At 72.9% G+C, this 111,212-nt stretch carries 108 protein-coding genes, 1 tRNA gene and 1 riboswitch (1 of these 110 running past the window's edge); of the genes, 55 read left to right on the top strand and 54 right to left on the bottom strand.

Features of this window, described 5'->3' with window-relative positions; translation table 11 throughout:
- Positions 1–460: the 5' portion of a phosphomannomutase/phosphoglucomutase gene (locus tag H2038_RS03650; protein ID WP_292109265.1), read on the bottom strand. It extends 1,040 nt beyond the left edge of the window; only the first 460 of its 1,500 coding nucleotides appear in the window; the start codon lies at positions 458–460; its stop codon lies beyond the left edge, outside the window.
- A gap of 180 nt (positions 461–640) precedes the next feature.
- Between H2038_RS03650 and gpmA the strand changes: the two genes are divergently transcribed.
- The 3 genes from gpmA to H2038_RS03635 are packed head-to-tail and all read left to right on the top strand — an operon-like array spanning position 641 to position 3,325.
- Positions 641–1,360 carry a 2,3-diphosphoglycerate-dependent phosphoglycerate mutase gene (gpmA, locus tag H2038_RS03645; RefSeq protein ID WP_292109263.1) on the top strand — a complete coding sequence of 240 codons (720 nt, stop codon included), beginning with the start codon at positions 641–643 and terminating at the stop codon, positions 1,358–1,360.
- Position 1,361: 1 nt separating this feature from the next.
- Positions 1,362–2,000, top strand: coding sequence for a bifunctional diaminohydroxyphosphoribosylaminopyrimidine deaminase/5-amino-6-(5-phosphoribosylamino)uracil reductase RibD (gene ribD / locus H2038_RS03640; protein WP_292109262.1), 639 nt, complete (start codon positions 1,362–1,364; stop codon positions 1,998–2,000).
- A gap of 38 nt (positions 2,001–2,038) precedes the next feature.
- On the top strand, positions 2,039–3,325 hold the full coding sequence (locus H2038_RS03635; protein ID WP_292109261.1) for a pentapeptide repeat-containing protein: 1,287 nt from the start codon (positions 2,039–2,041) through the stop codon (positions 3,323–3,325).
- Between the two features lie 87 nt (positions 3,326–3,412).
- On the opposite strand, the gene H2038_RS03630 is transcribed toward H2038_RS03635, so the two are convergent.
- Positions 3,413–3,886, bottom strand: a complete 474-nt coding sequence (locus H2038_RS03630) for an Hsp20 family protein (protein WP_292109260.1) — start codon at positions 3,884–3,886, stop codon at positions 3,413–3,415.
- Positions 3,887–4,137: 251 nt separating this feature from the next.
- Here H2038_RS03630 and H2038_RS03625 point away from each other — a divergent pair, with 251 nt between their 5' ends.
- The 3 genes from H2038_RS03625 to H2038_RS03615 all read left to right on the top strand — a co-directional run bounded on the left by H2038_RS03625 (position 4,138) and on the right by H2038_RS03615 (position 6,998).
- Positions 4,138–4,965, top strand: a complete 828-nt coding sequence (locus tag H2038_RS03625) for a methyltransferase (protein WP_292109258.1) — start codon at positions 4,138–4,140, stop codon at positions 4,963–4,965.
- Between the two features lie 84 nt (positions 4,966–5,049).
- Positions 5,050–5,964: a methyltransferase gene (locus H2038_RS03620; RefSeq protein ID WP_292109256.1), complete on the top strand. Its 915-nt coding sequence runs from the start codon at positions 5,050–5,052 to the stop codon at positions 5,962–5,964.
- Positions 5,961–6,998: an alpha/beta hydrolase gene (locus H2038_RS03615; protein WP_292109255.1), complete on the top strand. Its 1,038-nt coding sequence runs from the start codon at positions 5,961–5,963 to the stop codon at positions 6,996–6,998. Before H2038_RS03620 ends, H2038_RS03615 begins: the two co-directional genes overlap by 4 nt.
- A 12-nt stretch (positions 6,999–7,010) precedes the next feature.
- Here the strand turns inward: H2038_RS03615 and hisN are convergent, their stop codons facing one another.
- Positions 7,011–7,796, bottom strand: coding sequence for a histidinol-phosphatase (gene hisN / locus H2038_RS03610; RefSeq protein ID WP_292109253.1), 786 nt, complete (start codon positions 7,794–7,796; stop codon positions 7,011–7,013).
- A gap of 111 nt (positions 7,797–7,907) precedes the next feature.
- Positions 7,908–8,285, bottom strand: a complete 378-nt coding sequence (locus H2038_RS03605; protein ID WP_292109251.1) for a helix-turn-helix domain-containing protein — start codon at positions 8,283–8,285, stop codon at positions 7,908–7,910.
- A 182-nt stretch (positions 8,286–8,467) separates the two neighbouring features.
- Between H2038_RS03605 and H2038_RS03600 the strand changes: the two genes are divergently transcribed.
- Positions 8,468–8,725, top strand: coding sequence for a GlsB/YeaQ/YmgE family stress response membrane protein (locus H2038_RS03600; RefSeq protein WP_292109249.1), 258 nt, complete (start codon positions 8,468–8,470; stop codon positions 8,723–8,725).
- A gap of 69 nt (positions 8,726–8,794) precedes the next feature.
- On the opposite strand, the gene H2038_RS03595 is transcribed toward H2038_RS03600, so the two are convergent.
- Together H2038_RS03595 and typA are read right to left on the bottom strand one after the other, a co-directional pair.
- Entirely contained in the window at positions 8,795–9,433 is a 639-nt protein-coding gene (locus tag H2038_RS03595) for a hypothetical protein (protein WP_292109248.1), read from the bottom strand.
- Positions 9,434–9,599: 166 nt separating this feature from the next.
- On the bottom strand, positions 9,600–11,432 hold the full coding sequence (gene typA, locus H2038_RS03590; protein ID WP_292109247.1) for a translational GTPase TypA: 1,833 nt from the start codon (positions 11,430–11,432) through the stop codon (positions 9,600–9,602).
- A 425-nt stretch (positions 11,433–11,857) separates the two neighbouring features.
- Between typA and H2038_RS03585 the strand changes: the two genes are divergently transcribed.
- Positions 11,858–12,592: a phosphatase PAP2 family protein gene (locus H2038_RS03585; RefSeq protein ID WP_292109245.1), complete on the top strand. Its 735-nt coding sequence runs from the start codon at positions 11,858–11,860 to the stop codon at positions 12,590–12,592.
- Positions 12,475–14,097 carry a glycosyltransferase family 39 protein gene (locus H2038_RS03580; RefSeq protein WP_292109243.1) on the top strand — a complete coding sequence of 541 codons (1,623 nt, stop codon included), beginning with the start codon at positions 12,475–12,477 and terminating at the stop codon, positions 14,095–14,097. Before H2038_RS03585 ends, H2038_RS03580 begins: the two co-directional genes overlap by 118 nt.
- Here H2038_RS03580 and H2038_RS03575 read toward each other — a convergent pair whose 3' ends face one another.
- Positions 14,098–16,149 (bottom strand): OPT family oligopeptide transporter, encoded by a 2,052-nt coding sequence (locus tag H2038_RS03575; RefSeq protein WP_292109242.1) that lies wholly within the window; start codon positions 16,147–16,149, stop codon positions 14,098–14,100. It abuts the gene before it with no gap.
- Between the two features lie 164 nt (positions 16,150–16,313).
- Here H2038_RS03575 and mutM point away from each other — a divergent pair, with 164 nt between their 5' ends.
- From mutM to H2038_RS03560, 3 genes are all read left to right on the top strand, one after another.
- The gene (gene mutM / locus H2038_RS03570) at positions 16,314–17,177 is read left to right on the top strand and encodes a bifunctional DNA-formamidopyrimidine glycosylase/DNA-(apurinic or apyrimidinic site) lyase (RefSeq protein ID WP_292109241.1); all 864 of its coding nucleotides are present in this window, start codon (positions 16,314–16,316) and stop codon (positions 17,175–17,177) included.
- 169 nt (positions 17,178–17,346) lie between these two features.
- Positions 17,347–19,527, top strand: coding sequence for a prolyl oligopeptidase family serine peptidase (locus H2038_RS03565; RefSeq protein WP_292109240.1), 2,181 nt, complete (start codon positions 17,347–17,349; stop codon positions 19,525–19,527).
- A gap of 5 nt (positions 19,528–19,532) precedes the next feature.
- Entirely contained in the window at positions 19,533–21,749 is a 2,217-nt protein-coding gene (locus H2038_RS03560) for a prolyl oligopeptidase family serine peptidase (protein WP_292109239.1), read from the top strand.
- Positions 21,750–21,787: 38 nt separating this feature from the next.
- On the opposite strand, the gene H2038_RS03555 is transcribed toward H2038_RS03560, so the two are convergent.
- The 3 genes from H2038_RS03555 to ftsY all read right to left on the bottom strand — a co-directional run bounded on the left by H2038_RS03555 (position 21,788) and on the right by ftsY (position 24,064).
- A complete protein-coding gene (locus H2038_RS03555; protein ID WP_292109238.1) occupies positions 21,788–22,411 on the bottom strand; it encodes a helix-turn-helix domain-containing protein in 624 nt (207 codons plus the stop codon).
- 76 nt (positions 22,412–22,487) lie between these two features.
- A complete protein-coding gene (locus H2038_RS03550) occupies positions 22,488–23,126 on the bottom strand; it encodes an inner membrane-spanning protein YciB (RefSeq protein ID WP_292109236.1) in 639 nt (212 codons plus the stop codon).
- The gene (ftsY, locus tag H2038_RS03545) at positions 23,123–24,064 is read right to left on the bottom strand and encodes a signal recognition particle-docking protein FtsY (protein WP_292109234.1); all 942 of its coding nucleotides are present in this window, start codon (positions 24,062–24,064) and stop codon (positions 23,123–23,125) included. Before ftsY ends, H2038_RS03550 begins: the two co-directional genes overlap by 4 nt.
- A gap of 99 nt (positions 24,065–24,163) precedes the next feature.
- On the opposite strand from ftsY, the gene H2038_RS03540 reads away from it, so the two are divergent.
- Positions 24,164–26,218 (top strand): NAD(+) synthase, encoded by a 2,055-nt coding sequence (locus H2038_RS03540; RefSeq protein WP_292109232.1) that lies wholly within the window; start codon positions 24,164–24,166, stop codon positions 26,216–26,218.
- A 139-nt stretch (positions 26,219–26,357) separates the two neighbouring features.
- On the opposite strand, the gene H2038_RS03535 is transcribed toward H2038_RS03540, so the two are convergent.
- A complete protein-coding gene (locus H2038_RS03535; RefSeq protein ID WP_292109231.1) occupies positions 26,358–27,230 on the bottom strand; it encodes an alpha/beta hydrolase in 873 nt (290 codons plus the stop codon).
- 62 nt (positions 27,231–27,292) lie between these two features.
- Positions 27,293–27,805, bottom strand: coding sequence for an HAD family hydrolase (locus H2038_RS03530; protein WP_292109229.1), 513 nt, complete (start codon positions 27,803–27,805; stop codon positions 27,293–27,295).
- Between the two features lie 157 nt (positions 27,806–27,962).
- On the opposite strand from H2038_RS03530, the gene H2038_RS03525 reads away from it, so the two are divergent.
- Genes H2038_RS03525 through H2038_RS03515 form a run of 3 tightly spaced genes read left to right on the top strand, consistent with a single transcriptional unit; the run spans position 27,963 to position 31,126 of the window.
- Complete coding sequence (locus H2038_RS03525) at positions 27,963–29,123, top strand: DegT/DnrJ/EryC1/StrS aminotransferase family protein (protein WP_292109227.1); 1,161 nt, start codon at positions 27,963–27,965, stop codon at positions 29,121–29,123.
- A 5-nt stretch (positions 29,124–29,128) separates the two neighbouring features.
- Positions 29,129–30,064, top strand: coding sequence for a Gfo/Idh/MocA family oxidoreductase (locus tag H2038_RS03520; protein WP_292109225.1), 936 nt, complete (start codon positions 29,129–29,131; stop codon positions 30,062–30,064).
- A 57-nt stretch (positions 30,065–30,121) separates the two neighbouring features.
- A complete protein-coding gene (locus H2038_RS03515) occupies positions 30,122–31,126 on the top strand; it encodes an alpha/beta hydrolase (protein WP_292109223.1) in 1,005 nt (334 codons plus the stop codon).
- An 11-nt stretch (positions 31,127–31,137) separates the two neighbouring features.
- Here the strand turns inward: H2038_RS03515 and H2038_RS03510 are convergent, their stop codons facing one another.
- Together H2038_RS03510 and H2038_RS03505 are read right to left on the bottom strand one after the other, a co-directional pair.
- Positions 31,138–31,608 (bottom strand): MaoC family dehydratase, encoded by a 471-nt coding sequence (locus H2038_RS03510; RefSeq protein ID WP_292109221.1) that lies wholly within the window; start codon positions 31,606–31,608, stop codon positions 31,138–31,140.
- Complete coding sequence (locus H2038_RS03505; RefSeq protein WP_292109220.1) at positions 31,605–32,609, bottom strand: threonine/serine dehydratase; 1,005 nt, start codon at positions 32,607–32,609, stop codon at positions 31,605–31,607. The genes H2038_RS03510 and H2038_RS03505 overlap by 4 nt, the downstream gene beginning before the upstream one ends.
- Positions 32,610–32,665: 56 nt before the next feature.
- Here H2038_RS03505 and glpK point away from each other — a divergent pair, with 56 nt between their 5' ends.
- Together glpK and H2038_RS03495 are read left to right on the top strand one after the other, a co-directional pair.
- Entirely contained in the window at positions 32,666–34,159 is a 1,494-nt protein-coding gene (glpK, locus tag H2038_RS03500) for a glycerol kinase GlpK (protein WP_292109219.1), read from the top strand.
- The gene (locus H2038_RS03495) at positions 34,156–35,235 is read left to right on the top strand and encodes a phosphotransferase family protein (protein ID WP_292109217.1); all 1,080 of its coding nucleotides are present in this window, start codon (positions 34,156–34,158) and stop codon (positions 35,233–35,235) included. Before glpK ends, H2038_RS03495 begins: the two co-directional genes overlap by 4 nt.
- A 4-nt stretch (positions 35,236–35,239) precedes the next feature.
- Here the strand turns inward: H2038_RS03495 and H2038_RS03490 are convergent, their stop codons facing one another.
- From H2038_RS03490 to ccmC, 6 genes are all read right to left on the bottom strand, one after another.
- Positions 35,240–36,010, bottom strand: coding sequence for a hypothetical protein (locus H2038_RS03490; protein WP_292109216.1), 771 nt, complete (start codon positions 36,008–36,010; stop codon positions 35,240–35,242).
- Between the two features lie 86 nt (positions 36,011–36,096).
- Positions 36,097–36,849 carry a thioredoxin family protein gene (locus H2038_RS03485; RefSeq protein ID WP_292109214.1) on the bottom strand — a complete coding sequence of 251 codons (753 nt, stop codon included), beginning with the start codon at positions 36,847–36,849 and terminating at the stop codon, positions 36,097–36,099.
- A 57-nt stretch (positions 36,850–36,906) separates the two neighbouring features.
- The gene (locus H2038_RS03480; RefSeq protein WP_292109212.1) at positions 36,907–37,146 is read right to left on the bottom strand and encodes a hypothetical protein; all 240 of its coding nucleotides are present in this window, start codon (positions 37,144–37,146) and stop codon (positions 36,907–36,909) included.
- A 34-nt stretch (positions 37,147–37,180) separates the two neighbouring features.
- On the bottom strand, positions 37,181–37,747 hold the full coding sequence (locus H2038_RS03475) for a DsbE family thiol:disulfide interchange protein (RefSeq protein WP_292109210.1): 567 nt from the start codon (positions 37,745–37,747) through the stop codon (positions 37,181–37,183).
- Positions 37,744–37,905 carry a heme exporter protein CcmD gene (gene ccmD, locus H2038_RS03470; RefSeq protein ID WP_292109208.1) on the bottom strand — a complete coding sequence of 54 codons (162 nt, stop codon included), beginning with the start codon at positions 37,903–37,905 and terminating at the stop codon, positions 37,744–37,746. The genes H2038_RS03475 and ccmD overlap by 4 nt, the downstream gene beginning before the upstream one ends.
- Positions 37,906–37,909: 4 nt before the next feature.
- Positions 37,910–38,632, bottom strand: a complete 723-nt coding sequence (gene ccmC, locus H2038_RS03465; RefSeq protein WP_292109206.1) for a heme ABC transporter permease CcmC — start codon at positions 38,630–38,632, stop codon at positions 37,910–37,912.
- A gap of 126 nt (positions 38,633–38,758) precedes the next feature.
- Here ccmC and H2038_RS03460 point away from each other — a divergent pair, with 126 nt between their 5' ends.
- Positions 38,759–40,255 carry a S41 family peptidase gene (locus H2038_RS03460; RefSeq protein WP_292109204.1) on the top strand — a complete coding sequence of 499 codons (1,497 nt, stop codon included), beginning with the start codon at positions 38,759–38,761 and terminating at the stop codon, positions 40,253–40,255.
- A gap of 9 nt (positions 40,256–40,264) precedes the next feature.
- Positions 40,265–40,489, top strand: coding sequence for an alkylphosphonate utilization protein (locus tag H2038_RS03455; RefSeq protein ID WP_292109203.1), 225 nt, complete (start codon positions 40,265–40,267; stop codon positions 40,487–40,489).
- Between the two features lie 31 nt (positions 40,490–40,520).
- On the opposite strand, the gene ccmB is transcribed toward H2038_RS03455, so the two are convergent.
- Both ccmB and ccmA read right to left on the bottom strand, forming a co-directional pair.
- On the bottom strand, positions 40,521–41,186 hold the full coding sequence (gene ccmB / locus H2038_RS03450; RefSeq protein ID WP_292109201.1) for a heme exporter protein CcmB: 666 nt from the start codon (positions 41,184–41,186) through the stop codon (positions 40,521–40,523).
- Positions 41,183–41,812, bottom strand: a complete 630-nt coding sequence (gene ccmA / locus H2038_RS03445; RefSeq protein WP_292109200.1) for a heme ABC exporter ATP-binding protein CcmA — start codon at positions 41,810–41,812, stop codon at positions 41,183–41,185. Before ccmA ends, ccmB begins: the two co-directional genes overlap by 4 nt.
- 162 nt (positions 41,813–41,974) lie before the next feature.
- Between ccmA and acnA the strand changes: the two genes are divergently transcribed.
- Positions 41,975–44,713 carry an aconitate hydratase AcnA gene (gene acnA / locus H2038_RS03440; protein ID WP_292109198.1) on the top strand — a complete coding sequence of 913 codons (2,739 nt, stop codon included), beginning with the start codon at positions 41,975–41,977 and terminating at the stop codon, positions 44,711–44,713.
- Positions 44,714–44,819: 106 nt separating this feature from the next.
- Here the strand turns inward: acnA and H2038_RS03435 are convergent, their stop codons facing one another.
- The 4 genes from H2038_RS03435 to H2038_RS03420 form a co-directional block, all read right to left on the bottom strand.
- Complete coding sequence (locus H2038_RS03435) at positions 44,820–45,266, bottom strand: DUF4431 domain-containing protein (protein WP_292109197.1); 447 nt, start codon at positions 45,264–45,266, stop codon at positions 44,820–44,822.
- A 103-nt stretch (positions 45,267–45,369) separates the two neighbouring features.
- Entirely contained in the window at positions 45,370–45,852 is a 483-nt protein-coding gene (locus H2038_RS03430; protein WP_292109196.1) for a hypothetical protein, read from the bottom strand.
- Between the two features lie 2 nt (positions 45,853–45,854).
- Positions 45,855–46,376, bottom strand: a complete 522-nt coding sequence (locus H2038_RS03425; protein WP_292109194.1) for a hypothetical protein — start codon at positions 46,374–46,376, stop codon at positions 45,855–45,857.
- Positions 46,377–46,618: 242 nt separating this feature from the next.
- On the bottom strand, positions 46,619–47,488 hold the full coding sequence (locus tag H2038_RS03420) for an isoaspartyl peptidase/L-asparaginase family protein (RefSeq protein WP_292109193.1): 870 nt from the start codon (positions 47,486–47,488) through the stop codon (positions 46,619–46,621).
- A 93-nt stretch (positions 47,489–47,581) separates the two neighbouring features.
- Here H2038_RS03420 and H2038_RS03415 point away from each other — a divergent pair, with 93 nt between their 5' ends.
- The gene (locus H2038_RS03415) at positions 47,582–48,580 is read left to right on the top strand and encodes an NADPH:quinone oxidoreductase family protein (protein WP_292109192.1); all 999 of its coding nucleotides are present in this window, start codon (positions 47,582–47,584) and stop codon (positions 48,578–48,580) included.
- Here the strand turns inward: H2038_RS03415 and H2038_RS03410 are convergent.
- Complete coding sequence (locus tag H2038_RS03410; protein WP_292109189.1) at positions 48,567–48,989, bottom strand: YkvA family protein; 423 nt, start codon at positions 48,987–48,989, stop codon at positions 48,567–48,569. The two genes, H2038_RS03415 and H2038_RS03410, sit on opposite strands and share 14 nt — an antisense overlap.
- A gap of 54 nt (positions 48,990–49,043) precedes the next feature.
- Between H2038_RS03410 and H2038_RS03405 the strand changes: the two genes are divergently transcribed.
- Both H2038_RS03405 and H2038_RS03400 read left to right on the top strand, forming a co-directional pair.
- Positions 49,044–49,826 carry an SDR family oxidoreductase gene (locus H2038_RS03405; RefSeq protein WP_292109188.1) on the top strand — a complete coding sequence of 261 codons (783 nt, stop codon included), beginning with the start codon at positions 49,044–49,046 and terminating at the stop codon, positions 49,824–49,826.
- 64 nt (positions 49,827–49,890) lie between these two features.
- Positions 49,891–49,965 (top strand) — tRNA-Gly (locus H2038_RS03400).
- A 47-nt stretch (positions 49,966–50,012) separates the two neighbouring features.
- On the opposite strand, the gene H2038_RS03395 is transcribed toward H2038_RS03400, so the two are convergent.
- Together H2038_RS03395 and H2038_RS03390 are read right to left on the bottom strand one after the other, a co-directional pair.
- A complete protein-coding gene (locus H2038_RS03395) occupies positions 50,013–50,819 on the bottom strand; it encodes an SDR family NAD(P)-dependent oxidoreductase (RefSeq protein WP_292109186.1) in 807 nt (268 codons plus the stop codon).
- Positions 50,820–50,829: 10 nt separating this feature from the next.
- Positions 50,830–51,300: an Rrf2 family transcriptional regulator gene (locus H2038_RS03390; RefSeq protein WP_292109184.1), complete on the bottom strand. Its 471-nt coding sequence runs from the start codon at positions 51,298–51,300 to the stop codon at positions 50,830–50,832.
- A 156-nt stretch (positions 51,301–51,456) separates the two neighbouring features.
- Here H2038_RS03390 and H2038_RS03385 point away from each other — a divergent pair, with 156 nt between their 5' ends.
- On the top strand, positions 51,457–53,433 hold the full coding sequence (locus H2038_RS03385; RefSeq protein ID WP_292109183.1) for a potassium transporter Kup: 1,977 nt from the start codon (positions 51,457–51,459) through the stop codon (positions 53,431–53,433).
- The gene (locus H2038_RS03380; RefSeq protein WP_292109181.1) at positions 53,433–54,836 is read left to right on the top strand and encodes an RsmB/NOP family class I SAM-dependent RNA methyltransferase; all 1,404 of its coding nucleotides are present in this window, start codon (positions 53,433–53,435) and stop codon (positions 54,834–54,836) included. Before H2038_RS03385 ends, H2038_RS03380 begins: the two co-directional genes overlap by 1 nt.
- Here H2038_RS03380 and H2038_RS03375 read toward each other — a convergent pair.
- From H2038_RS03375 to mutS, 5 genes are all read right to left on the bottom strand, one after another.
- Complete coding sequence (locus H2038_RS03375) at positions 54,833–55,510, bottom strand: GNAT family N-acetyltransferase (RefSeq protein WP_292109180.1); 678 nt, start codon at positions 55,508–55,510, stop codon at positions 54,833–54,835. The genes H2038_RS03380 and H2038_RS03375 overlap by 4 nt on opposite strands.
- A gap of 67 nt (positions 55,511–55,577) precedes the next feature.
- Positions 55,578–56,627, bottom strand: a complete 1,050-nt coding sequence (gene trpS / locus H2038_RS03370) for a tryptophan--tRNA ligase (RefSeq protein WP_292109179.1) — start codon at positions 56,625–56,627, stop codon at positions 55,578–55,580.
- A 141-nt stretch (positions 56,628–56,768) separates the two neighbouring features.
- Entirely contained in the window at positions 56,769–58,364 is a 1,596-nt protein-coding gene (gene murJ, locus H2038_RS03365; RefSeq protein ID WP_292109178.1) for a murein biosynthesis integral membrane protein MurJ, read from the bottom strand.
- A gap of 34 nt (positions 58,365–58,398) precedes the next feature.
- The gene (gene glnD, locus H2038_RS03360) at positions 58,399–61,089 is read right to left on the bottom strand and encodes a [protein-PII] uridylyltransferase (protein ID WP_292109176.1); all 2,691 of its coding nucleotides are present in this window, start codon (positions 61,087–61,089) and stop codon (positions 58,399–58,401) included.
- Positions 61,086–63,788 carry a DNA mismatch repair protein MutS gene (gene mutS, locus H2038_RS03355; RefSeq protein WP_292109174.1) on the bottom strand — a complete coding sequence of 901 codons (2,703 nt, stop codon included), beginning with the start codon at positions 63,786–63,788 and terminating at the stop codon, positions 61,086–61,088. The genes glnD and mutS overlap by 4 nt, the downstream gene beginning before the upstream one ends.
- Positions 63,789–63,886: 98 nt before the next feature.
- A riboswitch (cobalamin riboswitch) is annotated at positions 63,887–64,026 on the top strand.
- A gap of 149 nt (positions 64,027–64,175) precedes the next feature.
- On the opposite strand from mutS, the gene H2038_RS03350 reads away from it, so the two are divergent.
- Complete coding sequence (locus H2038_RS03350) at positions 64,176–66,014, top strand: TonB-dependent siderophore receptor (RefSeq protein WP_292109173.1); 1,839 nt, start codon at positions 64,176–64,178, stop codon at positions 66,012–66,014.
- On the opposite strand, the gene H2038_RS03345 is transcribed toward H2038_RS03350, so the two are convergent.
- Positions 65,998–66,891, bottom strand: a complete 894-nt coding sequence (locus H2038_RS03345) for an aldo/keto reductase (protein ID WP_292109171.1) — start codon at positions 66,889–66,891, stop codon at positions 65,998–66,000. The genes H2038_RS03350 and H2038_RS03345 overlap by 17 nt on opposite strands.
- 170 nt (positions 66,892–67,061) lie before the next feature.
- Between H2038_RS03345 and H2038_RS03340 the strand changes: the two genes are divergently transcribed.
- The 5 genes from H2038_RS03340 (at position 67,062) to H2038_RS03320 (ending at position 70,832) form a co-directional block, all read left to right on the top strand.
- Positions 67,062–68,300 (top strand): argininosuccinate synthase, encoded by a 1,239-nt coding sequence (locus tag H2038_RS03340; protein ID WP_292109170.1) that lies wholly within the window; start codon positions 67,062–67,064, stop codon positions 68,298–68,300.
- 85 nt (positions 68,301–68,385) lie between these two features.
- A complete protein-coding gene (locus H2038_RS03335; RefSeq protein ID WP_292109168.1) occupies positions 68,386–68,841 on the top strand; it encodes a translation initiation factor IF-2 in 456 nt (151 codons plus the stop codon).
- Between the two features lie 109 nt (positions 68,842–68,950).
- Complete coding sequence (locus H2038_RS03330) at positions 68,951–69,526, top strand: hypothetical protein (RefSeq protein ID WP_292109167.1); 576 nt, start codon at positions 68,951–68,953, stop codon at positions 69,524–69,526.
- Positions 69,527–69,569: 43 nt separating this feature from the next.
- On the top strand, positions 69,570–70,202 hold the full coding sequence (locus H2038_RS03325) for a LysE family translocator (RefSeq protein WP_292109165.1): 633 nt from the start codon (positions 69,570–69,572) through the stop codon (positions 70,200–70,202).
- An 81-nt stretch (positions 70,203–70,283) separates the two neighbouring features.
- Positions 70,284–70,832: a hypothetical protein gene (locus H2038_RS03320; protein ID WP_292109164.1), complete on the top strand. Its 549-nt coding sequence runs from the start codon at positions 70,284–70,286 to the stop codon at positions 70,830–70,832.
- Between the two features lie 87 nt (positions 70,833–70,919).
- On the opposite strand, the gene H2038_RS03315 is transcribed toward H2038_RS03320, so the two are convergent.
- On the bottom strand, positions 70,920–71,660 hold the full coding sequence (locus H2038_RS03315; protein ID WP_292109163.1) for a DUF6065 family protein: 741 nt from the start codon (positions 71,658–71,660) through the stop codon (positions 70,920–70,922).
- A gap of 131 nt (positions 71,661–71,791) precedes the next feature.
- Between H2038_RS03315 and H2038_RS03310 the strand changes: the two genes are divergently transcribed.
- From H2038_RS03310 to H2038_RS03300, 3 genes are all read left to right on the top strand, one after another.
- Positions 71,792–72,277, top strand: coding sequence for a prolyl-tRNA synthetase associated domain-containing protein (locus H2038_RS03310; protein WP_292109464.1), 486 nt, complete (start codon positions 71,792–71,794; stop codon positions 72,275–72,277).
- Between the two features lie 86 nt (positions 72,278–72,363).
- Complete coding sequence (gene purH / locus H2038_RS03305; protein ID WP_292109162.1) at positions 72,364–73,968, top strand: bifunctional phosphoribosylaminoimidazolecarboxamide formyltransferase/IMP cyclohydrolase; 1,605 nt, start codon at positions 72,364–72,366, stop codon at positions 73,966–73,968.
- A 113-nt stretch (positions 73,969–74,081) separates the two neighbouring features.
- Complete coding sequence (locus H2038_RS03300) at positions 74,082–74,882, top strand: dienelactone hydrolase family protein (RefSeq protein ID WP_292109161.1); 801 nt, start codon at positions 74,082–74,084, stop codon at positions 74,880–74,882.
- On the opposite strand, the gene H2038_RS03295 is transcribed toward H2038_RS03300, so the two are convergent.
- Positions 74,828–75,295, bottom strand: coding sequence for an OsmC family protein (locus tag H2038_RS03295; protein WP_292109160.1), 468 nt, complete (start codon positions 75,293–75,295; stop codon positions 74,828–74,830). The genes H2038_RS03300 and H2038_RS03295 overlap by 55 nt on opposite strands.
- A gap of 100 nt (positions 75,296–75,395) precedes the next feature.
- On the opposite strand from H2038_RS03295, the gene rpe reads away from it, so the two are divergent.
- The 5 genes from rpe to H2038_RS03270 all read left to right on the top strand — a co-directional run bounded on the left by rpe (position 75,396) and on the right by H2038_RS03270 (position 79,793).
- A complete protein-coding gene (gene rpe / locus H2038_RS03290; RefSeq protein ID WP_292109159.1) occupies positions 75,396–76,055 on the top strand; it encodes a ribulose-phosphate 3-epimerase in 660 nt (219 codons plus the stop codon).
- Entirely contained in the window at positions 76,052–77,863 is a 1,812-nt protein-coding gene (locus tag H2038_RS03285) for a heparinase II/III family protein (protein WP_292109157.1), read from the top strand. The genes rpe and H2038_RS03285 overlap by 4 nt, the downstream gene beginning before the upstream one ends.
- A gap of 71 nt (positions 77,864–77,934) precedes the next feature.
- Positions 77,935–78,831: a thioredoxin gene (gene trxA / locus H2038_RS03280; protein ID WP_292109155.1), complete on the top strand. Its 897-nt coding sequence runs from the start codon at positions 77,935–77,937 to the stop codon at positions 78,829–78,831.
- A gap of 10 nt (positions 78,832–78,841) precedes the next feature.
- Positions 78,842–79,501, top strand: a complete 660-nt coding sequence (locus tag H2038_RS03275) for an LON peptidase substrate-binding domain-containing protein (RefSeq protein WP_292109153.1) — start codon at positions 78,842–78,844, stop codon at positions 79,499–79,501.
- A 97-nt stretch (positions 79,502–79,598) separates the two neighbouring features.
- Positions 79,599–79,793, top strand: a complete 195-nt coding sequence (locus H2038_RS03270) for a Trm112 family protein (RefSeq protein ID WP_292109151.1) — start codon at positions 79,599–79,601, stop codon at positions 79,791–79,793.
- A gap of 2 nt (positions 79,794–79,795) precedes the next feature.
- On the opposite strand, the gene H2038_RS03265 is transcribed toward H2038_RS03270, so the two are convergent.
- Complete coding sequence (locus H2038_RS03265) at positions 79,796–81,046, bottom strand: UbiH/UbiF/VisC/COQ6 family ubiquinone biosynthesis hydroxylase (RefSeq protein ID WP_292109149.1); 1,251 nt, start codon at positions 81,044–81,046, stop codon at positions 79,796–79,798.
- 191 nt (positions 81,047–81,237) lie between these two features.
- Here H2038_RS03265 and H2038_RS03260 point away from each other — a divergent pair, with 191 nt between their 5' ends.
- The 3 genes from H2038_RS03260 to H2038_RS03250 all read left to right on the top strand — a co-directional run bounded on the left by H2038_RS03260 (position 81,238) and on the right by H2038_RS03250 (position 85,408).
- Entirely contained in the window at positions 81,238–83,622 is a 2,385-nt protein-coding gene (locus H2038_RS03260) for a DNA translocase FtsK (protein WP_292109148.1), read from the top strand.
- Between the two features lie 173 nt (positions 83,623–83,795).
- Positions 83,796–84,428 (top strand): outer membrane lipoprotein carrier protein LolA, encoded by a 633-nt coding sequence (locus tag H2038_RS03255; protein WP_292109147.1) that lies wholly within the window; start codon positions 83,796–83,798, stop codon positions 84,426–84,428.
- Between the two features lie 185 nt (positions 84,429–84,613).
- Entirely contained in the window at positions 84,614–85,408 is a 795-nt protein-coding gene (locus H2038_RS03250) for an exodeoxyribonuclease III (RefSeq protein ID WP_292109145.1), read from the top strand.
- On the opposite strand, the gene H2038_RS03245 is transcribed toward H2038_RS03250, so the two are convergent.
- Complete coding sequence (locus tag H2038_RS03245) at positions 85,405–86,799, bottom strand: SLC13 family permease (protein WP_292109143.1); 1,395 nt, start codon at positions 86,797–86,799, stop codon at positions 85,405–85,407. The two genes, H2038_RS03250 and H2038_RS03245, sit on opposite strands and share 4 nt — an antisense overlap.
- Before the next feature lie 101 nt (positions 86,800–86,900).
- Between H2038_RS03245 and H2038_RS03240 the strand changes: the two genes are divergently transcribed.
- On the top strand, positions 86,901–87,737 hold the full coding sequence (locus H2038_RS03240) for a hypothetical protein (RefSeq protein WP_292109141.1): 837 nt from the start codon (positions 86,901–86,903) through the stop codon (positions 87,735–87,737).
- Positions 87,738–87,747: 10 nt separating this feature from the next.
- Here H2038_RS03240 and H2038_RS03235 read toward each other — a convergent pair whose 3' ends face one another.
- A complete protein-coding gene (locus tag H2038_RS03235; RefSeq protein ID WP_292109139.1) occupies positions 87,748–88,434 on the bottom strand; it encodes a response regulator transcription factor in 687 nt (228 codons plus the stop codon).
- A 61-nt stretch (positions 88,435–88,495) separates the two neighbouring features.
- Entirely contained in the window at positions 88,496–89,215 is a 720-nt protein-coding gene (locus H2038_RS03230) for a YggS family pyridoxal phosphate-dependent enzyme (RefSeq protein WP_292109137.1), read from the bottom strand.
- On the opposite strand from H2038_RS03230, the gene H2038_RS03225 reads away from it, so the two are divergent.
- Complete coding sequence (locus H2038_RS03225) at positions 89,214–89,867, top strand: thiamine phosphate synthase (protein WP_292109135.1); 654 nt, start codon at positions 89,214–89,216, stop codon at positions 89,865–89,867. The genes H2038_RS03230 and H2038_RS03225 overlap by 2 nt on opposite strands.
- A 3-nt stretch (positions 89,868–89,870) precedes the next feature.
- Here H2038_RS03225 and H2038_RS03220 read toward each other — a convergent pair whose 3' ends face one another.
- A complete protein-coding gene (locus tag H2038_RS03220) occupies positions 89,871–90,263 on the bottom strand; it encodes an NtrZ family periplasmic regulatory protein (protein WP_292109133.1) in 393 nt (130 codons plus the stop codon).
- Between the two features lie 311 nt (positions 90,264–90,574).
- Between H2038_RS03220 and H2038_RS03215 the strand changes: the two genes are divergently transcribed.
- The 4 genes from H2038_RS03215 (at position 90,575) to holA (ending at position 95,154) form a co-directional block, all read left to right on the top strand.
- The gene (locus H2038_RS03215; protein ID WP_292109131.1) at positions 90,575–91,015 is read left to right on the top strand and encodes a DUF3576 domain-containing protein; all 441 of its coding nucleotides are present in this window, start codon (positions 90,575–90,577) and stop codon (positions 91,013–91,015) included.
- 64 nt (positions 91,016–91,079) lie between these two features.
- Positions 91,080–93,629: a leucine--tRNA ligase gene (gene leuS, locus H2038_RS03210; RefSeq protein WP_292109129.1), complete on the top strand. Its 2,550-nt coding sequence runs from the start codon at positions 91,080–91,082 to the stop codon at positions 93,627–93,629.
- Positions 93,629–94,105 (top strand): LPS assembly lipoprotein LptE, encoded by a 477-nt coding sequence (gene lptE, locus H2038_RS03205; protein WP_292109127.1) that lies wholly within the window; start codon positions 93,629–93,631, stop codon positions 94,103–94,105. The genes leuS and lptE overlap by 1 nt, the downstream gene beginning before the upstream one ends.
- Positions 94,102–95,154, top strand: a complete 1,053-nt coding sequence (gene holA / locus H2038_RS03200; protein ID WP_292109125.1) for a DNA polymerase III subunit delta — start codon at positions 94,102–94,104, stop codon at positions 95,152–95,154. The genes lptE and holA overlap by 4 nt, the downstream gene beginning before the upstream one ends.
- Here holA and H2038_RS03195 read toward each other — a convergent pair.
- From H2038_RS03195 to hemE, 11 genes are all read right to left on the bottom strand, one after another.
- Positions 95,151–95,336 carry a hypothetical protein gene (locus tag H2038_RS03195; RefSeq protein WP_292109123.1) on the bottom strand — a complete coding sequence of 62 codons (186 nt, stop codon included), beginning with the start codon at positions 95,334–95,336 and terminating at the stop codon, positions 95,151–95,153. The genes holA and H2038_RS03195 overlap by 4 nt on opposite strands.
- A 26-nt stretch (positions 95,337–95,362) precedes the next feature.
- The gene (locus H2038_RS03190) at positions 95,363–96,253 is read right to left on the bottom strand and encodes a ParB/RepB/Spo0J family partition protein (RefSeq protein ID WP_292109122.1); all 891 of its coding nucleotides are present in this window, start codon (positions 96,251–96,253) and stop codon (positions 95,363–95,365) included.
- A 27-nt stretch (positions 96,254–96,280) separates the two neighbouring features.
- The gene (locus H2038_RS03185) at positions 96,281–97,096 is read right to left on the bottom strand and encodes a ParA family protein (RefSeq protein WP_292109121.1); all 816 of its coding nucleotides are present in this window, start codon (positions 97,094–97,096) and stop codon (positions 96,281–96,283) included.
- Positions 97,080–97,700, bottom strand: coding sequence for a 16S rRNA (guanine(527)-N(7))-methyltransferase RsmG (gene rsmG / locus H2038_RS03180; RefSeq protein ID WP_292109119.1), 621 nt, complete (start codon positions 97,698–97,700; stop codon positions 97,080–97,082). The genes H2038_RS03185 and rsmG overlap by 17 nt, the downstream gene beginning before the upstream one ends.
- Before the next feature lie 145 nt (positions 97,701–97,845).
- Positions 97,846–99,714, bottom strand: coding sequence for a tRNA uridine-5-carboxymethylaminomethyl(34) synthesis enzyme MnmG (gene mnmG / locus H2038_RS03175; protein ID WP_292109117.1), 1,869 nt, complete (start codon positions 99,712–99,714; stop codon positions 97,846–97,848).
- 60 nt (positions 99,715–99,774) lie between these two features.
- On the bottom strand, positions 99,775–101,082 hold the full coding sequence (gene mnmE / locus H2038_RS03170) for a tRNA uridine-5-carboxymethylaminomethyl(34) synthesis GTPase MnmE (RefSeq protein WP_292109115.1): 1,308 nt from the start codon (positions 101,080–101,082) through the stop codon (positions 99,775–99,777).
- A gap of 25 nt (positions 101,083–101,107) precedes the next feature.
- The gene (locus H2038_RS03165) at positions 101,108–101,332 is read right to left on the bottom strand and encodes a DUF6489 family protein (protein WP_292109113.1); all 225 of its coding nucleotides are present in this window, start codon (positions 101,330–101,332) and stop codon (positions 101,108–101,110) included.
- Between the two features lie 42 nt (positions 101,333–101,374).
- Complete coding sequence (rho, locus tag H2038_RS03160) at positions 101,375–102,787, bottom strand: transcription termination factor Rho (protein ID WP_292109111.1); 1,413 nt, start codon at positions 102,785–102,787, stop codon at positions 101,375–101,377.
- A gap of 219 nt (positions 102,788–103,006) precedes the next feature.
- Positions 103,007–103,462, bottom strand: coding sequence for a CopD family protein (locus H2038_RS03155; protein WP_292109109.1), 456 nt, complete (start codon positions 103,460–103,462; stop codon positions 103,007–103,009).
- Complete coding sequence (gene hemH / locus H2038_RS03150; RefSeq protein WP_292109107.1) at positions 103,459–104,517, bottom strand: ferrochelatase; 1,059 nt, start codon at positions 104,515–104,517, stop codon at positions 103,459–103,461. The genes H2038_RS03155 and hemH overlap by 4 nt, the downstream gene beginning before the upstream one ends.
- Positions 104,514–105,557, bottom strand: a complete 1,044-nt coding sequence (gene hemE / locus H2038_RS03145; protein WP_292109106.1) for a uroporphyrinogen decarboxylase — start codon at positions 105,555–105,557, stop codon at positions 104,514–104,516. Before hemE ends, hemH begins: the two co-directional genes overlap by 4 nt.
- Before the next feature lie 494 nt (positions 105,558–106,051).
- On the opposite strand from hemE, the gene H2038_RS03140 reads away from it, so the two are divergent.
- The 5 genes from H2038_RS03140 to dnaQ are packed head-to-tail and all read left to right on the top strand — an operon-like array spanning position 106,052 to position 109,690.
- A complete protein-coding gene (locus H2038_RS03140) occupies positions 106,052–106,921 on the top strand; it encodes a pyruvate, water dikinase regulatory protein (RefSeq protein ID WP_292109103.1) in 870 nt (289 codons plus the stop codon).
- The gene (locus H2038_RS03135) at positions 106,915–107,520 is read left to right on the top strand and encodes a nucleoside triphosphate pyrophosphatase (protein WP_292109463.1); all 606 of its coding nucleotides are present in this window, start codon (positions 106,915–106,917) and stop codon (positions 107,518–107,520) included. Before H2038_RS03140 ends, H2038_RS03135 begins: the two co-directional genes overlap by 7 nt.
- Positions 107,517–108,317, top strand: coding sequence for a shikimate dehydrogenase (locus H2038_RS03130; protein ID WP_292109101.1), 801 nt, complete (start codon positions 107,517–107,519; stop codon positions 108,315–108,317). The genes H2038_RS03135 and H2038_RS03130 overlap by 4 nt, the downstream gene beginning before the upstream one ends.
- A complete protein-coding gene (gene coaE, locus H2038_RS03125) occupies positions 108,314–108,955 on the top strand; it encodes a dephospho-CoA kinase (RefSeq protein WP_292109100.1) in 642 nt (213 codons plus the stop codon). The genes H2038_RS03130 and coaE overlap by 4 nt, the downstream gene beginning before the upstream one ends.
- Before the next feature lie 6 nt (positions 108,956–108,961).
- Complete coding sequence (dnaQ, locus tag H2038_RS03120) at positions 108,962–109,690, top strand: DNA polymerase III subunit epsilon (protein WP_292109098.1); 729 nt, start codon at positions 108,962–108,964, stop codon at positions 109,688–109,690.
- A gap of 13 nt (positions 109,691–109,703) precedes the next feature.
- Here dnaQ and secB read toward each other — a convergent pair whose 3' ends face one another.
- Entirely contained in the window at positions 109,704–110,219 is a 516-nt protein-coding gene (gene secB / locus H2038_RS03115; protein WP_292109096.1) for a protein-export chaperone SecB, read from the bottom strand.
- Between the two features lie 181 nt (positions 110,220–110,400).
- Between secB and timA the strand changes: the two genes are divergently transcribed.
- The gene (gene timA / locus H2038_RS03110; protein WP_292109095.1) at positions 110,401–111,039 is read left to right on the top strand and encodes a TIM44-related membrane protein TimA; all 639 of its coding nucleotides are present in this window, start codon (positions 110,401–110,403) and stop codon (positions 111,037–111,039) included.
- Positions 111,040–111,212 lie beyond the last annotated feature (173 nt).

Below are 111,212 nucleotides of genomic sequence, written 5' to 3'. Positions count from 1 at the left end.
CCAGCACGATGTCCTTCAGCCGGCCGATCTCGTCGGGGCCGAAGGTCAGCGGCGGGTTGGCCCCCATCTTGACGCCGGTCCAGCCGTTCTCGTTGTGGCTGGCGGTGACCATGGCCACGCAGGGCGCCTCGAGGGCGAACTGGGCGAAGTAGGCCATCGGCGACAGGGCCAGCCCGACGTCCAGCACCTCCATGCCGCCTTCGAGCAGGCCGAGCGTCAGCGCCTGCTTCACCGACAGGGAATAGGAGCGGAAGTCGTGGCCCACCACGATGCGCGGCGTCTGGCCGATCTCGTGGATGTAGGTCGCCAGCCCCAGCCCCAGCGCCTGGACGCCGAGGAGGTTGATCTCCTTCTCGAGGATCCACCGCGCGTCGTACTCCCGGAAGCCCGTGGCCTTGACCAGCGGCGTGGTCTCGTAGGCGGCGGTGTTCGGGCGAAGGTCGGCGCGGGGCTTCTGCATGGGAGGTCCTGGTTTGCCGGGGCGTTACGGCCAAGCTGGTCGCGCTTCTTGCCCCCTCTGGTTCCGAGCCGCAACAACGCACGGGCTGCGGCGAAGCTCCCGGGAACCCGCGGCCCCGCCGAAGCTTGACCCTTCCGGACCCCCGGCCTACCCCGTCGCGGGTCGCTCACGGAGACCCGCATGCCCCGACTGATCCTGCTGCGCCACGGCCAGAGCCAGTGGAACCTGGAGAACCGCTTCACCGGCTGGGTCGACGTCGACCTGACCGCCGAGGGCGAGGCCCAGGCGCGGCGCGGCGGCGAGCTGATCGCGGAGGCGGGCTTCCGGCCGGACGTGATGTTCACCTCGGTGCTGACCCGGGCGAAGCGCACCGGGGCGCTGGCGCTGGACTCCGCCGGGCTGAAGGACGTGCCGGTGGTCGAGGACTGGCGTCTGAACGAGCGCCACTACGGCGGCCTCACCGGGCTGAACAAGGCCGAGACCGCCGAGAAGCACGGGGCGGACCAGGTGAAGATCTGGCGGCGCAGCTACGACGTGCCGCCGCCGCCGCTGGCCGCCGGGGGCGAGTACGATTTCGCCGCCGATCCGCGCTACGCCGGCCAGGCCATCCCGGACACCGAGAGCCTGAAGACCACCCTCGACCGGGTGCAGCCCTACTGGGACAGCGATATCGCGCCGCGGCTGAAGGCCGGCGAGAACGTGCTGATCGCCGCCCACGGCAACTCGTTGCGCGCCATCGTCAAGCTGCTGTTCCGGGTGCCCGACGACGCCATCGTCGGCGTCGAGATCCCGACCGGCAATCCGCTGGAGATCGATCTCGACAGCGAGCTGCGGCCGACCGCCGCCCGCTATCTCGACGCGGACCGGGCCCAGCCCCTGCCGCCGCCGCCGGAGGGCTGAGATGGCCTCGCCGAAGCAGGAATCCGACGACATCCGCTTCATGGGCCGGGCCATCGCCCTGGCCCGCGGCCGCATGGGCCAGACTTGGCCCAACCCGGCCGTCGGCTGCGTGCTGGTCCGCGACGGGGCCATCGTCGCCGAGGCGGCCACGGCGCCGGGCGGCCGTCCGCACGCCGAGGAGCAGGCGGTCCCCGCCGCCGGCGAGCAGGCCCGGGGCGCCACCGCCTACGTCACCATGGAGCCGTGCGGCGCCCGCTCCTCCGGCCGCACCTCCTGCTCGCACTTCCTGATCGAGGCCGGGGTCGCCCGCGTGGTGGTGGCCGCCGTCGACCCGTCGCCCTTCGCCTCGGGTCGCGGGGTGGAGCGGCTGCGGAAGGCGGGGCTTGAGGTCGAGACGGGCCTGCTCGCCCAGGAAGCCGCGGTCCTGTACGAGGGCTACCTCCACCGCGTGGAGACGGGCCGCCCGATGGTCCGGATCAGCGACGACGGCGACGGTTTCGACGCCCGCTTCGCGGCCTCGCCGAAGGCGGATCTGGCCACCGAGCTGAAGCGTCTGGGCGAGGCCGGCTATACCCGGGTCTGGGTAGGCCCCGGGGAGCTGGCGGACACGCTGCGCGAACAGGGTCTGCTGACGCTCTGAGAACGCTTCCTTAAGCGCCAGTGTGCCATTCCGGGCCAATGTCGGGAACCGCTGGGCAGGCCGTCGCCAGAAGGCGCATCGAGCAACAGGAACTGGACGCGATCTGCGCGCGGCACGACCGCCTGTGGCAGGCGCGGCCGGGCGGCGCGCGCGCCGTCTTCGCCTGGATGGACCTGTCCGGGCTGTCGCTGGCCGGCCGCAACCTCGCCGACGCGGATTTCGCGGCCGCCTCCCTGATCGGCTGCGACCTGACCGGGGCCAAGCTCGACAACGCCACCTTCTTCGGCGCCGACATGCAGGACGCCGTGCTGGTCGAGGCCAGCCTGCGGCGGGCCGATCTGCGCGGCGCCTGCCTGCGCGGGGCCGACCTGACCGGCGCCGACCTGTTCGAGGCCGACCTGCGCGAGGGCACCATCGCGGCCGCCGACGCCCGGCTGGGATTCCGGGTCATCGAGGCCCGCAGCCAGCGCGACACCGAGGCCCAGGGCGCCTGTCTCGCGGGGGCGAACCTGGCCCGCTCCAAGCTGACCGGCGTCGTCGCCGTCGCGGCCGATTTCTCGGACGCGGTGATGAAGGACTGCAAGCTGGTCCGGGCCAATCTCAAGCAGGCCAGCTTCCGCGGCGCCGACCTGGCCGGGGCCGACCTCTCGGGCGCGGACCTGTCCGGCGCGGACCTGCGCGACGCGGTGCTCGTCGGGGTGAAGTCCACCCTGTGGCGCACAGACGGGGCCGACCTGTCCGGGGCCCTGACCGACACGCACTCGGCCGGCGCGCCGGTCGGCAAGATGCCGGCGGCGGAGATGCTCGCCGACCACGCCCAGTGGTGCGAGACCGGCGGGGCCGCCGGTTCGCCCTCCGTGTTCGACGGGGTCGACCTGCGCGCGCTGAAGTCGATCCGCGGCTACAATCTCACCGCCCTCTCGGCCAAGGGCGCGGTCTTCTACGGCCTCGACATGGAGGGGGTGCAGCTGCAGGGCGCCCACCTCGAGGAGGCCGACCTGCGCTCGGCGAACCTGCGAAGCGCCGACCTGCGCGGGGCGCGACTGGCCCGCTCCCGCCTCAATGGCGCGGATCTGCGCGAGGCGCAGCTCGGTCCGTTGCTGATCGCCGCAGACCGGGTGCTGCCCGCCGACCTGACCGGGGCCTGCCTGAAGGGCGCCGATCTGTCGGGCGCCGATCTCAATCGCGCCAACCTGACCGGAGCCGACCTCAGCCGCACCACCCTCCGCGGGGCGTGCCTGCGGCAGGCGGTGATGACCGGGGCCGTCACCCACGGCGCGCGCGGACTGGAGCCGGCGGTTCCGGCGCTGGAGGCGGCCGGCTGAGCCGTCGCGGGCTGCGCTGCACCGGACGCGAAAAAAAGGGGACGACGCGGGCGCCGTCCCCTCGATGCGATCAGGCTGTGAAGCCCGTCAGGCCGCCTTCGCCTTCTTGCCCTCGATCAGCGGCTTCGAGGCGCCCGTGCCGATCTCGATGCGGCGCGGCTTCAGCGCCTCCGGCAGTTCGCGGGCCAGGTCGATCGACAGCAGCCCGTTCACCAGATCGGCGCCCTTGACCACAACGTAGTCGGCCAGCTGGAAGCGACGCTCGAAGTCGCGCTCCGCCAGCCCCCGGTGCAGGAAGGTGCGCCCGCCCGAGGCGTCGTCATTGGCCGTCTTGCGGCCGGTGACGGTGAGCAGGTTTTCCTTGACCTCGATGTTCAGCTCGTCGGGCGCGAAGCCGGCGACGGCGATCTCGATCCGGTAGGCGTTCTCGCCTGTGGTTTCGATGTTGTAGGGCGGCCAGCCGCTTTCCTGGCTGGTGCGCGCGGCGCTTTCCAGAAGCGAGGCCAGACGGTCGAAGCCGACGGCCGAGCGGTAGAGCGGCGAGAAATCATAGGTACGCATGTCATCCTCCTGAGGATCAGCAAGGTTGAGCCGGCCCTGCGGTTTGGGCCCGGACCGGCGGTGGGGGTTCGGATCGCCCGGCCCGTGATCGGCGCCGGTCTCTCCGGAGGACCCGTGACGGCGTCCTCGCACAGGGATTTGGGATGCGCTTTCGCCGCGTCAAGAGCGCGCGACCGCGCCGCCGGGGCGGAAGCCGCTTGTCCGTCCGGCGAGGCGCGTTAGGGTTGCCCGCCCCTTCCCCGGAGACCGCCATGCGCCTGTCCGCTTTCGCCGCCGTCGCGGCGCTCGCCCTGCCGACCCTCGCAGCGGCCCAGACCCTGCCGGCCATGCCCTCGCTCGACGAGACGCCGGCCCAGCGCGCCGAACGCCGCGCCGCCATGCTCCCGCCCGAGCACCACGAGGACGCCGCCCTGCAGGCGGCGGTCGCCTCGGAAACGCGCCCCGCCGCCGACCGGGCGCGGGACGCCTGGCGGCATCCGTTCGAAACCCTGACCTTCTGGGGCCTGCGTCCGGGCCTGACCGTGGTCGAGATCGAACCCGGCCGGGCCGGCTGGTGGCGCAATATCCTCGAGCCGTACGCCGCCGCCACCGGCGGGCGATACGTGGCCGTGAACCGGCCGCTGGAGGGGATGGGCGTGGAGGACGGGACGGCGGACCTGATCGTCGTCGCCCGGGCGCTGCACAACTGGCATCGCAGCGACCGCACGGCGCCCTACATGGCCGCCTTCTTCAAGGCGCTGAAGCCCGGCGGGGTGCTGGCCGTCGAGCAACACCGCGGCCCGGAGGGGCTGAACCCCGACGACACCGCCCCGACCGGATACGTGTCCGAGAGCTACGTCATCCACGCCGCCCGGGCCGCCGGCTTCGTCCTCGACGCGCGCAGCGAGATCAACGCCAATCCGCGCGACGACCATGACCATCCCTACGGCGTCTGGACCCTGCCGCCGACCCGCGTCAGCGCCCCCCGCGCCAACGTCGCCACGGACCGCCCCACGCCGCTCACCGACGCCGAGCGGGCGGCGTTCGACGCCATCGGCGAGAGCGACCGGATGACCCTGCGATTCCGCAAGCCGGACTGAGGCGCGGCGTTTTGACCGGACAGGGGAACAGGGTTAAGCCCGGACCGGCGAGGCCGCCGTCGATCCGCCTCGCGGGGGTATTGCATGGGTGAGAAGAACCAGGACCGGCGTTTCTCGCCGTCGCGCCGGGGCGTTCTGGCCGGTTCGGCCGCCGCCGCCGCCGTCCTGACCCTCTCCGCCTGCGGCCGTCGCGAGAAGACGGCCGAACCGCCGCCCGCGCCCGAGGGGCCGCCCAAGGGGTCGCTGGAGTGGGCGGTGCAGGGGCCGTGGCGCGCGCAGGACCGGGATCGCGACCAGTGGCGGCATCCGATGGAGACGCTGCGCTTCTTCGGCCTCCAGCCGCGGATGACCGTCGTCGACTTCTGGCCGGGCAGCGGCTGGTACACCGAGATTCTCGCCCCCTATCTGGCCGAGGGGGGCGGCAAGTACATCGCCGCAGGATTCCAGACGGGCCCCGGCGCCGATCCGGCCCAGGTCGCCCTGATGGCCGCCTTCCAGGAGCGGTTCACCAACGACCGGGCGCTCTACGGCGAGATCGAGCTCAGCGCCTTCGGGCCCACCTCCGGGCCGGTTGCGGCGCCCGGAACCGCGGACCTCGTCCTGTTCATGCGCAACATTCACGCCTGGATGGCCGCCGGCATCGCCGAGAAGGCCTTCGCCGACGCCTGGGCGGCCTTGCGCCCCGGCGGCGTGCTCGGCGTGGAACAGCATCGCCTCGGCCCCGAGGAGGATCAGGACCCTGCGGCGGCGAACGGTTATGTCCAGGAGGCCTTCGTCCGGCAGCTGGCGGCCGAGGCGGGCTTCGCCTTCGTCGCGTCGTCCGAGATCAATGCGAACGAGAGGGACACCAAGGACCACCCGTTCGGGGTCGACACCCTGCCGCCGATGCGGCTGACCGCGCCCCGGGGCGCGGCGCCCGACCCGACCTTCGACCGCGCGAAGTATGACGAGATCGGCGAGAGCGATCGCATGACCTTGAGATTCAGGAAGCCCGAGTGAACCGAGCCGTCGCCTATGCCGCCAACGCGCCCCTGATGGGGGTGCCGGGCGCGTCCGCGCCGCCCGGAGGATCGGGCGAGTGGTTCCGCGGCGCGGGCGGGCTGCGCCTGCGCGCCGCCTTCTGGACGCCGTCGACCCTTGTCGCCGCGAAGCCGCGCGGGACGGTCGTGGTCAGCCCCGGCCGCACCGAGCCGATCGAGAAATACTTCGAGCTGATCGGCAATCTGCTCGCCCGCGGCTGGTGCGTGCTGGCCCATGACTGGCGGGGGCAGGGCCTGTCCGCGCGGCTGCTGCCCGACCGGCTTAAGGGACACGCCCGCGCCGTGGAGGAGTTCCTCGACGACTACGCGCGTCTGCTGGACGCCTTCGAGACGCGTGCGCCGCGGCCCTGGGTGATGATCGGCCATTCGATGGGCGCGGCCCTCAACCTGCTGACCCTCGAGTCCGGCGAGGCGCGGTTCTCGGGGGCCCTGCTGGTCAGTCCGATGCTGCGCATCCGCACCGGCAAGCGGTCGATGTGGTCGGTGAAGCTGGCGGTGCGCTGGAACCTGCGCCACGGCAAGGCCGGCGACTACGTTCTCGACGATCCGGACGACCCCTTCGACCACACCTTCGAGAAGGACGCCCTGACCTCGGACGAGACCCGCTACGAGCAATGGCGGCAGCAGCTCTACGCCTGCCCGCACCTGGCGGTGGGCGGTCCGACCTGGGGCTGGCTCGCCTTCGCCCTCGACGCCGGCGAGCGGGCCCTCAAGCCCAAGGCGCTGAAGTCGGTGAAGATCCCCGTCGCGGTGGTGCAGGCGGGCGAGGACGACCGGGTGTGGAAGCAGACCAGCAAATGGGCGGCGCGCCGGCTGGGCCGGGGTCGCTACGTCGAGGTGCCGGGGTCGAAGCACGAGGTGATCATGGAGACGGACGACCGCCGGGCCGTGCTCCTCGAGGAGTTCGACGCCATGGCCGCCTATGTGGCGCCGGTCGAGGATCTGTCGCCGGTCGCCTCCGCCGACGCGACGACCGCCGGAACCGCCGCCTGACCGCCGCCGGGCCTAGCGGCCCGCCCGGCGCAGGGAGACGAGCGCCTGCTCGCGGATGCGGGCATCGCCGACGGCGAGGATGCGACCGTCGTCGCGCGGGGCCTCGCCGGTCCAGCCGGTGACTTCCCCGCCCGCCGCCTCGATCACGGGGACCAGGGCCGACCAGTCCCAGACCTTCAGACCCGTCTCCGCCACCAGGTCGATCCGGCCCGCCGCCAGCATGGCGTAGGCGTAGGCGTCGCAGCCCAGCCGCGCCAGCCGCGCCGCCGCCCGCACCTGGGTCCAGGCCCCCAGTTCGGGCCCGGTGAACAGGTCGGGATCGGTGGTGGCGATGACGGCGTCGGTCAGGCGTTCGCAGGGGCGGGTCCGCAGCGGCGTCTCGTCGCCGTTCCGGAGCAGCCGCGCCCCGGAGGGACCGCCGAGGAAGATCTCGTCGAGGTAGGGCTGGCCGATCACCCCGACGGCGGGCCGACCTTCCCGCCGCAGGGCGATCAGGTTGGTCCACAACGGGAGCCCGGCGATGAAGGCGCGGGTGCCGTCGATGGGGTCGAGGACCCAGACATGCGCCGCATCCGGCCGGTCCTCGCCGTACTCCTCGCCGATCACCCCGTGGTCGGGGTAGCGGGCCTCGATCAGCCGGCGCATGGCCGCCTCCGCCTCGCGGTCGGCGTGGGTGACCGGGTCGAAGACCCCCGGTCCGCCCTTGTCGAAGGCCTCGCACTCGCCCCGGAACCACGGCGCCGATACGCGGGCGGCCTCGCGGGCCAGTTCAACGGCGAAAAGCTCGTACTCGGTCATGGGAGTGGCGAGTGGCGAGCCCCGGGCCGCGAGTCAATGCGCCGCGTGTCCGAAGCGGCGGGCGGTCGGCAAGAGCCGCGACATCCGCCGCTCCCGATCCGCCGCCCGGCCTCAGGCGCCGCCGCCGTCCGTGTGCAGCGACTTGGCCAGGTCCAGCAGGCGGCGACGGGGCTTTTCGTCGAGCTGGTAGTAGGCCTGGATCAGGTCGAGCGTTTCTTTGCGGGAAAACATCTCCCCGCCCTGGCTGGCGGCCTCCCGGCGCTCGATGGCCTCCTCGAGACCGTCATAGAAATAGCTCACCGGCGACTCCAGCGCCTCGGCCAGCTGCCACAGGCGGGCCGCCGAGATGCGGTTGGCGCCGCATTCGTACTTCTGGATCTGCTGGAAGCGGATTCCCACCTGGGCGGCCAGCTGCTGCTGGGTCAGGCCGAGCAGGCGGCGGCGGCGGCGCAGGCGGCGGCCGAGGTGAAGGTCGATGTCGGAAGCCATGATCCCGTTTTCCCCTTTGCTCCCCGTCCCGAAGCGGGACGGTTCCCCCTCCGGGCGGCAAGCGGCGTGCCGGGCTCCCCTCCTGCGTGAGAACCCCCGAACCGGGTTCGTCCAGTCGCGGCAACCGTTACGCTGGCGGCGCATTTAGGCCGCATCGATCATCGCCTTGGAAGGAGCGAAGTATGAGCGGATTTGGCATCATCGCCTGGATCATCATCGGCATTGTCGCCGGCTGGCTGGCCGAGCAGATCATGGGACGGAACCATGGGCTGCTGACCAACCTCATCGTCGGCGTGGTCGGCGCCCTGATCGGCGGGTTTCTCTACAACACCCTGCTGGGCGGCGACGCCGGAGGGAACTGGATCATCGGCGTCATCGTGGCCACCATCGGCGCCGTGATCCTGCTGTTCCTGCTGGGACTCGTGAAGCGACGCGCCTGACGCCTCCGTCGGACGAAAAGAAGGGCGGCTCCCGACGGAGCCGCCCTTTTTCATGCGCGGGGCGCCGGATCAGGCGCCCGGTTCGTCGTCGGCCGGCTCGTCGTCGTCAGTCGGCTGGTCATCGTCCATTGCGCCGGCCGGGTCCTGGCCCTGGGAGGCGGGAGCCGGGGCTGCGCCTTCACCCGGAGCCGGCGGCTGGCTGGCCGAGGGAGCGGCGGCCGGCTCGGCGGGCTGGGCCGGCTGCGCGGGCTGGCCCGGCTGCATCGGATCTGCCGGCGTCGCAGGCGTCGCGGGCGTCGCAGGGGCGGCCGGCGCGGGCGGCGTGGTCCCGGTCTGGCCGGGGGCTCCGTCAGTGATCGCCGGGGCGCTCATGAACTCGCCGCTGCTGAAGTCGACCACGATGGCGTCGCCGTCCTGGCGAATGCCGCCGATCGGCACGCCGCGCAGCTGGCCGTCGGAGCCGCGGACGGTCAGTTCCTGGCCGGAGGGGCCGTTGCGGACGCCTTCGAGGCGACCCAGCTCGGCGCCGGCGGAGTCGCGCACGACGGAGCCGGGCTGCAGGGTGAGTTGCTCGGGCTGGGCGGCCGGCTGCTGTTCGGCGGCCTGGCCGGCGGGCGGGGTCTGCGGGGCCGTGCTGTCCTGGGCGAACGCCGGAGCGGTCATGAGGAACAGGCCGGCGACCCCGGTGAGAAGCGCGGTCTTGCGCATGGTGTCAGCCTCTGATCTGGCGCGGGCCGGATCGCCCGCCCCGAACCAACACCGGCTGTTTCGGTTTGTTTCGGCGGCCCCGAAATGACCTTGGCTGCGCCGGAATTGGCCGGTTCCGGCGCCGGATCGGCCGCAGAGCCGCCCCGCCGCCGCCCCGATCTGCGGCCTAGTCCTCGCGGACGCGCTTCTTGCGGAAGCTCGGGTTCAGCACCGCCTTGCGCAGCCGGATCGACTTCGGCGTCACCTCGACCAGTTCGTCGCTCTCGATGTAGGCGATCGCCTGCTCCAGCGACGGTCGGCGCGGCGGGGTCAGGCGCACGGCCTCGTCCTTGCCGGCGGCGCGGACGTTGGTCAGCTGCTTGCCCTTGATCGGATTGACGTCGAGGTCGTCCGAGCGGCTGTTCTCGCCGATGATCATGCCCTGGTAGGTCTTCTCGCCGGCGCCGACGAACATCACGCCGCGCTCCTCGAGGTTCCACAGGGCGTAGGCCGCGGTCTCGCCGTCGGAGTTGGACACCAGCACGCCCTTCAGGCGGCCCTCGATCGCGCCCTTGTGCGGCTCGTAGTGGCTGAACACGCGGTTCAGCACGCCCGAGCCGCGGGTGTCGGTGAGGAACTCGCCCTGGTAGCCGATCAGCGACCGCGACGGACAGGCCAGCTGGATGCGGGTCTTGCCGGCGCCCGACGGGCCCATGTCCTTGAGCTCGGCCTTGCGCGCCGACAGCTTCTCGATGACCACCCCGGTGAACTCGTCGTCCACGTCGATGACCACGTCCTCGATCGGCTCCAGCCGTTCGCCGTTCTCGCCGGTCTGGTAGACCACGCGCGGACGGCTGATCGACAGTTCGAAGCCCTCGCGGCGCATGTTCTCGATCAGCACGCCCAGCTGCAGTTCGCCGCGCCCGGCCACGTCGTAGGCGTCGGCGCCCGGCGTCTCGGTGACGCGGATGGCGACGTTGGCCTCGGCCTCCTTGAGCAGGCGGTCGCGGATCACGCGCGACTGGACCTTGTCGCCTTCGCGCCCGGCCAAGGGGCTGTCGTTGACGCCCACGGTCATGGAGATGGTCGGCGGGTCGATCGGCTGGGCGTCCAGCGCCTCGGTCACTTCGAGGGCGCACAGGGTGTCGGCCACGGTGGCCTTGGACATGCCGGCGATGGCGACGATGTCGCCGGCCTCGGCGCCCTCGTCGACCGGCTGGCGCTTCAGGCCGCGGAAGGCCAGCACCTTGGTGATGCGGCCCTGCTCGATCTGCTTGCCGGTGCGGTCCAGCGCCTTGATCGGCATGCCGGGCACGGCCTTTCCGCTCTCGATGCGGCCGGTCAGCAGGCGGCCCAGGAAGGGATCGCTTTCGATCAGCACGTTCAGCATCCGGAACGGCTGGTCGAGGTTCTCGGCCACCGGCGGCGGCGGCACGTGGTCGACGATCAGGTCGAACAGCGGCGCCAGGGTCTCGGACGGCTGGTTCAGGTCCAGCGTCGCCCAGCCGTTGCGGCCCGAGGCGTAGATGTGCGGGAAGTCCAGCTGCTCGGGCGAGGCGCCGATGGCCTCGAACAGCTCGATGGTCTCCAGGTGCACCCGGTCCGGGTCGGCGTGGGTGCGGTCGACCTTGTTGATGCACAGGATCGGCTTCAGGCCCATCTTCAGGGCCTTGGTCAGCACGAACTTGGTCTGCGGCATGACGCCTTCCTCGGCGTCGACCAGCAGCACGCAGCCGTCGACCATGCCGAGGATCCGCTCGACCTCGCCGCCGAAGTCGGCGTGGCCGGGGGTGTCGATGATGTTGATCCGGGTCTCGCCCGCCTTGCCGTTCCACAGCACCGAGGTGGCCTTGGCGAGGATGGTGATGCCGCGCTCGCGCTCCTGGTCGTTGGAGTCCATGGCGCGCTCGGTGGTCGCCTCATTGGCGCGGAACACGCCGGACTGGGCCAGCAGCTGGTCCACCAGGGTGGTCTTGCCGTGGTCGACGTGGGCGATGATGGCGACGTTGCGCAGGTTCATTTTTCGATATCAGACGTGCAGGGCGGCCGGCGTGGCGGGCCGCTGGGAATGGCGACGGTGCGGGGAGCGCGCGCCTCTTACAGGGGCGAACGGCGAAACGCCAGTGCGCGGCGAGCACGCCTGGCGGAAGGACGGCACTGTCGCGCGAAAAAGGGGCGGCCCGAAGGCGGTGCGGATCCGCCGCCCGCCCCGCCCATCCATCCCGATCCGGACGGACCGTCGCAGAGGCGGGGAAAAACCGACACCCGGCGGCAGCAAAACCGCCGACGAGGTGATGCAAGACTCGGGCATTCCGGCTGCGGGACGGCGGCGGGGGCGTCATGACCGGGATCAAGCCAGACGGGTGGTCGGCCGCTGTGGCTCCGACCCGCGGACGAGGCGGATTGCGGCGGCGGGCGGCGCGGGCCGCGACCCGGCTGCGCCTGTTGGCCTCCACCCTGCCTCGCCTCCATGACCCGATCAGCCTGTGCCTGGCCGCGGTCGTGGGCTTCAGCCTCGTCTTTCTGGCCTTTCCCGGCCTCGATCTGGCCGCGAGCGAGCTGTTCTACCGGCCCGGAGCGGGCTTCGTCCTGAGCCAGGACCCCCTGCTGCGGGCTTTCCGCAAGAGCGCCGACCTCAGCCTGGCGATCCTGCTGACGGGACTGACGGGTCGCCTGGCCTGGCTGGTCGCCCGCCATGGAGCCGACGCCCTCGCCCGCGCCCGGCGCACGGTCTTCCTGCTCGCGGCCCTCGTGGTCGGGCCCGGCCTGGTGGTCAACGGCCTGCTGAAGTCGTGGTGGGGGCGGCCGCGGCCGGTGATGGTGGACCTGTTCGGCGGCGAGGCCCCGTACCAGCCCGTCTGGCGCATCAGCGACTGGTGCCAGTCGAACTGTTCCTTCGTCAGCGGCGAGGCCTCGTCCGCGACCTGGCTGGTCGCCGCCCTGGTTCTGGTTCCGCCGCCCCTGCGCCCGGTCCTGGCGCCGCCGGTGATCGGCTACGCCGTCCTGCTCTCCGTCAACCGCCTCGCCTTTGGCGGCCATTTCCTCTCCGATGTCATACTGTCATGGACGATCAGCGGATTGATCTTCGCGATTCTGTTCCGGGCCATGGTCAGCGCCCCGGGCCTCGCCCGCCGGGCGCGGGTCCGGGCCTGGAAGGGCGGGGCCCCGGTCACGGCCTGACGGCGCGGCTGACCGACGGACCCGAGCGCCGCCCCTGGCTGACGCTCGCCCTCGCCATCCTCGGGATCACCGTCCTGCGCCTCGCCGCCTCGGCCGTCTCGGCGGCCGAGCTCTCGGTCGACGAGGCCCAGTACTGGAGCTGGGCCCAGCATCCGGCCTGGGGCTATTTCTCCAAGCCGCCGATGATCGCCTGGCTGATCGGCCTGTCGCAGGCGGTCTGCGGCGCCGGCGAGGCCTGCGTCCGGGCGCCGTCGGCCCTGGCCTGGGCGGTCACGGCGGCCGCGACGGCCGCCGTCGCGGGGACGCTCTACGGGCGCAGGGCGGCGGTCTGGGCGGGTCTGGCGGCCCTGCTGGCCCCGGGGGCGGTCTATTCGGCCCGGATCATCTCGACCGACGCCCCGCTGCTGGCCTTCTGGGCCCTGGCCCTGCTGGCCTGGGTCCGGCTCAGGGCGGGGGGGCATCCGGCCTGGGGCGGGCTGCTGGCCCTGGCCTTCGGCGCGGGGCTGCTGTCCAAATACGCCATGCTGTATTTCGTCGGCGGCCTGCTGGTCGCCGCCTGGGCCGATCCGGCCTCCCGCGCGGCCCTGCGCCGCCCGCCGGTCTGGATCGGCCTGATCGTCGGGGCCCTGTGCCTCGCGCCGAACCTGGCCTGGCAGGCCGGCCACGGTCTCGCCACCCTGCGGCACACCGCGGACAATGTCGGCGGCGGCGGGGCGACGCCCGGCCTCGCGGACGGGCTGGCCTTCCTCGCCGCCCAGGCCGTGCTCGCCGGCCCGGTCGTCTTCGCCGCCGCCTGCGCCGTTCTGTGGAGGGCCGCGCGCGGGAGCCGCATCGACGGGAACGACCGCATGCTGCTGGCCTTTTCGGCGCCGATCATCCTGCTGGTGACCGGCGTGGCCTTCATCACCCGCGCCCACGCCAACTGGGCCGCCACGGCCCTGGTCGCCGTCTTCGTGCTGGGCGCCGCCGTCCTGGCGCGGCGCGGCGCGCGCGGCTGGATGGCGGGCGGACTCGCCTTCGGCCTGCTGCTGCAGATCGCCCTGCCGCTCGCCGACGCCAACGCCGACCGGCTGTCGGTCGGCGGGCGGGCCGTCTTCGAGCCGGTCCTCGGCTGGCGCGCCTTCGCCGAAACGGCCGGCCGTCAGGCGGAGCGGGCGGGGGCCGCCGTCATCGTGGCCGAAAGCCGCCGCGACGCCGCCGCCCTGCTCTACTACGGGCGGGACCGGAAGACCGGGGTCGCGGTCTGGCCCTCCCCGGGCGCGCGGCCGGAAGACCATTTCCAGATGGAGCGTCCCCTGACCACGGCGGCGGCCCGGCGCGGCCCCGTGCTGGCCGTGTCCGGCTGCCCCGGCCGCGACCGCTTCGCCGACTGGGAGCGGGTCGATGATCTGGGCGAACTGACGGCCGCCAGCGGGCCTGGTCGGAGCCGGCGCTGGCGGCTGTATCGCCTCGAGGGCCCGCCGGCGGCGATCTCCAGACCGCCGCCGTGCGATCCGCGGCGCTGATCAGACCTTCGCTGACCGCCCGCGCACCCAGGCGTAGAGACCGAAGGCGAGCGCCGCGAAGGCCGCGATCCCCGCGGCCATCGCCGGCCAGGTCGAACCCTCGGGCAGCATGGCGAAGGGCGCCTCGTTGTCGGTCGCCACGATGACGCCGGCGGTCATGACCAGGAACAGGCTTTCCCCGACGATCAGGCCCGAGGCCAGCAGCACCCCCATGCGACGGCCGACGTCGGCGAACCGCGTGCCCTTGATCGCCTTCTCGTAGAGCCAGCCGCACACCGCCCCGACGACCAGCATGGTCGTCACCGCGGCGGGCAGGTAGAAGCCGATGCCTACCGCCAAGGGCGGCAGCTTCATCCTGCCCTTGGTCGCGCCGTGCAGCGCGGCGTCGAGGACGATGATCACGACGCCGATCGCCGCGCCGAGGCCGATCAGGTCCCAGCGCAGGTCGCCGCCGATGACGCCGCGCGCCAGGGCCGAGATCAGCGTCGCCTGGGGCGCCGCCAGGGGCTCGTCGGCGATGCCCGCCGGTCCGCCGGCGAAGCCGAAGGCCTGGTTCAACAGGTTGAGGATCAGCGGGATGACCACCGCCCCCGCGCCGACGCCGACGATCAGGGCCGTCTGCTGCCGCCACGGCGTGGCCGCCACCAGCTGACCCGTCTTCAGGTCCTGAAGGTTGTCGTTGGCGATGACCGCCACGGCGAAGACGACCGCGGTCACCAGCAGGGCGAAGGCGATCACCGAGGGATCGGCGGGCAGGCCGGCCAGGGCCAGCACGCCCAGCATCAGCGCCGAGGCGATGACGATGGCGAGGATGCCCACCCCTGACACCGGGCTGTTCGAGGAGCCGATCAGGCCCGCCATATAGCCGCAGATGGCGGCGACGGCGAAGCCGATGAGAACGACATAGATCAGGCCGCCGCCGACCAGCAGGGCGGTGGACCCCGCCAGGGTCGGATTGCCCTGGGCGAACCAGGCGAGCAGTCCGCCGATGCCGAGCAGGCAGGCGACCGACAGGCCGGCGACGATGTTGATCGGAATGTCCTGTTCGGTCCGGTCCAGCACCTCGCCGCCCTGGCGGCGGCGGTTGGCGGCGAGGGCCGAGGTCAGGCCGGTGACCAGCGGTCCGGCCAGCTTGATCAGGGTCCAGATGGCGGCCACGCCGATCACGCCCGCGCCCATGAAGCGGACTTCCTGGCCCCAGACGGTTCCGGCCAGCTCCTCGGCCGGCGCCCCGGCCGGAAGCCCGGCCGCGACCGACGGAACGCCGTTGGCGGTCAGCCAGGCGACGGTGTCGGGCGAGGTGAGGATCGGCACGGCGATGCCCCAGGCGAGGATCAGGCCGAACAGCTGCGCCAGCCCGACTGCCAGGCCGATCAGATGGCCGGCCCCCAACAGGGCGAACTGCATGCCGAAGCCGAGCCCGGTCGCCCCGCCGCCCAGCGCCGCCGGCAATTTGATGAACCGCGCCGCCTCTCCGGCGAACACCCGCCCCGCCACCAGCAGGGCGTAGGCCGCGGAGACGATCGCGCCGGTGACCACGACCCACAGGCCCGCCGCGTTCTCGCGCACGGCGCTCTCGGTCTGCTCGGCCCCGCGCGACCCGACCGCAAGGACCTCGGCCGCCGCCCGGCCCTCGGGATAGGGCAGGTCGCTGTTGACCACCAGGGCCCGGCGCAGGGGGATGGAGAAGGTGACGCCCAGCACGCCGCCGAAGCCGCAGATCAGCACCGACTCCCAGAACGGGAACTCCAGCCACCAGCCGACCATGACCAGTCCGGGCAGGACGAAGATGATCGCGCTCATGGCCCCGCCGACCGAGGCGACCGTCTGCACGGTCATGTTCTCCCAGATCGTGGAGTCCCTGAACAATCGAAGGACCGCCATGGAGATGACCGCCGCCGGAATGGCCGAGGCGAAGGTCAGTCCGACCTTGAGGCCGAGGTAGGTGTTGGCGGCGGTGAAGATCACCGCCAGCAGGCAGCCCAGGGCCAGGGCGCGCAGGGTCAGCTCGATGCGCTTGCCGCCGGCGGCCGCCGCGGTTGTTTCGGTCATGGATCCCTCTCCCGGTGTCAGCGGGGAGGAAAGCGCGAAACGGCGAAGCCGCCAAGCAGGTTCCGGGTTTCAGGCGCCAGGTTCTGGAGTAGGAGGTCCCAGGGCCCGCTCGTGCCGGCCGGGCCCAATCCCTGGAACCCGGACCCTGGAGCCTGGCCCCTTCCATGCCTGAACTGCCCGAAGTCGAAACCGTCCGCCGCGGCCTGGAGCCGGTGCTGGCGGGCGCGCGCCTGACGCGGGTGCGGCAGAACCGGCCGGACCTGCGCTTTCCCTTTCCCGATCGCTTCCCGGAGCGGCTCGAGGGGGCGACCGTCGAGCGGCTGGAGCGACGGGCCAAATACCTGCTGTTCCCCCTGTCGACCGGCGAGACCTGGGTGACCCACCTCGGAATGACCGGGCGGTTCACGCTGGACGGCGACCAGATCGGCGAGTTCGAGGAGGCGGCGCCCGCCACGGGCAAGCATGAGCACCTCAGCCTGTGTGCCGTCCGCGACGGCCGCGCGACGCGCGTGGGCTTCGCCGACGCCCGCCGCTTCGGCTTCATGGGCCTGATCCCGACCGGGGCCGTCGAGGCCCACCCGTGGTTCGCCGGCCTCGGGCCCGAGCCGCTTGGCAACGCCTTCTCCGGGGCTCATCTGGCCGAGGCGTTCCGCGGCAAGAAGCAGAACGTCAAGGTCAGCCTGCTGGACCAGCGCATCGTCGCGGGCCTGGGCAACATCTACGTCTGCGAGGCCCTGTTCCGCGCCCGCATCTCGCCGCTCACGGCCGCGGGCAAGGTCTCCCGGCCGCGGCTCGAGACCCTCGCCGCCGAGGTCCGCAACGTGCTGAACGACGCCATCGCCGCCGGCGGCTCCACCCTGCGCGACTTCGCCAACGCCGAGGGCGGCCAAGGCTATTTCCAGCACCGCTTCGACGTCTACGGCCGCGAGGGCAAGCCCTGCGCCGGCGAGGGCTGCGGAGGCGTCGTCAAACGGGTCGTCCAGGGCGGCCGCTCGACCTTCTGGTGTCCGGCCTGCCAGCGGCGGTAGCGGAAGGGATGAGGGATGAGGGATGAGGGATGAGGGATGAGGGATTGGGGATTGGGGATTGGGGATTGGGGGCCAGGGATGACAAATCCGTAACCTCTCCGCCGCCCGCCTTGCCGCCGGGGGGGCGGCCGGTAAGGTGCCGCCCGACCAATCGTCGGGGACCTGCCGCATGAACCGCACCGCCGCCGCGCTCGCCGCGCTTCTCGCTTCCACCTGTCTGTCGAGCGCCGCCATGGCCCAGTCGTCCCCCGCCGCCTCCGCCGCCCCGGGGGGCTTCGCCACCTCGGACGCGACCGACCCCTGGCTGTGGCTGGAGGAGATCGAGGGCGAGCGGGCGATGGCCTGGGTGGAGGCCCACAACGCGCAGTCGCTGGGCGTGCTGCGCGGCGATCCGCGGTTCGAGACCCTGCACGCCCAGGCGCTGGAGATCGTCGAGTCGCGCGACCGCATCCCCTTCCCGGGCTTCAACCACGACGGCACGATCGACAACTTCTGGCAGGACGCGAATCACGTGCGCGGGGTGTGGCGCACCACGACCCTGGACAGCTACCGCTCGGCCGAGCCGCAGTGGGAGACCATCCTCGACGTCGACGCCCTGGCCGCGGCCGAGGGCAAGAACTGGGTCTACAAGGGCGCGACCTGCCTGCCGCCGGAGGAGACCCGCTGCCTCGTCTCCCTGTCCGACGGCGGCAAGGACGCGGTGACCATCCGCGAGTTCGACCGGACGACGAAGACCTTCGTCGAAGGCGGCTTCGTGCTGCCGGAGTCGAAGGGCGGCGCCTCGTGGGTCGACGCCGACACCCTGCTGGTGTCGCGCGACTTCGGTCCGGGCTCGATGACGACCTCGGGCTATCCGATGATCGTCAAGGTGCTGCGCCGCGGCCAGACGCTGGACCAGGCGCAGACGGTGTTCACCGGCCAGCCGACCGACGTCTCGGTCTCGGGCTACAGCCTGCGGGACGCCGACGGAAACATCCGCGCCACCCTGATCAACCGCGGCGTCAACTTCTACGAGGGCGAGACGCACCGGCTGAACGCCGACGGCACGACCACGAAGCTGGAGCTGCCGGCCAAGTCGAGCATCAACGCCCTGGTGCAGGGCCAGCTGGTGGTGACCACCGACCAGGACTGGACCGCGCCCTCGGGCCAGGAATTCCGCACCGGCGACGTCATCGCCTGGGACCTCGACCGTTGGCTGGCCGATCCGGCGACGCCGGCGCAGCTGGTCATCCGGCCGGGCGAGCGCGAGGCGGTGGAGGGGATCTCCAACACCCGCAACCGGCTGGTCGTGGCCATGACCGAGAACGTGCGCGGCGCGGTCTACGTCTACGAGCCCGCCGCCTCCGGGCCGTGGTCGCGGACCCGGCTGGACCTGCCGGAGAACGTCACCGTCGGGGTCGGCTCGGCCAGCGAGCGCGACGACCGGGTGTTCGTCAGCGTGGCCGGCTACCTGACCCCGTCCAGCCTCTACCTGGCCGACGCCGCCGCCGGCGAGGCCGGGGTGGTCAAGTCGCTGCCGGCCAAGTTCGACGCCGAAGGCCTGACGGTCGAGCAGTTCGAGGCCCGGTCGGCGGACGGGACGATGATCCCCTACTTCGTGGTGCACCGCGAGGCGATGCCGCTGGACGGCTCCAACCCGACCCTGCTGTACGGCTACGGCGGCTACCAGGTGTCGCTGCTGCCCGGCTACTCGGCCACGGTGGGCAAGCTGTGGCTGGAGCGCGGCGGGGTCTATGTGGTGGCCAATACCCGCGGCGGCGGCGAGTTCGGGCCGCGCTGGCACCAGGCGGCGCTGCAGCAGAACCGGCAGCGGGCGCACGAGGACTTCCAGGCCGTGGCCGAGGACCTGATCCGGCGCGGGATCACCTCGCAGCCGCGCCTCGGGATCATGGGCGGCTCCCAGGGCGGGCTGTTCATGGGGGCGATGCTGACCCAGCGGCCGGACCTGATCAACGCGGCGGTGATCCAGGTGCCCCTGTTCGACATGCTGCGCTTCCACAAGCTGCTGGCCGGGGCGAGCTGGATCGCCGAGTACGGCGACCCCGACATCCCCGAGCAGCGGGCGTGGATCGAGCAGTATTCGCCCTACCAGCGGCTGGCGGCCGGCCAGCCCTATCCGGAGGTGTTCATCCACACCTCGACCAAGGACGACCGGGTCCATCCGGGCCACGCCCGCAAGGCGGCGGCGCGGCTGGAGGAGCTGGGCTATCCGGTGCTGTTCTACGAGAACACCGACGGCGGCCACGCGGCCGGCGCCAACCTGCGCGAGACCGCCCGGCGGCTGGCGCTGGAGTACACCTATCTGACCCGGCGGCTGATGGATCAGCCGGCGGCAGGGGCTGCGGAGTAAAGAGCATGCGTCACCTGATCCTCTCCGCCGCCCTGCCGGCCCTGCTGCTCGCCGCCTGCGCCGGCGGGCCCATGGGGCCGCGCGCCGACGACGGGGAGGTCATCGTCTCGACGAACGACAGCCCGCCGCCGCACTTCCCGACCGACCTGACCCCGGCCGGCGTGCGGGCCGCGGACGACCATCTGGCGCTGGAAGAGGTGGACGGGGCCGAGGCCATGGCCTTCGTGCGCGCCTCGAACGAACGCGCGCTGGCCGCCCTGACCGGCGACCCGCGCTACGAGACCTTCCGGCGCCAGGCCGAGGCGATCCTGACGGCCACCGACCGCATCCCGGCGCCGTCCTTCCTCGGCGACGGCATCGGCAACTTCTGGCAGGACGCGGCCAATCCCAAGGGGGTGTGGCGGCGCACGACGCTGGACTCCTACCGCTCGGGCGAGACCCGGTGGGAGACGCTGATCGACGTCGACGCCCTCGCCCGCACCGAGGGCAAGGACTGGGTGTGGAAGGGCGCCGACTGCCTCGCGCCGGACGAGACGCGCTGCCTGGTCAACCTGTCGGACGGCGGCAAGGACGCGGTGGTGGTGCGGGAGTTCGACACCGCCTCGAAGCGCTTCGTCGACGGCGGTTTCGTCCTGCCCGAGGGCAAGCACCGCATCGAGTGGCTGGACCGCGACACCCTGCTGGTGGCGACGGACTTCGGCGAGGGGACGCTGACCGAGAGCGGCTATCCCTTCATCGTCAAGGCGCTGAAGCGCGGCCAGACGCTGGACCAGGCGACCGAGGTGTTCCGCGGCGCGCAGGGGGATGGCGGCTACGGCGTCAGCCCGGCGGTCTTCCGCGACAGGGACGGGGCCGTGCAGGCGGTGATCATCAGCCGGCCGCTGGACACCTTCCGCAGCGAGACGTGGGAGCTGGTCGACGGCGCGCCCGTGCGGCTGGACGTGCCGCAGCGGCTGAGCCTCTACGGCGTGGTCCACGGCTCGCTGATCCTGTCGAACGACGAGCCGTGGACGCACCTGGGCCAGACCTATGAGGCGGGCTCCCTGCTGTCGCCCTGCCTGATCTGCCTGCGCCGGCCGCTGCCGGAGGGCGAGACGGCGGTGTCGAACCGCGCGGTGCGCATCTTCACGCCGGGCGAACGGCAGGCGGTGTCCGACGTGCGGGTGCTGCACGACCGGGTGCTGGTCGGCTACGCCGACAATGTCGTCGGCAAGCTGGCGGTGTTCGGGGACCGGGGCGAGCGCGGCTGGGTCCGCACCGACATCGCCACCCCCGACAATCTCGCGGTCAGTCTCGGCGACAGCTCGAAGTCGCGCGGCCAGGTGTTCGTCTCGGCCCAGGGCTTCCTGACGCCGCCGACGCTCAGCCTCGCCGACGCGGGGGCGGGCTCGCTCGAGACGCTGCGCCAGGCCCCGGCGAAGTTCGACGCCTCCACCCACGTGGTCGAGCAGTTCGAGGCCACGTCCTCCGACGGGACGAAGATCCCCTACTTCGTCACCCGCCCCCGCGACCTCCCCATGGACGGGACCGCGCCGACCATCCTGTTCGGCTACGGCGGCTTCCAGGTCAGCTTCCCGCCCGCCTACAAGCCGGAGATGGGTAAGCTGTGGCTGGAGAACGGCGGGGTCTTCGTCCAGGCCAACATCCGCGGCGGCGGCGAGTTCGGACCGGAATGGCACCAGTCGGTGCTGAAGGAAAACCGCCAGCTGGCCTTTGACGACTTCGCGGCGGTGGCGCGCGACCTGCACGCGCGGGGCGTCACCTCGCCCGAGCACACGGGCATCTACGGCCGCTCGAACGGGGGCGTGCTGACCTCGGTGTCCATCACCCAGCACCCGGAGCTGTTCAATGCGGCGGTGATCGAGAGCCCGCTGATCGACATGCTGCGCTACCACGAGCTGCCCGCGGGGGCGTCGTGGATCGGCGAGTACGGGGACCCGCGCATCCCCGGGGAGGCGGAGTTCATCGCCCGCTATTCGGCCTACCAGCACCTTCGTCCGGACGCGGAATACCCGCGCGTCTACATCACCACCAACACCCGCGACGACCGGGTGCACCCCGGTCACGCCCGCAAGTTCGCGGCGCGGCTGGGGGAGATGGGCCACGACCACCTTTACTATGAGGAGACGGCCGGCGGGCACTCGAACGACGCCGACCCGATCGCCAACGCCCGCCGCTGGGCCCGCCACTACGTCTATCTGGCGCAGCAGCTGATGGACTGAGGTCGCCCATTCCTCCCCCACCGGGGGAGGACTGACAGTCAGGCCGCGGCCAGCACCTTGGCCTTCTTCGGCTTGTCCGCCTTGTCGGCCTTGTCGGCCTTGTCGGCCTTGTCCGCCTTGGCCGCCTTCTTTTCCGCCTTGGCGGCCTTCTTGGCCTCGCGCTCGGCCTTCTTGGCGGCCTTGGCCTCGGCCTTCGCCTTGAGCGGGGCGGCGTCGGCCTCGCCGGCGAGGGCGGCGAGGAGTTCGAGGAAGGCGCCGCGCTTGCCCTTGGGCAGCAGGGCCATGATTCGCTTGTCGGCCGCCTCGACCTTCGGCCGGGCCGCCTCGAGGGCCGCCTCGCCCGCCGCCGACAGGCGCACCGCCTTGGCGCGGGCGTCCAGGGTCGAGCGCTCGCGGTCGAGCAGGCCCTTCGCCGTCATGCGCGCCACGAGATCGGCGAGGGTGGAGCGGTCGATGCCGGTGGCGCGGACGAGATCCGTCTGCGTCAGGCCGGCCTTGCGGCTGGCGGCCTCGAGGACCGCGAACTGGCGCTGGGTGAGGCCGTCCGGCCCCGACTCCTCGGCGTAGATGTCGAGCGCCAGCTGCAGCGCGCGATGCATCAGATGGCTGGGCGAGCCGTCGAGACCCTGCGGCCGTTTCGTCTTGTCGCCGGACTTGACCATGGAACCGTATCCCCTCGGTTGCGCGGCAGAGGTAGCAGGCCCGCTTTACGGTTTGACGACGGACGATCCCGTCGCCTCAGAGTCCGGTGTCCGGAGACACCGGTTCGGCCGGCTCCTCCTCCCGGATCAGGTGCTTCATGATGAAGAACACCTGCCAGATCCCGAAGGCCGCCGACGCCAGCCACAGGCCGCCGCGGAAGGCCACCCAGGTGTCGTCCGGCTGGGTCCGCCAGACGATCTCGTTCACCACCGCCACCGCCGCGAAATAGACGCCGTAGCGCAGGGTCAGGCCGCGCCAGCCGGCGTCGGTGATGCGGATCGCCTCGCCGAGCAGGTATTTGAACGGGTAGCGGCGCAGCGGCAGGGAGCCGAGCAGGACGACGGCCAGCAGGCCGTTCTGGATGGTCAGCTTGATCTTGAGCAGGGTCGGGTCGTGAAAGACCAGGGTCAGGGCGCCGAAGATCAGGGCGAAGCCGCCCGTCAGCAGCGGCAGCGGGGCCAGCCGCCGCTCGACGATCCAGCCGACGAGCAGGGCGATGGCCGAGGCGCCGACCAGCACCCAGGTGGCCTGGACCAGCGCCTCCTGGCCGTCGAGGCCGCGGACGAAGCGGTTGACCGCATAGGCGGCCATGAAGGCCACCAGGGCGCCGAAGTCGACGGCCTGGCGGATGTGGGCGCCCCTGCGGGCGGCGGAGCCGTTCGGCGCGTCTGTCATCGGGAATCCTCGAGCCCGACCAGCGAGCGGGAAAAGGCGCGGGCGTCGAACGGCTGCAGGTCGTCGATCCCCTCGCCGACGCCGATCAGCTTGATCGGGGCGTCCGAGGCCTGGGCGACCGGGACCAGCACCCCACCGCGGGCGGTGCCGTCCAGCTTGGTCATGACGATGCCGGAGACGTAGGCGGTGCGGCCGAAGATCTTCTCCTGCTCGAGGGCGTTGCGGCCGACGGTGGCGTCCAGCACCAGCAGGGTCTCGTGCGGGGCGTCCGGATCGATCTTCTTCAGCACGCGCACGATCTTGAGCAGCTCGTCCATCAGCTGCGACTTGTTCTGCAGCCGTCCGGCGGTGTCGATGAGCACGACGTCGAAGCCTTCGGCCTTCGCCCGGGTGTAGGCGTCGAAGGCCAGGCCGGCGGGGTCGGCCCCGTCGCGGCGGCTCTCGAAGGCGGCGCCGGCGCGCTCGGCCCAGACCTTGAGCTGTTCCCGGGCGGCGGCGCGGAAGGTGTCGCAGGCGACGATCATCACCTTCGCCCCCTGGCCGGTCAGGTCGGCGGCGATCTTGCCGAGCGTCGTGGTCTTGCCCGAGCCGTTGACGCCGACGAACAGGGTGACGAAGGGCTTCGGCCCGGCCAGCGGTTCGTAGCGCGCCTCGTGTCCGATCAGTTCGGCGGTCACCGCCTCGGCCAGCGCCTCCTTGACCTCGCGCTCGTCGGCCCCGGCGGCGAAGCGAAGCTCGCGGAACCGGCCGACGATGCGGTCGGCGGCCGCCGGGCCCAGGTCGCTCTCCAGCAGGTGCTCCTCGAGCTGTTCGAGGGCGCGTTCGCTGAGCGGCTCCTTGACGAAGGCGGCGACGACCTGGTCGGTCATCTGCTTCGAGGAGCGGCTGAGGCCCTCGGTCAGGCGCGAGAACCAGCCCTTTTTCCCGGTGTCGGTCATGAACCCGCTTTAGCGGCCAAGGGTTTGCAGGTCACGGCCAATCGTGGCGAGCCCGCCGCTTTGGCCCTATACGAGCTTGACCGCAGGAAGGACCGCGCCTTGGCCGACGCCCACCCGTTCCATTCCCCCACCACCCACGGCTTCGTGCGGGTGGCCGCCGCCACGCCGGTGGTCCACACCGCCGACCCTGTGGCCAACGCCGACGAACACGCCGCCCTCATCCGGCGTGCGGCCGCCGAGGGCGTGGAGCTGGTGGTGTTCCCGGAGCTGAGCCTGAGCGCCTACGCCATCGACGACCTGGTCATGCAGGGGGCGCTGCTGGACGAGGTGGAGCGGCAGATCGCGCGTCTGGCGCCGCTGACGGCGGAGACCGGGCTGGCGGCGGTGGTCGGCGCCCCCCTGCGCCGCGACGACCGGCTCTACAACTGCGCCGTCGTGATGGGGAACGGGCGGGTGCTGGGCGTGGTCCCCAAGACCTATCTGCCCAACTACCGGGAATACTATGAAAAGCGCTGGTTCTCGGCCGGCGGGGACGTCTCCAGCCACGACGGGGCGCTGGCCCTGGGCGGCGACGAGGTTCCGTTCGGCACGGACCTGCTGTTCGAGGCGGCGGACCGGCCCGGCTTCGTCTTCGGGGTGGAGATCTGCGAGGATTACTGGGCCCCGCTGCCGCCCTCGACGCGGATGGCGCTGTCGGGCGCCCGCATCCTGCTGAATCTGTCGGCCTCCAACATCGTCATCGGCAAGGCCGACGAACGGGCCCTGCTGTGCGCCAGCCAGTCGGCGCGGGCCATGGCCGCCTATGTCTTCGCCGCCTCGGGCTGGGGCGAGTCGACCACCGACCTCGCCTGGGACGGACAGGCGACGATCCACGAGCTGGGCGCCTGCCTCGCCAGCGGCGAGCGGTTCGCGCTGGAGAGCCACCTGACCATCGCCGACGTGGACATCGAGCGCATCGGGCTGGACCGGCTGCGCAACGGCACCTTCGCCGACTGCGCCCGCGACGAGCTGGACGGCTATGTCTTCGAGCGAGTGCTGTTCGAGGCCGGCGCGGCGCGCACGGAGGGGCCGCTGCGCCGTCCGCTGGACCGCTTCCCCTTCGTGCCGGACGATCCGGCGCGGCTGGACCAGGACTGCTACGAGGCCTTCAACATCCAGGTGCAGGGGCTGATGCGCCGGATGAAGGCGACCAATGGCGAGCGGATCGTCATCGGCGTCTCCGGCGGACTGGACTCGACCCAGGCCCTGCTGGTCGCCTGCCGCGCCTTCGACCGGCTGGGCCTGCCGCGGACCGGCATCCTCGGCTACACCATGCCCGGCTTCGCCACCTCGGAGGGGACGAAGTCGAACGCCTGGGCGCTGATGAAGGCCCTGGGGGTCACGGGCGAGGAGATCGACATCCGCCCGACCGCGCTGACCATGCTGGAGGGCATCGGCCATCCGTTCGCCAGCGGCGAGCCGGTGCACGACATCACCTTCGAGAACGTCCAGGCGGGGCTGCGCACCGACTACCTGTTCCGGCTGGCCAACCACCACGGCGCCTTCGTGCTCGGCACGGGCGACCTGTCGGAGCTGGCGCTGGGCTGGGCCACCTATGGCGTCGGCGACCACATGAGCCACTACAACGTCAACGGCGGGGTGGCGAAGACGCTGATCCGCCACCTGATCCGCTGGGTGGCCGACCGCGAGGTGGTGGGGGCCGAGGCCGTGCCGGTGCTGCGCGGCATCCTCGACACCGAGATTTCGCCGGAGCTGGTGCCGGCGACGGACGGCAAGATCCAGTCGACCGAGGGGACCGTGGGTCCCTATCCGCTGAACGACTTCTTCCTGTTCTACATCACCCGCTACGGACTGAAGCCGTCGAAGGCGGCGTACCTGTGCCACGAGGCGTGGAATGACGCCTCGCGCGGCCACTGGCCGGCCGGCGCGCCGGACGACGAGAAGGTCGAGTACGACCTGGCGACCATCAAGTCGTGGCTGCGCAAATTCCTCGTGCGCTTCTTCCAGACCGCCCAGTTCAAGCGCTCGGCCCTGCCGAACGGGCCCAAGGTGGTCACCGGCGGTTCGCTGAGCCCGCGCGGCGACTGGCGGGCGCCGTCGGACGCCACGGCGCGGGTGTGGCTGGACGAGCTGGAAGCGAACGTCCCGGACTGAGGGGTCAGGCGGCAGGTGCTAGGTGCTAGGTGCTAGGTGCTAGGCGCCAGGTGCTAGGCGCCAGGGAGGTTAGCCGGGACTTCGCGGCCCTAGAACCTAGAACCTAGAACCTAGAACCTGGAACCTGGCGCCTGGAACCTCAGTCCACTTCGCCGAGGAACGGAAAGATCGCCGCCTTGGCCTCGGGCTCGTCCAGCATGGGGGCGTGGCCGACGCCGGGGACCTCGACATAGTCCATCTTCGGGGCGCGCTTGCGCATCTTGGCGGCGATGGCCTCGCTGAGCAGGTCGGAGGTCTCGCCGCGCACCAGCAGCACCGGGCGGCCGCGCGCCAGCCGGCCGAACATGGGCCACAGGCTGGGGACGAGCGCCTTCGTCCCCCCCGCCCGGATCGGGACCATGATGTCCGGGTCGTAGTTGAGGATCGGCGCCCCGTCCGGGCCCTCGGTGAACACCCGCCGGGCGAAGGCGGCCCAGTCGGCGTCGTTGTAGTGCGGGAAGGCGACCTCGTTGGTGCGCCGGGCGTAGGCCGCAGCCTCCTTCCAGGTCGGCGTCTCGACCGGCTGGCCGGTGTAGGCGGCGATGCGGGCGAGGCCCTCCTTCGCCACCTCGGGCCCGACATCGTTGATGATCGCCGCGGCGATGACCTTCGAGCGCAGGGCGGCGAGCGCCATGGTGATCAGTCCGCCCATGGAGGTGCCGAGGAAGACGGCGCGCTCGATTCCGGCCTGGCGCAGGAGCTCCAGCACGTCCTTCGCATAGGTGGCCGGCTGGTAGGTCATCGGGTCGGGAGCGCGGTCGGAGCGGCCGCGGCCGCGCACGTCCACCGCCAGCACGCGGCGGCCGGACTGGGCGATCAGCGGGGCGATGGCCTCGAAGTCGGCCGAGTTGCGGGTCAGGCCGTGGATCGCGATCACCGGCAGCTTCGCCGGCCCGGCGGCGGCGGCGTAGTCGCGGGCGTAGAGATGCAGGCCGTCGGCGCTGGTCCAGTGGCGGTCGACGAAGGCGGTCATGCGGGGCTCCGGGTCATCGGCGCAGGGTATTTCATCGGTCGGGGAAATCCACCCGGCGCGGCTCAGTGTCCCAGCAGTTCGCGGACGAAGACGTCGAGGTCGCCGCCCTCGAAGCGGAAGCCGGGCACCCCGGCGCGGCGGGCCGCCTCGAGGTCGCTCTCCTGGTCGCCGATCAGGAAGCTGCGCGCCGGGTCGATGTGGTGGTCGGCGATGGCGCGGAGGATCATGCCCGGGTTGGGCTTGCGGTCCGGGTGGTCCGGATGGCGCCAGCGCTCCTCGCGCGCCTCGGCATGGTACGGACAGGCGTAGACCGCGCCCAGCCGGGCCCCGCCGGCGGCGAAGCGCCGGACCAGCAGGGCGTTGAACGCCTTCATCTGCTGCTCGGTGAACAGGCCGCGCGCGACGCCGGACTGGTTGGTCACGACCACACACAGATAGCCGAGCCGGTTGAGCCGGCCGACCGCGGCGATCGCCCCGGACGTGATGCGCAGGTGCTCTTCGAGGTGGGGATAGCCCGTGTCCTCGATCAACACGCCGTCGCGGTCGAGGAACACGGCGGGAACGCCGTTCGTCATGGGCCGGGCTTAGGGCGCCGGCCGGGTCCGTTGCAATCCCTCACCGGAAGTGAGGCGGCGCGGTTTGGCGCGGGGGCGGACGATTTGCTAGGGAGCGGCCGACCCCGCCGGCGCGTTCTCCCTGCGCCGCCCGCGCCCGCGCGACCGGAGACCCGTCATGACCCTGCCCTTCATCGACCTTCAGGCCCAGCGCCTGCGCCTCGCCGGCAAGATCGAGGCCGCCGTCCAGGAGGCCGTCGTCGGCGGCGCCTGGGTGATGGGGCCGCAGGTGCGCCAGTTCGAGCAGGACCTCGCCGCCTTCGGCCGCGCGAAGCACGCCCTCGGCTGCGCCAACGGCACCGACGCCCTGGCCCTGCCGCTGATGGCCTGGGGGATCGGCCGCGGCGACGCGGTGTTCACGCCGTCGTTCACCTTCGCCGCCACGGCGGAGGTCGTGCCGTGGTTCGACGCCGAGCCGGTGTTCGTCGACGTCGACGCGAAGACCTACAACATGGACCCCGGCCATCTGGAGGCGGCCATCGAGGCGACCCTCAAGGAGGGCCGGCTCAAGCCGCGGGTGGTCATCGCCGTCGACCTGTTCGGCCAGCCCGCCGACTATCCGGCCATTCGGGCGATCTGCGACAGATACGGCCTGAAGCTGATCGCCGATTCGGCCCAGGGCTTCGGCTGCACGCTCGACGGCGAACATCCGCTGAAATGGGCCGACATCACCACCACCAGCTTCTTCCCGGCCAAGCCGCTGGGCTGCTACGGCGACGGCGGGGCGGTGCTGACCAATGACGACGACCTCGCCCAGCTGATCGATTCGATCCGGGTGCACGGCAAGGCGGTGGAGATGGACCTCCGTGACCGGACGTTCGAGCACGAGACCAAATACCTGAACATGCGCATCGGGCTGAACAGCCGGCTCGACACCATCCAGGCGGCGGTGCTGATCGAGAAGCTGAAGGTCTTCCCGCAGGAGATCGAGTGGCGCAACCGGATCGCCGCCCGCTACAACGAGGGCCTGCGCCCGCACGTGGCCGCCGTGCCGGACGTGCCGGCCGGGAATGTCTCCAACTGGGCCCAGTACACCATCGAGCACGAGGACCGGGACGGTCTGGCGGCGCATCTGAAGGAACAGGGCGTGCCGACGGCGGTCTACTATCCGATCCCGCTGCACCTGCAGCCGGCCTACGACATGTATCCGCGCGGGCCGCAGGGCCTGCCGGTCACCGAGCGGCTCAAGGACCGGGTGATCAGCCTGCCGATGCACGCCGACCTCGACGCGGCGACCCAGGACCGCATCATCGCCGCCGTCGCCTCCTTCAAGGGCTGAACCGCATGACCCAGCACCAGCAGGTTCTCAGATTCGGCGTGGCCGGCGCCGGCGTCATGGGGCGCAACCACGCCCGCGTCCTCTGCGACATCCGCGACGTGGAGCTGACCCACGTGTTCGATCCCGACGGGGTGACGGCCGAGGGCGTGGCGGCGGCCTATGGCGCGGCGGCGGTGACGACGGCGGACGATTTCGTCGCCGCCGGTCTGGACGCCGCCGTGGTGGCCACGCCCAACCGCACCCACGCCGACCTCGCCGTCGCCCTGTTGGACAGGGGCGTCCACGTGCTCGTCGAGAAGCCGATCGCCGCCACCGTCGAGGACGCCCGCCGCATCATCGACGCCGCCCGGGCCAACGACCGGGTGCTGATGGTCGGCCAGGTGGAGCGCTTCAATCCGGCCGTCGAAGCGGTCAAGCGGGCCATCGACGGCGACGACATCATCTCGATCCAGATCACCCGCGTCGGCCCCTTCCCGCCGCGCATGGGCGAGGTCGGGGTGGTGATCGACCTGGCGGTGCACGACATCGACATCATCCGCCACCTGACCGACAGCGAGATCGCCGAGGTCCAGCCGCAGCTGGCCCGCACCCGCGCCGAGCGCGAGGACACCGCCCTGCTGCAGTTCCGGCTGGAGAACGGGGTCATCGCCCACATCACCACCAACTGGGTCACGCCGTACAAGGTCCGCACCCTGCAGGTCGCCACGCGCAACAAGTTCGTGGTCGCCGACCTGATCACCCGCCAGGTCACCGAATACTTCGGCCAGCAGCCCGACGGCAGCTACCAGACCCGCGCGGTCAACAGCTGGCCGGCCGAGCCGCTGAAGAAGGAGCTGGAGGAATTCGCCCGCGCCATCCGCACCGGCGAGCCGCCGGCGGTGACGGGGGAGGACGGGTTGCGAAACCTGGAAGTGGCGCTGAGGTGCCTGGGCGAGGGCTAGCCGCAGATGACGCAAGCTTAACTTCGCGCGCCGGTGCGTCCCGACTAGCGTCAGCTCATGCATCGGCTCCTGATCCTCTTGTCCGCCCTGTTCCTCTGCGCCGCCGACCGGCCCGCGTCTCCCGGTCCCGCCGCGACCGGGACCGTGGCCGCGCGGGCAGGCCTGCGGGTGCTGACCCATCCGACGCTCGGCGAGATATGGCTGGTCCATCCGGTCGTCCGGGGCGCCGTCGCCCGGCCGGGGCCCGGTCCGTCCGGGGCGGCTACGGCGGCGATCGCCCGGCGCTTCGGCGACGAGCTCGCCGGCAGATTCGCCGCGCTGCCCTATGCCCTCGCCGAGGACGCGGCCTTCGGCGGACCTCCCGCGCCGCTGGTGATCCTGACCCCGGGCGCCAACATGGGCGGCTCCGCCTACCGGCGCCTGGCGGAGGACCTCGCGGCCCACGGCTATGTCGTCGCCCTGCTGCATCCCCAGGGGAGTCCCGGTCCGTCAGACGGGCGCTATGGCGAGGCGGCGTCCGAGATCGCGACCGCGCTCGGGTTCCTTACGGCGCCGGACGCCGGGTGGTCGGACTGGATCCGGCCGGGTCCGGTCGGCCTTGTCGGCCATTCGCTGGGCGGCGCGGCCTCGGTCCTGGCGCTGGCCTCCGCGCCCGGGGGATCGGCGGCGGTCAATCTGGACGGGGATTTCGCCGGCGCGGCGGCGCGGCCTGCGGCCGGGCCGGTGCTTTATCTCATCGGGATGACCGACGGCGAAACAGACCGGAGCCGCGAGCGGCGGCGCGGCGTGTGGGCCACGGTGTCGGCAGGGTCCCGCGAGGCGGTCGCCCTGCAGTTGGCCGAGATGCGCCATTTCGACGCCACCGACCTGAGCCTGCTCTCCGACGCCGCACCGCCGGAGCGCCGCCACAACCGTTTTGGTCCCGCGGAGCCCGGTCTGACCCTGCTCCGCCTCAACGCCCTGACCGTGGCCTGGCTGGATCGGTGGCTGAAAGGCGATGAAGCGGCATGGGCCCGCGCACGCGCGAACGATCCGCAGTTCGCAGAGGCGCAAACGTTCTGAACGGCGCCCCTTCAGCCCACCACCTGCATCCCCAGCCACTCCGCCACCAGCGCCGGCTTGTCGGCGCCCTCGATCTCCACCGTCAGCTCGTGCTTGAGCAGCCAGCGGCCGCCGCCCTTGTCGTCCGCGGAGAGCAGGCGGAAACGGCCGCGCACCTTCGAGCCGGCGGGCACGGGGGCGAGGAAGCGGAGCTTGTCGAAGCCGTAGTTCAGGCCCATGGCCACGCCTTGCAGCGGCGGCACGCAGTCGTAGGACATGGCCGAGGCGAGGCTGAGGGTCAGGAAGCCGTGGGCGATGGTCCCGCCGAGCGGGGTCTGCTTCGCCCGCTCCGGATCCACATGGATGAACTGGCGATCCTCGGTGATGCCGGCGAAGGCGTCGATGCGGGCCTGGTCGATCTCGAACCAGCGGCTGACGCCGATCTCCCGGCCGATCAGGCCGGGCAGGTCGGCGACGGGGATGGGCGTTGCAGTGCGGCTCATGCGGCCTTTCTCCAGTCGGCGGGGTCGAAGCGGTCCTCGATGATGGCCGAAAACAGGGCCGGGTCCACATTGCCGCCGGACAGGACGAGGGCGGTGGTCCGGTCCCTCGCCTCGACCTTGCCGGCCAGCAGGGCGGCCAGGGAGACGGCGCCGCCGGGCTCGACCACCAGCTTCAGGGCGCGGAAGGCGAAGCGCACCGCCTCGGCCACCTCGGCGTCGGAGACCGTGACCACCGACCGGAGGCGGCGGTTGATCGGGAAGGTCAGCTCGCCCGGCCGGTCGGTCATCAGGGCGTCGCAGATGGTGCCGGGCGCCGGGGCGTGGGTCCGGCGCTCGCCGGCCGCGAGGGAGAGGGCGGTGTCGTTGTAGGCCTCGGGCTCGACCCCGATCACCGGCGTGTCGGGCGACAGGGCGGCCATCGACAGGTTGATGCCGGCGATCAACCCCCCGCCCGAGGTTCCGCACAACAGTTGATCGATCCGGGCGCCGACGGCTTCCGCCTGTTCCAGCATCTCGAGCCCGGTCGTGCCCTGGCCCTCGATGACGAACGGATCGTCGAACGGGCGGACCAGCACCGAGCCGCGGGTGGCGGCGATCTCCTCGCCGATCGCCTCGCGGCTTTCGCGGTAGCGGTCGTACATGCGCACCTCGCCGCCAAAGGCGATCACCCCCTCGACCTTCACCTTCGGGCTGTCGGCGGGCATGACGATGATCGCCGGAGTCCCCATCATCCGGGCCGCGCAGGCCACGGCCTGGGCGTGGTTGCCGGAGGAGTAGGCGACCACCCCGCGGGCCAGCTCGTCCGGGGTCAGCCGGCTGATGCGGTTCCAGGCCCCGCGGAACTTGAAGGCGCCGGCGCGCTGCAGGGTCTCGGCCTTGAGCAGCACGCGGCCGTCGAGGCGCTCGTTGAGGGCGGGGCTTTCGATCAGCGGGGTGCGGACGGCGTGGCCGAGCAGCTGGCGGGCGGCGTCCCGGACGCCTTCGAAGGAAGCGGTGTGCATGGCGCAGGCATAGCTCATTCCTCCCCAGCCGGGGAGTAATGGTCTAGCGTCGGCGCATGAGCCAGCTGATCCTCGCCATCGACCAGGGCACCACCTCGACGCGGGCGGTCGCCTTCGAATGCACGCCGGAAGGGGCGCTGCGGCCGGTCGCCGTCAGCCAGATCGAGCTGGCGCAGCACTTTCCCCGGCCCGGCCAGGTCGAGCACGACGCGGGCGAGATCTGGAACGCGACCCTGCAGACCTGCCGGGAGGTGGTCCGCAAGGCCGGCGGCGTCGGCCGCTTCGCCGCCGTGGGCATCACCAACCAGCGGGAGACGGCCGTGCTGTGGGACGCCGCGACCGGCGAGCCGCTGCACCGGGCGATCGTCTGGCAGGACCGGCGCACCGCGGAGGCGACGTCGCGTCTGGCGGCCGCCGGCCACGAGCCGACGGTGCAGGCGGCGACGGGACTGATCCTCGACCCCTACTTCTCCGCCTCGAAGTTCGCCTGGTTGCTGGACGCGGTTCCGGGGGCGCGGGCGCGGGCGGCGCGCGGCGAGGTGAAGCTGGGCACCGTCGACAGCTGGCTGATCTGGAAGCTGACCGGCGGTCGCAGCCATGTGACAGACGCCACCAACGCCAGCCGCACCTCGCTGATGGACCTGGCCGCGCGCCGCTGGCGCGACGACCTGTGCCGGCTGTTCGATGTCCCGCCCGAGGGACTGCCGGAGATCCGGGACTGCGCCGACCGGTTCGGCACGTGCGACGCGGCCCTCTTCGGCGCGCCCCTGCCGATCCACGGCTGCGCCGGCGACCAGCAGGCCGCGCTGGTGGGACACGGCGCCCTGAAGGCCGGCGACGCCAAGATCACCTACGGCACGGGCGCCTTCCTCGTCGCCAACGTCGGCCCGGCCCCGGTCGCCTCGACCAGCCGGCTGCTGGGCACCCTGGGCTACGCCGCCGGCGGGGCCACGGCCTGGGCGCTGGAGGGCTCGATCTTCTCGGCGGGGTCGGCGATCCAGTGGCTGCGCGACGGCCTGGGCGCGCTGCGCGAGTCCCGCCAGTCGGAGGCCATGGCGGCGGGGCTGAAGGACAACGGCGGCGTCTACCTGGTTCCCGGCTTCACCGGCCTCGGGGCGCCGTGGTGGGAGCCGGAGGCGCGCGGGACGATCACCGGCCTGACCCGGGACAGCGGCCCGGCCCATCTGGTGCGGGCGGCGCTGGAGAGCCTCGCCTACCAGACGCGCGACCTGCTCGACGCCCTGGCGAAGGACGGCGCCCCGCCCCTGTCGGTGCTGAAGGTCGACGGCGGGGTGACGGCCAACGCCTTCGCCATGCAGTTCGTGGCCGACGTCTGCGAGGTGACGGTCGAGCGGCCGGCCTTCCAGGAGATGACGGCGCTGGGCGCGGCTAGGCTGGCGGCGCTCGGCGTGGGACTGATCGACGATCTGGAGGACCGCCCGGTCGAGGCCCCGGCCCGCTGGGAGCCGCGGATGGGCGCCGATGCGCGGGAAGCGCTGCTGCAGGGCTGGCGGCGCGCGGTGAAGGCCGCCATCATCGCCGCACGATGAGCCAGACCGACCTCGCCGATCCGCAAGCGACCTTCTCCGGCACCCGGGAGGTCGATCCACGCCACGCCCTGAACGAAGCCCGGCTGGCCGAATGGATGTCCGCCCACGTCATGGGCTTCACCGGCCCGCTGGCGATCCGCCAGTTCCGGGGCGGCCAGTCGAACCCGACCTATGAGCTGACCACGCCCGCCCGCACCTATGTGCTGCGCCGCAAGCCGCCGGGGACGCTGCTGGCCTCGGCCCATGCGGTGGACCGGGAGTTCCGCGTCATCTCGGCCCTGCACGCCCAGGGCTATCCGGTGGCGCGGCCCTGGGCCCTGTGCGAGGACGAGAGCGTCATCGGCTCGATGTTCTACGTGATGGACAAGGTCGACGGCCGCATCCTGTGGGACCTGAAGCTGCCGGGCATGGAGCCGGCGGAGCGGCGGGCCATCTACGAGGCGCAGGTGGACGCCCTGGCGGCCCTGCACCGCTTCGATCCGGAGGCGATCGGCCTCGCGGACTACGGCCGCCCGGGCAACTATTTCGAGCGCCAGGTGGGCCGCTGGACCAAGCAATACCGCGCCTCCGAGACGACGCCGATCCCGGCCATGGACCGGCTGATCGAATTCCTGCCGGCCACCCTGCCGGCGCAGGGGCCGACGCGGATCGTCCACGGCGACTTCCGGCTCGACAACCTGATCCTCGCCCCCGAGGCGCCGGAGGTGCGGGCGGTGCTGGACTGGGAGCTGTCGACCCTCGGCGATCCGATGGCGGACTTCTCCTACCTGCTGATCGCCTGGGTCATTCCGGCGACGGAACGCAACGGCCTGGCCGGGGCGGACATCGCCGCCCTCGGCATTCCCACGGTGGAGGAGACGGTGGCGCGCTATGCGGCGCAGACCGGAACCGCCGCGCCGGAGAACCTGGACTGGCTGTTCGCCTACAACCTGTTCCGGCTGGCGGCCATCTGCCAGGGCATCGCGGGGCGGGTGCGCGACGGCACCGCCGCCTCGGCCCAGGCGCGGGCCATGGGGGCGCAGGCGCCGGTGCTGGCGGAGGCGGCGCTGTCGTTCGCCCGCCGGGCGGGGGCCTGAGGCCTCAGTTCGTGATCACCTGCACCCGGGTCCACAGGCCGCCCCGGTTGATCACCCCGATGCGCAGCCGCGCCGGCGCATGGGGGGCCAGGGTGCAGACCGGGAAGTGATCCCCCGGCCCCTGGGCGCACAGGGTCTTGCCGCCGGCGTCGCGGACCACGAGGTCGACCGGGGCGTCGCCGTCGCCGACCACCGCCACCCGCAGGATCTCGGCCCCCCGGGCGTCGACGTCGAAGCTCCAGCTCTCGCGCGAGGCCAACCGCTTGACCGTCGACACCGGGCCGGCGCCGAACGGTGAGGCGCGCACGCCGTAGGGCGGCGCCGCGGCGACCGGCGGCGGCGGCGGAGGCGGCGGCGGAGGCGGAGGCGGTGGCGGAGGCGGCGGCGGAGGCGGCGGGACGGTCGGGGCCTGGCCGGCCGGCGGCCGGACGCGCGAGCCGCTGGCCTGGATCTCGTCCCGGGCCGCCTGCAGCACGGCCGCCTCGCGGCGCAGACCGGCGGCGGACAGGACGGGCTCGGCCGCCGGGTCGCCCGCGGGGCCGGCGCGCAACGGCACCTCGTCCAGCATCGTCGCCGCCAGCCGCAGCGCCTCCGGACTGGCCCGCTCGCGCCCCCAGGCCGCGAGCTCCGCCGCCATCAGCACCTGGTCGACGCCCCGCGCCTCCGGCGTCCAGTCGGCCACCGGCACGTCCTGACGCGCCGCCGCCGGCGCGCCGCCCCAGGCCGCGGCGACGGCGGCGGCGAGAACGACAAGAAGACGGCGGGCCGGGCGCATCCAGTCACCTGCTGGTTCGGGAAACGGCGAGGCTTGCACTGTCGCGGGCCGGCATCAAGCCGCCACTGACGGAAGCTGACGGCGCCTCAGCCGCGGGGGCGGACGGCGCCGTTGAGGATGCGGCGGTCGGCCCGGGCCTGGACGAGCACGGCCACCGCCTCGTCCTCGGCCACGTCGCCCGGCAGGGGGTAGAGGGCGGGGCGGCCGCTCCAGTCGCCGAGCACCTTAAGCGCGCGCACCACGTTGACGTGGCGCACCGAGCGGCCGCGGTTGTCGCCGGCCCCGATGGCGACGGTCTGGGGACCCGGCCGGTAGATCACCGCCACCACCTGGGCGCCGCCGGCGGGAACCCGGCCGGAGCCGACGCCGACGCTGTCGCCGGTCTCGCGGAATTCGATCTCGGGCGGGAAGACGCGGCGGGCCGCCTCCTCGGCGACCACCGCCTGCAGGTCCTCGACCGCGGTGGCGGGAGCCGTGCGCCGCCCGTCGATCACCACCTGGGGCGTGGACACCGCGCGCAGGCGCAGCGGCCGGCGGTAGGCCCGCTGGCGTTCCGAGAACTCCGGCCGGGCGAAGGTGTCGGGCCAGCCGAGGTAGTCCCAGTAGTCGACGGCGTAGGTGAGGGCGATGACCCCCGGCTCCGCCGCCACCGACTCGAAACGGGCGTTGGCCTCGGGACAGCCGGCGCAGCCCTGGGCGGTGAACAGCTCGACCACCACCGGCTCCGCCGGCGCCGCGTGGCGCACGGCGCGGCCGCCGGCCGGCTGGGCCGAGGAGGCCGCCGCGACGAGGGCGGCCGCGCCGGCCGCCGCAGGGATGATCCAGCCCCGGGTGCGCATGGGCGGCACCTTAATCACGGGCGACCCGCCCGTGCCCCTCATATTCGCGTGAGGGGCTCAGACGCGGATGTCGAGCAGGCTGCCCGGGCGGGCGGGCCGGTCCGCGGCGGCGGCCGCGGCCGCCGGGGCGGAGACGGCGGTCGGCGCGGGCGGAGCCGCCGCCTCGTCCGGGACCGGCGCGAGGCGCTCCAGCGCCGCCTGGAAGAAGGAGGCGCGGTCGGCGCGGGCGGGCGCGGGCGCCGGCGCCGGCTGCGTCGGGAACAGGGGCGAGGTCAGGGGCGGCCGAATCGCGCTCATGGCCGCAGGGTTAATGAAGCTGGTCTACAGAAGGTTAACGGCGCGTCGCGGTCGGCAGGGGCCGGGCCGGGGCCTGGAGGGCGGCGACGAGCCGCTCCACCTCGGCGTCCTCGACCAGCGGTCCGGAGAATTTGGCCACCACATTGCCCATGGCGTCGACGGCGAAGGTCTCGGGCGCGCCGGTGATGCCCAGATCCAGCCCGGCCCGGCCGTCGCGGTCGACCAGCACCATCGAATAGGGATCGCCGAGCTCGTCCAGGAAGGCGCGGGTGTCGGCGGGATCGTCCTTCCAGGCGACGCCGACCACGGCCACGCCCTGCGCCTTCAGCGCCATCAGCTTCGGGTGCTCGACCCGGCACGGGGCGCACCAGCTGGCGAAGACGTTGATCAGCATCGGCTTGCCGACCCCGGCGGTCTTCAGGTCGACGTGGCCGGGGCCCGCCTCCGACCCGGTCAGCATCGGCAGCACCGTCTCCGGGACCGGCTGGCCGACGAGGGCGTCGGGCTTGACCGAGGGATCGCGCTTCAGGGACCAGCCGATGAACAGGGCGGCGAGGGCGACGAGGACGACGAGCGGGACGACGGCCAGCCAGCGGCTCACGGGCGGTCCTCCGCGGCGGCCTCGAGGCGCTTCAGCTCGGCCGACCACTTGCGGGCGGCCAGCAGGGCCCGCGCCGCGAGGGCCGCGAGCGTCAGGGCGGCGATGCCCCAGGCGGGCCAGACGAAGGCGGCGTACTTGCCCATGTCGAGGTCAGGCATCGGGTCAGGCCTCCAGCGCCCGGCGCGCGCGAATGGCCAGCACGCGGCGGCGCACGATCTCGGTGCGGATGGCGGTCAGCCACAGGGCCAGGAACAGCGCCGCCCAGGCCGCCATCATGGTCAGCAGGGGGGTCAGGAACTCGCCGGTCAGGGACGGGCCGCCGGCGCGCAGCAGGGAGGCCGGCTGGTGCAGGGTGTTCCACCAGTCGACCGAGAATTTGACGATCGGCAGATTGACCAGGCCGACGAGGCCCAGCACCGCGGCGGCGCGGGCCGCCTTCTGCTCGTCGTCGATCGAGGCGCGCAGGGCCATGTAGCCGAGGTAGAACAGGAACAGGATCAGCACCGACATCAGCCGGGCGTCGCCCCAGGCCCACCAGGCCCCCCACATGGGCTTGCCCCACAGGCTGCCGGTGACCAGGGCGAGGAAGGTGAAGGCGGCGCCGGGCAGGGCCGCGGCGCGGGCGGCGGCGTCGGCGAGGGCGTGGCGGAACACCAGGGCGAAGAAGCTGGAGACGCCCAGGGCGCCATAGGCCATCAGCCCCAGCGAGGCCGCCGGCACGTGCACGAACATGATCCGCACCGTGTCGCCCTGCTGGTAGTCCTCGGGGGCGGTGAAGGCGAGCCAGGTCGCCGCCGCCAGCAGCACGACCGCAAGGGCCCACAGCGCCGGGGTGAGCGGGCGGGTGAAGCGCAGGAAGCGGTCGGGGTTGGCGAGGCCGAACATCGGCCTGCGATTACGCGCCGGCGCGGGCGCGGGCAAGCGTGCGGCGCGTCGCATTACCAAGGCTTAAGTGGCGTCGCGGAACGCCGCTCCGTACAGGAGGCTGACGCCAACCTGGGCCGTACCGCAATGAAGACCCTGTCGCCCGCCGTTTCCGCGGCCATCCTCCTCCTCGCCGCCCCGGCGGCCGCAGCCCGGGAGCCGGAGACCGCCGCGCCCGCCGACTGGGGCGTCGCCCTGGCCGAGGACGCGCGCGCCTTTCATGACGCGATCGCCGACAGCCACCCCGGCCCGGTGGACGTCGAGAACCCCGGCTTCACCGCCCATCTGGAGGCCGGCCTGGCCCTGGCGCTGGAGCGCGCCCGGACCGCAGACAGTTACGAACACTGGTATTTCGCCCTGCAGGAATACGCCGCCTCGTTCGACGACGGCCACCTGGGACTCGCGGACTGGGCCGGGATGGGCCACCGCTGGACCGCCGACTGGCCGGGCTTCCTGACCGGAATCCGCACCCGCCCGGAGGGCGAGCGGCACGAGGTGGTGTTCCGCCGCGACGAGGCGGCCCCGCCGCTCGGCGCGGTGCTGATCGGCTGCGACGGCCGCGACGCCGGGGCGCTGGCGGCCGAGGTGATCGGCCGGGGCGCCGGACGCTGGAGCATGGCCTCGCGGCGCGCCGCCTTCGCCGGGACGCTGTTCGTGGACCAGCACAACCCCTGGGTCCGCCGGCCGGAGCAGTGCGAGTTCCGGGTGGAGGGCGAGCCCCGGTCGTACCGGCTGACGTGGCGCGACCTGCCCGACCCGGTGCGCGACGAGGGTTTCGCGGCCGCGCGCAGCCCCCGCTTCACCACCGCGATCGAGCTGCGCCCCTGGGCCGGCGGCCAGTGGATCGGGCTCGGCGGCTTCAACGGCGACCCGGAAAGCGAGGACGGCGTGCGCCTCACCGCCCTGCAGGAGGCTGTCGCCGCCCGGGCGGGGGAGATCCGCACCGCGCCGGCGGTGGTGTTCGACCTCCGCGGCAACAACGGCGGCTCGTCGGCCTGGATCTACGCCCTCGCCCGCACCCTGTGGGGGCAGGATCACGTCGAATATCGCCAGCCGCGGTCGACGGCCGTGGACTGGCGGGCCTCGGCCGCCAACCTGGCGACGATCGAGAGCTACAAGACCCTGCTCGGCCCCGATCCGGAGGTGCAGGCCTGGCTCGACCGGATCGCGAGCGGCCTGACCGAGGCCCGCGCCGCCGGTCAGCCGCTGTGGCGGCAGGCCGACGAGGACGAGGCGGCGCCCGTCCCGCCCGCCGACCCGTCGCCGATGCGGGCGCGGACCTGGGTCCTGACCGATTCCGGCTGCGCCTCGGCCTGCCTCGACGCCGTCGACCTGCTGAAGGCCCTCGGCGCCGTCCACCTCGGTCTCGAGACCTCCGGCGACACGGTCTACATGGAGGTCCGCGAGGAGGTCCTGCCGGGCGGCCGGGTCACCGCCCGCGTGCCCATGAAGGTCTACCGCGGCCGGGCCCGCGGCAACAACGAGACCTGGGTTCCCGGGCACGTCTGGCCGGGCGCCCTGTCCGACACCGCCGGGATCGAGGCCTGGATCGCGGAGCTCGACGCCGCCGCGGCGGCAGGCTAGGGGCGTTTCATGAGCGAAGACATCGTCAAGGACGCCAACGGCAACCGTCTGTCGGACGGCGACAGCGTGACCCTGGTCAAGGACCTCAAGGTCAAGGGCTCGGGCGGGGTGACCCTGAAGCGCGGCACGCTGGTGAAGAACATCCGCCTGACCGACGACCCCGACGAGATCGAGGCCAATGTCGAGAAGGTCCGGGGTCTCGTGCTGAGGACCGAGTTCGTCCGCAAGGCCTGAGTCGTGCTGGCGCGCTGCCTGAGCGCGACCCTCAGCCCTGGGCGTTGCGGATGGCGGCGGCCGCGGCGAAGGGGGTGACGGCGGCGGCGAACAGCACATAGGCGGCGAGCAGGGCCAGCGCCGGCGTCGGCGACAGGCCGTTGACGGCGCGCTCGAGGGCCCCGGCGCCGAACACCACCGGCGGGATGAACAGCGGCAGGACCACGACCGCGATCAGCAGGCCGCCGCGCTTCGATCCGAGCGCCAGCGCCGCGCCCAGCGCCCCGGTGAAGGCGAAGCCGAGCCCCCCGATCAGGGCCGACAGGGCGACCAGCGGCGCCTGCGCCGGCGGCAGGCCGAGGGTGATCGCGGCCAGCGGCGCGGTCACCGCCAGCGGCCCCCCGACCGCCAGCCACTGGGCCTTGGCCTTGGCGACCACCGCCAGTTCCAGCGGGACCGGGCCGAGGGCCAGCAGGTCCAGCGCCCCGTCCTCGAAGTCGCGCTCGAACAGGCGCTCCAGCGACAGGATCGACGACAGGGCCAGCGCCAGCCAGGCGATTCCGCCGGCCACCGGCCGCAGCCCGGCCGGGTCGCCGCCCGCCGCCAGCGGCACCAGCGCCGTCAGGCAGAGGAAGAAGCCGCAGGCCAGCAGCGGCCCGCCGCCGCCGCCCCAGGCCAGCGCCAGCTCGCGCCGCCACAGGATCAGCAGCGCCCTCACCGGCCGATCTCCACCGTCCGCGCGGGCACCGGCAGCGGATCGTGCACCGCCGCGAGGATCGCGCCGCCCTTGTCGAGGTGGGCCTGCATGATCACCCCCAAGGCGCCGCGCCAGCGGGCGTCCAGCGGCGCGAACGGCTCGTCGAGCAGCCAGACCGGGCGGGGCGCGGCGACCAGGCGGGCGAAGGCGAGCCGCCGGCGCTGGCCCGCCGACAGCTTGCGCACCTCCAGATCGAGCAGCGGCTGCAGCGCCAGCACGTCGACCGCGGCCGCGACGCCCGCCGGGTCGGCCCCCAGCCAGCCCGCCTGGAAGGCCAGCTCCTCGCGCGCCCGGCGCGCCCCCTTCAGCCCGTCGAGGTGGCCCAGCCAGTGCAGCGCCCGCGCCCGCGCCTCGGCCGGATCGGCCTCGGCGAAGGCGATCTCGCCCGCATCGGGGCGCAGGAAGCCGGCGATGGCGCGCAGCAGGCTGGTCTTGCCGGCCCCGTTGGCGCCGGTCAGGGCCACGGCCTCGCCGGCGGCGAGCGCCAGGTCGAGGCCGGTGAACAGGACCCGCTCACCGCGGGACAGGCTGAGGCCGCGGACGTTGATCATCGCCGCCGCCAGTTGAGAGCCGGTCGCAATACCCATGACGCCGTCGTGGATACATGGACGGGGCCCGACGCCGTCGCTATATCCCGGCTCGCCGCAGCAGGCGTTCGCCGCGCGCGTCGGGGACCTGTGCGCCCCGTCGACGATCGCGCGAACGTGCAACCGGATTGTCGGGCGGCTTTGACCAGAGGGACCCTCTCCATGCCGTCCAACGACAGCTTCAAGACCCGCCAGGACCTTTCCGTCGGGCGCAAGAAATACGCCTATTACAGCCTTCCCGCCGCCGAGGAAGCCGGTCTGGCCGGGATTTCGCGCCTGCCGCGGTCGATGAAGGTGCTGCTGGAGAACCTGCTGCGCCACGAGGACGGGGTCTCGGTCACCGAGGCCGACCTGCGCGCCGTCGCCGCCTGGGTCGAGAACAAGGGCTCGGTCGAGCACGAGATCGCCTTCCGTCCCGCCCGCGTGCTGATGCAGGACTTCACCGGCGTGCCGGCGGTGGTCGACCTGGCCGCCATGCGCGACGCCATGAGCGCCCTCGGCGCCGATCCGACCAAGATCAACCCGCTGAACCCGGTGGACCTGGTCATCGACCACTCGGTCATGGTCGACCACTTCGGCGACCCCTCGGCCTTCGAGCGCAACGTCGAGCGCGAGTACGAGCGCAACATCGAGCGCTACAACTTCCTGCGCTGGGGCTCGTCGGCCTTCAACAACTTCCGCGTCGTGCCCCCGGGCACCGGCATCTGCCACCAGGTCAACCTCGAGCACCTCGCCCAGACCGTCTGGACGCTGGAGGAAGGCAAGAAGACCGTCGCCTATCCGGACACCGTGGTCGGAACCGATTCGCACACCACCATGGTCAACGGCCTGTCGGTGCTGGGCTGGGGCGTGGGCGGCATCGAGGCCGAGGCGGCCATGCTGGGCCAGCCGATCCCGATGCTGATCCCCGAGGTCATCGGCTTCCGCCTGACCGGCCGCCTGCCGGAGGGCGCCACCGCCACCGACCTGGTGCTGACCGTCACCCAGATGCTGCGCAAGAAGGGCGTGGTCGGCAAGTTCGTCGAATTCTTCGGCGACGCCCTGACGACCATGACCATCGAGGACCAGGCGACCATCGCCAACATGGCCCCCGAGTACGGCGCCACCTGCGGCTTCTTCCCGGTCAGCCGCGCCACCATCGACTATCTGACCGCCACCGGCCGCGACAAGTCGCGCGTGGCCCTGGTCGAGGCCTACGCCAAGGCCCAGGGCCTGTGGGTCGACGAGACCTCGGAAGACCCGGTGTTCACCGACACCCTCGAGCTGGACCTCTCCACCGTGGTGCCGTCGCTGGCCGGACCGAAGCGGCCGCAGGACCGGGTCGAGCTGACCGCCGCCGCGGCCTCGTTCGAGACCGCCCTGGCCGAGACCTTCAACCGCCCGCTGGACGCGCCGCGCGCCGCCGTGGAGAACGAGTCGTTCGACCTCGGCGACGGCGACGTGGTCATCGCCGCCATCACCTCCTGCACCAACACCTCCAACCCGTCGGTGCTGATCGCCGCCGGCCTGGTGGCGCGCAAGGCCAACGCCCTGGGCCTGAAGCCCAAGCCCTGGGTCAAGACCTCGCTGGCGCCGGGCTCCCAGGTGGTGACCGACTATCTGACCGACGCCGGCCTGCAGAAGGATCTCGACGCCCTCGGCTTCAACCTCGTCGGCTACGGCTGCACCACCTGCATCGGCAACTCGGGCCCGCTGGACGCCGGCATCTCGAAGACCATCAACGACAACGGCCTGGTCGCCACCAGCGTGCTGTCGGGCAACCGCAACTTCGAGGGCCGGGTGAACCCCGACGTGCAGGCCAACTACCTGGCCTCGCCGCCGCTGGTCGTCGCCTACGCCCTCGCCGGCTCGATGCGCATCGACATCACCACCCAGCCCCTCGGCCAGGACAAGAAGGGCAAGGACGTCTTCCTGAAGGACATCTGGCCGACCGCGGCCGAGATCGCGGCCATCCAGAAGAAGTCGGTGACCTCGAAGATGTTCGCCCGGCGCTACGCCGACGTGTTCAAGGGCGACCGCCACTGGCAGGCCATCCAGGTGACCGGCGGCCAGACCTACGCCTGGGACGACAGCTCCACCTACGTCCAGAACCCGCCCTACTTCGACGGCCTGACCATGGAGCCGGCGCCGGTGAAGGACATCGTCGAGGCCCGCGTGCTGGCCATCTTCGGCGACTCGATCACCACCGACCACATCTCCCCGGCCGGTTCGATCAAGAAGACCTCGCCGGCCGGCGCCTATCTGACGGAGCACGGCGTCGACGCCCTGGACTTCAACAGCTACGGCGCGCGCCGCGGCAACCATGAAGTCATGATGCGCGGCACCTTCGCCAACATCCGCATCCGCAACCGGATCACCCCGGAGATCGAGGGCGGGGTGACGAAGCACTTCCCGTCGGGCGAGGTGATGCCGATCTACGACGCGGCCATGCGCTACCAGTCGGAAGGCCGGCCGCTGGTCGTCTTCGCCGGCAAGGAATACGGCACCGGCTCGTCGCGCGACTGGGCGGCCAAGGGCACCCGCCTGCTGGGCGTCCGCGCCGTCATCGCCGAGAGCTACGAGCGCATCCACCGCTCGAACCTGGTCGGCATGGGCGTGGTCCCGCTGCAGTTCAAGCAGGAGGGCTGGCAGAAGCTGAACCTGACCGGCGAGGAGATCGTCACCATCCGCGGCCTGTCCGACGTCAACATCGGCAAGCTGCGCCCGCGGCAGGACCTGTGGGTCGAGCTGTTCCGCCCGTCGGACGGCAAGATGGCCCGCTTCCCGGTCCGCTGCCGCATCGATAACCAGACCGAGCTGGACTACTTCAAGGCCGGCGGCGTCATGCCCTATGTGCTGCGCAATCTGGCGCGCGGCGACGGCGCGCCGGCGGAGCCGGTCACCGGCGGCGTCGCCGGCTGACGGCGGCGGCGCAACGATGCGAAGGGCCGGCGGAGCGATCCGCCGGCCCTTTTCGTCGGGGACGCCCGTTGCGACGACGGACGGTTCGGGAGGCCGCAGTGGGCGACTAGCGGACTTCGCTCGCAGCAGTCGCTTGAGTGGCCATCAGCACAAGCGGCGCGTGATGGTGACCGGTGTGAGCTCCGAAGGCTTCGCCCCGGACGGTGACGGTGCTTCCCACGGCGGCTCTCAGAACGCCGAGGACCGCTTCGTCGGACGCGCTGACCTGGACCCGGTCAAAGGACGTCGTCGGAGAGATGAACTCGCCATCGGTCGCGCACAGCCGCCTCGGGAGTTCAAGAATGAACGCCCGCTCCTCGGCATCGCCTCCCGCGATGCTCTCGTAGTTCGGTGGACCGGCGAACAGCTGAACGGTGAGGACGCCCGACAGCGTCGCCTGGCCGCCCGCCTTCCTGAGGTCGAGGCATGTCTTCGGCTCTGCTTCAGCCGCGGACGCCGCAGGCGGCTGGGTGGCAAGCAGGGCCATGGAAACGAGAAGAACCGTGAGCTGCATCCAACAAGCTTGGCAGCGGCGTCGACCGTCTGCAACGGGTCGGAAGCGGCGCCTGCCCGCCGCCGGCCTCGCTCCCGGGCAGGCCGGCTCGCGACGCGCGCGCTTACGGCTCCGCCTCGATTCGCTCGCACAGCCCTTCCCCGAACGCCTGCGCCGCCGCCGTGCGGCGGCTGGTCAGGTCGTTCCCGGTCGCGGGCAGGTCGGCGCGGACCGGGTAGCGGGCGATGACCCGGCCGCGGGCGTCGTGCAGGTCGACGGAGCCGGGCAGGCGCACGCGGCCGTCGTCGGCGAGCAGACTCCCCTGCCGGTCGAGCTCGTGGATGAAGACGATCGCCTTCACCGGACGCCGGCCGTGGAAGCAGGCCGCCGCGCCCCTGCGGAAGGCGGGGATGAAGGCGGCGGAGAAGGCGTCCGGCGGGTTGTAGAAGGCGCTGCGCACCTCCACCGCCTCGATGAACAGGTCCCCGGCCAGGGCCCGGTCGAGGGCGATCTCCGTCGGCGGGTCCATGTCCCAGAAGTCGGCGGCGCAGGCGGTCAGCCCGCTCCCGGAGAGGACGGCTGCGAGGGCGAACAGGCGCGCGGTCATCGTCACCCGCGGGTGGCGTTGTGCGGGCCGCGGTCGCGGGGGTTGCGGCCGAAGGCCTGCTCGCACAGGGAGCGGCCGAACTCCTCCGAGGCCATCATCTGGCGGTCGCCGACGAGGCCGGCGAGGCGGCCGCCGGCGGTGGTCGCGACCGAGATAGGGAAGCGGCCGACCACCACGCCGCGCCGCGGGTCGACGAACTCGGCCGTGCCTTCCAGCACATGCATGCCGCGCCCGGTGGCCAGCGTCTCGAGACGGCCGGCGCGCTCCAGCCGGTCGACGTGGATGCGCACGTCGATCGGGGCCGTGCCCCACATGCAGCGCGACAGCTCCTCGTGCACCTCCTCCGAGAAGGTGTCGCTGAAGTCCTCCCCGGCGTTCAGCCAGCCGGTGGAGACGAAGATCGTCCCGACCTGCGCCGTCTCCTGCAGCCCCGGCGGCAGATCCATGGGCGGCCCGCCCTGGACGACGGGAGCACAGGCGGCCGTGGCGAGCAGGGCGGCGACGGCGACGGCAGACGATTTCATGGAGGCCCTCCGGTTCCTGCGACGCTTAGGCGCCCGGCGCGGTGAACCGCGAATGAACGCCGTTCGCCTGCAGATTAAATCTCCGCAATGCGCCGGGTCGGACGACCGAATCCGGCGCGCGGCTCCGTCACTGTGCGATCGGCCCGGGACAGGGCCGGCCGCCCCGGGGGAGAGGAAGGCATGGCCATTCGGGACTCCCGGGACTCGGGACACCCCTCGCAGAGTCCCGAACCGGGCCCGCCTCAGCGGCCGAACACCTCCACGCCGATCTCGCCGGCGGGGGTCAGCCAGGCCCGCTTCATGCCCTCGCTGTTGTAGGGCTGGGCGAGATTGCCGTCGCGGTCGAGGGCGATCAGGCCCCCGTCGCCGCCCAGCGAGCCGACGTCGTCGATGGTCGCCCGGGCGGCCTCGGCCAGCGACTGCCCGGCGGCGACGCGCCAGGCCGTCTGCACGCAGGCGGCGGCGCGGATGAAGTACTCGCCGACGCCGGTGGCCGAGACGGCGACGCGCGCGTCGGCCCAGGAGCCGGCCCCGGGGATCGGCGTGTCGCCGACCCGCCCGGGCGCCTTGCCGAACACCCCGGCGGTGGAGGTCGCCGCCGCCAGCCGGCCGTCGCGGTCCAGCACGCAGCAGCCGACGGTCCCGTGGCTGAGGCCCTTCGGCGGATGGTTGTCGTCGCCCTGGCCGGCGTGGGTGAACCAGGCCGGCTCGTCGCCGATCGGCTCCAGCCCCTGCTCGGCCGCGAACAGGGCCGCGCCCTCGCCGGCCAGCAGCACGTGCGGGGTGCGGTCCATCACCGCCCGCGCCGCCCGGATCGGGTTGCGGAAGCCCTGCAGCGCCGCCACCGCGCCGGCCCGCCGGGTCGGGCCGTCCATCAGGCTGGCGTCCAGCTCGTAGGCGCCGGCCAGGTTCGGCGAGGCGCCGCGCCCGGCGACATACAGGCCGGAGTCCTCGAGCCGGACCACCGCCTCGACCGCCACGTCGAGGGCCGGGGCGCCGGCGTCCAGCCGCGCCTTCATCGCCTCCACCACCTCGCGCATGTGCACGACCTCGCGGTCGTAGTTGACGCCGCGCCGGGCGCCGGCGCCGCCGTGGAGGATGAGAGCGGTCATGCGGCGGGATCTCCTCAAGCCCTTGCAAAGGCCGGGGCGCTGCTTAGCGTTCCGGCGCGAAGGGCGCCACGGGGCGTCGCCGGAGATTTTTTCATGCGCGCCATCCTGTCCACCGCCCCCGGCGGTCCCGAGACCCTGACGCTGGAGACGGTCGCCGATCCGGCGCCCGGCCGCGGCGAGGCGCTGGTGGCGGTGAAGGCGGTGGGGGTGAACTTCCCCGACACCCTGATCATCGAGGACCGCTACCAGTTCCGGCCGCCGCGGCCCTTCTCGCCGGGCGGCGAGCTGGCGGGCGTGGTCGAGGCGCTGGGCGAGGACGCCCGGGGCGTCGCCGTCGGCGACCGGGTCATCGCCGTCCCCGGCTGGGGCGGCATGGTCGAGAAGCTGGCGATCGACGCCGGCCGGCTGATGAAAATTCCGGACGGGATGGACTTCCCGACCGCCGCGGCCCTGACCATGACCTACGGCACCAGCTACTACGCCCTGAAGGACCGGGCGCGGCTCAAGGCCGGCGAGACCCTGCTGGTGCTGGGCGCCGCCGGCGGCGTCGGCATCGCCGCCGTGGAGCTGGGCAAGGCCATGGGCGCCCGGGTCGTGGCCGGGGTGTCGAGCGAGACGAAGGCCGCCTTCGCCCGCGAGGCCGGGGCCGACGACTGCGTGATCTATCCGCGCGGGCCGCTGGACCGGGACCAGCAGAAGGCGCTGTCGGCCGACCTGAAGCGGGTGCTGGGCGGCGAGGGCGCGGACGTGGTCTACGACGCCGTCGGCGGCGACTACTGCGAGCCGGCGCTGCGGGCCATGAACTGGGACGGGCGCTACCTGGTGGTCGGCTTCCCGGCCGGCATTCCGGCGCCGCCGCTGAACCTGACCCTGCTGAAGTCGACGTCGATCGTCGGCGTCTTCTGGGGCGCGGCGGTGATGCGCGACCCCGCCGGCCACGCCGCCAACATGGCCGACCTGTTCCGCCTGTGGGGCGAGGGCCGGATCCGGCCGCGCATCAGCGCGACCTGGCCGCTGGCGCAGGCGGGGGAGGCGATCCGGGCGCTGGGCGAGCGCAACGCCCTCGGCAAGGTCGTGGTCACCGTTGACTGACGGGCCCGTCGCCGTCGCCCTTCAGCCGCTCCAGCGCCGCCTCGGCCTGGTCGCGATGGCGGCGCTTCACATGGGCGCCGAGGGTCGCCAGCAGGGCGGCGATCACCGCCGCGTCGTCGGTGAAGCCGATGCCGGCGAAGACGTCCGGAATGGCGTCGGTGGGCAGGACGAAATAGGCCAGGGCCCCGAGCATGATCCCCTTGGCCGTCGTCGGCGTCTGCGGATCACGGGCGGCGAACCACACCGACAGCAGCTGGTCGGCGAAGGGGAGGCGTGCGGCGGTGCGCCGCACCTTGGGCCAGAAGCCGCGGTTGACCCGCATCTCGTTGACCTTCTGCACCGACGGCACGAGGGCGCGCGACGGGTCCAGCGCGTCCTGCGGCGAGGCGGGTTTGGATTTGGCGGTCATGGCGGCTAAACCCCGCGGCACTCTCAAGGTTCTGACAACATAGGGGCTGAGGCCATGAAACTCGACGGGTCGATCGCGGCGGTGGTGACGGGCGGGGCCTCGGGCCTCGGCGAGGGCACGGCCCGGGCGCTGGCGGCGCAGGGGGTGAAGGTCGCCCTGTTCGACCTCAACGAGGAGGCCGGCGAGCGCATCGCCGCCGAGATCGGCGGGGTGTTCTGCAAGGTCGACGTCACCGACGACGCCTCGGTCGCCGCCGGCTTCGAAAAGGCCCGCGCCGCCCACGGCCAGGAGCGGCTGACCGTCAACTGCGCCGGCATCGCCACCGGCATGAAGACCGTCTCGCGGAAGAAGGACACCGGCGAGATCAAGGCCCACGACATGGCCCAGTTCGAGCGCACGGTGCGGGTCAACCTGTTCGGCACCTTCCGCGTGCTGTCGCAGTCCGCCGCCGGCATGGTGACGCTGGACCGGATGGAGGACGGCGAGCGCGGCCTGATCGTCAACACCGCCTCGGTGGCGGCCCAGGACGGCCAGATCGGCCAGGCCGCCTATTCGGCCTCCAAGGGCGGCGTCTACGCCATGACCCTGCCCGTCGCCCGCGACCTCGCCCAGGAGGGGGTGCGCTGCAACACCATCCTGCCGGGCATCATGTGGACGCCGATGATGGCCGGCATGGACCAGAAGATCCAGGACGCCCTGGCGGCGATGATCCCCTTCCCCAGCCGGCTGGGCACGCCCGCCGACTACGCCTCGCTGGTGCTGGAGCTGGCCCGCAACGTCTACATCAACGGCGAATGCATCCGGCTCGACGGGGCCATCCGCCTCGCGCCGCGCTAAATTCTCCGAAGGGGGCTTGCGGGGGCCTTGGCGGGTCCGCTATACGCCCGCCCTCGACTGAAGCGCGGGCGTAGCTCAGGGGTAGAGCATCACCTTGCCAAGGTGAGGGTCGGGCGTTCGAATCGCCTCGCCCGCTCCAGTCGGAAACACGAAGAAGGCCCGGTTCGCGCCGGGCCTTTCTTGTTTTCAGATCCGCTTCAGCCGTCGCGCGTGGCCGCCGACCATGCGCAGGGCCAGCGCGTCGGGCAGGTGCTTGCCAAGGCCGGCCAGCACATTGTTCATCAGCCCGGGCGTGACCTTCGGCCGGTTCGCCTCGCAGGCGCGGTAGCCGACCTCCGCCACATGCGCCGCGGTCTGCCACATCCAGCGCGGATAGGCCGACGAGACCTCCTCCCGCGTGCCGTTGACGTCGTGGAACTCGGTCAGGGTGTAGCCGGGGCAGAGGGCGGTGACGTGCACGCCGGTCCCGGCCAGCTCGAGGTGCAGTCCCTGGGAGGCCTTGATCAGGAAGCTCTTGATCGGCCCGTACAGGGTGTCCCCGCCGGTGGCCGGCATCTGGCCGGCGAGCGAGGCGACGTTGAGGATGCGGCCGAAGCCCCGCTCCGCCATCCCGGGCGCGAACCGGCGCGACAGCTCGACCGGGGCGGACAGCATGACCCGGATCATGGCGGCGTGTTCGGCCGGATCGGTGCGCAGGAAGCCGGCGGTGCGGCTGAAGCCGGCGTTGTTGACCAAGCCGTCGACGCCCAGGCCGAGGGCCTCGATCCGCGCCGCCAGCCGCAGCGGCGCGTCCGGCCCGGCGAGGTCCTCCGGCAGAACGCTGGCGGTCGCGCCGAGGCCGGCCAGCTCCGCCGCCAGGGCGCGCAGGGGCGGCGCGCGACGCGCGGTCAGGATCAGGTCCCAGCCGTGGGCGGCGTAGACCCGCGCCAGGGCCGCGCCGATGCCGGCGGAGGCGCCGGTGACGAGGGCGACAGGGCGGGCGCCGGCCCTCAAGCCTCCGCCCTCAGGCCGCGACCGGACAGGCGGCGTGCGGCGCGAAGGCGGCCAGCGACGGCGGGTTCTCGGCCAGCAGGTCGGCGATGGTGATCTTCGCGAGGGCGGCCGAGGCGGCCTGGTCGGCGGCGGTGAGGGCCTTGGCCACCTGGCGCGGAATGTGCTCGCTGACCGGACAGCCCTTGGCCCCCGCCGGGGGGGAGCCGAGGTGGGCGCAGCCGTTGACGGCCTTGAGCACCTCGTCCAGCCCGATCTCCTCGGGCCGCCGCAGCAGCCAGGCGCCGCCGGCGGCGCCGGGGCGGGTGGCGATCAGGCCCGCGCGGGCCAGCATGGCGGTGACCCGGCGCACGACCACGGGGTTCGTCGGCACCGAGGCGGCCAGCACCGCGCTCGCCGCGGCCTCGGCCGGCGAATAGGCGCCCTTGTGGGCCAGATAGGCCAGGGCGTGGGCGGCGACGGGAAATCTCTGGCTGTCTGACATGGCGGGTTCCAGATCCAAGATAAGCACGCGCCGCGGGTTTCTCAAACCACGGCGGCCTTCGCAGGTGCAGCGCGATTGAACCGGCCGATGAAAGGGCCTAAAGGCTCGCCGCTCGTTTGGTGGGGACCGCGGGTGCGGACGCCCCGGAGGAAGTTCATGGCCGGGGTTTCTCCCCAGGACGCGGACGCCACGTCCGCCCTCGCCGGCAGCAGCACCGCAACCTCCGACCCGAAGGCCGCTTCCGGCGCGTCGCACGGCGGCGGCCACGGTCCGGGCGCGGGCAAGGTCGGTCTGATCGTCGGCGCCATCGGCGTCGTGTTCGGCGACATCGGCACCAGCCCGTTCTACGCCATGCGCGAAGCGCTGGCGCACAGCCGCTCGGGCGGCCAGGCGGAGCTGGCGGTGCTCGGCGTCGTCTCGCTGATGTTCTGGGCGCTGATCCTCGTGGTCACCCTCAAGTACGTCGTCTTCCTGATGCGGGCGGACAACAAGGGCGAGGGCGGCACCCTGTCGCTGATGGCCCTGGCGCAGCACGCGGTCGGCCGGCGCAGCGGGCTGATCTTCCTGCTCGGCGTCTGCGGCGCGGCCCTGTTCTACGGCGACGGCATCATCACCCCGGCGGTGTCGGTGCTGGGGGCCGTCGAGGGGCTGAAGGACGCGCCGGGCATGGCCGGGCGGGTCGACGGCTTCGTCCTGCCGCTCGCGGTCGGCATCCTCGTCTTCCTGTTCATGATCCAGTCGCGCGGCACGGCCAGCGTCGCCAAGTGGTTCGGACCCCTGACCACCATCTGGTTCCTGGTGCTGGGGGCGCTGGGCCTGATCCACATCTTCGACGACGTGTCGATCCTGCGCGCCCTGTCGCCGCACTACGGGGTGCTGTTCCTGGTCGACAACGGCTTCCTCGGCTTCATCATTCTCGGCAGCGTCTTCCTCGCCGTCACCGGGGCCGAGGCCCTGTATGCGGACATGGGGCACTTCGGAAAGGCGCCGATCCGGCAGGGCTGGCTGTACTTCGTCCTGCCGTGCCTGACGCTGAACTACCTCGGCCAGGGGGCCCTGGTGCTGTCCGACCGAACCGCGGCCGAGAACCCGTTCTGGATGATGGTGCCGGAGATGGCCTACTGGCCGGTGTTCATCATCGCCACCATCGCCGCCATCATCGCCAGCCAGGCGGTGATCACCGGCGCCTTCTCGGTGACGCAGCAGGCGGTGCAGCTGGGGCTGCTGCCGCGGATCAGCATCCTCAACACCTCCGAGACCGTGGCCGGGCAGATCTTCGTGCCCGCGGTCAACATGATGCTGATGGTCGGGGTGATCTTCGTGCTGGTGCTGTTCCAGACCTCCTCCAACCTCGCCGCGGCCTACGGCATCGCGGTGACCGGCTCGATGTTCGTCGACAGCCTGCTGGCCTGGTTCGTGGTGCGGAAGCTGTGGAAGTGGTCGGCGGCGCTGTCGCTGGCGGTCATCGCGCCGCTGGTGGCGCTGGACCTGGTGTTCCTGACCTCGAACCTGCTCAAGATCCCGCAGGGGGCGTGGTTCCCGCTGGTGCTGGGCGTGTCCCTGCTGCTGCTGATGTGGACCTGGGTGCGCGGCACCCAGATCCTGACCGACAAGACCCGCAAGGACAGCCTGCCGCTGACCGACCTGATCGAGATGCTGCGGGCGCGGCCGCCGCACCGGGCCCCCGGCACGGCCATCTTCCTGACCTCGGACCCCGACGTCGCGCCGGTCGCCCTGATGCACAATCTCAAGCACAACAAGGTGCTGCACGAGAAGAACGTAATCCTGACGGTGCGCACGACGGACCGGCCGCGGGTGCCCGAGAGCGAACGCATCGCCATCGAGCCGATCTCCGAGGACTTCAAGAAGCTGACCCTGTCCTACGGCTTCATGGAGCAGCCGAACGTGCCGAAGGCCCTGGGCCTGTGCCGCAAGCAGGGGCTGAAGTTCGACATCATGTCGACCAGCTTCTTCCTCGGGCGGCGGTCGGTGGTGGCCTCGGCGGCGGCGGGCATGCCCCTGTGGCAGGACCGCATCTTCATCTTCCTGATGCGCAACGCCGCCAATCCGACGGACTTCTTCCGCATCCCGCCCGGACGCGTGGTCGAGCTCGGCACGCAGGTCTCGGTCTGATGGCCGGGAACAGGGGTCGAGGGCCGGCGACCGAGGGACGCAATTCCGCCGCCCGCGGCCGCCGCGTCGCCGAGCAGGCGCGCGGCCCCCGCCCGTCCGCCCCGGACGCGCCGCGCGACGAGGCGGCCGACATCGGCGTCGAGGCACGGCTCGCCGCCGGCGTGCTGCTCGAGGCGGCGCTGGACGGCCGCGGCGGGCTCGACGCCGCCCTGTCCTTCCGCGAGGTGGCCGGCCTGCCAGCGCCCGACCGCGCCTTCGCCCGGGCGGTGGCCATGGCCGCGCTGCGGCGGCTCGGCGAGATCGACCAGATCCTCGACCGCCGCCTGCAGAAGGCGCCGCCCGCCGCCGTGCGCACCATCCTGCGCGTGGCCCTGGCCCAGACCCTGGTGCTGGAGACTCCGGCCTTCGCCGCCGTGTCGACCGCGGTCAAACTGGCCGAACGGGACCCGAAGACCCGGCCCTACAAGAACCTCGTCAACGCCGTGCTGCGTGGCGTCGGCCGCGACGGGCCGGGGCTGACCACGGCGGAATCGAACCTGCCCGACTGGATCGCCGCCCGTTGGCGCGCGACCTGGGGCGAGGCGGCGCTGGCCGGCCTCGCGCTGGCCGCCCGCGAGGAGCCGCCGACCGACCTGAGCCTCAAGCCGGGGGTCGACCCGGCGGCCGTGGCGGACGCCGTCGACGGCGAGGTGCTGCCCGGAGGGACGGTGCGCACCGGCCGGCGCGGCGACATCGCCGGCTGGCCGGGCTTCGCGGAGGGCGGCTGGTGGGTCCAGGACGCCGCCGCGGCGGTTCCGGTGCGCCTGCTGGACCCGCAGCCGGGCGAGACCGTGGCCGACCTGTGCGCCGCCCCCGGCGGCAAGACCCTGCAGCTGGCCGCCGCCGGCGCGTCGGTCGTCGCCCTGGACCGTTCCGACAAGCGCCTCAACCGCCTGCGCCAGAACCTCGAACGCACCGGTCTGGCGGCGGAGATCGTGGTTTCCCCGGCCGAAGAATGGGACGACCCGCGCGTCTTCGACGCCGTCCTGCTCGACGCGCCGTGCACCGCCACCGGCACCTTCCGGCGCAACCCCGAGGTGCTGCGCGCCACCCGCCCCGCCGACGTGGCCAAGCTGGCCGACGTGCAGCACCGGCTGCTCGACGCCGCGGCTGAACGGGTGAAGCCGGGCGGCCGGCTGGTCTACTGCGTCTGTTCGCTGGAGCGCGAGGAGGGCGAGACCCAGATCATCGCCTTCCTGCGCCGCAATCCCGCCTTCCGCACCGCCCCGGCCGATCCGGCCGCGCTCGGCGCCCCGGCGGAATCGCGCACGCCCGAGGGCTGGCTGCGCATCCTGCCCTCGATGTGGGCGGAGAAGGGCGGGCTGGACGGCTTCTTCGTCGCCCGCCTCGACCGGATCGCCTAGGCGGCGGCCAGCACGCGGTAGTCGATCCGCGCCCGCGGCCGGAAGCCCAGGGTTTCGTAGAAGGCGATGGTTTCGGCGTGGGCGGCGCGGGCGTGGAGGAAGGCGATGTCGCCGCGCCCGAGGATCCGGGCCGTCACGATCCGCATCAGCGCCCCGGCCAGGCCCTGGCCGCGGAAGTCCGGGTGGGTGCAGACGCCGCTGACCTCGGTGTGGCCGGGAAGGCTGAGCCGCTCCCCCGCCATGGCCACCAGCCGGCCCTCGCGCCGCACGCCCACGAAGGCGCCGAGCCGATGCGTCTTCTCCAGGAAGGGGCCGGGGCGGGTCAGGGTGGCCAGCGCCAGCATCTCGGCCCCGTCGGCGTCGGTCAGGTCCTCGAACGCGACCTCGCATCCGCCCGCGGCGAGGCCATCGCAGACCATCTGCAGGCAGGGGATGTGGTCGACCGGCGCCAGTCCGGGCGGCTCCGGCGCGGCCGCCTCGAACAGGGCGACCGGCCCGGTGGCCCGCGCCAGCCGCCGGAGCGCGCCCCAGTCGGGGGTCTCGCCCTGCACGGCTGCGAACAGGGCATACGCCGGGTCGAAACGGACGGCCGGGCCGTCCGCGAGGGCGAGACGGGCCTGCCGCGTCGTCAGGGCGCTGAGGGCCGGACGGTCGAGGGGGTGGGTCGCGTGCATGGCTTCGCTCTAGCGCCTGGCGCCGGCGACGCCACCCCTCCGTCGACGCAGGGTCCGGAAGTCGCGATCAGGCGCGCCAGAAGCCGACGATCTTCTTCACCTCGTCGACCACCGGGTCGGCGATGGCGGCGGCGCGTTCGGCCCCGTCCTTCAGCACCCGGTCGACCTCGGCCGGCTCGGCCATCAGCCGGCGCATCTCGGCCGAGACCGGGGCCAGGGCCGACACCGCCAGCTCCGCCAGCGCCGGCTTGAACTGGCCGAAGCCCTGGCCGGCGAACTGCGCCAGCACCTGCTCGCGGCTGATGTCGGCGAGGGCGGCGTAGATGGTCACCAGGTTCTTCGCCTCGGCGCGGGTCTCCAGCCCCTCGAGCGTCTCGGGCAGGACCTCCGGGTCGGTGCGGGCCTTGCGGATCTTGGCGACGATGGCGTCGGCGTCGTCGGTCAGGTTGATGCGCGACTGGTCCGAGGGGTCGGACTTGGACATCTTGGCCGCGCCGTCGCGCAGGCTCATCACCCGCGGGGCCGGCCCCTGGGTGAGGGGCTCGGGCAGGGGGAAGAAGCCGGGGACGCCGAAGTCGTTGTTGAACTTGGCGGCGATGTCGCGGGTCAGCTCGAGGTGCTGCTTCTGGTCCTCGCCGGTCGGCACCTCGGTGGCCTTGTAGAGCAGGATGTCCGCCGCCTGCAGCACCGGATAGGTGTAGAGGCCGACCGAGGAGCGCTCCTTGTGCTTGCCGGACTTCTCCTTGAACTGGGTCATCCGGTCCAGCCAGCCGAGGCGGGCGACGCAGTTGAAGATCCACGCCAGCTCCGAATGGGCCCGCACGGCCGACTGCGGGAAGATCACCGACTTCGCCGGGTCGAGGCCGGAGGCCAGATAGGCGGCGGCGATCTCGCGCGTCTGGGCGGTCAGCAGGGCCGGGTCCTGCCACACGGTGATGGCGTGCAGGTCGGCGACGAAGAGGAAGCAGGGCGCGCCCTGGTCCTGCAGCTGGGTGAAGCGCTTCAGGGCGCCGAGATAGTTGCCCAGGTGCAGGGCGCCGGAGGCCTGGATGCCGGACAGGATGCGGCGGGGGCCCCCATAGGCCGGAACGGAGGGGGCCGGGGTCTGGTCGGTCATGGGTCGTGAACTCGGGAGGAGGGCAGGGTCAGGCGCGCGCGGGCGCGCCAGGGGGGTTGCAGCGGATCAGCCGCGCCATCGCCGACCGGCGGGCATCTGTCCCGAAAGCGTCATGGCGCCCGCTTATCGCGGCCCCGGCCGTCAGTCCAGACCGGAGGGCGGGGCTCCCCCCGGCTCGCGCCGGAGGACCCCCTTCAGCTCGCGGATCGACACGGCGCGGAACAGGAGCAGGGCCGCGCCATAGACGGCGCCGCCGACGGCGCAGACCGCCAGCACGGCGACCTCCTTGGCCAGCAGCAGCCGGCTGAGGGTCTCGTAGCCCACCCCGGCGGCGATCAGGACCACCGCCATGGCGGCGCTGGCCGCCAGCACCCGCGCCATTCGCCCCAGGAAGGCCGGCGAGGGGGCCCAGACGTGCTCGCGCACGAGGGTGCCGCCGAGCAGGGCCACGTTCAGCCAGGCCGACAGGCTGGTGGCGATCGCGAGGCCGATCACCCCGTCGCCGCCGCTGCGCGAAATCCAGAAGAACAGGCCCGTGCCGACGATGACGGTGAAGATCACCGCCGTCACCGCATAGACCATCGGCCGCCGGGTGTCCTCGCGGGCGAAGAAGGGCGGGGTGAGCACCTTGGCCAGCACGAAGGCGGGCACGCCCCAGGCGAACTGGCGCAGCACGTCGGCGGTGCGGGCCGCATCGGCCGAGGTGAAGGCGCCGCGCGTCACCGTCGCGTCGATCAGGAAGAAGGGGATGGCGAACAGGGCCACGGCGGCCGGCAGGGTGAAGACCATGGCGAGGGAGACGCCGTCGTCGAGGGTGCGGCGGCCGCCGTCGTGGTCGCCGGCGACGAAGGCCCGCGTCAGCCGCGGCACCAGCGCCAGCCCGATGGCGACGCCGATCAGGCCGAGCGGCAGCTGGTACAGGCGGTCGGCGTTGTAGAGCACCGAGCGCGCGCCCTCGTCCGAGCCGGCCAGCACCTGGCTCACCACCGAGTTGATCTGCATGGCGCCGCCCGCCAGCGCCCCGGGGACGGCGAGGGCCAGGGTGCGGCGCACGCTGGGCGTCAGCCGGGGCCAGGACAGGTTCAGCCGCACGCCCAGCCGGCGCACCCCGCGCCACAGCAGGCCCGCCTGGATGACGCCTGACGCCGTCACCGCCGCGGTCACCCACAGCAGCACCGTCGGCTGGCTGGCGGGGATGACCCAGGAGGCCAGCAGCGGCGCGAGGGTGCACAGGTTCAGGAAGATCGGCACCGCCGCCGACAGGGCGAAGCGGCCGGCGGTGTTCAGCACCCCTGACAGCAGGGAGGCGATGGTCATGCAGGCGAGGTAGGGCATGGCCAGCTGGGTGGCCGTCACCGCCACCCGCAGCACCGCCGGGTCGTCGCGGTAGGTCGACAGCAGCCACGGCATGATCCACGGCATCAGCACCTGCAGCAGGATGGTGAAGCCGGCCACCACCGCGAGCATGAAGGACAGGGCCTCCGAGGCGGTGACCGCCGCCGCCGGCTCGCCGTCCCGCGCCCGAACGCCGCCGTAGACCGGCACGAAGGCCTGGGCGAAAGCGCCCTCGGCGAACAGCCGGCGGAACATGTTGGGCAGCATCAACGCCGTGGTGAAGGCGTCCATCATCGGCCCCTGGCCGAAGCGCGCCGCCAGCGCCATGTCGCGGGCGAAGCCGAGCAGGCGGCTGCCGAGCGTCAGCGACGACTGCACCAGGGTGTTGCGGGCCAGGCTCATCCGGAACTCGAAAGGCGGGGAGGACGGACGAGGCTTAGCCTGCTTCCGCCGTCGGCGATACGGGCCGGGCCGGGCGGCGGCGGGCGAATTCGGTGACGTCCCGCTGGCTGGCGCGAACCGGGGCGGAGACCGGCGCCACCGGCGGCTCGGGGCGGTCCAGCACCCGCTCCAGATCCGCCCGCAGCCGCTCCAGCGCCGGCCCCGGCCGCGGCTTCCGACCGCCGGCGTCGGTGACGTAGAAGCTGTCCACGGCCCGCTCGCCAAAGCCCGCGATGTGCGCCGACCGGATCGACAGCCCGTGCCGCGCCAGCACCCGGGCCACGTCGGCCAGCAGGCCGGGGCGGTCGGCCCCGGAGGCCTCGATGACGGCCGCGTCGGGGGACTCGTCGAGATCGACCAGGGCGACCGGCCGGACGTCGAACGTGGCGCGCCGGACGCTGGGCCGGTCGGCCGGGGGCTGCGGCGCGATCTCGCCGCGGGCGGCCGCCTCCAGCCGGGCGATCAGCCGGGACAGCCGGCGCGGCTCGGCCCGGCCGTAGGGGGCGCCGGCGCCGTCCTGCAGCTCGAAGACGTCCAGCGCCGTCCCGTCGGCCGCCGTCGCCACCCGGGCCCCCACGACGTCCGCGCCCGCCGCGGCGATGGCGGCGGCGAGGTCGGCGAACAGGCCCGGCCGGTCGCGGGCGGCGACCGCCACCCGGGCGGCCGGATGCGCCTCCGGCCCCTCCTCCGGATCGCGCGCCTCCACGAGTTCGGCGGCGGCGCCGGCGGCGCGGGCCCGCTCGACGAGGGCCGGGTATTCGGCCAGCGGATCGTCGCGGCGCACGGCCTCGCCGCGGAACACGGCCTCGGTGGCCAGGTAGAGGTCGCGCATCAGCCGCCCCTTCCAGCCGTTCCACACCCCCGGCCCGACGGCGCGGATGTCGGCGACGGTCAGGATCAGCAGGGTGCGCAGGCGCTCCCGGTCGCCGACGAGGGCGGCGAAGGCGCGGATGGTGGCCGGGTCGGACACGTCGCGCTTCTGGGCGTAGTCGGAGAGGGCGAGGTGATGCCGCACCAGCCAGACCACGAACTCCGTCCGCCGCGGATCCAGCCCCAGCCGGTCGCAGGCCCGGCGGGCGGCGATGGCCCCGTCCTCCAGCTGGCCGCGGTCGCCGCCCTTGCCGACGTCGTGCAGCAGCATGGCCAGCATCAGGGCCTCGAAGTCGTCGATGCGGTGGACGATCTCCGATGCGGTCGGGTGCTCGGCCGTCAGCTTGCCGCGCTGGATGTCGTTGATGATGCCGATGGCCTGCAGGGTGTGCTCGTCCACCGTGTAGGCGTGGTACATGTTGAACTGGGTCTGGCCGACGATCCGCCCCCACTCGGGCAAAAAGCGGCCGAGGAGACCCGTCTCGTTCATCAGCGTCAGGGTGCGGTAGGGGCGCTGGCCGTGGGCGAGGATGTCGAGGAAGGTGCGCGCCGCCTCCGGGTCGCGGCGCAGGGACGGCGTCACCAGCGACAGCGACCGGGTCACCGCCGAAAAGGCGTCCGGGTGCAGGTCGAGGTCGTGTTCGTCGGCGCTGCGGAACAGGGCGAGGAGCTTGACCGGGTCCTCCGTGAACACCTGCGGCCCGGTCACCGACAGCCGCCCGGCGACGCGGACGAAGCCCTCGACTCCCAGCTTGCGGCGGCGCCCCCGGATCAGCCGCGACAGGCTGAGCGCCTTCTTCTGCTCCCGGGCCTCCAGCTTGGCCGACATGGCCCGGGTCAGGGCGCCGACGTCCCGCGCGACGATGAAATAGCGGCGCATGAAGCGCTCCACCGCCGGCTCGTCGCCGCGCCCGCGCCAGCCCATGCGCCGCGCCACCTCGGGCTGCAGGTCGAAGGTCAGCTTCTCCTCGGCGCGGCCGGCGACGAGATGCAGGTGGGCGCGGGTGCGCCACAGGAAGTCGAACGACTCCTCGAAGGTGCGGCGTTCGCGGGCGGTCAGGAGGTCGTCCATCACCCGCGCGCCGAGCGGGCTGTCGGGCGCCAGCGAGCGGGCGATCCAGAACAGGGTGTTGAGGTCGCGCAGGCCGCCCTTGCCGTCCTTGACGTTGGGCTCCACCCGGTAGCGCACCGCGCCGGCCTTCCGGTGCCGCACGTCGCGCTCCTCGAGCTTGGCCGCGATGAACGGCCGCGGGTCCGCCTTCCGCACCAGGGCCCGGAACCGGTCGATGAAGGCCTCGGCGAGGGCGAGGTCCCCGGCGAGGGGACGGGCCTCCAGCAGGGCGGTCCGGACGGTCATGTCCCGCTTCGCCAGGGCGAGGCTCTCCTCCACCGAGCGCGAGGCGGCGCCGACCTTCACGCCCAGGTCCCACAGGACGTAGAGCATGAATTCAGTGACCTGCTCGCTGCGCGGCGTCGGCTTCCAAGGGCGCAGGAACAGCAGGTCGAGGTCCGAGAAGGGCGCCAGCACCGCGCGGCCGTAGCCGCCGACGGCGAGCAGGCACAGGTGCTCGGCCTCGGTCGGGTTGGGGGCGGGGTAGAGGGTCTCGGCGGCGAGCCGCCACAGCGCCTGCAGCGTCTCGTCCGCGGCGGCGGCGTACAGGCGCGCCACCGTCACCCCGTCGGCGCCCGCCTCCAGCCGGCGGGCGGCCCGGGCCCGCGCCGCGTCCCAGCTCTCGCGCAGGATTTCCGCCGTCGCCCGGCGCACGTCCGCGGCCGAGGCCGCCGCCGCCAGCCGGGCGTCGAGGTCGTCGCTCACCGCCCCGCCAGTCCCTTGAGCCGGTAAAGCGCCTCGAGCGCCTCGCGCGGGGTGAGGTCGTCGGGGTCGATGCCGGACAGGGCCTCCTCCACCGCGGAGGCGCGCGGCGGCGGGGGCGGGGGCGGGGGCTCGGCCACGGCGAACAGCGGTAGGTCGTCGAGGCTTGAGGCCGCGGCCTTCTCGCCTTCCAGCCGGTCCAGCACCTCGCGGGCGCGGGCCACCACCGCCGGCGGCACCCCGGCGAGCTTCGCCACCTGCACCCCGTAGGAGCGGTCCGCCGCCCCCGGCGCCGCCTCGTGCAGGAACACCAGTTCGCCGTTCCACTCCTTCGCCCGCATCGACAGGTTGCAGACGTGCGCCAGCCGCGTCTCCAGCCCCGCCAGCTCATGGTAGTGGGTGGCGAACAGGGTGCGGGCCCGGTTGCGGTCGTGCAGGGCCTCCGCCGTGGCCCAGGCGATGGCCAGCCCGTCGTACGTGGCCGTGCCCCGGCCGATCTCGTCCAGCACCACGAAGCTGCGCTCCGTGGCCTGGGTCAGGATGGCGGCGGTCTCGACCATCTCCATCATGAAGGTCGAGCGGCCCCGCGCCAGGTCGTCGCCCGCCCCGACCCGGCTGAACAGCCGGTCGACCACGCCCAGCCGCATCGCCTTCGCCGGCACGAAGGCGCCGGCCTGGGCCAGCACCACCAGCAGGGCGTTCTGGCGCAGGAAGGTGGACTTGCCGGCCATGTTCGGGCCGGTGACGATCGACAGGCGGGCGCAGGCGGCGCCGGAGCCGTCCAGGCGGCAGTTGTTCGGCGTGTAGGGATCGCCCTGCGCCTTCACCGCCGCCTCGACCACGGGATGACGGCCCGCCGTCACCTCGAAGCACAGCCCGTCGTCGACGTCGGGCCGCACCGCGCCGACCTCCTCGGCCCACTCCGCCAGCGCGGCGTGGGCGTCCAGTTCGGCCAGCGCCTCGGCCACCGCCTGCAGCGGCCGGGCCAGCGCCTGCACCGTGCGCCGCCACGACTCGAAGGTCTCGCCCTCGATGGCCAGGGTGCGCTGCCCGGCCTGGCTGATCTTCGCGTCCAGCTCCGACAGCTCCACCGTGGTGAAGCGCACCTGGTTGGCCAGGGTCTGGCGATGGATGAAGGGGCTCTCGGCGGCCGGCCGCAGCAGCGGCTCGGCGGCCTTGGCCGAGGCCTCGAGGAAATAGCCGAGCACGGCGTTGTGGCGCACCTTGAACGGGACGCCGGACTGCTGGACCGCCCGCGCCTCCAGCTCGGCCACCACCCGGCGGCTGTCGTCGCGCAGGGCCCGGGCCTCGTCCAGCTCCGGCCGGAACCCGGCCTCCACGAAGCCGCCGTCGCGGGCGAGGTGCGGGGGCTCGGCGACGAGGCCCGCGGCGAGGTCGGCCAGCAGACGGCCCACGTCGGGCGCCAGCGCCAGCCGGTCGAGGCAGTCGGCGATGCGCGCCGGCGGCCCGGTCAGCGGATCGCGGGCCGGCGGGAACAGCCCGGCCACCCCCTCGGCGATGGACAGGCCGGTGCGGATGGCGGCCAGGTCGCGCGGCCCGCCGCGGCCCAGCGCCAGCCGGGACACGGCGCGGGCGACGTCCGCGGAGGCCTTCAGCCCGTCGCGCAGGTCGCGGCGCAGGTCGCGGCGCTCCAGCAGCCATTCGACGGCGTCGAGCTGGTGGTTGATGGCCGTCGGGTCGCGCAGCGGCCGGGCGATGCGCTCGGCCAGGGTGCGCGCGCCGCCGGAGGTGACCGTGCGGTCGATGCAGGCCAGCAGGCTGCCCTCGCGCTCGCCCCTCTGGGTGCGGTCGATCTCGAGGCTCAACCGGGTGGCCGGGTCGATGGCGAGGAAGCCGCTGTCGCCCGAGCGGCGCGGCGGCCGGAGCGCCGGAACCTTCCCCGCCTGGGTGGTCTCCAGATAGCTGGCGGCCAGGCCGAGGGCCGCCACCTCGCAGTCCTCGAAGGCGCCGAAACCGTCGAGCGAGGCGACGCCGTACAGCCGCTCGACCCGCGCCCGCGCCCCCACCGGCTCCGCCAGCGCCTGCGGCAGGGCCTGGACCACGCCGCCGGAGCCGTCCAGCGCCGCCTTCGCCGCCTCATCGGAGAACAGGCGATCGGGGACCAGCACCTCGGACGGGCGGAACGAGGCCAGGGTCGCGCCCAGATCCTCCAGCCCGCAGGCGACGACGTCCACCTCGCCGGCCGACAGTTCGACCACGGCCACGGCCGCCCGCCCGCGGCGCACCGCCACCGCCGCCAGCCGGTTGGCCCCGCGCGCGTCCAGCAGGGAGTCCTCGGTCAGGGTGCCGGGCGTCACCACCCGCACGATGTCGCGCTTCACCACCGCCTTGGAGCCGCGCTTCCTCGCCTCGGCCGGATCCTCCAGCTGCTCGCAGATGGCCGCCTTGAAACCCTGCCGGATCAGTCGCGCGAGATAGCCCTCGAGGGCGTGCACCGGCACCCCCGCCATGGGGATGTCCTCGCCCTGGTGCTTGCCCCGCTTCGTCAGGGTGATGCCGAGGGCCGCGGCGGCGATCTCGGCGTCCCGGAAGAACAGCTCGTAGAAGTCGCCCATGCGGAAGAACAGGATGGCGTCCGGCTGGCTGGCCTTGGCCGCCAGGAACTGCGCCATGACCGGCGTCACGCCCTCGGCGGACGGCAGGTCGGCGGCTTTCGGCGGAGGGACGAGCGGGGCGTTCATGGAGCGCCGCAGGGTGAAGGATTGCGCCGGTCGGCTCAAGCGGCGGCGCGGCGTCTTGCACAGGCTTCGGGGCCCTGCGACAAGCGCGGCAGGCGGTTAAGGGAACGCGGTCGAACACCGCGGCTGTGCCCGCAACTGTAGGCGGCGAGGGCGTCGTTCGATCCGGAGCTTGCTCCGGCGCCACTGGGCAACCGGGAAGGCGTGAACGGCGGCTGTCGACCCGCAAGCCAGGAGACCTGGCCGCCGACGTCGTCCGTCGCTGTCCGGGACCAGACAGGGGCGCGGTGATCCGTCGAGGCGACCCGACCCCTGCGCCGTTCCTTCCGAACGGGTCGGTCGCCCCATATCCTCTCCGCCGCGCAGGCGGGGAGCGACGGAGCCTTCGCCATGTCGCGAACCCTTCTCCTGACCACGGCCGCGGCCGTGCTTCTGCCCCTGCCCGCTCTCGCCCGCACGCCGGACGAGCCCGCCGATCCGCTGCCGGAGGTGGTGGTCACCGCCACCCGGCTGCCGACCATCGTCCAGGACACGCCCGGCGCCCGGGTGATCGACCGGGAGGCGATCGACCGCCGCGGCGCCGTGTTCGCCGCCGACATCCTCGCCGATGTGCCCGGCCTGTCGGTGGTGCGCTCGGGCGCCTTCGGCGGCGTGGCCCAGGTGCGCATGCGCGGCGCCGGACCCGGCAAGACCCTGGTGCTGGTCGACGGGGCGCCGGTCAACGATCCGGCCGAGGTCAACGGCGCCTTCGACTTCGGCGGCTTCGATCTCGCCGACGTCGAGCGCATCGAGGTGCTGTCGGGGCCGCAGTCGTCGCTGTGGGGTTCGGACGCCATCGGCGGGGTGATCGCCTTCACGACGCGCGAGACCGACGGCGTGGCGCTGGATCTCGAGGCCGGCGCCTTCGACAGCCGCCGGGGCCGGCTGGCGGTCGGGACCGTGACGGCGGACCGCGCCCTCGGCGCCTGGGTGTCGCACCTCGCCTCCGACGGCGTCTCCGCCGCCGACGCCCGCGACGGGGCGCGCGAGCGCGACGGCCTCGCCTCCACCACCGTCGGGGCGAAAGGCCGCTACGCCTTTCCGGCCGGAGTCGTGGTCGACGGCTCGCTGCGCTGGACCGACGCCGAGGTCGATCTCGACGGCTACCCCGCCCCCGCCTTCGTGCTGGCCGACACGCCCGACACCCAGTCGAGCGAGCAGTGGTCGGGCTTCGGGCGGCTGCGCCTGTCGGCCTTCGGCCTCGACCACCAGTTCAGCCTGTCCGCCCACGACCTCAGCCGCGAGACCGTCTCCGACTTCCCCTCGCTGTTCGACGGGTCGCGGCAGACCTGGCGCTGGCAGGCGGCGGGGGCGGCGCGCGGCGTCGACTTCGTCGTCGGCGCCGAGCGCGAGGACACGGAGGGGCGGCTCTCCACCGGCCTGACCGGCGAGCTGGGGACCACCTCGGCCCTCGCCACCGCCCGGGTCCGGCCGGTCGACCGTCTCAGCCTCACCGGGGCGGTGCGCCACGACGCCACCGACGACTTCGGGTCAAAGACCACCGGCCGGCTGTCCGCGGCCTTCGACGCGGGGGCCGGCGCCACCCTGTCGGCCGCCTGGGGCACGGGCTTCAAGGCGCCCTCGATCAGCCAGGCGGTGTGCGACTTCTGCTATTCGACCCGGCCCTTCCCGGCCCTGCGGCCGGAAACGGCGGAGGGGCTCGAGGCGGCGCTCGGCTGGCGCTCCGGCGACGGCCGGCTGGAGGGTCGCGCCACCGTCTACCGGCTGAAGGTCGAGGACCAGATCACCTACGTCTTCGACCCGGCCAGCTTCGAGAGCGTCTATGTCAACGTCGCCCGGACGGCGACCGACGGCGTGGAGCTGGAGGGCCGGGCGGCGCTCGGCGGCGGCTTCGACCTGACGGCCGCCTGGGCGTGGACCGACGCCCGGGACGAGACCACCGGCGCCCGTCTCTTGCGCGTCCCGGACCAGGCCGGCTCGGCGACCCTCGCCTGGACCGGTCGGCGCCTGTCGGCGGCCCTGACGGTGCGGGCCGAGAGCGACCAGGACGACGCCGGCGGGGTGCGCGAAGGCTTCGTCGTCGCCCACCTCGCCGGCTCCTGGGCCCTGAACGAGGCGGTGACGCTGACGGGCCGGGTCGAGAACCTGACGGACGAGGCCTACCAGCAGGTGTTCGGCTACGGCGAGCCGGGCCGCTCGGGCTACCTCGGCCTCAGGCTGCGCTACTGAGCCGGCGCACGGTGGCGAGGACGGGGGCCGGCTGCTCGAGCTGCAGCTGGCCCCAGTCCAGATCCGGCGCGGGGGCGTGGGCGGCGGCCAGCATGGCCCGCAGCTCCGCCGCCGAGGCGGCCGAGGCCACCACCGCCGAGGCCTGGGGCAGGCCGAGGGTGTAGGCGAGCACCGCCTGCATCGGATCGACCCGCGCCTCGGCGAGACGCCGGCGAATGCGCGACAGCTGCGGCGCGTAGCGGTTCATCTCGGGCGGCAGGGCGTCGCCGCTCATGAACAGCAGGCCGCCGGCGAACACCGAGGACAGGTGGATATCCACGCCGAGAGAGGCCAGTTCGTCGAGCACGCCGGTCCGGTGGGCGCGCTGGTCCAGCAGGCTGCAAGGCAGCTGCACCAGATCGGGCTGGAAGCGCCGGGCCAGCAGCACCGGACCGTCCTCCATGGACGCGCAGAAGCCGATTCGACGGAACAGGCCCCGGTCCTTGAGGGCCTGCATCCGGGCCCACAGGTCGCGGCCCTCGGCCCCGGCGAGGTCGGCGGCGCTGGCGGCCAGCAGGGCGTCGCCGCGGGGCAGGCCGAGCCGCTCGAGCGAGCGGCGGGCCCGCGCCTCGACGCGATCGACCCCTTCGGCCAGCGGCACGGTGCGCACCGTCACCTGGAACGGCGAGGGGAAGGGCCAGGCCTGGCCGAGCAGGCGCTCGCCGTCGCCCTCGGGCCGGGTGGCGACCACCGTGACCCCCGCATCGGCGGCGGTCTGGAGCAGGAAACGGAGCGATTCCTCGCGGGCGCCGACCGGCGCCGGCATGGCGCGTTCGGGCGCGTGCACGACGGCGAGCGCGAGCTTGTCGACCGGAGACGGGGCGCGGTTCGGGATCACCGGCGGAGTCTGACGGGCAAAGCTTAAGGCGCCCCTTCCAACTCCTTGCCCGAACCTTACCCGCTGAACGACGATCTTCGTCGCAATCGCGCCCTTGCATCCCCGGGCGTCAGGTCCTTTAAGCCCCCCGAACGCCAGCGCCTCCCCGTGCACGCCGAAGGACTCCGCCGATGCCGTCTACCGCCCCCGCCCCGAAGAAGGTGGTGCTCGCCTATTCCGGCGGCCTGGACACCTCGATCATCCTGAAGTGGCTGCAGACCGAGTACGGGGCGGAGGTGATCACCTTCACCGCCGACCTCGGCCAGGGCGAGGAGCTGGCGCCGGCCCGGGAGAAGGCGCTGAAGCTGGGCATCAAGCCGGAGAACATCTTCATCGACGACCTGCGCGAGGAGTTCGTGCGGGACTACGTCTTCCCGATGTTCCGGGCCAACACCGTCTATGAGGGCCAGTACCTGCTGGGCACCTCGATCGCCCGGCCGCTGATCGCCAAACGACAGATCGAGATCGCCCGCAGGGTCGGCGCCGACGCCGTCTGTCACGGGGCCACCGGCAAGGGCAACGACCAGGTCCGCTTCGAGCTCGGCTACTATGCGCTCGAGCCGGACATCCGGGTCATCGCGCCCTGGCGGGAGTGGGAGTTCCGCTCGCGGGAGGCCCTGCTGGACTTCGCCGAGAAGCACCAGATCCCGATCTCCAAGGACAAGCGCGGCGAGGCGCCGTTCAGCGTCGACGCCAACCTGCTGCATAGCTCGTCCGAGGGGAAGGTGCTGGAGGATCCCGCCGTCGAGGCGCCGGAGTTCGTGCACCAGCGCACCATCTCCCCCGAGGACGCCCCCGACTCGCCGACCATCGTCACCATCGGCTTCGAGAAGGGCGACGCCGTCTCCATCGACGGCGAGGCCCTGTCGCCCGCCGACCTGCTGACCCGCCTCAACCAGCTCGGCCACGACAACGGCATCGGCCGGCTGGACCTGGTCGAGAACCGCTTCGTCGGCATGAAGTCGCGCGGCGTCTACGAGACGCCGGGCGGGACCATCCTGCTGGCGGCGCACCGCGGCATCGAGTCGATCACCCTCGACCGAGGGGCCATGCACCTGAAGGACGAGCTGGCGGTGAAGTACGCCCAGCTGATCTACAACGGCTTCTGGTTCTCGCCCGAGCGGGAGATGCTGCAGGCGGCGATCGACCACAGCCAGCAGCGGGTGAACGGGACCGTGCGGCTCAAGCTGTACAAGGGCAATGCGACGGTGATCGGCCGCGAGAGCCCCGACAGCCTGTACGACCAGGAGCTGGTGACCTTCGAGGAGGGCGCCGTGGCCTACGACCACCGCGACGCCGAGGGCTTCATCAAGCTGAACGCCCTGCGCCTGCGCGTGCTCGGCAAGCGGGACGCCCGCGGGCGCGACTGACGACGGATTCCGCTCGCCCCGGAGGCCGCCCGGCGCCATGCTCCGGCGCGCGCCGCCGGCGCGGCTCCCTCTTCAGGAAATCCCGATGTCCCTTCGCCTCGTCCTCGCCGCCTCGGCCGCCCTCGCCCTCGCCTCCCCGGCTCTCGCCCAGGAAGCGCCGGCCGCCGATCCCGCCGCCGTCCAGGCCCCGACCACCGAAGCCGAGCTGGAGGCGCGCGCCGAGGTCTTCCAGGGCCGGATGGAGCAGATGAAGTCGGAGATGCAGGCCGCGGCGACCGCCGCCGGCGCCGACCGCGACCGGCTGTCGGCCGACCTCGACGCTGTCGCCGCCCGCTACCAGCCCGAGGTCGACGCCTTCGCCGAGGAGCTGAAGGCCTTCATCGCGTCGCAGATGGCCAGCATGCCGCCGGAAGCCCAGAGCCAGGCGGCCGCGGCCGGTCCGGTCATCGACGCCCAGATCCGCGCCATTCCGGTCCAGATCAAGGGGGAGGTCATGGGCGCCCAAGCCGGAGCCGCCGCCGGCGCGACCGCGGGCGAGTAACCGCCCTCGCCCCCGGGCGGCGGAGCCCCGCTCCGCCGCCTTACCGCGATTTCACTTGAGGTCGGACGGCGTCGGGCGGACCTTGCGGGCCTCGCCAAGGAGCCCCGCCATGATCAAGGCCCTGTCCCTCGCCGCCGCCCTCGCCGTCCTGCCGCTCTCGGCCGCCGCCGCCCAGGAACCGGACGCCGCCGCCGGGGCCGCCCCGGCCGAGGCGGCCATCGAAGCCGCCGCCAGCCGCTTCGAGGCCCGGATGGAGGAGTTCGGCGAGCGCGCCGAAGCCCTCGGCGCCGACACGTCCCTCACCGAAGAGCAGCGCGAGACCCGCATCGCCGCCCTGTGGGGCGAGTATGCCCCGGACGTGCAGGCCTTCACCGCGGTCGTGACGGAGCACGCCGCCGCCATCGCCGGACAGGCCCTGGCCGAGATCGACGTCGAGGCGATCGTCGCCGAGGCGATGTCCGAGGTCGACCTCTCCGGGGCCATGGCCGCCGGCGCCGGCATCGCGCAGAACGGCGCCTGGGCCTCCAATGACCCGGAGCACATGGCCACCTACGGCCTCGTGGCCGAATACGCCCTCGGCGGCGCCCTCGACGAGGTCGACGCCGCCATGACCGAGGCGAACGCGGAGATCGCCGCCGCCGCCGCGCCGGCCGCGCCCGCGCAACCGGCTCCGCCCGCCGACTGATCCGGCTTGACGGCGCCGGCGGCCGGCCCGAGAGGACCGGCCCATGCCCGCCCTGCCCGTCGACCCGCATCTCTACGCCACCTTCCTCGGCGTCATGGCCGTGATGGCGATCACGCCCGGGCCGGCCAACGTCTTTTCCGTGGCGAACGGGGTGCAGCGCGGCCGCGCCGGCGCCCTGGCCGGGGTGGCGGGAATGAACAGCGCCACCCTCGTCTGGTTCGCCGCCGCCGCCCTCGGCCTCGGCGCCCTGGTCGTCGCCTTTCCCGAGGCCTTCCGCCTCGTCTCGATCGCCGGCGCCCTGTATGTGGCCTGGCTGGGGCTGAAGGCCCTGCGGAGCGCCTTCGGGGAGGCGCCGGAGACGGCGCATGCGTCGATCCGCCTCGGCCGCAGCGCCTTCGTCGACGGCTTCATGGTGCAGATCGCCAACCCCAAGATCGTGCTGTTCTTTTCGGCCGTCCTGCCGCCGTTTCTCGATATGAACCGCCCGGCGGCGCCGCAGCTGGCCCTGTTCGCCCTGGCCACCATCGGCATGGACGTGCTCAGCATGTCCGCCTACGGCCTGGGCGGCGCGGCCCTCGCCCGCCGGATGACCGAGCCCCGGTTCCGGCGGGGTTTCGCGGTCCTGACGGGCCTCCTTCTGCTCGCCGCCGCCGCGCTTATAGTTTCACGTTTCTAAGGGGTTGCGACAACGGAACCCGCGCCGTTCATGGCGGGTTCATGCAGGATGGCGCCATATGACGCGACAAGGAGCCCGTCCATGAAACCTCGCTTCATCAAGTCCGCGGCCGTGCTGGTCTCGGCGGCGCTGGCGCTGTCCGCCTGCGCGACGGCCACGCCCTACGGGCCCGCCGGCGGCGGCAGCCGCTACGGCTATTCGGAACAGCGCATCGACGCCGACCGCTACCGCATCAGCTTCGCCGGTAATTCGGTGACCACCCGCGAACAGGTCGAGATGGGCCTGCTGCTGCGCGCCGCCGAACTCACCGTGCAGAGCGGCGCCGACTGGTTCGCCACCGTGAACCGCGCCACCGACCGCGACGTGCGCTACCAGGCCACGCCGGACCCGTTCTACTACGACCGGTACAGCCCGTTCTGGGGTCCTCGCTGGCGCTACTACCGCCGCGGCTACTGGAGCCCGTGGTATGACCCGTTCGGTCCGGACTTCGACGTGCGCGAGATCGATCGCTACGAGGCCACGGCCGAGATCGTCATGGGCCGCGGCCCCAAGCCGGCCGGCGACCCCAACGCCTTCGACGCCCGTGAGGTGATCAACAACCTCGGGCCGCGCGTGCCGCGGGCGATGTGAGCAGGTGCTGGGGGCTAGGTTCCAGGGGCTAGGGATCTGAGAATCCGGCGCTCCCTAGAACCTAATCCCTGGAACCTGGTCCCTTCCCTAGCCGATCCTCGGCGCGTTGAGCCGCCGTTTGTTGACGTGAGTCTCGGGGGCCTTGCCGAGGTCCTCGGGCACCTCGCCCTTGAAGTAGTAGCGCTGCCACGCCTCCTTGGCCGCCTCCGGATCGCCGGCGGCGAGGCGCTGGTTGAAGTCCGTCCGCGCGCGGTTCCACGCCTCGAACTGGCCGTGCATGTTGGGATTGGACTCCAGGGAGCGGATGACCGGCTGGAACGCCTCCACCTTGCGGTGCTCGATCAGCGTGATGAAGCAGAACGGCTCCCCGCGCTCGAACTTCACCCGCCCGGGCCGGGTGAAGATCCAGTTCATGGTGAAGGGGAAGGGCAGCCAGTCGGTCTCGATGAGCCCGGTCAGCGGCTGGATGCCGTCCTTGACGTGATTGGGCGAGCCGCCGGCCAGCAGGCCCCAGCCCGGCGGCGTCCGGAACAGGTACTGCGGATGCAGGGTCAGCACCCCGCGCGAGAAGTGCGAGGTGACGATGTGCTTGAGGTTCGGCGTCGGCCGCTCGGGCGTGATGACGATGTCGTCCTGACTCGGCCCGCCGTTCCATTCGGCCGTGAAGGTGATCGGGCACAGGATCTCCCAGCCCGTGGTGTTGGCCATGGTCAGCGGCAGGCAGCGGTAGGGGTGCCGGCTGGCGAAGGCGTCCATCCAGTTGCGCGACTGCCGCCCCGGCACGAGGTCCGGCGGCTGCGGCGTCATCGGATAGCATTCAAGCTCCACGGGCGATCTCCGGCAGGCTGGTCGCGACAGGTCTTCACCCCTAGCTTCGCCCGATGACCGAACACAAGCCGACGGCCGCTGCGGCCGTTCTCCCCGCGCCCGCATATGACCGCGACCGCCTGCTCGCCTGGATGGCGGAGAAGGACCTCCCGCACGTCACCCACGAGCACCCGGCCGTGTTCCGCGTCGAGGAGGGGCTGGAGCTCAAGGCCGCCATGCCCGGCGCCCACACGAAGAACCTGTTCCTCAAGGACAAGAAGGGGAAGCTCTGGCTGATCTCGGCCCGTCAGGACACGGCGATCGACCTGAAGCGGGCTGACAAATGGATCGGCTCCGCCCGCCTGAGCTTCGGCAACGAGACCCTGCTGTACGAGACCCTCGGCGTCCGCCCCGGCTCGGTCACCGCGCTGGGCCTCATCAACGACCCGGACCACCGGGTGACCTTCATCCTCGACAAGGCCCTGTGGGACGCGGAGATCGTCAACTTCCACCCGCTGACCAATACGGCGACGACGGCGCTGAGGCAGGCGGAGTTCCGGCGCTTCCTGCAGCTGCTGCGGCGGGAACCGGTGGTGGTGGACTTCGAAGGGCTCGCAGTGACCGGCGGAGGGGCCTGATCCTTCGGCGCGGCCGGTTCTATCCCGGCGCGGACAATGCTAGAGCCCGCCGCAACCCTCCCCGCCCCTGACATACGGACGCCGCCATGCCCGCCGCTCCCGACTTTCCTCCCGCGCCCGACCGCGTGGCGCCGAAGCGCGCGCTGATCTCGCTGTCGGACAAGACCGGTCTGGAGGAGGTCGCCCGCACCCTGCATGGGCTGGGCGTCGAGCTGGTCTCGACCGGCGGCACCCGCGCCGCCATCGCCGGCTTCGGCCTGCCGGTGAAGGACGTCGCCGACCTGACCGGCTTCCCCGAGATGATGGACGGCCGGGTCAAGACCCTGCACCCGGTGGTGCACGGCGGCCTGCTGGGCGTGCGCGACGCCCCGGCCCACGCCGAGGCCATGGCGGCGCACGGCATCGGCGGCGTCGATATCCTCTGGATCGACCTCTATCCGTTCGAGCAGACGGTGGCGTCCGGCGGCGGCTTCGAGGCGGCGATCGAGAACATCGACATCGGCGGCCCGGCCATGATCCGCTCGGGGTCCAAGAACCACGGCTACGTCGCCGTCGCCGTCGACGGCGAGTCCATCGGCCTGATCGTCGAGGCGCTGAAGGCCGACGGGGCCACGACCCTGGCGCTGCGCAAGCGGCTGGCCGCCCGCGCCTTCGCCCGCACCGCCGCCTATGACGCGGCCGTCTCCGGCTGGTTCGCCGGCCAGCTGGGCGACGCCGCCCCGGCCCGCAAGTCGATCAGCGGTTCGCTGGCCCAGACCCTGCGCTACGGCGAGAACCCGCACCAGACCGGCGCCTTCTACCGCACCGGCGAGTCCCGCCCCGGCGTCGCCAACGCCCGCCAGCTGCAGGGCAAGGAGCTGGGCTACAACAACATCGCCGACGCCGACGCGGCCTATGAGCTGGTCGCCGAGTTCGAGGCTCCGGCCTGCGTCATCGTCAAGCACGCCAACCCCTGCGGCGTGGCGGTCGGGAACGACCTCGAGGAGGCCTACGCCCGCGCCCTCGAATGCGACGCCGTCTCGGCCTTCGGCGGGGTGGTGGCGGTCAACCGCCCGCTGACCGGCGCCGACGCCCGCGCCATCACCGGCATCTTCACGGAGGTGGTGATCGCCCCCGGCGCCGACGCGGAGGCCCAGGCCGTCTTCGCGGCCAAGAAGAACCTGCGCCTGCTGCTTACCGACGGACTTCCCGACCCGCTGGCCGAGGGCGAGGTGTTCCGCTCGGTGGCCGGCGGCTTCCTCGTGCAGGGCCGCGACCGCTCGCGGATCACCGCGGCCGACCTGAAGATCGTCACCCGCCGCCAGCCGACCCCGACCGAAATCCAGGACATGCTATTCGCCTTCACCGTGGCCAAGCACGTCAAGTCCAACGCCATCGTCTATGCGAAGGACGGCCAGACCGCCGGCATCGGCGCCGGCCAGATGAACCGCCGCGACTCGGCCCGCATCGCCGCCATCCGCGCCCGCGAGGCCGGCGAGGCCAAGGGTCTGGCCCATTCGCTGGCCCAGGGCTCCGCCTGCGCGTCCGAGGCCTTCTTTCCCTTCGCCGACGGCCTGCTGGAAGCGGTCGCCGCCGGGGCCACGGCGGTGATCCAGCCCGGCGGCTCGATCCGCGACGACGAGGTCATCGCCGCCGCCGACGAACAGGGCGTCGCCATGGCCTTCACCGGCGTGCGGGTGTTCCGGCACTGAGGCGACGGGGTGAAGAGTGCTAGTGAGCCAGCAGCGAGGCCCTGCAAGGCCGCCTGAACCACCCTGCTCCCCCCTTCGCCCGCCAGCCCCTTTCACCCGATCCGGACGCGCCGATGGACACCCTCTCCCAGCGCTGGGCCCGCCTCGAGCCGCACACCACAGTGGTCGGCCCCGACGACGACCGGCCGCGCCCGGCGGTGATCCTGTTTCACGGCTGCGGCGGCCTGCGCGATCACCTGCCCCGGTATGCGGCGGCGGCGAAGGCGATCGGCTGGCGCGCCTTCATCGTGGACTCCTACGGCCCGCGCGGCTGGAGCCGGAGTTTCGCCATAGCCACGGTCTGCACCGGTCTGCTGCTGCGCGGCCACGAACGCGCGGGCGACGTGCTGGCGGCGCTGGACAGCGTGTCCCGGCGCCGGGACGTGGATTCCTCGAAGATCGCCCTGGCCGGCTGGAGCCACGGCGGCTGGGGCATCATGGAGGCGATGAGCTCCGAACGCCGGCCGGGCATGCTCGGCCTCGCCAACCCCGGAGACATCGCCCTCGACGGCGTGCTGGCGACCTACCTCGCCTACCCCTACGTCGGCGTCGCGGCGCTGAACCGCATGCGGCCGTGGCGGCACTGCCCGCGCACCCTGGCGGTGATCGCCCGCACCGACCACCTGACCACGGTGCGCAACGCCGAGCGGGTGTACGAGATGGTGCGCAACTGCGGCGCCGAGGTGGAGACCTGGATCGCCGACGGCACCCACAGCTTCGACGAGCCGATGACCGCCCCGCCGATGCGCTACCACCCGGAACTGGCCGGGGAGGCGGTGCGACGCTTCGCCGCCCTGCTGGAGGACGTCGCCGTCGCGCCTCAGGCCGCGACCGGCTCCACCGCCACCGGGGCCCGGATCGAGTTGGCGACGTAGCAGGCCTCGTGCGCCCGGTGGTGCAGGTCTTCCAGCGCCGCGGCGTCGGGCCGCGTCTCGCCCGAGAAGGCGACCGCCGGCCGCAGGGTCACCGCCGTGATCGACACCTTGCCGCGCTCGTCCTTGCCCAGCACCCCCACCGCCTCGTCGCGATAGCTGTCGACGACGAAGCCCGCCCGCGCCGCATAGGCGAGGAAAAACAGCATGTGGCAGCTCGAGACCGCCGCCACCAGCGCCTCCTCCGGGTCGACCGCGGCCGGGTCGGACAGCGGCGCCGGAACGCTGGACGGGGCGGACGAGCCGCGCACCACCGCCCCGCCGTCGAAGCGCCACTCGTGGGCGCGGTCGTAGCGGTTGTCGAGGAAGGGCTGGTCGCCGCGACGCCATTCGACGGTGGCGAGGTGTTCGCTCATGAGGATCTCCCTGACAGCGCCTCCACTGTTAAGCTCCGGGCCGGGGTCTGACCAGACCGCCCGGCTTGCCCCTGCGGCCGCGCCGCCGTATCCGGGAGCCATGGCCGCCCCCCTGATCTGCCCGTCCATCCTCGCCAGCGACTTCGCCCGCCTCGGCGAGGAGGTCCGCGCCCTGGAAACCGCCGGCGCCGACTGGATCCACGTCGACGTCATGGACGGCCACTTCGTGCCCAACCTGACCATGGGGCCGGACATCGTGAAGGCGATCCGGCCGCATTCGTCCCTGCCCTTCGACGTCCATCTGATGGTGGCGCCCGTCGATCCGTGGCTGGAGGCCTACCGTGACGCCGGCGCCGACATCCTCACCGTCCACCCCGAGAGCGGTCCGCACCTGCACCGCACCCTCGGCCGCATCCGCCAGCTCGGCGCGAAGGCCGGCGTGGTGCTGAACCCCGGCACGCCGCTGAACGTGCTCGAGGAGGTCGTCGACCTCGTCGACCTGGTCCTGCTGATGTCGGTCAACCCTGGCTTCGGCGGCCAGTCCTTCATCCCCTCCTCCCTGCGCAAGATCGAGCGCGCGCGCGCCCTGCTCGACGCCGCCGGGTCGAAGGCGCGCCTGCAGGTCGACGGCGGGGTGACCTCGGCCAACGCCGCCGCCTGCGTCGCCGCCGGGGCGGACGCCCTCGTCGCCGGCTCCTTCGTATTCAAGGGCGGCCCCGAGGCCTACGCCGCCAACATCCGGGCGCTGAAGGCGGCGTGAGCCCGCTCGGCCCCTTCGCCCGCACCGAAGGTTCGGCCCCGCCGCCGGGCGAGATCCCGGGCCTGCGCGGCGCGCCGATGCGGACGCCGGTGCGGTCGGCCGGCGCGGCCGCCGGGCCGTCCCTGTGGCCCGCCATCGCCGGCCGGCTGCTGACGCGCCAGCTGTGGATCGAGCTCTACGGCCTGCCGGGCTACGCCCAGACGCTGAGGAGCCGCCCGGCGCAGGGCTTCGCCTCCACCCCCCGCGACTTCCGCCCGGTCGACCCGGCCGCGGGCAAGGGCGTGCTGTCGGGCCGCTTCAGCCTCGCCGGCGCCGGCCTGGACGCGCCCGCGCCGGAGGATCCGTTCAACCGGCCCAGCCCGACCCGCGCCTTCGCCGTCGAGCTGCACGCCTTCAACTGGCTGCCCTCGCTGATGCAGCAGGGCGAGCGCGGCGCGCGCGAGGCGGTGCGGCTGACCCTGGCCTGGGCGCAGATCTTCACCCGCTGGTCGCCGTTCGCCTGGGATCCGGACATTCTCGCGCGCCGCGCCTTCAACCTGGCCTGCGCCGCCCGCCGCATGGGGCAGGTGGCCAGCGAGGCCGAACGGGTGCGGCTGGCCGACGTGGTGGGACGCCAGGGCCGGCAGCTGCTGAGGCCGCCCGGCGGGGTCGCCACGCTCGCCGAGCGGCTGACGGCCGCCGCCGTGGCCGGGTGCGCGGTCGCCGGATCGCCCGGCGCCGGCCTGCGACGCGCCGCCCTGCGCCGCCTGCCGCGGGCGCTGGAGCGCGCCGTCCTTGCGGACGGGAGCCACGCCAGCCGCAGCCCCGAGGCCGGACTGGAACTGCTCCTCGACCTGCTGACGCTGGAGGACGCGCTCGGCCAGGTGTCGGAGCCGGCGCCGGACGCGCTGCGCGCCGCGATCGGCCGCCTGCACCAGGTCCTGCGCCGGAACACCTTGCCGGACGGGCGGCTGGCGACCTTCCAGGGCGGCAGCCCCTCGACCGCGGCGCGCGTCGCCGCGGCCCTCGGCGACGCGGCCGAGGCGCCCGAGCCCGGCGGCTCCGGCGCCGTCGGCGGCCTCGTCCGCCTGCGCACGCCCCTCCTGACGGTGATCGCTGATGCGGCCCCGCCGGCGCGGGGGCCGTGGTCGCCCGCCGCCTGCGCCCAGCCGCTGGCGCTGGAGGTGCTGTGCGGCCGCGACCGGCTGATCACCGGCTGCGGCTGGACGCCGCGCGCCGCGGATCGGCAGGGCCTGCGTCTGCCGCCCGGTCACTCCACCCTGACCCTCGGCGAGGCGTCGACCGCGGAGCCGCTGGGCGGCTGGCGAGCCGGCCTGCTGGGGCCGCGCCTCGTGGGGCGGCCGCTCCACGTGGACGTCCAGCAGCGCGACGGCGAGGGCGCCGTCTGGCTGGAGATCGAGCACGACGGCTGGGTCCACGACTTCGGACTGCTGCACCAGCGCCGGCTGTACCTCGACCAGCGGCTGGACGAGTTGCGGGCGGAGGAGCGGCTGCACCCGGCGCCGGGGCAGAAGGACGTCGTGCGCCAGATCGCCGCGCCCTACGCCGTCCGCTTCCAGCTGGAGCCGGGCGTGCAGGCGTCGCTGGCGCGGGATCGCCGCTCCATCCTGCTGCGCGGCCACTCCGGCCGGGGCTGGTGGTTCCGGACCGACGGGCCGGACGTGGCCATCGAGCCGTCGGTGCACATCGACGACGGACTGACCCGCCGCTCGCTGCAGATCGTGGTGCGCGGCTCGGCCCGCACCGACGCCGAGACGCGGATCCGCTGGAAGCTGAGCCCCGCCGGCGCCGCCGGGGAACCGACCTGACCTTGAGCCGGCGCGTTCCCGGGACCATCTGAGCCGCTGCCGCGTTACGACTGACCGATGCAAGGACCGCCATGAGCTTCGCCGACCCGACCGCCCTGCCCGACGACCTGATCAAGGACGGCTCCGACGCCGGCTTCATGAAGGACGTCGTCGAGGCCTCGCGAACGCAGCCGGTGCTGGTCGACTTCTGGGCCGCCTGGTGCGGTCCGTGCCGCCAGCTGACCCCGGCCCTCGAGAAGGCGGTCCGCGCCGCCAGGGGGGCTGTGAAGCTGGTCAAGATCGACGTCGACAAGAACCCCGCCTACGCCGGCCAGCTGCGGGTGCAGTCGATCCCCACCGTCTACGCCTTCGTCAACGGCCAGCCGGTGGACGGCTTCCAAGGGGCGCTGCCGGAGAGCCAGCTCCAGGCCTTCATCGACAAGCTGACCGGCGGCGCGTCCGGGAACTCCGACGTCGAGCAGCTGCTCTCGCTGGGCGAGGAGTCGCTGTCGCTCAATGATCTCGGCGGCGCCGCCCAGGCCTTCGCCCAGGTGCTGACCCTCGAGCCCGGCAACGAAAAGGCCATCGCCGGCATGGCCCGCGTGTATCTCGCCGACGGCGACGCCGACCAGGCGCGGCAGACCATCGCCATGGCCCCCGCGGACTCGAAGGAGCCGGGGGTGCAGTCGGTGCGGGCCCAGCTGGCCCTCGCCTCGGCCGCGCCCGCCGGCGCGGACGCCGAGCTCGAGGCCCGGCTGGCGGCCGACCCGAACGACCATCAGGCGCGGTTCGACCTCGCCCAGGCCCGGGCCGCGGCCGGAGACCTGTCCGGGGCGGTGGACCAGCTGCTGAAGATCGTCGCCGCCGATCGCGAGTGGAACGAGCAGGCGGCGCGGAAGCAGCTGCTGACCATCTTCGAGGCGGCCGGACCCTCGTCCGAAGTGGCGCGCGACGGCCGTCGCCGCCTCTCCTCCCTGCTGTTCGCCTGAGGTGGCGCCGGTGGCTCAGGGATACGTCAGGGCCGCCGACCTGCCCCAGGTCATTCCGGTGTTTCCGCTGGCCGGCGTGCTGCTGCTGCCGCGCGGCCAGCTGCCGCTGAACATCTTCGAGCCGCGCTATCTCAACATGGTCGACGACGCCATGGCCGGCGAGCGCATCATCGGCATGATCCAGCCGACGGGCGGGCCGCGGCGGCTGCCGGCCCTGTCGCCGGTCGGCTGCGCCGGCCGCATCACCAGCTTCGCCGAGACCTCGGACGGCCGCTACCTGATCACCCTGACCGGCTGTTCCCGCTTCCGGGTGCAGGCCGAGCTGCCGGTGCAGACGCCCTACCGGCAGGTGCGGGCCCAGTTCGCTCCGTTCGAGGCGGACCTGACCGCGCCCGCGGCCGGCGAGGGCGGGCTGGAGCGCGAGTCCCTGCTCGACGCCCTGCGCGCCTTTCTCGAGAGCCGCGGACTGGACATCGACTGGGAGACGGCGGAGACGGCGCCGCCCGAGGCGCTGGTCAACAGCCTGGCCATGGCCCTGCCGTTCGACCCGCCGGAGAAGCAGGCCCTGCTGGAGGCGGTCGACCTCGACGCCCGCGCCTCGGTGCTCACCGCCCTGATGCGCATCGGCGCGGCGAGCGACGGCGAGGGCGAAACCGGCTCGATCCAGTAGACCGCCGGGGCGACCGCCGACGCGAAATCCGGCTATAATGCCGCCGCCGGCCCCTGCGGCCGGCCGCCTCCCGCGTATTTCCTGCCCCCTGGGTCCGATGTCCGACGCCTTCAACACCCCCGCCGCCGTCGATCCGCGCCTGCTCGAGGTGCTGGTCTGCCCGGTCACCCGCGGCCGGCTCAGCTACGACCGCGAACGCCAGGAGCTGGTGTCGGAGGGCGCGAAGCTGGCCTATCCGATCCGCGAGGGGGTGCCGATCATGCTGCCGGAAGAGGCCCGCAGGCTGGACTGAGGCTACAGGGCCTCGCCCCGCAGCAGCCGCGGCAGGTCGCCGGTCGCGCCGCCGGCCTCGTGCATGAAGGCGCGGCGCAGCGGGGCGATCCGGTTGACCGCCGCCATGCCGAGGTCCCGGGCCAGCCGCACCGGCGGCAGGTCGTTCGAGAACAGGCGCACGAAGCCGTCGAAGCCGGCCGCCAGGGTGGCGTTGTCGAAGCGGCGCCAGCGGGCGTAGCGCTCCAGCACCGTCTCCGCCCCGATGTCCTCGCCCAGCCGGACGGCCTCGACCAGCACCTCGGCGAGGGCGGCGGCGTCCTTGAGGCCGAGGTTGAGGCCCTGCCCCGCCACCGGGTGCACCCCGTGGGCCGCGTCGCCGACGAGGGCGATGCGCGGCGCGGTCAGCTTCTCCGCCAGCAGCAGCGACAGCGGATAGACGAAGCGCGGCCCCACCACCGTGACATCGTCCAGGAAGTCGCCGAAACGGCGCATCAGGTGGGCGTGGAAGGCGGCGTCGGAAGCCGCCTTCAGGGCCTCGGCCCGGCGGGTGGTCTCGGTCCACACCAGGCTGGCGCGGCGGTCCGTCAGCGGCAGGATGGCGAAGGGCCCGGCGGGGAGGAAGTATTCGTGGGCCACATTGCCGTGGTCCCGACCGAGGGACACGGTGGCGACGACGCCGCTCTGGCCGTAACCCCAGCCGAAGGTGTCGATGCCCGCGGCCTTGCGCACGGCCGAGCCGCGCCCCTCGGCCCCGACCACCAGCGGCGCCTCGAGCGCAGTCCCGTCCGAGAGCGTCACTCGCGCCCGGCCCGGCCCGGTCTCGACCCCCGTCACCGAGACCGGCGCGCGGACCTCGATCCCCGCCGCCTCCACCGCTTCCGCGAGGGCGAAGCGGATGCGGCGGTTCTCGACCATGTAGCCGAGCGGCTCGCCCGCGGTGCGGTCGGCGATCTCGTCGGCGTCGAACCGCAGGAAGGCGGCGGAGGCCGGCCGCGAGGCGGCGCCCGGCCGCCGGCCGTCGGTCACCAGGATGTGGTCCATCCGGCAGGCGTGGGGCCGCAGCCCCGCCCCGGCGCCCACCGCGTCGAGCAGCCGGAAGGTCGAGAAGGCGATGGCCGTGGAGCGGCCGTCGAAGGCGGGGGCCAGCTGGGCCTCGAACGGCTGCGGATCGACCATCACCACCCGCAGTCCGCCCTGGGCCGCCGCGAGGGCGAAGGTCGCGCCGACCAGTCCGGCCCCCGCGATGATGACGTCGTACGGTTCGCTGCTCATGCCGCGGTTGTCGCGCCGGCGGGCGGCGGCGTCCAGTGCGGCGCAAGCGCAGGGGGTGGGGTGTGAGGTCGCGGGCGCGTGGCGGCCCCGGGGGCTCCACGCGCGCCGCACCCCTCGGGGTAAATGCCCCCTTAACCCTGACGGGGCGACAACGGCGGCCGAGTCCCGCCCGCCCGGAGTCGCCGCCCGCCATGTCCGCCGCCCTCGTCCTCGGCCAGCGCGCCTGGCACGGCGCCCGCATCCTGTGGGACGCGCCCTTCGTGGTGCGCTTCCGCGGCGTGCTGCAGGCCCTGCTGGCGGCCCTGCTGCTGGTGGCCCTGCTGTCGTGGAACCCGGCCGACCCGAGCCTGAACGCCGCCTCGGCGGCCGCGCCGACCAACTGGCTGGGGGCCAATGGCGCGCTGTTCGCGGACCTGTTCATGCAGTCCCTCGGCCTCGCCGCCTGGCCGGCCGCCCTGCTGCTGGGGGCCTTCGGCCTGGCGCGGGCCGTCGGCGACGCCCTGCAGCAGCGCCTGAAGCCGACGCCGGTGAAGGCGCTCGCCGCCACCGGGGGCGTGCTCGCCCTCTCGACCGCCCTGTCGGCGCTGGCCCCGCCAGCCGCCTGGCCGCTGGCCGCCGGCCTCGGGGGCCTGTGGGGCGACGCCATCGTCGCCCTCGTCCGCATGGCCTGCGACGCCCTGCGCCTGGGCGGCGCGGCGATCATCGCCGGCGCGCTGTTCCTGCCGCTGGCCCTGTGGGGGCTCGGCTATGCGGTCGGCCTGCGCGCCAGCGACCTGTCGGACACCCTGGCGTGGAGCCGCAGCCGTCGACGGGCGCCGGCCCCGCCGCCCGCCGCCGCCCCGCCGCGTCGCCGGCGCCCGGCGCCCGAGCCGGAGCCGGTCGCCGACTATGCGCCGGTCAGCCTCGCGCCGGACGACGAACCCGCTCCGCCGTGGGACGATCCCACGCCGGCTCCCGCCCCGCGCCCGGCCCGCGCCGCGCCCGAGCCCAAGGTGGCCGCGGCCCGTCCGGCCAAGGCCTCGCGCCGCGAAGTGGACGACGCCCAGGCCGCCTTCGACTTCGCCCGCCCCGAAGGCGACTTCGACCTGCCGCCGCTGGGCATGCTGTCCAAGCCGGGCAAGCGGGTCGCCGCCGTCGACGAGGAGGCGCTGAAGCAGAACGCCAAGATGCTGGAGGGCGTGCTGCAGGAGTTCGGCGTGCGCGGGGTGATCGACCAGATCCGCCCGGGCCCCGTGGTCACCCTGTACGAGCTGGTGCCGGCGCCGGGGGTCAAGCACGGCCGGGTCGTGGCCCTGTCGGACGACATCGCCCGCTCGATGTCGGCGCGCGCCTGCCGCATCAGCGTCGTCCAGGGCCGCAACGCCATCGGCATCGAACTGCCCAACGCCAAGCGCGAGACGGTCTACCTGCGCGACCTGCTGGCCTCGACCGAGTACGACAAGCCCTCGCACCTGCTGCCGCTGGCGCTGGGCGAGACCATCGGCGGCGAGCCCTACGTCGCCGACCTGGCGCGCATGCCCCACCTGCTGATCGCCGGCACCACCGGCTCGGGCAAGTCGGTGGGGGTCAACGCCATGATCCTGTCGATCCTGTACAAGCTGACGCCTGAGCAGTGCCGCTTCATCATGATCGACCCCAAGATGCTGGAGCTGTCGGTCTATGACGGCATCCCGCACCTGCTGGCGCCGGTGGTCACCGACCCCAAGAAGGCGGTCGTCGCCCTGAAGTGGACCGTGCGCGAGATGGAGGACCGCTACCGGCGGATGTCCAAGCTCGGCGTGCGCAACATCGCCAGCTACAACGACCGGGCCCGCGAGGCCCAGGCCAAGGGCGAGCACTTCGAGCGCACGGTGCAGACCGGCTTCGACGAGCAGGGCCGGCCGGTCTACGAGAGCGAGAAGATCCGCCCCGAGCCCATGCCCTACCTGGTCGTGGTCATGGACGAGATGGCCGACCTGATGCTGGTCGCCGGCAAGGACGTGGAGGGCGCGGTGCAGCGCCTCGCCCAGATGGCGCGCGCCGCCGGCATCCACCTGATCATGGCCACCCAGCGCCCCTCGGTGGACGTCATCACCGGCACCATCAAGGCCAACTTCCCAACCCGGATCAGCTTCCAGGTCACCTCCAAGATCGACAGCCGCACCATCCTCGGCGAGCAGGGCGGCGAGCAGCTGCTGGGCCAGGGCGACATGCTCTACATGGCCGGCGGCGGGCGGATCACCCGCCTGCACGGGCCGTTCGTCGACGACAAGGAGGTCGAGGCCGTCTGCAACCACCTGAAGGCCCAGGCCGAGCCCGACTACCTCGACCTGATCACCGACGACCCCGACGGCGACGGCGACAACGCCTTCGGCGACGACGAGGGCGGCGGTTCGGGCGACGACCTCTACGACCGGGCGGTGGCCGTGGTCACCCGCGACCGCAAGGCCTCGACCAGCTACATCCAGCGCCGGCTGCAGATCGGCTACAACCGCGCCGCCTCGCTGATCGAGCGGATGGAGCAGGAGGGCGTGGTCAGTCCCGCCAACCACGCCGGCAAGCGCGACATCCTCGCCGGCCCGCCGCCGATGGTCTGAGGCGCGAGGCAACGGAGCGGCCCCGGCCGCGTTCGTTCAGGCCGCCGGCCGCGGAGCCCGATGAACAGGGCTTCATCGCGGCGCCGGAATATGGTCAGGCTCGGGTCATCGCCCTGCCCGACCGCTCCGGCAAGACGGCCTGATCGACAACCATCCCGAACGGGAGAGAAGCCATGACCGTCTCGCGCCGCGCCTTCGCCCTCGGCTCCGCCGCCCTCGCCGCGGTGGCCGCCCTGCCGGCCTCGGCCCAGTCGAACCTGTCCGCCGAGGATCGCGCCGTCCTCCAGCGCGCCCAGACCTATCTGCAGAACCTGACCTCGGCCGAGGGGACGTTCGTCGAAACCTCGGGTCCGCAGCGCCGCGAGGGCCGCTTCTGGCTGCAGCGCCCGGGCAAGATGCGCTTCGAGTACACCAGTCCGGCGGGCCTGCTGGTGGTGTCGGACGGCTCCAACGTGAAGCGCTACGACCCCCGCCTCGAGGTCTTCCGCCAGGTGCCGCTCAGCCAGACGCCGCTGTCGACCTTCCTCGCCCGCAACGTGCGCCTGGACCAGGGGGTGCGCATCGACCGCATCACCCGCATGCAGTCCGGCGCCTTCGCCATCGTGGCCCGGGACTCGCGGCGGCCCGACGACGGCCAGGTGATCCTGTCCTTCGCCGGCGACCCGATGCGGCTGCACGAATGGACCATCGTCGACGCCCAGGGCGGCCGCACCCGCACCCAGCTGACCTCGCTCCGCCCGGCCTCCGGCCTGTCGGCCAGCCTGTTCCAGCTGCGCGACCCGACCCGCCGGCCCCGCCGCAACTAGGCCCCCGGCCGACGTTTGACTTTTTTTCAGATGAGTGGCACTTTCGCCACAGATCGGCGGGAGCCGGTCTGACCCGCTTCGGAGATCATCCCCTTCCGGTGGCGAGAGAGACGAACCTTCAGCGCCCGGTCCCCCGACCGGGCGCTTTTTTGCGCCGGCGGCCCCCCGCCTGCTAGAGGCCGCCCATGCTTCGCATCGCCACCTGGAACATCAATTCGGTCCGCCTGCGCGTCGACCAGGTCGCCCGCTTCGTGGCCGAGGCCGCGCCGGACGTGCTGTGCCTGCAGGAGATCAAGTGCACGGCCGACCAGTTTCCCCGGGCCGAGTTCGAGGCGATGGGCCTGCCCCACCTGCGCGTCGGCGGGCAGAAGGGCTGGCACGGCGTGGCCATCGCCAGCCGGCGGCCGCTTGCGGACGGGCCCGCCCTGGACGTCTGCCGCGAGGGACACGCCCGCTGCGTCTCGGCCGTGGTCGAGGGCGTCGAGATCCAGAATTTCTACATCCCGGCCGGGGGAGACACCCCGGACCGGACGCTGAACCCGAAGTTCGACCACAAGCTCGACTTCTACGAACGGCTGACCGCCGAGATGGCGACCCGTGACCGCCAGCGGCCGCTGGTGCTGGCCGGCGACTTCAACATCGCGCCGGGCGAGAACGACGTCTGGAACCACCGCTACATGTCGAAGATCGTCAGCCACACGCCGGTGGAGGTGGAGACCCTGCGCCGGCTGCAGGCCGCCGGCGGCTTCGCCGACGTGGTGCGCGCGCAGATCCCGGAGCCGGCCAAGCTGGCCAGCTGGTGGAGCTACCGCGCCGCCGACTTCCGCAAGTCGAACCGCGGCCTGCGCCTCGACCACCTGTGGACCTCGCCCGGCCTGACGCCGGCGGTGCTCGCCGGCACGGCCCGCATCCACGACGACGTCCGGGCGTGGGAGCGGCCCAGCGACCACGCGCCCGTGACCATGGATCTGGACGTCTAGAACGGGAAGAAGATCGGGATGGCCACCATGGCCGCCGCCCAGGTGACGAGATTCAGCGGCACGCCGACGCGGACGAAGTCCAGGTAGCTGTAGCCGGCCATGTTGTAGACGAGGACGTTGGTCTGGTAGCCGAACGGCGTCGCGAAGGCCGCCGAGGCGGCCATCATAACCCCGACCAGGAAAGGCCGCGGATCGACGCCGAAGCTCTCGGCCAGGGCGACGGCGATCGGGGTGATCAGCACCGCCACCGTGGCGTTGGACAGCAGTTCGGTGGCGAACAGGGTCACGCCGTACAGGATGATCAGCGCGGTGAGCGGGCCGAGCGGCCGGATCACCTCGATCAGGGCGTCGGCGCCGATCTGGGCCAGGCCGGTGACCTCGATGGCGATGCCGATCACCACCATGCCGGCGATGAGCAGCAGGATGTCGGGCCGCAGGCCGGCGTAGGCCTGGTCCGCGGTGAGGATGCGCAGCAGGATCAGGGCCACCGCCCCGGCGAAGGCCGAGGCCGCGATCGGCGCGAGGCCGAGGCCCGCGGCGGCGACCACGGCCACGAAGATTCCCAGGGCCGCCAGCGCCGGCTTCAGCTGGAAGGGCCGGTCGGCGGCGCCGAACAGCTTGACGTCGCCGAGGTGGGCGTCGCCCGAGCCGTCCTCGTTCGAGCGGGCCTCGCCGAGCCGCGGCAGCCGGAAGGGCAGGATCTGGCGGCGGGCCTCGCGCGCCGCCTTGGCCTCCGCCTCCGCCTTCAGCCGGCGCGCCTCGGCCTCATCCGCCGCGACGCTGCGTCCCAGCTGACGGGCGCCGACCACGTACAGCCACAGGGCCCCCGCCGCGGCGATCACGAGGCCGACGGGGGTGATCTCGAAGATGCCGAAGACCGGCTGGCCGGCGTTGCGGGCCATGTCGTTGACCAGCAGGTTGGTCGAGGTGCCGATCAGGGTCAGGAGACCGCCGAGCACGGAGATATGGCTGAGCGGCATCAGGAAGCGCTTGGGCGACAGGTCCAGCGACTTGGCCACGTCCCGCACCACCGGGGCGGCCAGCACCACCACCGGCGTATTGTTGAGGAAGCCGCCCAGCAGGCCGCACATGCCGATCACCAGCCACAGCCCCCGCGCGCCGAGCCGGCCGCACAGCCGGGTGGCCTGGCGGATCATCAGGCCGAGGAGGCCGGTGAGCTCGATGGCGTAGGCGATCACGAACAGGCCGGCCAGCGCGATGATGGCCGGGCTGGCGAACGCCGCCTGCACCTCGACCGGACGCACCACGCCCATCAGCAGCAGGGCCGCTGCGCCGCACAGGGCGGTGACGTCGGCGCGGGCCCGCCCGTGGATCAGCACGCCGACCACGGCGACGAGCACGACCAGCGCGGCGATCTGATCGAAAGTCATCAACGGTGCAGACCCTCCCCCGCCGCTCCGGTCAACCCATTTCAGTCGCCGACGCATCCGCCGGCGTCGCCTCCAGCGGATCGCGTGCTAGGGTGGTTCCCATGTTGAAGCCGGTCTCCCTGCCTCGCCGGCCGCTCGCCGCCCTTGCGGCGTCCGGTCTGATCCTCGCCGCCTGCGATCGCGAGGCCCCGCCGCCGCCCGACGGCGACCCGCCTGCCGAGCCCGCTCCCGCGGCCGCGCCGCCGCCGGTGCTGACCCCGACGATGGACCGGGCGGCGCTGCTCGAGGCCCTTGAGGCCGCCGCCGGGGCCTACGCCGCCGGCCGGCCCGTCGAAGGCTCCGACCCGCTGGTCGGCCGTCAGTTCTCGATCCGCCTCGCCTTCGGCTGCACCGCCCCGGACCCGCGCCCGGCCGACGCCGCCGGCGACGGGCTGGCCCGCTGGTCGTGGGGCGAGGGCCGCGAGACGATCCAGCTTTCCCTGACGCCCGGCGACTGGTCGGAGTCGGCCCTCATCGCCGGGGCGGTGGACGGCGAATGGGAGGCGGTCGAGGGCTTCTGGATTCCGCGGCCGTGGATGACGGCCGACGGCTGCCCGCAGGTGAAGCCGGATCCGCTGGCCGGGCCGACCGCGGCCTCGCCGCAGACCGCCGGCCTCGCGGCCGTGTTCGAGACCGGCGGCTCCCGGCTGGGCCGCCGCAACGGCCGCGCCTACAGCTTCACCGTCCGCGGCGACGGCGATGCGCCGCTGGTCCGGCCGGTCGAAGGCTGGCGGGTGGTGCTCGAGGGCCGCTTCGCCGCCTTCCCGGGCGGGCGCGCCATCCGCTGCCGCGCCGCCGGCCCGGACCAGCGACCGGTCTGCGTCGCCGCGGTGCAGATGGACCGGGTGGCCTTCCAGGACGCCGGGGGCGCGGTGCTCGGCGAGTGGCGCACCGGCTGAGCCGCCCGGCTCAGGGCTGCAGGCGATAGCCGCCGGCGTCGGTGAGCAGCAGCCGCGCCTGCCCCGGCTCCGGCTCGATCTTCTGGCGCAGCCGGTAGATGTGGGTCTCCAGCGTGTGCGTGGTGACCCCGGCGTTGTAGCCCCACACCTCGGTGAGCAGCTCCTCGCGCGACACCGCCTTGGCCCCGGCGCGATAGAGATACTTGAGGATGTTGGTTTCCTTCTCGGTCAGCCGGACCTTGCGCCCCTTGTCGTCGACCAGGACCTTGGCGGCCGGCCGGAACTCGTAGGGCCCGATGCGGAAGACCGCGTCCTCGGACTGCTCGTGGCTGCGCAGATGGGCGCGGATGCGGGCCAGCAGCACGGCGAAGCGGAAGGGCTTGGTGACGTAGTCGTTGGCCCCCGACTCCAGTCCCAGCACCGTGTCGGCGTCGGACGACTGGCCGGTCAGCATGATGATCGGCGTCGACACCCCGTCCTTGCGCAGCAGCCGGCAGGCCTCGCGGCCGTCCATGTCGGGCAGGTCGACGTCCAGCAGGATCAGATCGGCGCGGGTCTCGCGCCCCAGCCTCACCCCCTCGGCGGCGGTCGCGGCCTGCACCGGGCGGAAGGCCTCGTGCAGCGCCAGCTGCTCGGCGAGGGCCTCGCGCAGGTCGTCGTCGTCGTCGATGATCAGGATGGTCTTGGGCGTGGGCATGTCTGCAAGAATGGCGAGGCTTGGGCGCTTCGCCAAGGGCGCAGCCCTGCGGCGAAGGTTTTCAGGGGCTAGAGGGCGCGGGGAGCGGGTTTCGTTCCCCGAACAGGGCCGATCCCACCCGCACATGGGTGGCGCCGAAGCGGATCGCCGTCTCGTAGTCCGCGCTCATCCCCATCGACAGGCCTTCCAGCCCCTCCCGCCGCGCCAGCTTGCGCAGCAGGGCGAAGTGCGGCCCGGCGGCCTCCCCGGCGGGCGGGATGCACATCAGGCCCTCGACGCGCAGTCCCAGCGCCCGGGCCCGCGCCACGAGCGCCGGGACGTCGGCGGGCGCGGCGCCCGCCTTCTGCGGCTCGGCCCCGGTGTTGACCTGGATGAGGACCCGGGGACTCCGGCCGATCCTGGCCACGGCGGCGGCCAGGGCCTCGGCCAGCCGCGGCCGGTCGAGGGTCTCGATCACGTCGAACAGGGCGACGGCGTCGACCGCCTTGTTCGTCTGCAACGGCCCGATCAGCCGCAATTCGAGGCCGGAGATCGCATCCCGGCGTTCGCGCCACCGCCCCTGGGCCTCCTGCACCCGGTTTTCGCCGAACACCCGCTGCCCGGCGGCGAGCGCGGCCTCGACGGCCGCGTCCGGCTGGGTCTTGCTCACCGCCGTCAGGGTCACGGCGGACGGGTCGCGCCCGGCCGCGCGACAGGCGCGGGCGATGCGGCGCCGCACGGCCTCGAGATTGCCGGCGACGGCGCTGGACGCCGGGGGAAGATCGGGAGATGGGGTCGTCATGGATGCATCCGACGCCGAGATCCTGTGGCAGGCGGCCTGCGGTCTAGCCCGGACGGCGGAGTCTGTCAGCCGCGGCGGACGACGGCGTGCGGACGCCCCGCCGCCGCTGCTGTTCTTCACCGACCCCCTGCGCACGCCCCGCCCGTGGGAGACGGCGGCCCGCCTGCCGGCCGGGGCGGCGGTGGTCTACCGCCACTTCGGCGCGGCGGATGCGGGGGATGCGGCGCGGCGCCTGCGCGAGGCCACGGGCCGCGCCGGCGTCCGCCTGCTGGTCGGCCTCGACGCGCCCCTGGCCGCGCAGGTGGGGGCGGACGGCGTGCACCTGCCGGAACGGGCGCTGGACGAGGCGGCGGCGCTGGCCGCGGCGCACCCGGACTGGTGGATCACCGGCGCCGCCCACGGGGCCGGGGGCCTGGCGCGCGCGGGGGCGCTGGACGCGGTGGTGCTGTCGCCGGTGTTTCCGGCCGGGGGCGCGTCCGGGGACCGGCCCGCCCTGGGACTTGAACGGTTCAGGACCCTGGTCGCGGGGGCCCCGGCGCCGGCCTACGCCCTCGGCGGGATCGATGCGACGAACGCGCACGAACTCGCCGGCAGCGGCGCCTACGGCCTGGCGGGCGTGGGCGCGATCCGGGCGGCCTTCGGCCCGGACTGAGGCTCAGAAGCGGAAGATGGACTCGAGCCGGAAGCGCGGCGCGGCGCGGCGATCGGTCTGGGGGCCGCGGCCCGGGTCGCGGTCGGGCTCGGCCAGGCCGGCGGCGGCGCCGACGCGCAGCCGCGGATTGACCCGGTAGTAGGCGCCCGCCTCGACGTCGCCGAGATTGCTCTCGCGGCTGACCGGCTGGCTGAGGTTCAGGTCAAGGCCCCAGCGGCCCCGCTCGGTGAAGCGCAGGCGGCTTTCGCCGGCCGGCGTGCTGCGCACGGACTGGGCCTCGGAGAGAGAGACGGCGGGCGCCTGGCTGCGCGACGGGCTCTGGGCTGCGGCCGCGCCCGCCGTGGCGGCGAGCGCCGCTCCGGCGATGATCCCGGCGATGCGTGCGCCTGTGCGCATGTCCTGCCCTTCGAATGGGACGGCGTTGACCGTGCGTCCTTGACTGCAAGTAGGCGCCGCCTGTCAGCCCGGTCAACCGAACGGCGGCCGGAAGCTCCGGTTCCGTGCGAGTCCCGGGACTCCTGTGGCGCGAGCGTCACGACTCTTCCCGCGCGATCGACCCGCCGCGATGCGGCCCTCGCGGGAGCCGCGCCTTGTCATCGCCCCTTTTCCGCGTGTTATAGAGCCTCGCTTCGGCTTCAACCCGGTTCGGGGGGCCGACGCCTGCGCCGGAGGGTCCGGCGCCGGTCACGGTGCATGGAGATGCTTCGATGGTGCTGGTACGCGGCGCGACGGTCGCCCTGATCGCCTCCGGTCTGATGCTCGGCGGTTGCGGCGGCCTGCCGGGCATGGGCGGCGGCTCCCGGACGGAGCCGGCGGCCCAGACGGGTATCGGCGTCAACGCCTTCCTGTGGCGCGCCACCCTCGACACCCTGAGCTTCATGCCGCTGGCCAGCGCCGATCCGTGGGGTGGCGTGGTGAATTATGACTGGTACACCGATCCCCGCACCCCGAACGAGCGCTTCAAGGCGACGGTGTTCATCCTCGACACCCGCCTGCGGGCCGACGCGCTGAACGTGACGGTGACCAAGGAAGTGCGCGACGAGGCCGGACAGTGGGTCGGCGCGGCGGTCTCGGCCCAGACCGAGACCGACCTCGAGAACGCCATTCTCACCAAGGCGCGTCAGCTCAACCTGTCGACGACCCGCTAACTCCCGTTTTTCGATCTCCGCCTCCTTAAGGCCGCGCCCTTCAGGAGCAGCCTCAAGGACTCCCGTGGCCCGTTACGAGCCCAAGACCGCCGAACCCCGCCAGCAGGCCCGCTGGGCGGCCGCCGACGCCTTCCGCACGCCGACCGGAGGCACGGGCCGGCCGAAGTACTATGTGCTCGAGATGTTCCCCTACCCGTCCGGGAACATCCACATGGGCCACGCCCGGAACTACGTCATGGGCGACGTCGTGGCCCGGTCCAAGCGCGCCCAGGGCTATGACGTTCTGCACCCCATGGGCTGGGACGCCTTCGGCCTGCCGGCCGAGAACGCCGCCATCGAGCGGGGCATCCATCCCGGCGACTGGACCTGGTCGAACATCGCCGCGATGCGCGACCAGCTGAAGCTGCTGGGGCTGTCGCTGGACTGGAGCCGCGAGTTCGCGACCTGCGACCCGGCCTACTACGGCAAGCAGCAGGCGTGGTTCCTTGAGCTGTTCCGGCGCGGCCTCGTCTACCGCAAGGACTCGGTGGTCAACTGGGACCCGGTCGACAACACCGTGCTCGCCAATGAGCAGGTGGTCGACGGGCGCGGCTGGCGGTCGGGCGCGATCGTCGAGAAGCGCAAGCTGAACCAGTGGTTCCTGCGCATCACCGCCTACGCCGACGAGCTGATCGAGGGGCTGAAGACGCTGGATCGCTGGCCCGAGAAGGTCCGGCTGATGCAGGAGAACTGGATCGGCCGCTCGAAGGGGCTGCAGATGACCTGGGCCTGGGCCGGCGAAGCGCCGGCCGCCGCCCCGGACGGGCTGGAGATCTACACCACCCGCCCCGACACCCTGTTCGGGGCCAGCTTCATGGGCCTGGCGCCTGACCATCCGGTTGCGCGCGAGCTGGCGGCGGCGCGGCCGGACGTGGCCGCCTTCGTCGCCGAGTGCCGCAAGGGCGGGGCCAGCCAGGCCGACATCGAGCAGGCGGAGAAGGTCGGCCTCGACACCGGCCTGCGCGTCCGCCACCCCTTCACCGGCGCCGAGGTTCCGGTGTGGATCGCCAATTTCATCCTGTCCGAGTACGGCACGGGGGCGATCTTCGGCTGCCCGGCCCACGACCAGCGCGACTTCGAGTTCGCCCGCAAGTACGGCCTCCCCGTCCTGCCCGTCGTCCGGCCCGAGGGCGCCGGCGAGGACTTCGCCGTCGAGGACGAGGCCTACACCGGTCCCGGCGTGCTGTTCCGGTCCGACTTCCTTGACGGGATGGAGATCGAGACGGCGAAGGCCGAGGCGATCCGGCGCATCGAGGCCGCCGGCCAGGGCCAGGGCGCGACCATCTATCGCCTGCGCGACTGGGGCGTGAGCCGCCAGCGCTACTGGGGCTGCCCGATCCCCATCATCCATTGTCCCGCCTGCGGGCCGGTCGCGGCGGACCAGCTCCCCGTGGAACTGCCGAAGGACGTGACCTTCGACACGCCCGGCAATCCGCTCGATCGCCATCCCACGTGGAAGCACGTGAAGTGCCCGTCCTGTCACGGCGATGCGACACGCGAGACCGACACCCTCGACACCTTCGTCGACTCCAGCTGGTACTTCGCCCGCTTCACCGATCCGATCGCGTCCGAGCCGATCGCCCGGGCCGCCGCCGACCACTGGCTGCCGGTCGACCAGTACATCGGCGGCGTCGAGCATGCGGTGCTGCACCTGCTCTACGCCCGCTTCATCAGCCGCGCCCTCTCCGACGCCGGGCTGATGGACGTGCGCGAGCCGTTCGCCGGCCTGTTCACCCAGGGCATGGTGGTGCACGAGACCTACCGCCGCGCCGACGGCCTGTGGGTCGAGCCGACCGACGTCGAGCTGACCAACGACGGGGGCCGCCGGGCGGCGCGCCAGCTCTCGACCGGCGAGACCCTGGTCATCGGCGACATCGAGAAGATGTCCAAGTCGAAGAAGAACGTGGTCGCCCCCCAGGAGATCGTCGACACCTACGGCGTCGACGCGGGCCGGCTGTTCGTCCTCTCCGACAGCCCGCCCGAGCGGGACGTGCAGTGGACCACCGGGGGCGTCGAGGGCGCGGCCCGCTTCGTCCAGCGGGTCTGGGCCGAGGTGGACGGCTTCGATCCGGCCAATCCGGGCGACGAGGCCGCCAACGCCTCCCTGGTCCGCGAGACCCACAAGGCGATCAAGGCGGTGTCGGAGGGCATCGACGGCTTCCGCTTCAACTCGGCCATCGCCAAGCTCTACGCCTTCCTCGCCACCATCCGCGAGCACGGCGCCGCCGGCGGGACGGCGAAGCGGGAGGCCCTTTCGGCCCTGCTGCGCCTGGTCGCCCCCTTCACCCCGCACGTGGCGGAAGAAGGCTGGACGCGCCTCGGCGAGACGGGGATGATCCTCGACGCGCCCTGGCCGGTGTATGATCCGGCCCTGGCGGCGGACGACGAGGTGGTGCTGCCGATCCAGATCAACGGCAAGCGCCGCGGCGAGATCCGCGTCGCGCGCGGGCTGGAGCCGGCCGACGTCGAGGCCATCGTGCTGGCCGACGCCGAGGTGCGGAGCCGCCTGGAGGGGCTGACGGTGAGGAAGGTCGTGGTGGTCAAGGATCGCATCGTCAACCTGGTGGCCAACTGATGCGCCGCCTCGCCCTCGCCGCTGTCGCGCTGATGGGACTGGCCGGCTGCGGCTTCACCCCGCTTTACGGCGACGCCGGCGCGGGCTCGGCCCTGTCGCGCATCGCGGTGACGACCCAGGACGACCGCCTCGGCTACCGCGTCCGGGAGCAGCTCGAGGACGCCCTCGGCCGCGACGGCGGCCAGACCCCGCTGTGGCGGCTGGAGACCACCATCGACCAGTCGCGGCGGCCGCTGGGCCGGCGCATCGACGACACCGCCGCCCGCTACGAGCTGACGGTGCGCGGCGCCTGGACCCTGACCCCACTCAACGGCGGGGAGGCGATCGCCGGGGTCGAGACGGTGACCACCACCTACGCCGCCGCCGACCAGCCCTACGCCGCCATCGCCGCCCAGCAGGACGGCGAGGAACGCGCCGCCGCCGAGCTGGCGCGGCTGATCCGGCTCGACCTGCTCCGGGCCCTGTCACGCCCGTGATCCTGTCGAAGCGGCCCGAGGTCGAACGCTTCCTCAGGTCGCCGGACCCGGGGGTCCGGGCCGCGGTGATCCACGGCAAGGACCGGTCCGGCGTGGCCGAGCGCGCCGAGGCGCTGTGCCGGGCGATCACGCCCGACCTCAACGACCCGTTCAACGTCACGGTCCTCACCGACAGCGACCTCGACGGCGACGAACGCCGGCTGGACGAGGCCCTGACCGCCCTGTCGATGATCGGCGGGCGCCGACTGGTGCGGGTTCGCCTGTCGGCCGAGAAGGCCTCGATCGACAAGTCGCTGGCGGCGGCCCTCAAGGCCCACGCCGCCGGGTCCTACAATCCCGACGCCATGCTGGTGATCGAGGCCGGCGCCCTGGGCCGCGACTCGGCCCTGCGCAAGGCCGCCGAGGCGGACAAGGCGGCGGTCGGCATCGCCTGCTACGAGGACGAGGTCGGCGACGTCGCCCGCATGACCCGGGAGGCGCTCGCCGCCGACAAGGTGGGGCTGACCCAGGACGCGCTGGACCGCTTCGTGGCCCGCCTGCCCCGCGAACGCGGGCTGATGCGGCAGGAGATCGAACGGCTCGCGCTCTACATCGGCCCTGGCAGCGGCCGCACCCTCGACGTCGAGGACCTGGAGCGACACCTCGGCGTGGAGCCCGACGCCTCGCTGCAGGACGCCGCCCTGCAGGCCTTCGGCGGCCGCGCCACGCCGGCCCAGGCGGGGCTCCGCCGGGCCCTGGCCGAGGGCGAGAGTCCGGTGATGGCGGTGCGCCAGGCCTCGATCCATCTCGGCAAGCTGCGCCGGATCAACGTGCTGCAGGCCAGCGGGGCCAATGCGCGGGAGGCCGCCAAGGCGGCGGGTGTGTTCTGGAAGCAGGAGGCCGAGATGCTGCGGCAGGCGCGCAGCTGGCGGCTGACGGACCTCGACGCCGTGCTGGACAGCGTCAATGCGGCGGACGTGGCCACGAAGACGACGGGCTCGCCCGACCAGCTGATCGCGGAACGCCTGTTGCTGGAGATCGCCGCGCGGGCGCGGCGACTCGGCCTTTAGCCGCGCTTCGAGGCGCGACGGAAGGCGGGCTTGTTCAACGCCGTGTTCCGCTGCGACACCGATTGCTCCGGATGGCGGCCCGGGCGGACGTCGGAGGCGCGCGCCGCAGCGGCCTGGTCCCGTCTGGCGGCCAGCGCCTTCTTCAGGGATTCGGCGGTGGGGTTCACGGGCTTTTCGGTCATGCCGCCTCTATAGCACGCCGCCCCGGCTAACCGCGCATCAAACGGCGGCAGAGGTCGTCGAGCTGCTCCAGCGAGCCGTAGCGGATGGTCAGTTCGCCGCGCCCGCCCCGGTCGGCCAGCTGCACCTTCAGGCCCAGGGCGTCGGCGAGATCCTGCTCGAGGGCCGCGACGTCCGCGGAGCCCTCCCCGCGCGCGGCGGCGCCGGCGGCCTTGCGCTGCGGTCTCGGCCCCTCGGCGGCGCGCCGGGCCAGGGCCTCCGTCTGGCGGACGTTCAGCCCCTCCTCGACGATCTGCTTCGCCAGCGCCGGCGCCCCGGGGACGTTGACGAGGGCGCGGGCGTGCCCGGCGCTGAGCTGGCCCGCGCGCACATATTCCAGCACCTCTTCCGGCAGCTGCAGCAGGCGCAGGGTGTTCGCGACATGGCTCCGGCTCTTGCCGACCACCCCGGCGACGGCGTCCTGGGTGCGGCCGAAGCGCTCCATCAGCATCCGGTAGGCGTCGGCCTCCTCCAGCGGCGTCAGGTCGGCGCGCTGGACGTTCTCGATGATCGCCACCTCGAACACCTCGACGTCGTCCATCTCGCGGACGACGATCGGCACCTCGGTGAGCCGGGCCTGCTGGGCCGCGCGCCAGCGACGTTCGCCGGCGATGATCTGCCAGACGCCGTCCTGGCCCGGCTGCGGCCGCACGAGGATCGGCTGCAGCACCCCCTTGTCGCGGATGGAGGCGGCCAGTTCGTCGAGGTCCGCCGGCTCGAAGCGCTTGCGCGGCTGGTCCGGGTTGGGCTTGAGGGTCTCGATCGGCGCGATGCGCACGCCGGTCGGCGCCGGCGACCCGTCGACGGCGACGCCCTCCGCCGCCTGCTCGCCCAGAAGGGCCGAAAGGCCCCGGCCCAATCCGCGCTGTCGTTCGCTCAAGATACTGATTCCGTTCTTCTATTCGTTTCAGGCGGCGATCTGTTCGCGGCGCTTGCGCTCGCGCGCCACCACCTCGCGCGCCAGCCGCAGGTAGGCCTGGCTGCCGGCGCATTTCAGGTCGTAGATCAGGGCGGGCTTGCCGAAGGACGGCGCCTCCGACACCCGAACGTTGCGCGGGATGACGCTGTCGTAGACCTTGTCCCCGAAGTGGGCCCGCACGTCGTTGGCGACCTGGCCGGACAGCGCGTTGCGCCGGTCGTACATGGTCAGGACGAGCCCCTGGATCTCCAGCGCCGGGTTCAGGCTCTGGCGCACCATCTCGACGGTCTTCATCAGCTGCGTCAGGCCCTCGAGCGCGAAGAATTCGCACTGCAGCGGCACCAGCACCGCGTCGGCGGCGGCCATGGCGTTGAGGGTCAGCAGGTTCAGGGACGGCGGGCAGTCGATCAGCACATAGTCATACCGGGTCTGACCCTTGCCCCCCTGGGCGGCGAGGGCGTCGCGGAGGCGGAACGAGCGGCGATCGGCCTGGCTGAGCTCGATCTCGACCCCGGACATGTCCGCGTCGGCGGGGATGATCCAGAGGCCCGGCACCGCCGTCTGCACCGCCGCGTCGTCCACGGACCGGCCGTCGACCACCACGTCGTAGATGGTCACCCGGCGTGTTTCACGTGGAACACCCAGTCCCGTGGAGGCATTGCCCTGCGGGTCCATGTCGACGATCAGCACCTTCTCGCCGATCGCCGCCAGGGCGGTGCCGAGGTTGATCGCCGTGGTGGTCTTGCCCACCCCGCCCTTCTGGTTGGAGACGGCGAGGACGCGGGTCTTACCGGCTTTTGACACGGCGAAGGCTCCGGACGGATACGATGCGGCCGCGCGGATCGCTGCGCGAGACGGAGAGGTCGGACTCAAATTGCCAGAGGCGACGGGCCTCCGCCACCTCAAGCTCCGCCTTTTCCCCCTTCAGGAACAGGCCCCGCGCGCCCCGTTGTAGATAAGGCTGTGCATAGGCGAGGAGCTTGTCCATCGCCGCCACGGCGCGGGCGGTGACGACGTCGACGGCGAGGGTCTGGGCCTCGGCGCGGCCGTTGATCACCGTCGCCGGCAGGTCGAGCTCCTCCACCACCTGCTGCAGGAAGCGGCAGCGCTTGCCGAGCGAATCGATCAGCCAGACATGGGCGCCGGGCGTGTCCTTCAGCAGGATCGCCAGAACCACGCCGGGGAACCCCGCCCCGGCCCCGAGGTCGGCCCAGGTCCTGGCCTCGGGCGCGAGGGCGAGCAGCTGGGCGGAGTCCCAGAAGTGCCGGTTCCAGATGTCCGGCAGGGTGTCGGGGCCGACGAGGTTCATCACCGCATTGGCCTCGGCGAGGCGGACGGCGAAGGTCTCCAGATCGGCGAGCCGCGCGTCGGAGGCCCCGGTGAGGGTCTGGAACCCGGACGGAGTCATCGGGGCGTCTCCTCCCCATCGAGGATGGGGAGGGCGACCGCCCGCAGGGTGGTGCAGGAGTCAGCGAGAGGCCCGGCCCGGCGCCCCTCCACCGTTACGCGATCCCCCTCCCCGCCTTGCGGGGAGGAGAGAGATTGGAGACTCCTCACGCGGCGACCTTCGCCTTCCGGACGTGCGACAGCAGCGCCGTCAGCGCCCCCGGCGTCATGCCCTCGATGCGGCCTGCCTGGCCGAGCGTGCGGGGCTGCACGAGGGCCAGCTTCTCGCGCACCTCGTGGGACAGGCCGCCGATCGCCGCATAGTCGAGGTCGACCGGCAGGGCCAGGGCCTCCTCGCGGCGCAGGGCCTCGGCGTCCGCCGCCTGGCGGTCGAGGTAGCCGGCGTAGGCGGCGTCGATCTCGATCTGCTCCCGCACCTGGCGCGACCAGCCGGCGATCTCCGGGCGCACCGACCGGAAGGTGTCGAGCGTCACCCCGGGGAAGGACAGGAGATCGCGGATCGAGCGGCGCTGACCGTCGGCGTTGACCTTCACGCCCAGCTGCCCCGCCTCCTTGGGCGTGAAGAGGGTTTCACGTGAAACGGCCTGGGCCGCCGCGAGCTCGGCCGCCTTCGCCGCCCAGGCGGCGGCGCGGGCGGACCCGACCGCCCCGGCCGCGAGGCCGAGGGGGGTCAGGCGCTGGTCGGCGTTGTCGGCGCGCAGGCTGAGCCGGTACTCCGCCCGGCTGGTGAACATACGGTAGGGCTCGGTCACGCCGCGTGTGACCAGATCGTCGATCATCACGCCGATGTAGGCCTGATCCCGGCCGAGGACGAGCGGGTCCGATCCGGCCGCGGCCCGGGCGGCGTTGAGTCCGGCGATCAGGCCTTGGGCGCCCGCCTCCTCATAGCCGGTGGTGCCGTTGATCTGGCCGGCGAGGTACAGGCCCGGCCGCCGCTTGACCTCCAGCGCCGGCGTCAGCTCGCGCGGGTCGACGTAGTCGTACTCGATCGCATAGCCGAAGCGGAACACCTCCACCGCCTCCAGCCCCGGGATGGTGCGGAGGAAGGCGAGCTGGGTGGCGTCGGAGACCGAGGTCGAGATACCGTTCGGATAGACGGTGGGATCGTCGAGACCCTCGGGTTCGAGGAAGATCTGGTGCGAGGTCTTGTCGGCAAAGCGAACCACCTTGTCCTCGATGGACGGGCAGTAGCGCGGGCCCCGTCCCGACAGATGCCCGCCGTAGACCGCGCTTTCGCCGAGGTTGGCGGCGATGATGCGGTGCGTCTCCTCCGTGGTGTGGGTGACGCCGCAGGCGATCTGGGGGACGGCGATGCGGTCGGTGAGGAAGCTGAACGGAACCGGGTCGGCGTCCGCCTCCTGCCGGTCGAGGCGATCCCAGGCGATGGTCCGACCGTCGAGCCGCGCCGGCGTTCCGGTCTTCAGCCGGCCCATCCGGAGACCGGCGCCGTAGAGGTCGGCGGCGAGGCCGGTGGACGGCGCCTCGCCGTGACGACCGGCGGGGATGCGCTGGTCGCCCTTGTGGATCACGCCGTTGAGGAAGGTGCCCGTGGTCAGGACGACCGCGGCCGCGCGCAGCTCAAGGCCGTCGCCGGTGACCACGCCGGCGACCTTTTGTCCCTCGAGGCGGAGGCTTTCCGCCGTGCCCGCCATCAGCGTCAGGTTCGGGGTGGCCGCCATTTCGGCCTGCATGGCCTCACGATAGAGGCGCCGGTCGATCTGGCTGCGAGGGCCCTGCACCGCCGCCCCCTTGGAGCGGTTCAGCAGGCGGAACTGGATGCCGGAGACGTCCGCCAGCCGGCCCATGACGCCGTCGAGGGCGTCGATCTCGCGCACCAGATGCCCCTTGCCGAGGCCGCCGATGGCCGGGTTGCACGACATCTCGCCGATGGTCTCGAGCTTCTGGGTCAGCAGCAGGGTCCGCGCGCCGGCGCGCGCGGAGGCGGCCGCGGCCTCGCAGCCGGCGTGCCCGCCGCCGATGACGATGACGTCGAAGGTATGCATGGGCGGGGACATAGTCGATTTCCCTCTCGCCCGCCACCGGAGCCGCAGCGTTTCACGTGAAACGCCGGGGCCCTACTTGCCGATGCAGAAGCTGGCGAAGACCTCGCCGAGGATGTCCTCGACGCCGATCGCCCCGGTGACCCGCGCGAGCGCATCCGCGGCCCGACGCAGATCGTCGCCGGCCATCTCGGGCGCGAGGTCGAGGGCGCGGCGGCCCGCCTCGACCGCCGCCAGCGCCTCCTCCAGCCGCCGCCGGTGCCGCTCGCGGGTCACGGCCGGGAAGTCGGCGCCGGACAGATCCCGCGCCAGCCGGGCGGCGATCCAGTCGTGCAGGGCGGGGAGCCCCTCCCCGGTCGCCGTGCTGACCACGATCGCAGGCCGGTCCGGCGGCGGCGCGGCGCGGTCGAGGTCGGCCTTGGTGAGCACCAGCAGGTCGTCCGGCCGGACGAAGTCCGCCGCCGCGCCGTCCGGGTCGCCCGGCCCGCGCACCCACAGGCGCAGGTCGGCTTCGGCGGCGCGGGCGCGGGCGCGGCGGACTCCCTCGGCCTCGACCGGATCCTCGGAGTCGCGGAGGCCGGCGGTGTCGGACAGGGTCACCGCATAGCCGCCGATCACCAGGTCGGCGTCCAGCACGTCGCGGGTCGTGCCGGCGATCGGGGTGACGATGGCCGCCTCGCGCGCCACGAGGGCGTTGAACAGGGAAGACTTGCCGGCGTTGGTCTCGCCGATCAGAACGATCCGGTAGCCTGCCCGCACCCGCTCGCCGCGGCGCGCGTCGGCGAGGGCCGCCTTCAGATCCGCGATCAGCCCGTCCAGCACCGGTCCGGCGGTGCGCGCCAGATTGTCCGGCACCTCCTCGTCGGGGAAGTCGATCTCGGCCTCCACCAGCGCCAGGGCGCGGAGCAGGTCGCGGCGGAAGCCGGCGTAGGTCTGGCTGAGGCGGCCGTCCAGCTGGCCCAAGGCCTGGGCTGCCTGGGCCGCGGTCTCGGCGTCGACCAGATCGGCCACCGCCTCCGCCTGGGCCAGGTCCATCCGGCCGTTCTCGAAGGCGCGGCGGGTGAACTCGCCGGGCTCCGCCGGGCGCAGGCCGAGGGCGATCAGCGCCTCGCCGGCAGCCTCGACCACCGCCCGCCCGCCGTGGAGGTGGAGCTCGGCGCTGTCCTCGCCGGTGTAGGAGTTCGGCGCGGGGAAGCGGAGGACGAGGGCTTCGTCGATGCGGCGGCCGTCGTGGGACAGGCGACGCAGGCTGGCGTGGCGGGGCCTGAGGTCCGGCGCGCCGAGGGCGGCGAGGGCCGCATCCGTTCCCGGACCGCTGAGGCGGAGGATGGCGACGGCGCCGCGCCCGGGGGGCGTGGCGAGGGCGAAGATGGTGTCGGTCATGCCGCGTCCCGTCCCCGCCACGCCGTCACTTGACCGCCGCCTCCATCAGCTTGCGGAACTGCTCCTGGGCCTGGAGGCCGAAGCTGGTCCAGGTCTTCATCAGCTCCTCCGGCTGCATGGCGGCGACATTGTCGGCCATGCGCTTCTGCATCTCGGCGACCATGGCCTCGTTCAGCGGCGCCACGTCGGGCAGGCCGAGGAAGGCCCGCGCCTCCGCCGGGGTGCAGTCGATCTCGACGTTGACCTTCATTCGCCGTTCTCCGTTTCACGTGAAACAGCGGCCCTGCCGCCGTCAGGTGTTCATCGACTGGAAGAAGTCCGCGTTGTTCTTCGACTGGCGGAGCTTGTCGAGCAGGAACTCGATAGCGTCCTGCGGCCCCATCGGGTTGAGGATTCGGCGCAGGACGTAGGTCTTGGCCAGCTGGTCCTTCGGGGTGATGAGGTCTTCCTTGCGGGTGCCGGACTTGAGCACGTCGATGGCCGGGAAGATGCGCTTGTCGGCCACCTTGCGGTCCAGAACGATTTCGCTGTTCCCGGTGCCCTTGAACTCCTCGAAGATCACCTCGTCCATGCGGCTGCCGGTGTCGATCAGGGCCGTGGCGATGATGGTCAGCGAGCCGCCCTGCTCCACATTCCGCGCGGCGCCGAAGAAGCGCTTCGGCCGCTGCAGGGCGTTGGCGTCCACGCCGCCGGTCAGCACCTTGCCCGAGGACGGCACGGTCGCGTTGTAGGCGCGGCCGAGGCGGGTGATGGAGTCGAGCAGGATCACCACGTCCTTCTTGTGCTCGACCAGGCGCTTGGCCTTCTCGATCACCATCTCGGCGACGGCCACGTGGCGGGTGGCCGGCTCGTCGAAGGTCGAGGCGATCACCTCGCCCTTCACCGTCCGCTGCATGTCGGTGACCTCCTCGGGCCGCTCGTCGATGAGCAGGACGATCAGGATCACCTCGGGGTGGTTGCGCTCGATCGACTTGGCGATGTTCTGCAGCATCACCGTCTTGCCGACCCGCGGCGGGGCGACGATCAGGCAGCGCTGGCCCTTGCCGAGCGGCGCGACGATGTCGATGACCCGGCCCGAGCGGTCCTTCAGGGTCGGGTCCTGGATCTCCATGTGCAGCCGCTCTTCCGGATAGAGCGGGGTCAGGTTGTCGAACAGGACCTTGGTCTTGACGGTCTCCGGGTCTTCCAGATTGATCGTGTCGACCTTCAGCAGGGCGAAGTAGCGCTCGCCCTCGCGCGGCGCGCGGACGGCGCCGTGGATGGTGTCGCCCGAGCGCAGGCCGAAGCGGCGGATCTGCGACGGCGAGACGTAGATATCGTCCGGCCCCGGAAGATAGTTGGCGTCCGGGCTGCGCAGGAAGCCGAAGCCGTCCGGCAGGATCTCCAGCACGCCGTCGGCGATGATCTCCACCTCCTCCTCGGCGAGGGCCTTGAGGATGGCGAACAGCAGGTCCTGCTTGCGCAGGTTGGAGGCGTTCTCGACCTCGAGCTGTTCGGCGAAGGCGACCAGGTCGGCCGGCGTCTTCTCGTTCAGCTCGGCGAGGGTGATGCGGCCGTTGGGCACGATCGGCTCGCCGTCGTCCTCCTCCCCGGCCTCCTGGTCGACCATCGGCAGGTCGGCGGCGGCGACGTCCGTCGCGGACGGGTCGCCGTCGAGGGTGGCGGTCTCGGGGGCGGTCGGATCGGTGTCGCGGACGTCGGTCATGGGGATGTCTTCTTCAGGCGTGCGCGCCGACGCCCGCAAGGCGGGGTCGAGGCGGCTGGCGATAGGTGGCCTTGCGGCCGGCAGGAAGGGCGACGGGCTCCCGCAGGGTCGATCCGGCAGGCGTCGCTGGAGAGAGGGACCGTCCGGCGCGGCCAGGAACGGTTCAGGAGCAGCGAAACCACGCCGCAGGGGTCAGGTCAAGCGCGGCCGCGCCGGAGCTCAGCCGAACGCCCACTCCGTGGTCACCGACAGCACCATGACGATGGCGATCAGGAACGGGATTTCGTTGGTCATCCGCCAGAAGCGGCCGGAGCGGGTCGAGGTCCCCGCGGCGATCTTCTTCCGTTCGCCGGCGAGGAAGCCGTGCCAGGCCCCGAGCGCCGCGACGCCGGCCAGCTTGGTCGCCATCCACGGCTGCAGCGCGGTCTCCCAGCCGCGGATGTGGAGCAGCCACAGGCCCAGCACAAGGGCCGCGGTCATGGCCGGGTTGACGATGATGCGCAGCAGCCGGGTCTGCCAGACGCGCAGGAGCGCCTGCATCTCGGATCGCAGCGGTTCCGGCTTGTCGTTCTGCTCGGCGTCGTAGGCGTACAGCCGGGGCAGGAACAGCATGCCGGCCATCCAGGCGATCACCGCCAGGATGTGCAGCCCGCGCGCCAGGTCGTACCAGCTCATCCGGCTTTCCTCTCGTTCTGGCAGGGGCAGGCCTTCCAGTCCGCGCGACAGCCCGGGCCGTAGGGCGCCACCCCGGTGCGGCCGAGGGCGTGCACGGCGGCGTCGGCGAGGGCGTCGATGAACGGCTGCGCCGTCCCCACCGCCGGCGCCCGCAGATAGGGGGCCACCCCGAGCTCGTGCGCCAGTTCCCGGTATTCTATGTCCAGCTCGACCAGGGTCTCGACGTGTTCGGAAACGAAGGCGATCGGCGCCACCACGACCCCGACGCCGTCCCGCGCCGCCTGCTCGAGCGCCTCGGGCGTGGAGGGGCCGAGCCATTTCAGCGGGCCGACGCGGCTCTGGTAGCAGATCTGATGGTCGACCGGCCGGCCCAGCTCGCCGAGGCGCGCCGCCACGGCGGCGACCGTGCTCTCCACCTGCTCCTGGTAGGGATCGCCCTTGCCCGACACCAGCTTTTCGGGGATGCCGTGGGCCGAGAACAGAACCCGGACCGGACCTTCGCCGCTCTCGTCGAGCTTCTCCGCGATCGCCGCGGCCTGGGCGTCGACCCAGCCGTACGCCTCGGGCCAGCAGCACACCGTGCGGCTGTCCCCCGCCCCGGTGTAGGCCGCATTCCACGCCTTCAGGGAGGAGGCGCTGGTGGTGGTCGAGTACTGCGGATAGAGCGGCAGCAGGACGATCTCGTCGGGTCCGAAGGCCGCCACCGCGGCCGCCGTCTCCCCGGTCAGCGGCCGCCAGTAGCGCATGGCGATGAAGACCCGGACCTCGTCCCCGGCCAGGCGGGCGCCGAGGGCGGCCTCCAGCGCCTCCGCCTGCCGGCGCGTCTCCGGCAGCAGGGGCGAGCCGCCGCCCATCAGGGCGTAGTTGGCCTGGGCGGAACGCTCGCGCCGCGACGAGATCAGCCAGGCCAGGGGCGTGCGCGCGATCCCCGGCAGGCCGATGATGGCGGGATCGTTGAACAGGTTGAACAGGAACGGCTTCACCGACGCCTGGTCGTCGGGCCCGCCGAGGTTGAACAGCACCACGGCGATGCGGCGGCCCTCCAGCGCCCTCATTGCGCGCCGATCCGCTTCAGAACCTGCTCCACATGGGCGATCGGCACGTCGGGCAGGATGCCGTGGCCGAGGTTGAAGACCCAGGGCCCGTCGCCCCACGCCTCCAGAAGCGCGTCGACCCGCCGGTCCAGCAGCGGGCCGCCGGCCCGCAGCAACAGCGGATCGAGCGCGCCCTGGATCGGCTTGATCGCCTGCACCCGCCGGCCGACCGCCAGCGGGCAGGCGGTGTCGAGCGCCACGGCCTGGACGTCGCACTCGGCCGCATAGCGTTCGGCGAGCGCCGCCGAGCCGCGCGGGAAGCCGATCAGGGGCGCGGTCACGCCGAGCTCCCGCACCCGCCTGACCAGCGCCTGGTGCGGCCGCAGCACCAGCCGCTCGAACAGATCGTCGGGCAGGCCCTCGGCCCAGCTCTCGAAGATCTGCAGCGCCTGGGCCCCGGCGTCGGCCTGCATCTTCAGATAATGGGCGGTGGCCTCGACCAGCGCCTCCAGCACCGCGTCGACCCGGTCCGGCTCGGCGTAGGCGTAGGTCCGCGCCTGCGCCCGCTCGCCCTTGCCGATGGTCCGCGCCTCGCCGTCCAGCATGTAGGTGGCGACGGTCCACGGCGCCCCGGCGAAGCCGATCAGGGCGCGGTGCGGCTCGAGCTCCCGGCGCACGATCGACAGGGTCTCGCCGACCTGCTTCAGCGCCTCGCCGGCCCCGGCCGTCTTCTCCCGCATCGCCTCCACCGGCGGGAGGGCCCCGAGCCGCGGCCCCTCGCCGGCCTCGAACCAGACGTCCTGGCCGAGCGCGCGGGGGATCAGCAGGATGTCGGCGAAGACGATGGCGGCGTCGAAGCCGAACCGGCGCATCGGCTGCAGGGTCGCCTCGGCGGCCTTCTCCGGATCGAGGCAGAATTCGATGAAGCCGGGCGTGGTGGCCCGCAGCGCCCGGTACTCCGGCAGGTAGCGCCCGGCCTGACGCATGAACCAGACCGGAGGCCGGGACGTCGTCTCGCCGGCGAGGGCCTTGAGGAACAGGGGCGTGTCAGGGGAGGTCATGCACCCTTGGCCTTACCGGCGGCCCGGTCCGCGCTCAAGCCCGGAGCAAGGTCGCACCCCTTTCCCTTCCCATCATTCGAATTGAAGAAAGGCGAAGGAAGAGGTTGGGCCGGGGACGACGGGGACAACCGGCGGAACATATCGCGACCGTCGCGGGGCGGCGCCCGCACCGCCCACAGGCTGATCGACAGCCTCGTCGGCCCTGTCGAAACCGGGGAAAAGTCCTAACAAGACCTTAACGGGCCCGTCCTTGCGGGAGGGGACCCCGGTCGGGCCGACGGGCGCCGATCGGGCGAACCGGAGTCCTCCACAGCGGCCGGAGGACGACCCCGGTCCGCCCGGGACGACTCGCCGGACAGGCGGTCCGTCCCTCCACCCTCATCCCCGCTCGCGGGGGCGCCGCCCGCTTGCTATGGAAATCGGCGCCCGCCGCCGGCGGATCGGCGCCCCGCCCCGTCCACAGGAGTCCCCCGCGTCATGGACAGATCGTCCCCATGAGTCCCGGCCGTCCTTCCGGCCCCTCGCGGCTGGCGACCTACTTCCACGTCCACCTCGTCTCGGACTCCACCGGCGAGACGCTGAACGCCATGGCCAAGGCGGTCGTCGCGCGCTTCGACGGGGTCATCCCCATCGAGCACATCTACGCCCTGGTGCGGTCGGAGCGGCAGATGGACCGGGTGCTGGAGGAGATCGCCTCGGCCCCGGGCGTGGTGCTGCACACCCTCGTCGACCGCGAGCTGCGCGAGCAGCTGGAGGAGGGCTGCCGCCGGCTGGACACGCCGCAGATCGCCGCGCTCGATCCGCTGGTCGGCGCCCTGTCGCGGTACCTCGGCGCGGCCCTGTCCACCCGGGTGGGGGCCCAGCACGCCCTGGACACCGACTACTTCAACCGCATCGCCGCCCTGGACTTCGCCATGGCCCACGACGACGGCCAGGGCACGACGGACCAGCTGGAGGGGGCGGACGTGGTGCTGTGCGGCGTCAGCCGGACCTCCAAGACCCCGACCTGCATCTATCTCGCCCACCGCGGCATCCGCGCGGCCAATGTGCCGCTGGTGCCCGGACAGGAGGACGGCGAGCGCCTGACCAAGCTCAGGAACCCGCTGGTCATCGGCCTGACCGTGTCGCCGGACCGGCTGGTGCAGATCCGCAAGAACCGGCTGGACGGCCTCAACGCCCACCGCGCCAGCGCCTATGTCGACCATGACTCGGTGCGCGAGGAGACGGTGAAGGCGAGGCGGCTGTTCGAACGGCGGGGCTGGCCGGTCATCGACGTGACCCGCCGGTCGGTGGAGGAGACCGCCGCGGCGATCATCAACGTGCTCAACGAGAAGCGCACCCACCGCGTGGGGACCGCCTGGTGAGCCCGTCCGGCGAACGCCTGGTGCTGGCCTCGAAGAGCGCCGCCCGCCGCGCCATGCTGACGAACGCCGGCGTGCCCTTCTCCGTCGACGTCGCCGATGTGGACGAGGCCGCGGTCAAGGCGATGCACGACCCGGCGGACGCCGCCGGACTGGCCGGGGAGCTGGCGCGGGCCAAGGCCCTGGCGGTGTCGCGCCGCGATCCCGAGGCCTGGGTGCTGGGCGCCGACCAGACCCTCGCCTTCGACGGCGGGCTCGTCTCCAAGGCCCCCTCGCTCGCTGCGGCGCGCGCCCGGCTGCTGTCGATGCGCGGCCGTCCCCACCACCTGCATTCCGGCGCGGCCCTCGCCCGCAACGGCCAGGTCGTCTGGTCCGGGGTCGACACGGCGACCCTGCGGGTGCGCGACTTCTCCGAGGCCTTTCTCGACGCCTACCTCGCCGCGGAGGGCGAGGCCCTGCTCGCCTGCGTCGGCTCGTACCGGCTCGAGGGCATGGGCGCCCAGCTGTTCGAGGCGGTCGAGGGGGACTATTTCACCGTGCTCGGCATGCCGTTGTGGCCGGTGCTGGCCGAGCTGCGGCGCGCCGGAGTGCTGAGGACGTGAGCCGCGCCGTCGCCGGCGTGGCGGGCCGTCCGATCGGCCACTCGCTCAGCCCGGCCATCCACCGGGCGTGGATCGCGGCGGCCGGCCTCGACGCCGACTACCGGCCCTTCGAGCCGGAGGACGCCGCCGACTTCGACCGCCTGCTGGAGACCGGGCGCGCGGGCCGTATCCGCGGGCTGAACGTCACCGCCCCGTACAAGGAACAGGCCCTCGCCCGGGCGGATGTCGCAGGGCCGGCGGCCCGCGCCTGCGGCTCGGCCAACCTGCTGCTGTTCGAGGCGGGCCGCATCCACGCCGACAGCACCGACGGCGCGGGCCTGCTCGCCGCCCTGGCGGAACAGGCGCCGCAGCTCCGGCTGCGGGGCGCCGGAGCCGTGGTGCTGGGGGCCGGCGGGGCGGCGCGGGCCGCCGTGGCGGCGCTGCGCGAGGCGGGCGCCGCCGTGGCTGTCATCAACCGCACCCAGGCGCGCGCCGAGGCGCTGGCCGCGGAGCTCGACGCGCGGGTGGGCGCGCCGGAGGCGCTGGCGGAGGCGGCGCTGGTGGTGAACGCCCTCAGCGTTCCGCCGGCGATCGACATCGACGCCCTGCCCGCCGGCGCCGTGCTGATGGACATGACCTACCGGCCGCTGGAGACCGCCTTCCTCGCCGCCGGCCGGGCGCGGGGGCTGACGACGGTGGACGGCCTGGCCATGCTGATCGGCCAGGCCCGGCCGTCCTTCGAGGCGCTGTTCGGTCGGCCGCCGCCGCCGGTCGACGTACGCGCCGTGGCGCTGGCGGCCATGGAGGCGCGGCCATGATCGTGCTCGGCCTGACCGGATCGATCGGCATGGGCAAGTCGACGACCACCGCCATGTTCGCCGACGAGGGGGCCCTGGTGTGGAACGCCGACGCGGCGGTGCACCGTCTCTATGCGCGGGGCGGAGCGGCGGTCGGGCCGGTGGGCGAAGCCTTTCCCGGCGTGGTGGTCGACGGGGCCGTCGACCGGACGCGGCTGGCGGCGGCGCTGGGGGGCGACGACGCGGCGTTCCGCCGGCTGGAGGCGATCGTCCATCCGCTGGTGGCGAGGGGCCGCGTGGAGGATCTGGCGGCGGCGGAAGCGCGGGGAGTCCGGCTGGCCGTGCTCGACATCCCGCTGCTGTTCGAGACCGGCGGCGATGCGGCCGTCGACGCGGTGGTCGTGGTCACCGCCCCGCCGGAGGTCCAGGCGGCGCGGGTGCTGGCCCGGCCGGGCATGACGCGGGAGCGGCTCGACGCCATCCTCGCGCGGCAGCTGCCCGACGCGGAGAAGCGCCGCCGCGCGGACTTCGTCGTCGACACGAGCCAGGGGCTGGAGGCCGCCCGGGCGCAGGTGCGGGAAATCGTGGGGACGGTTCTGTCGCCGCACTGGACGCCGCCCCGCCGCCGTCTTCCGCCGGCGTCCGAACCGGGCCATTAAGGGGCCATGGCGCGCGAGATCGTTCTGGACACCGAGACCACGGGCTTCGATCCGAAGACCGGAGACCGGCTGATCGAGGTCGGCTGTATCGAGATCGAGGACCTGCTGCCGACCGGGCGGACCTTCCACAGCCTCGTCAATCCCGAGCGGCTGATCCCGCCGGACGCCATCCGGGTGCACGGCATCACCGACGACAAGGTGCGCCACGCCCCCAGATTCCGCGAGGTGGTCCACGATCTGATGGCCTTCATCGGCGACGCGCCGGTGATCGCCCACAACGCCGCCTTCGACCGCAGCTTCATCGACCACGAGTGCGGCCTGTGCGGCCATCCGCTGATCGAGGAGACGCGCTGGATCGACACCCTGCAGCTGGCCCAGAAGCGCTTTCCGGGCATGGCCAATTCGCTCGACGCCCTGTGCAAGCGCTTCCGGATCAGCCTCGTCGAGCGCACCCTGCACGGCGCCCTGATCGACGCCCGCCTGCTGGCCGACGTCTATCTGGAGCTCAAGGGCGGCAAGGAGCGGCGCCTGGACCTGTCGGCCGCCCGCGTCTCGGTCGAGGTGGCGACGCAGACGGTCGGCGGCTACGGGCCTCGGCCCCGGCCGCTGGCGCCGCTGTCCAGCGAGACGGAACGCGCCGCCCACGCGGCCTTCCTGCGGGCGACCCTGAAGGACCGCTCGCTGTGGGAGGCCTACGGCCTGTCGGTGGAGACGGAGCAGGCGTCCGCGGCCTGAGCCGCGGCCGGGATCAGGCCTGGCCGGTTTCCGCCGGGCCGCGGGCGATCTGCTGCTGGCGGGCCACGTAGATGCCGGCGAAGTCGATCGGGTCCAGCATGAAGGGCGGATAGAAGCCGCCGTCCGAGGTGGCCCGGGCGATGATCTCGCGTGCGAAGGGGAACAGGTAGCGCGGGCACTCGATGAGCAGCAGCGGCTCGATGTCCTGCTCGGCCACGCCCTGCAGGGCGAACAGGCCGCCGTACAGCAGCTCGATGTTGAACACCGTCATGGCGTCGGTCGAGGCCTTCACGGTCAGGCGCAGGTCGACCTCGAACAGGCCGTCCTTGCGGCCCTGGGCGTTCATCTCGACCCCGAGGTCGATGGCCGGCTTGCCGTCGACCCGCAGGCTGTCGGGCGCGCGCGGGTTCTCGAACGACAGGTCCTTCACATACTGGGCGACGATCCGGAAGCCGGGGCCGGCCGGCGGCTGTCCGCCGGTCGCGGACGGATCGGCGTTGGTGTCGGCGGGCGGAGCGGCGTCGGTCATCGGATCGGTCTGCAGAATGGCTGGTCGGGCCGGCGGCCCGGGAGGGGCGGCGACTAGCATGCGGCGCCCCCTGCGGCAACGCGGCTCGCCCGCCCGGGGCGCCGCCGCGCCTTGCGCCCTCCCATATCAGCCCCTAATCGTCGTCCGCGCCCCTCGCCGGGGCGCCAGCCAGGGATGCCCCGTGCCGGTCCAGGTCCAGATCGTCGTCTTCGCCGTCATCGCCGCCTTCGTGCTGTTCCAGCTCTACAATGTGCTGGGCAAGAAGGTCGGGCGGCAGCCCGAGGACGACGCGCGCGCGCGTCCTCCGGCTCCGGCCGCGCCTGCCTCGGCGGGAGAGGCGGCCGCCGCCCGCCCGAACGTGCTGGATGCGGTCACCCTCGCCGCCGTCGCCGGCCTGAAGGCCCGGGATCCGAATTTCGACCCGGTCCGCTTCCTCGAAGGCGCCCGCCAGGCGCACGAGACCATCGTCCGCGCCTACGCCTCCGGCGACCGCGAGACCCTGAAGCCCCTGCTGACCGCGCGGGTGATGGAGTCGTTCGAGGCCGGCATCGCCGCCCGCGAGGCGCGCGGCGAGACGGAGATCGCCGAATTCGTCCATCCGGCCCGCGCCGACCTGGAGCTGGCCACGGCGGAGGGCGACCGCGCCGTCGCCAAGGTCCGTTTCCTGGCCGAGCTGCGCAACCGGGTGAAGCCGGCCGATCCCGCCGCGGAGGAGCAGGTGGAGGAACGGCGCGTGGCCGAGGTCTGGACGTTCGAACGCCGGCTGGGGGCCAGCGACCCGAACTGGGTTCTGGCCCGCACCGAGCCCGCCAGCGCGTGAGCCGCGGCCTGCGCCTGGCGGCGGCCGGGGGCCTCGCCGCCCTCACCGTCGCCGCCTGCGCCACGGCGCCGGCCGGCCCGGCCGGCCCGGCCGCTCCCCCCGCCCCGGGCGGCCCTCCCGTGGCCCCGCCGCCGGCGGAGCCGCCGCCGCCGGCGGCGGGGCCACGGGAGGGC

It is taken from the genome of Brevundimonas sp. (genome assembly GCF_013912005.1).
In the GTDB taxonomy this organism is placed as follows: domain Bacteria; phylum Pseudomonadota; class Alphaproteobacteria; order Caulobacterales; family Caulobacteraceae; genus Brevundimonas.
The sequence above is the reverse complement of the archived record's forward strand: the minus strand, read 5'-3'. Positions and strand labels throughout refer to the sequence as shown.

Coding starts and splice junctions, on each gene's coding strand:
- ribD (WP_292109262.1), top strand. CDS start 1,362: ATGGCCTCGCCGAAGCAGGAATCCGACGACATCCGCTTCATGGGCCGG.
- H2038_RS03195 (WP_292109123.1), bottom strand. CDS start 95,336: ATGACCGAAAAGCCCGTGAACCCCACCGCCGAATCCCTGAAGAAGGCG.
- H2038_RS03320 (WP_292109164.1), top strand. CDS start 70,284: ATGAAACCTCGCTTCATCAAGTCCGCGGCCGTGCTGGTCTCGGCGGCG.
- murJ (WP_292109178.1), bottom strand. CDS start 58,364: ATGAGCCTGGCCCGCAACACCCTGGTGCAGTCGTCGCTGACGCTCGGC.
- H2038_RS03165 (WP_292109113.1), bottom strand. CDS start 101,332: ATGAAGGTCAACGTCGAGATCGACTGCACCCCGGCGGAGGCGCGGGCC.
- glpK (WP_292109219.1), top strand. CDS start 32,666: ATGAGCCAGCTGATCCTCGCCATCGACCAGGGCACCACCTCGACGCGG.
- H2038_RS03480 (WP_292109212.1), bottom strand. CDS start 37,146: ATGAGCGCGATTCGGCCGCCCCTGACCTCGCCCCTGTTCCCGACGCAG.
- H2038_RS03255 (WP_292109147.1), top strand. CDS start 83,796: ATGACCGTCTCGCGCCGCGCCTTCGCCCTCGGCTCCGCCGCCCTCGCC.
- H2038_RS03520 (WP_292109225.1), top strand. CDS start 29,129: ATGACCCAGCACCAGCAGGTTCTCAGATTCGGCGTGGCCGGCGCCGGC.
- ccmD (WP_292109208.1), bottom strand. CDS start 37,905: ATGCCTGACCTCGACATGGGCAAGTACGCCGCCTTCGTCTGGCCCGCC.
- H2038_RS03430 (WP_292109196.1), bottom strand. CDS start 45,852: ATGACCGCGCGCCTGTTCGCCCTCGCAGCCGTCCTCTCCGGGAGCGGG.
- H2038_RS03220 (WP_292109133.1), bottom strand. CDS start 90,263: ATGCGCACAGGCGCACGCATCGCCGGGATCATCGCCGGAGCGGCGCTC.
- trpS (WP_292109179.1), bottom strand. CDS start 56,627: ATGACCGACCAGACCCCGGCCCCCTCCGTTCCGGCCTATGGGGGCCCC.
- hisN (WP_292109253.1), bottom strand. CDS start 7,796: ATGACCGAGTACGAGCTTTTCGCCGTTGAACTGGCCCGCGAGGCCGCC.
- acnA (WP_292109198.1), top strand. CDS start 41,975: ATGCCGTCCAACGACAGCTTCAAGACCCGCCAGGACCTTTCCGTCGGG.
- H2038_RS03635 (WP_292109261.1), top strand. CDS start 2,039: ATGTCGGGAACCGCTGGGCAGGCCGTCGCCAGAAGGCGCATCGAGCAA.
- ftsY (WP_292109234.1), bottom strand. CDS start 24,064: ATGACCGACACCGGGAAAAAGGGCTGGTTCTCGCGCCTGACCGAGGGC.
- mutM (WP_292109241.1), top strand. CDS start 16,314: ATGCCTGAACTGCCCGAAGTCGAAACCGTCCGCCGCGGCCTGGAGCCG.
- H2038_RS03580 (WP_292109243.1), top strand. CDS start 12,475: ATGGACGATCAGCGGATTGATCTTCGCGATTCTGTTCCGGGCCATGGT.
- H2038_RS03495 (WP_292109217.1), top strand. CDS start 34,156: ATGAGCCAGACCGACCTCGCCGATCCGCAAGCGACCTTCTCCGGCACC.
- H2038_RS03250 (WP_292109145.1), top strand. CDS start 84,614: ATGCTTCGCATCGCCACCTGGAACATCAATTCGGTCCGCCTGCGCGTC.
- H2038_RS03435 (WP_292109197.1), bottom strand. CDS start 45,266: ATGCAGCTCACGGTTCTTCTCGTTTCCATGGCCCTGCTTGCCACCCAG.
- mutS (WP_292109174.1), bottom strand. CDS start 63,788: ATGAACGCCCCGCTCGTCCCTCCGCCGAAAGCCGCCGACCTGCCGTCC.
- H2038_RS03455 (WP_292109203.1), top strand. CDS start 40,265: ATGAGCGAAGACATCGTCAAGGACGCCAACGGCAACCGTCTGTCGGAC.
- H2038_RS03380 (WP_292109181.1), top strand. CDS start 53,433: ATGGCCGGGAACAGGGGTCGAGGGCCGGCGACCGAGGGACGCAATTCC.
- H2038_RS03215 (WP_292109131.1), top strand. CDS start 90,575: ATGGTGCTGGTACGCGGCGCGACGGTCGCCCTGATCGCCTCCGGTCTG.
- H2038_RS03630 (WP_292109260.1), bottom strand. CDS start 3,886: ATGCGTACCTATGATTTCTCGCCGCTCTACCGCTCGGCCGTCGGCTTC.
- H2038_RS03295 (WP_292109160.1), bottom strand. CDS start 75,295: ATGAGCGAACACCTCGCCACCGTCGAATGGCGTCGCGGCGACCAGCCC.
- H2038_RS03140 (WP_292109103.1), top strand. CDS start 106,052: ATGAGTCCCGGCCGTCCTTCCGGCCCCTCGCGGCTGGCGACCTACTTC.
- H2038_RS03270 (WP_292109151.1), top strand. CDS start 79,599: ATGTCCGACGCCTTCAACACCCCCGCCGCCGTCGATCCGCGCCTGCTC.
- H2038_RS03525 (WP_292109227.1), top strand. CDS start 27,963: ATGACCCTGCCCTTCATCGACCTTCAGGCCCAGCGCCTGCGCCTCGCC.
- H2038_RS03155 (WP_292109109.1), bottom strand. CDS start 103,462: ATGAGCTGGTACGACCTGGCGCGCGGGCTGCACATCCTGGCGGTGATC.
- H2038_RS03410 (WP_292109189.1), bottom strand. CDS start 48,989: ATGACCGCCAAATCCAAACCCGCCTCGCCGCAGGACGCGCTGGACCCG.
- H2038_RS03240 (WP_292109141.1), top strand. CDS start 86,901: ATGTTGAAGCCGGTCTCCCTGCCTCGCCGGCCGCTCGCCGCCCTTGCG.
- H2038_RS03575 (WP_292109242.1), bottom strand. CDS start 16,149: ATGACCGAAACAACCGCGGCGGCCGCCGGCGGCAAGCGCATCGAGCTG.
- dnaQ (WP_292109098.1), top strand. CDS start 108,962: ATGGCGCGCGAGATCGTTCTGGACACCGAGACCACGGGCTTCGATCCG.
- mnmG (WP_292109117.1), bottom strand. CDS start 99,714: ATGTCCCCGCCCATGCATACCTTCGACGTCATCGTCATCGGCGGCGGG.
- H2038_RS03375 (WP_292109180.1), bottom strand. CDS start 55,510: ATGCACGCGACCCACCCCCTCGACCGTCCGGCCCTCAGCGCCCTGACG.
- H2038_RS03230 (WP_292109137.1), bottom strand. CDS start 89,215: ATGACGACCCCATCTCCCGATCTTCCCCCGGCGTCCAGCGCCGTCGCC.
- lptE (WP_292109127.1), top strand. CDS start 93,629: ATGCGCCGCCTCGCCCTCGCCGCTGTCGCGCTGATGGGACTGGCCGGC.
- H2038_RS03505 (WP_292109220.1), bottom strand. CDS start 32,609: ATGCACACCGCTTCCTTCGAAGGCGTCCGGGACGCCGCCCGCCAGCTG.
- H2038_RS03530 (WP_292109229.1), bottom strand. CDS start 27,805: ATGACGAACGGCGTTCCCGCCGTGTTCCTCGACCGCGACGGCGTGTTG.
- H2038_RS03225 (WP_292109135.1), top strand. CDS start 89,214: ATGGATGCATCCGACGCCGAGATCCTGTGGCAGGCGGCCTGCGGTCTA.
- H2038_RS03490 (WP_292109216.1), bottom strand. CDS start 36,010: ATGCGCCCGGCCCGCCGTCTTCTTGTCGTTCTCGCCGCCGCCGTCGCC.
- trxA (WP_292109155.1), top strand. CDS start 77,935: ATGAGCTTCGCCGACCCGACCGCCCTGCCCGACGACCTGATCAAGGAC.
- H2038_RS03600 (WP_292109249.1), top strand. CDS start 8,468: ATGAGCGGATTTGGCATCATCGCCTGGATCATCATCGGCATTGTCGCC.
- H2038_RS03330 (WP_292109167.1), top strand. CDS start 68,951: ATGATCAAGGCCCTGTCCCTCGCCGCCGCCCTCGCCGTCCTGCCGCTC.
- H2038_RS03415 (WP_292109192.1), top strand. CDS start 47,582: ATGCGCGCCATCCTGTCCACCGCCCCCGGCGGTCCCGAGACCCTGACG.
- H2038_RS03510 (WP_292109221.1), bottom strand. CDS start 31,608: ATGAGCCGCACTGCAACGCCCATCCCCGTCGCCGACCTGCCCGGCCTG.
- H2038_RS03405 (WP_292109188.1), top strand. CDS start 49,044: ATGAAACTCGACGGGTCGATCGCGGCGGTGGTGACGGGCGGGGCCTCG.
- H2038_RS03420 (WP_292109193.1), bottom strand. CDS start 47,488: ATGACCGCTCTCATCCTCCACGGCGGCGCCGGCGCCCGGCGCGGCGTC.
- ccmA (WP_292109200.1), bottom strand. CDS start 41,812: ATGGGTATTGCGACCGGCTCTCAACTGGCGGCGGCGATGATCAACGTC.
- H2038_RS03460 (WP_292109204.1), top strand. CDS start 38,759: ATGAAGACCCTGTCGCCCGCCGTTTCCGCGGCCATCCTCCTCCTCGCC.
- hemE (WP_292109106.1), bottom strand. CDS start 105,557: ATGACCTCCCCTGACACGCCCCTGTTCCTCAAGGCCCTCGCCGGCGAG.
- secB (WP_292109096.1), bottom strand. CDS start 110,219: ATGACCGACGCCGCTCCGCCCGCCGACACCAACGCCGATCCGTCCGCG.
- H2038_RS03350 (WP_292109173.1), top strand. CDS start 64,176: ATGTCGCGAACCCTTCTCCTGACCACGGCCGCGGCCGTGCTTCTGCCC.
- typA (WP_292109247.1), bottom strand. CDS start 11,432: ATGAACCTGCGCAACGTCGCCATCATCGCCCACGTCGACCACGGCAAG.
- H2038_RS03340 (WP_292109170.1), top strand. CDS start 67,062: ATGCCGTCTACCGCCCCCGCCCCGAAGAAGGTGGTGCTCGCCTATTCC.
- H2038_RS03625 (WP_292109258.1), top strand. CDS start 4,138: ATGCGCCTGTCCGCTTTCGCCGCCGTCGCGGCGCTCGCCCTGCCGACC.
- H2038_RS03300 (WP_292109161.1), top strand. CDS start 74,082: ATGGACACCCTCTCCCAGCGCTGGGCCCGCCTCGAGCCGCACACCACA.
- H2038_RS03515 (WP_292109223.1), top strand. CDS start 30,122: ATGCATCGGCTCCTGATCCTCTTGTCCGCCCTGTTCCTCTGCGCCGCC.
- H2038_RS03335 (WP_292109168.1), top strand. CDS start 68,386: ATGTCCCTTCGCCTCGTCCTCGCCGCCTCGGCCGCCCTCGCCCTCGCC.
- purH (WP_292109162.1), top strand. CDS start 72,364: ATGCCCGCCGCTCCCGACTTTCCTCCCGCGCCCGACCGCGTGGCGCCG.
- H2038_RS03535 (WP_292109231.1), bottom strand. CDS start 27,230: ATGACCGCCTTCGTCGACCGCCACTGGACCAGCGCCGACGGCCTGCAT.
- H2038_RS03565 (WP_292109240.1), top strand. CDS start 17,347: ATGAACCGCACCGCCGCCGCGCTCGCCGCGCTTCTCGCTTCCACCTGT.
- mnmE (WP_292109115.1), bottom strand. CDS start 101,082: ATGACCGACACCATCTTCGCCCTCGCCACGCCCCCCGGGCGCGGCGCC.
- hemH (WP_292109107.1), bottom strand. CDS start 104,517: ATGAGGGCGCTGGAGGGCCGCCGCATCGCCGTGGTGCTGTTCAACCTC.
- H2038_RS03550 (WP_292109236.1), bottom strand. CDS start 23,126: ATGACAGACGCGCCGAACGGCTCCGCCGCCCGCAGGGGCGCCCACATC.
- H2038_RS03235 (WP_292109139.1), bottom strand. CDS start 88,434: ATGCCCACGCCCAAGACCATCCTGATCATCGACGACGACGACGACCTG.
- rsmG (WP_292109119.1), bottom strand. CDS start 97,700: ATGACTCCGTCCGGGTTCCAGACCCTCACCGGGGCCTCCGACGCGCGG.
- H2038_RS03425 (WP_292109194.1), bottom strand. CDS start 46,376: ATGAAATCGTCTGCCGTCGCCGTCGCCGCCCTGCTCGCCACGGCCGCC.
- H2038_RS03620 (WP_292109256.1), top strand. CDS start 5,050: ATGGGTGAGAAGAACCAGGACCGGCGTTTCTCGCCGTCGCGCCGGGGC.
- gpmA (WP_292109263.1), top strand. CDS start 641: ATGCCCCGACTGATCCTGCTGCGCCACGGCCAGAGCCAGTGGAACCTG.
- H2038_RS03265 (WP_292109149.1), bottom strand. CDS start 81,046: ATGAGCAGCGAACCGTACGACGTCATCATCGCGGGGGCCGGACTGGTC.
- H2038_RS03325 (WP_292109165.1), top strand. CDS start 69,570: ATGCCCGCCCTGCCCGTCGACCCGCATCTCTACGCCACCTTCCTCGGC.
- H2038_RS03485 (WP_292109214.1), bottom strand. CDS start 36,849: ATGCGCACCCGGGGCTGGATCATCCCTGCGGCGGCCGGCGCGGCCGCC.
- H2038_RS03595 (WP_292109248.1), bottom strand. CDS start 9,433: ATGCGCAAGACCGCGCTTCTCACCGGGGTCGCCGGCCTGTTCCTCATG.
- H2038_RS03390 (WP_292109184.1), bottom strand. CDS start 51,300: ATGTCAGACAGCCAGAGATTTCCCGTCGCCGCCCACGCCCTGGCCTAT.
- H2038_RS03310 (WP_292109464.1), top strand. CDS start 71,792: ATGGCGGAGAAGGACCTCCCGCACGTCACCCACGAGCACCCGGCCGTG.
- H2038_RS03385 (WP_292109183.1), top strand. CDS start 51,457: ATGGCCGGGGTTTCTCCCCAGGACGCGGACGCCACGTCCGCCCTCGCC.
- rho (WP_292109111.1), bottom strand. CDS start 102,787: ATGACCGACGTCCGCGACACCGATCCGACCGCCCCCGAGACCGCCACC.
- coaE (WP_292109100.1), top strand. CDS start 108,314: ATGATCGTGCTCGGCCTGACCGGATCGATCGGCATGGGCAAGTCGACG.
- rpe (WP_292109159.1), top strand. CDS start 75,396: ATGGCCGCCCCCCTGATCTGCCCGTCCATCCTCGCCAGCGACTTCGCC.
- H2038_RS03245 (WP_292109143.1), bottom strand. CDS start 86,799: ATGACTTTCGATCAGATCGCCGCGCTGGTCGTGCTCGTCGCCGTGGTC.
- H2038_RS03260 (WP_292109148.1), top strand. CDS start 81,238: ATGTCCGCCGCCCTCGTCCTCGGCCAGCGCGCCTGGCACGGCGCCCGC.
- H2038_RS03555 (WP_292109238.1), bottom strand. CDS start 22,411: ATGGTCAAGTCCGGCGACAAGACGAAACGGCCGCAGGGTCTCGACGGC.
- H2038_RS03605 (WP_292109251.1), bottom strand. CDS start 8,285: ATGGCTTCCGACATCGACCTTCACCTCGGCCGCCGCCTGCGCCGCCGC.
- ccmC (WP_292109206.1), bottom strand. CDS start 38,632: ATGTTCGGCCTCGCCAACCCCGACCGCTTCCTGCGCTTCACCCGCCCG.
- H2038_RS03560 (WP_292109239.1), top strand. CDS start 19,533: ATGCGTCACCTGATCCTCTCCGCCGCCCTGCCGGCCCTGCTGCTCGCC.